Annotated in this window: 106 protein-coding genes, 1 tRNA gene, 1 riboswitch and 3 other annotated features (2 of these 111 running past the window's edge); of the genes, 95 read left to right on the top strand and 12 right to left on the bottom strand. The window is 35.3% G+C overall.

Translation table 11 applies throughout. The features are described 5' to 3' along the window. A protein-coding gene (hisJ, locus tag GMB29_RS21050) for a histidinol-phosphatase HisJ (protein ID WP_136352050.1) crosses the window boundary here: on the bottom strand, window positions 1-624 show its 5' portion. It extends 183 nt beyond the left edge of the window; 624 of the gene's 807 nt are visible here — the first part of the coding sequence; it begins with the start codon at window positions 622-624; the stop codon falls past the left edge of the window. Between the two features lie 395 nt (window positions 625-1,019). Between hisJ and ezrA the strand changes: the two genes are divergently transcribed. The 5 genes from ezrA (at window position 1,020) to mbcS (ending at window position 7,784) form a co-directional block, all read left to right on the top strand. Next, window positions 1,020-2,717: a septation ring formation regulator EzrA gene (gene ezrA, locus GMB29_RS21045; protein ID WP_136352049.1), complete on the top strand. Its 1,698-nt coding sequence runs from the start codon at window positions 1,020-1,022 to the stop codon at window positions 2,715-2,717. A gap of 587 nt (window positions 2,718-3,304) precedes the next feature. Beyond that, the gene (locus GMB29_RS21040; protein WP_136352048.1) at window positions 3,305-4,450 is read left to right on the top strand and encodes a cysteine desulfurase family protein; all 1,146 of its coding nucleotides are present in this window, start codon (window positions 3,305-3,307) and stop codon (window positions 4,448-4,450) included. 4 nt (window positions 4,451-4,454) lie between these two features. Then, entirely contained in the window at window positions 4,455-5,654 is a 1,200-nt protein-coding gene (gene thiI / locus GMB29_RS21035) for a tRNA uracil 4-sulfurtransferase ThiI (RefSeq protein ID WP_136352047.1), read from the top strand. An 86-nt stretch (window positions 5,655-5,740) separates the two neighbouring features. Then, window positions 5,741-5,944, top strand: a complete 204-nt coding sequence (locus GMB29_RS21030; protein WP_136352046.1) for an alpha/beta-type small acid-soluble spore protein — start codon at window positions 5,741-5,743, stop codon at window positions 5,942-5,944. A gap of 256 nt (window positions 5,945-6,200) precedes the next feature. Beyond that, the gene (gene mbcS / locus GMB29_RS21025) at window positions 6,201-7,784 is read left to right on the top strand and encodes an acyl-CoA synthetase MbcS (RefSeq protein WP_136352045.1); all 1,584 of its coding nucleotides are present in this window, start codon (window positions 6,201-6,203) and stop codon (window positions 7,782-7,784) included. Between the two features lie 113 nt (window positions 7,785-7,897). Here mbcS and GMB29_RS21020 read toward each other — a convergent pair whose 3' ends face one another. Further along, window positions 7,898-8,698, bottom strand: coding sequence for an NAD kinase (locus GMB29_RS21020; RefSeq protein ID WP_136352044.1), 801 nt, complete (start codon window positions 8,696-8,698; stop codon window positions 7,898-7,900). A 163-nt stretch (window positions 8,699-8,861) separates the two neighbouring features. Here GMB29_RS21020 and sppA point away from each other — a divergent pair, with 163 nt between their 5' ends. The 9 genes from sppA to GMB29_RS20975 all read left to right on the top strand — a co-directional run bounded on the left by sppA (window position 8,862) and on the right by GMB29_RS20975 (window position 17,200). Beyond that, window positions 8,862-9,866, top strand: a complete 1,005-nt coding sequence (sppA, locus tag GMB29_RS21015) for a signal peptide peptidase SppA (RefSeq protein ID WP_136352043.1) — start codon at window positions 8,862-8,864, stop codon at window positions 9,864-9,866. A 12-nt stretch (window positions 9,867-9,878) separates the two neighbouring features. Beyond that, window positions 9,879-10,409, top strand: a complete 531-nt coding sequence (locus GMB29_RS21010) for an RDD family protein (RefSeq protein ID WP_136352042.1) — start codon at window positions 9,879-9,881, stop codon at window positions 10,407-10,409. A 379-nt stretch (window positions 10,410-10,788) separates the two neighbouring features. Next, the gene (locus tag GMB29_RS21005; RefSeq protein ID WP_136352041.1) at window positions 10,789-11,472 is read left to right on the top strand and encodes a DUF2953 domain-containing protein; all 684 of its coding nucleotides are present in this window, start codon (window positions 10,789-10,791) and stop codon (window positions 11,470-11,472) included. A gap of 72 nt (window positions 11,473-11,544) precedes the next feature. Further along, window positions 11,545-12,000, top strand: a complete 456-nt coding sequence (ytfJ, locus tag GMB29_RS21000) for a GerW family sporulation protein (RefSeq protein ID WP_136352040.1) — start codon at window positions 11,545-11,547, stop codon at window positions 11,998-12,000. 239 nt (window positions 12,001-12,239) lie between these two features. After that, entirely contained in the window at window positions 12,240-12,740 is a 501-nt protein-coding gene (gene tpx / locus GMB29_RS20995; RefSeq protein ID WP_136352039.1) for a thiol peroxidase, read from the top strand. 394 nt (window positions 12,741-13,134) lie between these two features. Then, on the top strand, window positions 13,135-14,127 hold the full coding sequence (locus tag GMB29_RS20990; RefSeq protein ID WP_136352038.1) for a class I SAM-dependent methyltransferase: 993 nt from the start codon (window positions 13,135-13,137) through the stop codon (window positions 14,125-14,127). Between the two features lie 286 nt (window positions 14,128-14,413). Next, window positions 14,414-15,601 (top strand): acetate kinase, encoded by a 1,188-nt coding sequence (locus GMB29_RS20985; protein ID WP_136352037.1) that lies wholly within the window; start codon window positions 14,414-14,416, stop codon window positions 15,599-15,601. Window positions 15,602-15,835: 234 nt separating this feature from the next. Further along, complete coding sequence (locus GMB29_RS20980; RefSeq protein ID WP_136352036.1) at window positions 15,836-16,672, top strand: EcsC family protein; 837 nt, start codon at window positions 15,836-15,838, stop codon at window positions 16,670-16,672. A 15-nt stretch (window positions 16,673-16,687) separates the two neighbouring features. Further along, window positions 16,688-17,200: a MogA/MoaB family molybdenum cofactor biosynthesis protein gene (locus GMB29_RS20975; protein ID WP_136352035.1), complete on the top strand. Its 513-nt coding sequence runs from the start codon at window positions 16,688-16,690 to the stop codon at window positions 17,198-17,200. 97 nt (window positions 17,201-17,297) lie between these two features. Here the strand turns inward: GMB29_RS20975 and GMB29_RS20970 are convergent, their stop codons facing one another. Further along, window positions 17,298-17,615, bottom strand: a complete 318-nt coding sequence (locus GMB29_RS20970; protein ID WP_136352034.1) for a hypothetical protein — start codon at window positions 17,613-17,615, stop codon at window positions 17,298-17,300. A 233-nt stretch (window positions 17,616-17,848) separates the two neighbouring features. Between GMB29_RS20970 and GMB29_RS20965 the strand changes: the two genes are divergently transcribed. The 7 genes from GMB29_RS20965 (at window position 17,849) to GMB29_RS20940 (ending at window position 25,070) form a co-directional block, all read left to right on the top strand. After that, complete coding sequence (locus GMB29_RS20965; protein WP_136352033.1) at window positions 17,849-19,048, top strand: argininosuccinate synthase; 1,200 nt, start codon at window positions 17,849-17,851, stop codon at window positions 19,046-19,048. Next, window positions 19,045-20,418, top strand: coding sequence for an argininosuccinate lyase (gene argH / locus GMB29_RS20960; protein ID WP_136352032.1), 1,374 nt, complete (start codon window positions 19,045-19,047; stop codon window positions 20,416-20,418). Before GMB29_RS20965 ends, argH begins: the two co-directional genes overlap by 4 nt. Window positions 20,419-20,633: 215 nt before the next feature. Continuing rightward, complete coding sequence (locus GMB29_RS27120; RefSeq protein WP_168733784.1) at window positions 20,634-20,792, top strand: hypothetical protein; 159 nt, start codon at window positions 20,634-20,636, stop codon at window positions 20,790-20,792. 252 nt (window positions 20,793-21,044) lie between these two features. After that, a complete protein-coding gene (ald, locus tag GMB29_RS20955; protein WP_136352180.1) occupies window positions 21,045-22,166 on the top strand; it encodes an alanine dehydrogenase in 1,122 nt (373 codons plus the stop codon). 143 nt (window positions 22,167-22,309) lie between these two features. Beyond that, complete coding sequence (locus tag GMB29_RS20950) at window positions 22,310-22,990, top strand: metal-dependent hydrolase (RefSeq protein ID WP_136352179.1); 681 nt, start codon at window positions 22,310-22,312, stop codon at window positions 22,988-22,990. Window positions 22,991-23,300: 310 nt separating this feature from the next. Continuing rightward, window positions 23,301-23,552 carry a hypothetical protein gene (locus tag GMB29_RS20945; RefSeq protein WP_136352031.1) on the top strand — a complete coding sequence of 84 codons (252 nt, stop codon included), beginning with the start codon at window positions 23,301-23,303 and terminating at the stop codon, window positions 23,550-23,552. A gap of 201 nt (window positions 23,553-23,753) precedes the next feature. Further along, a complete protein-coding gene (locus GMB29_RS20940) occupies window positions 23,754-25,070 on the top strand; it encodes a CBS domain-containing protein (RefSeq protein ID WP_136352030.1) in 1,317 nt (438 codons plus the stop codon). An 89-nt stretch (window positions 25,071-25,159) separates the two neighbouring features. Here GMB29_RS20940 and GMB29_RS20935 read toward each other — a convergent pair whose 3' ends face one another. Continuing rightward, window positions 25,160-25,459 carry a YtpI family protein gene (locus GMB29_RS20935; RefSeq protein WP_136352029.1) on the bottom strand — a complete coding sequence of 100 codons (300 nt, stop codon included), beginning with the start codon at window positions 25,457-25,459 and terminating at the stop codon, window positions 25,160-25,162. A 336-nt stretch (window positions 25,460-25,795) separates the two neighbouring features. Between GMB29_RS20935 and GMB29_RS20930 the strand changes: the two genes are divergently transcribed. Continuing rightward, window positions 25,796-26,734, top strand: a complete 939-nt coding sequence (locus GMB29_RS20930; protein WP_136352028.1) for a DHH family phosphoesterase — start codon at window positions 25,796-25,798, stop codon at window positions 26,732-26,734. Between the two features lie 108 nt (window positions 26,735-26,842). Here GMB29_RS20930 and GMB29_RS20925 read toward each other — a convergent pair whose 3' ends face one another. The 3 genes from GMB29_RS20925 to GMB29_RS20915 all read right to left on the bottom strand — a co-directional run bounded on the left by GMB29_RS20925 (window position 26,843) and on the right by GMB29_RS20915 (window position 28,007). Beyond that, the gene (locus GMB29_RS20925; protein ID WP_136352027.1) at window positions 26,843-27,031 is read right to left on the bottom strand and encodes a YtzJ family protein; all 189 of its coding nucleotides are present in this window, start codon (window positions 27,029-27,031) and stop codon (window positions 26,843-26,845) included. Window positions 27,032-27,171: 140 nt separating this feature from the next. Next, entirely contained in the window at window positions 27,172-27,675 is a 504-nt protein-coding gene (ytrI, locus tag GMB29_RS20920; RefSeq protein ID WP_136352026.1) for a sporulation membrane protein YtrI, read from the bottom strand. Then, window positions 27,672-28,007, bottom strand: a complete 336-nt coding sequence (locus GMB29_RS20915; RefSeq protein WP_136352025.1) for a sporulation membrane protein YtrH — start codon at window positions 28,005-28,007, stop codon at window positions 27,672-27,674. The genes ytrI and GMB29_RS20915 overlap by 4 nt, the downstream gene beginning before the upstream one ends. 307 nt (window positions 28,008-28,314) lie before the next feature. Between GMB29_RS20915 and dnaE the strand changes: the two genes are divergently transcribed. The 8 genes from dnaE (at window position 28,315) to GMB29_RS20875 (ending at window position 39,499) form a co-directional block, all read left to right on the top strand. Beyond that, a complete protein-coding gene (gene dnaE / locus GMB29_RS20910) occupies window positions 28,315-31,680 on the top strand; it encodes a DNA polymerase III subunit alpha (protein WP_136352024.1) in 3,366 nt (1,121 codons plus the stop codon). A gap of 151 nt (window positions 31,681-31,831) precedes the next feature. Continuing rightward, window positions 31,832-33,061 (top strand): NADP-dependent malic enzyme, encoded by a 1,230-nt coding sequence (locus tag GMB29_RS20905; protein WP_136352023.1) that lies wholly within the window; start codon window positions 31,832-31,834, stop codon window positions 33,059-33,061. 17 nt (window positions 33,062-33,078) lie between these two features. Continuing rightward, complete coding sequence (locus GMB29_RS20900; RefSeq protein WP_168733783.1) at window positions 33,079-33,693, top strand: FadR/GntR family transcriptional regulator; 615 nt, start codon at window positions 33,079-33,081, stop codon at window positions 33,691-33,693. Between the two features lie 187 nt (window positions 33,694-33,880). Further along, entirely contained in the window at window positions 33,881-34,756 is an 876-nt protein-coding gene (gene accD / locus GMB29_RS20895) for an acetyl-CoA carboxylase, carboxyltransferase subunit beta (RefSeq protein ID WP_136352021.1), read from the top strand. Further along, a complete protein-coding gene (gene accA, locus GMB29_RS20890; RefSeq protein WP_136352020.1) occupies window positions 34,750-35,727 on the top strand; it encodes an acetyl-CoA carboxylase carboxyl transferase subunit alpha in 978 nt (325 codons plus the stop codon). The genes accD and accA overlap by 7 nt, the downstream gene beginning before the upstream one ends. Window positions 35,728-35,977: 250 nt before the next feature. Beyond that, window positions 35,978-36,937 carry a 6-phosphofructokinase gene (gene pfkA, locus GMB29_RS20885; RefSeq protein WP_136352019.1) on the top strand — a complete coding sequence of 320 codons (960 nt, stop codon included), beginning with the start codon at window positions 35,978-35,980 and terminating at the stop codon, window positions 36,935-36,937. A 116-nt stretch (window positions 36,938-37,053) separates the two neighbouring features. After that, entirely contained in the window at window positions 37,054-38,814 is a 1,761-nt protein-coding gene (gene pyk, locus GMB29_RS20880) for a pyruvate kinase (protein WP_136352018.1), read from the top strand. A 298-nt stretch (window positions 38,815-39,112) separates the two neighbouring features. Then, window positions 39,113-39,499: an FxsA family protein gene (locus GMB29_RS20875; RefSeq protein WP_136352017.1), complete on the top strand. Its 387-nt coding sequence runs from the start codon at window positions 39,113-39,115 to the stop codon at window positions 39,497-39,499. 36 nt (window positions 39,500-39,535) lie between these two features. Here GMB29_RS20875 and ytvI read toward each other — a convergent pair whose 3' ends face one another. After that, a complete protein-coding gene (ytvI, locus tag GMB29_RS20870) occupies window positions 39,536-40,654 on the bottom strand; it encodes a sporulation integral membrane protein YtvI (protein ID WP_136352016.1) in 1,119 nt (372 codons plus the stop codon). A gap of 246 nt (window positions 40,655-40,900) precedes the next feature. Between ytvI and GMB29_RS20865 the strand changes: the two genes are divergently transcribed. The 26 genes from GMB29_RS20865 (at window position 40,901) to GMB29_RS20740 (ending at window position 68,191) form a co-directional block, all read left to right on the top strand. Beyond that, entirely contained in the window at window positions 40,901-41,365 is a 465-nt protein-coding gene (locus GMB29_RS20865) for a DUF441 domain-containing protein (protein ID WP_136352015.1), read from the top strand. A 524-nt stretch (window positions 41,366-41,889) separates the two neighbouring features. Further along, window positions 41,890-43,008: a citrate synthase gene (gene citZ / locus GMB29_RS20860; RefSeq protein WP_136352014.1), complete on the top strand. Its 1,119-nt coding sequence runs from the start codon at window positions 41,890-41,892 to the stop codon at window positions 43,006-43,008. 313 nt (window positions 43,009-43,321) lie between these two features. Then, the gene (gene icd, locus GMB29_RS20855) at window positions 43,322-44,593 is read left to right on the top strand and encodes an NADP-dependent isocitrate dehydrogenase (protein WP_136352013.1); all 1,272 of its coding nucleotides are present in this window, start codon (window positions 43,322-43,324) and stop codon (window positions 44,591-44,593) included. 147 nt (window positions 44,594-44,740) lie between these two features. Next, on the top strand, window positions 44,741-45,679 hold the full coding sequence (gene mdh / locus GMB29_RS20850; RefSeq protein WP_136352012.1) for a malate dehydrogenase: 939 nt from the start codon (window positions 44,741-44,743) through the stop codon (window positions 45,677-45,679). A gap of 227 nt (window positions 45,680-45,906) precedes the next feature. Further along, window positions 45,907-46,383 (top strand): MaoC/PaaZ C-terminal domain-containing protein, encoded by a 477-nt coding sequence (locus tag GMB29_RS20845; protein ID WP_136352011.1) that lies wholly within the window; start codon window positions 45,907-45,909, stop codon window positions 46,381-46,383. Window positions 46,384-46,661: 278 nt separating this feature from the next. Then, complete coding sequence (locus GMB29_RS20840) at window positions 46,662-47,381, top strand: response regulator transcription factor (RefSeq protein WP_136352010.1); 720 nt, start codon at window positions 46,662-46,664, stop codon at window positions 47,379-47,381. Next, a complete protein-coding gene (gene pnpS / locus GMB29_RS20835) occupies window positions 47,374-49,146 on the top strand; it encodes a two-component system histidine kinase PnpS (RefSeq protein WP_136352009.1) in 1,773 nt (590 codons plus the stop codon). The genes GMB29_RS20840 and pnpS overlap by 8 nt, the downstream gene beginning before the upstream one ends. Window positions 49,147-49,428: 282 nt before the next feature. After that, window positions 49,429-50,415 (top strand): FtsH protease activity modulator HflK, encoded by a 987-nt coding sequence (gene hflK / locus GMB29_RS20830; protein ID WP_136352008.1) that lies wholly within the window; start codon window positions 49,429-49,431, stop codon window positions 50,413-50,415. Beyond that, window positions 50,405-51,334, top strand: coding sequence for a protease modulator HflC (gene hflC, locus GMB29_RS20825; RefSeq protein WP_136352007.1), 930 nt, complete (start codon window positions 50,405-50,407; stop codon window positions 51,332-51,334). The genes hflK and hflC overlap by 11 nt, the downstream gene beginning before the upstream one ends. Before the next feature lie 142 nt (window positions 51,335-51,476). Next, window positions 51,477-54,107: a DNA polymerase I gene (polA, locus tag GMB29_RS20820; protein ID WP_136352006.1), complete on the top strand. Its 2,631-nt coding sequence runs from the start codon at window positions 51,477-51,479 to the stop codon at window positions 54,105-54,107. Window positions 54,108-54,221: 114 nt separating this feature from the next. Further along, a complete protein-coding gene (gene mutM / locus GMB29_RS20815; protein ID WP_136352005.1) occupies window positions 54,222-55,046 on the top strand; it encodes a DNA-formamidopyrimidine glycosylase in 825 nt (274 codons plus the stop codon). Window positions 55,047-55,326: 280 nt separating this feature from the next. Beyond that, entirely contained in the window at window positions 55,327-55,962 is a 636-nt protein-coding gene (gene ytaF / locus GMB29_RS20810; RefSeq protein WP_136352004.1) for a sporulation membrane protein YtaF, read from the top strand. 18 nt (window positions 55,963-55,980) lie between these two features. After that, the gene (gene coaE, locus GMB29_RS20805; protein WP_136352003.1) at window positions 55,981-56,574 is read left to right on the top strand and encodes a dephospho-CoA kinase; all 594 of its coding nucleotides are present in this window, start codon (window positions 55,981-55,983) and stop codon (window positions 56,572-56,574) included. Window positions 56,575-56,732: 158 nt separating this feature from the next. Next, window positions 56,733-57,752, top strand: coding sequence for a glyceraldehyde-3-phosphate dehydrogenase (locus tag GMB29_RS20800; protein WP_136352002.1), 1,020 nt, complete (start codon window positions 56,733-56,735; stop codon window positions 57,750-57,752). Between the two features lie 270 nt (window positions 57,753-58,022). Next, complete coding sequence (gene speD, locus GMB29_RS20795; RefSeq protein WP_136352178.1) at window positions 58,023-58,403, top strand: adenosylmethionine decarboxylase; 381 nt, start codon at window positions 58,023-58,025, stop codon at window positions 58,401-58,403. Window positions 58,404-58,550: 147 nt separating this feature from the next. Next, the gene (locus GMB29_RS20790; RefSeq protein ID WP_136352001.1) at window positions 58,551-58,946 is read left to right on the top strand and encodes a cytosolic protein; all 396 of its coding nucleotides are present in this window, start codon (window positions 58,551-58,553) and stop codon (window positions 58,944-58,946) included. Between the two features lie 94 nt (window positions 58,947-59,040). Beyond that, window positions 59,041-59,499: a transcriptional regulator NrdR gene (gene nrdR, locus GMB29_RS20785; RefSeq protein WP_136352000.1), complete on the top strand. Its 459-nt coding sequence runs from the start codon at window positions 59,041-59,043 to the stop codon at window positions 59,497-59,499. A 261-nt stretch (window positions 59,500-59,760) separates the two neighbouring features. Continuing rightward, complete coding sequence (locus GMB29_RS20780; protein ID WP_136351999.1) at window positions 59,761-61,206, top strand: replication initiation and membrane attachment family protein; 1,446 nt, start codon at window positions 59,761-59,763, stop codon at window positions 61,204-61,206. Window positions 61,207-61,230: 24 nt separating this feature from the next. After that, window positions 61,231-62,169: a primosomal protein DnaI gene (gene dnaI, locus GMB29_RS20775; RefSeq protein WP_136351998.1), complete on the top strand. Its 939-nt coding sequence runs from the start codon at window positions 61,231-61,233 to the stop codon at window positions 62,167-62,169. Between the two features lie 229 nt (window positions 62,170-62,398). After that, window positions 62,399-63,253, top strand: a complete 855-nt coding sequence (gene ytxC, locus GMB29_RS20770; RefSeq protein WP_136351997.1) for a putative sporulation protein YtxC — start codon at window positions 62,399-62,401, stop codon at window positions 63,251-63,253. Between the two features lie 398 nt (window positions 63,254-63,651). Then, window positions 63,652-65,589, top strand: coding sequence for a threonine--tRNA ligase (thrS, locus tag GMB29_RS20765; protein ID WP_136351996.1), 1,938 nt, complete (start codon window positions 63,652-63,654; stop codon window positions 65,587-65,589). 252 nt (window positions 65,590-65,841) lie between these two features. After that, window positions 65,842-65,968: a sequence feature (ribosomal protein L20 leader region), on the top strand. A gap of 87 nt (window positions 65,969-66,055) precedes the next feature. Beyond that, window positions 66,056-66,577, top strand: coding sequence for a translation initiation factor IF-3 (gene infC / locus GMB29_RS20760; RefSeq protein WP_136351995.1), 522 nt, complete (start codon window positions 66,056-66,058; stop codon window positions 66,575-66,577). Window positions 66,578-66,597: 20 nt separating this feature from the next. Beyond that, window positions 66,598-66,798 (top strand): 50S ribosomal protein L35, encoded by a 201-nt coding sequence (rpmI, locus tag GMB29_RS20755; RefSeq protein ID WP_066326889.1) that lies wholly within the window; start codon window positions 66,598-66,600, stop codon window positions 66,796-66,798. Window positions 66,799-66,829: 31 nt separating this feature from the next. Further along, a complete protein-coding gene (gene rplT / locus GMB29_RS20750) occupies window positions 66,830-67,189 on the top strand; it encodes a 50S ribosomal protein L20 (protein ID WP_111613728.1) in 360 nt (119 codons plus the stop codon). A gap of 66 nt (window positions 67,190-67,255) precedes the next feature. Further along, window positions 67,256-67,525, top strand: coding sequence for a DUF1294 domain-containing protein (locus tag GMB29_RS20745; protein WP_211091252.1), 270 nt, complete (start codon window positions 67,256-67,258; stop codon window positions 67,523-67,525). A 75-nt stretch (window positions 67,526-67,600) separates the two neighbouring features. Then, window positions 67,601-68,191, top strand: coding sequence for a TVP38/TMEM64 family protein (locus GMB29_RS20740; protein WP_196305200.1), 591 nt, complete (start codon window positions 67,601-67,603; stop codon window positions 68,189-68,191). Between the two features lie 41 nt (window positions 68,192-68,232). Here the strand turns inward: GMB29_RS20740 and GMB29_RS20735 are convergent, their stop codons facing one another. Beyond that, on the bottom strand, window positions 68,233-68,628 hold the full coding sequence (locus GMB29_RS20735; RefSeq protein WP_136351993.1) for a sigma-w pathway protein ysdB: 396 nt from the start codon (window positions 68,626-68,628) through the stop codon (window positions 68,233-68,235). A 205-nt stretch (window positions 68,629-68,833) separates the two neighbouring features. On the opposite strand from GMB29_RS20735, the gene GMB29_RS20730 reads away from it, so the two are divergent. Both GMB29_RS20730 and GMB29_RS20725 read left to right on the top strand, forming a co-directional pair. After that, window positions 68,834-69,325 carry a dUTP diphosphatase gene (locus GMB29_RS20730; RefSeq protein WP_136351992.1) on the top strand — a complete coding sequence of 164 codons (492 nt, stop codon included), beginning with the start codon at window positions 68,834-68,836 and terminating at the stop codon, window positions 69,323-69,325. An 82-nt stretch (window positions 69,326-69,407) separates the two neighbouring features. Beyond that, window positions 69,408-70,493 (top strand): M42 family metallopeptidase, encoded by a 1,086-nt coding sequence (locus GMB29_RS20725; RefSeq protein ID WP_136351991.1) that lies wholly within the window; start codon window positions 69,408-69,410, stop codon window positions 70,491-70,493. A 131-nt stretch (window positions 70,494-70,624) separates the two neighbouring features. Here GMB29_RS20725 and sspI read toward each other — a convergent pair whose 3' ends face one another. Then, window positions 70,625-70,837, bottom strand: coding sequence for a small acid-soluble spore protein SspI (gene sspI, locus GMB29_RS20720; protein WP_136351990.1), 213 nt, complete (start codon window positions 70,835-70,837; stop codon window positions 70,625-70,627). A 113-nt stretch (window positions 70,838-70,950) separates the two neighbouring features. Between sspI and GMB29_RS20715 the strand changes: the two genes are divergently transcribed. The 3 genes from GMB29_RS20715 (at window position 70,951) to pheT (ending at window position 75,556) form a co-directional block, all read left to right on the top strand. Continuing rightward, window positions 70,951-71,703, top strand: coding sequence for a TrmH family RNA methyltransferase (locus GMB29_RS20715; protein WP_136351989.1), 753 nt, complete (start codon window positions 70,951-70,953; stop codon window positions 71,701-71,703). A gap of 46 nt (window positions 71,704-71,749) precedes the next feature. After that, window positions 71,750-72,025: a binding site (T-box leader), on the top strand. A gap of 65 nt (window positions 72,026-72,090) precedes the next feature. Continuing rightward, the gene (gene pheS / locus GMB29_RS20710) at window positions 72,091-73,125 is read left to right on the top strand and encodes a phenylalanine--tRNA ligase subunit alpha (RefSeq protein WP_136351988.1); all 1,035 of its coding nucleotides are present in this window, start codon (window positions 72,091-72,093) and stop codon (window positions 73,123-73,125) included. A 16-nt stretch (window positions 73,126-73,141) separates the two neighbouring features. After that, window positions 73,142-75,556, top strand: coding sequence for a phenylalanine--tRNA ligase subunit beta (gene pheT / locus GMB29_RS20705; RefSeq protein ID WP_136351987.1), 2,415 nt, complete (start codon window positions 73,142-73,144; stop codon window positions 75,554-75,556). A 49-nt stretch (window positions 75,557-75,605) separates the two neighbouring features. Here pheT and rnhC read toward each other — a convergent pair whose 3' ends face one another. Next, complete coding sequence (gene rnhC / locus GMB29_RS20700) at window positions 75,606-76,544, bottom strand: ribonuclease HIII (RefSeq protein WP_136351986.1); 939 nt, start codon at window positions 76,542-76,544, stop codon at window positions 75,606-75,608. Window positions 76,545-76,715: 171 nt separating this feature from the next. Here rnhC and zapA point away from each other — a divergent pair, with 171 nt between their 5' ends. From zapA to GMB29_RS20635, 13 genes are all read left to right on the top strand, one after another. Further along, window positions 76,716-76,973, top strand: a complete 258-nt coding sequence (zapA, locus tag GMB29_RS20695; protein WP_136351985.1) for a cell division protein ZapA — start codon at window positions 76,716-76,718, stop codon at window positions 76,971-76,973. A gap of 9 nt (window positions 76,974-76,982) precedes the next feature. Then, entirely contained in the window at window positions 76,983-77,522 is a 540-nt protein-coding gene (locus GMB29_RS20690; RefSeq protein ID WP_136351984.1) for a CvpA family protein, read from the top strand. 231 nt (window positions 77,523-77,753) lie between these two features. After that, entirely contained in the window at window positions 77,754-79,478 is a 1,725-nt protein-coding gene (gene polX, locus GMB29_RS20685) for a DNA polymerase/3'-5' exonuclease PolX (protein ID WP_136351983.1), read from the top strand. A gap of 108 nt (window positions 79,479-79,586) precedes the next feature. Then, entirely contained in the window at window positions 79,587-81,947 is a 2,361-nt protein-coding gene (locus GMB29_RS20680) for an endonuclease MutS2 (protein ID WP_136351982.1), read from the top strand. Between the two features lie 14 nt (window positions 81,948-81,961). Further along, window positions 81,962-82,366 carry a DUF350 domain-containing protein gene (locus GMB29_RS20675; RefSeq protein ID WP_136351981.1) on the top strand — a complete coding sequence of 135 codons (405 nt, stop codon included), beginning with the start codon at window positions 81,962-81,964 and terminating at the stop codon, window positions 82,364-82,366. 656 nt (window positions 82,367-83,022) lie between these two features. Further along, window positions 83,023-84,705, top strand: a complete 1,683-nt coding sequence (locus GMB29_RS20670; protein WP_136352176.1) for an AMP-binding protein — start codon at window positions 83,023-83,025, stop codon at window positions 84,703-84,705. Window positions 84,706-84,853: 148 nt separating this feature from the next. Continuing rightward, window positions 84,854-85,441 carry a fatty acid metabolism transcriptional regulator FadR gene (locus tag GMB29_RS20665; protein ID WP_136351980.1) on the top strand — a complete coding sequence of 196 codons (588 nt, stop codon included), beginning with the start codon at window positions 84,854-84,856 and terminating at the stop codon, window positions 85,439-85,441. Between the two features lie 225 nt (window positions 85,442-85,666). Continuing rightward, window positions 85,667-86,440, top strand: a complete 774-nt coding sequence (locus GMB29_RS20660; protein WP_136351979.1) for an enoyl-CoA hydratase — start codon at window positions 85,667-85,669, stop codon at window positions 86,438-86,440. 52 nt (window positions 86,441-86,492) lie between these two features. Further along, window positions 86,493-87,266, top strand: coding sequence for an electron transfer flavoprotein subunit beta/FixA family protein (locus GMB29_RS20655; protein ID WP_136351978.1), 774 nt, complete (start codon window positions 86,493-86,495; stop codon window positions 87,264-87,266). Between the two features lie 67 nt (window positions 87,267-87,333). After that, complete coding sequence (locus GMB29_RS20650; RefSeq protein WP_136351977.1) at window positions 87,334-88,311, top strand: electron transfer flavoprotein subunit alpha/FixB family protein; 978 nt, start codon at window positions 87,334-87,336, stop codon at window positions 88,309-88,311. Window positions 88,312-88,491: 180 nt separating this feature from the next. After that, a complete protein-coding gene (gene trxA, locus GMB29_RS20645; protein WP_136351976.1) occupies window positions 88,492-88,806 on the top strand; it encodes a thioredoxin in 315 nt (104 codons plus the stop codon). Between the two features lie 285 nt (window positions 88,807-89,091). Then, complete coding sequence (gene uvrC / locus GMB29_RS20640; protein ID WP_136351975.1) at window positions 89,092-90,864, top strand: excinuclease ABC subunit UvrC; 1,773 nt, start codon at window positions 89,092-89,094, stop codon at window positions 90,862-90,864. Between the two features lie 66 nt (window positions 90,865-90,930). Further along, a riboswitch (Lysine riboswitch) is annotated at window positions 90,931-91,109 on the top strand. Window positions 91,110-91,394: 285 nt separating this feature from the next. Next, window positions 91,395-92,624, top strand: a complete 1,230-nt coding sequence (locus GMB29_RS20635; protein WP_136351974.1) for an aspartate kinase — start codon at window positions 91,395-91,397, stop codon at window positions 92,622-92,624. A gap of 65 nt (window positions 92,625-92,689) precedes the next feature. Here GMB29_RS20635 and GMB29_RS20630 read toward each other — a convergent pair whose 3' ends face one another. Continuing rightward, the gene (locus GMB29_RS20630; RefSeq protein WP_136352175.1) at window positions 92,690-93,154 is read right to left on the bottom strand and encodes a YslB family protein; all 465 of its coding nucleotides are present in this window, start codon (window positions 93,152-93,154) and stop codon (window positions 92,690-92,692) included. A 431-nt stretch (window positions 93,155-93,585) separates the two neighbouring features. On the opposite strand from GMB29_RS20630, the gene GMB29_RS20625 reads away from it, so the two are divergent. The 21 genes from GMB29_RS20625 to clpX form a co-directional block, all read left to right on the top strand. Beyond that, on the top strand, window positions 93,586-94,194 hold the full coding sequence (locus GMB29_RS20625) for a succinate dehydrogenase cytochrome b558 subunit (RefSeq protein ID WP_136351973.1): 609 nt from the start codon (window positions 93,586-93,588) through the stop codon (window positions 94,192-94,194). Window positions 94,195-94,227: 33 nt separating this feature from the next. After that, on the top strand, window positions 94,228-95,991 hold the full coding sequence (sdhA, locus tag GMB29_RS20620) for a succinate dehydrogenase flavoprotein subunit (protein WP_136351972.1): 1,764 nt from the start codon (window positions 94,228-94,230) through the stop codon (window positions 95,989-95,991). After that, window positions 95,991-96,752: a succinate dehydrogenase iron-sulfur subunit gene (gene sdhB, locus GMB29_RS20615; RefSeq protein WP_136351971.1), complete on the top strand. Its 762-nt coding sequence runs from the start codon at window positions 95,991-95,993 to the stop codon at window positions 96,750-96,752. Before sdhA ends, sdhB begins: the two co-directional genes overlap by 1 nt. Before the next feature lie 88 nt (window positions 96,753-96,840). Further along, window positions 96,841-97,293 (top strand): acyl-CoA thioesterase, encoded by a 453-nt coding sequence (locus GMB29_RS20610; RefSeq protein ID WP_136351970.1) that lies wholly within the window; start codon window positions 96,841-96,843, stop codon window positions 97,291-97,293. A gap of 151 nt (window positions 97,294-97,444) precedes the next feature. Next, on the top strand, window positions 97,445-97,669 hold the full coding sequence (gene gerE, locus GMB29_RS20605) for a spore germination transcription factor GerE (protein ID WP_003184172.1): 225 nt from the start codon (window positions 97,445-97,447) through the stop codon (window positions 97,667-97,669). Between the two features lie 225 nt (window positions 97,670-97,894). Then, the gene (racE, locus tag GMB29_RS20600; RefSeq protein WP_136351969.1) at window positions 97,895-98,716 is read left to right on the top strand and encodes a glutamate racemase; all 822 of its coding nucleotides are present in this window, start codon (window positions 97,895-97,897) and stop codon (window positions 98,714-98,716) included. Between the two features lie 451 nt (window positions 98,717-99,167). Further along, entirely contained in the window at window positions 99,168-100,238 is a 1,071-nt protein-coding gene (locus tag GMB29_RS20595) for a GerMN domain-containing protein (protein WP_136351968.1), read from the top strand. 117 nt (window positions 100,239-100,355) lie between these two features. Then, window positions 100,356-101,123 carry a ribonuclease PH gene (rph, locus tag GMB29_RS20590; RefSeq protein WP_136351967.1) on the top strand — a complete coding sequence of 256 codons (768 nt, stop codon included), beginning with the start codon at window positions 100,356-100,358 and terminating at the stop codon, window positions 101,121-101,123. Further along, on the top strand, window positions 101,120-101,713 hold the full coding sequence (locus tag GMB29_RS20585) for an XTP/dITP diphosphatase (protein ID WP_136351966.1): 594 nt from the start codon (window positions 101,120-101,122) through the stop codon (window positions 101,711-101,713). The genes rph and GMB29_RS20585 overlap by 4 nt, the downstream gene beginning before the upstream one ends. A 17-nt stretch (window positions 101,714-101,730) precedes the next feature. Next, window positions 101,731-102,243, top strand: a complete 513-nt coding sequence (locus GMB29_RS20580) for a metallophosphoesterase family protein (RefSeq protein WP_136351965.1) — start codon at window positions 101,731-101,733, stop codon at window positions 102,241-102,243. A gap of 118 nt (window positions 102,244-102,361) precedes the next feature. After that, a tRNA-Arg gene (locus tag GMB29_RS20575) sits at window positions 102,362-102,438 on the top strand. Window positions 102,439-102,910: 472 nt separating this feature from the next. After that, window positions 102,911-103,165, top strand: a binding site (T-box leader). Window positions 103,166-103,279: 114 nt separating this feature from the next. Continuing rightward, window positions 103,280-105,001 carry an acetolactate synthase large subunit gene (gene ilvB, locus GMB29_RS20570; protein WP_136351964.1) on the top strand — a complete coding sequence of 574 codons (1,722 nt, stop codon included), beginning with the start codon at window positions 103,280-103,282 and terminating at the stop codon, window positions 104,999-105,001. Beyond that, window positions 104,998-105,513: an acetolactate synthase small subunit gene (ilvN, locus tag GMB29_RS20565; RefSeq protein WP_136351963.1), complete on the top strand. Its 516-nt coding sequence runs from the start codon at window positions 104,998-105,000 to the stop codon at window positions 105,511-105,513. Before ilvB ends, ilvN begins: the two co-directional genes overlap by 4 nt. A 100-nt stretch (window positions 105,514-105,613) precedes the next feature. Continuing rightward, window positions 105,614-106,648 (top strand): ketol-acid reductoisomerase, encoded by a 1,035-nt coding sequence (gene ilvC / locus GMB29_RS20560; RefSeq protein WP_136351962.1) that lies wholly within the window; start codon window positions 105,614-105,616, stop codon window positions 106,646-106,648. Further along, window positions 106,635-108,185, top strand: a complete 1,551-nt coding sequence (locus GMB29_RS20555) for a 2-isopropylmalate synthase (RefSeq protein ID WP_136351961.1) — start codon at window positions 106,635-106,637, stop codon at window positions 108,183-108,185. The genes ilvC and GMB29_RS20555 overlap by 14 nt, the downstream gene beginning before the upstream one ends. Before the next feature lie 26 nt (window positions 108,186-108,211). Further along, the gene (leuB, locus tag GMB29_RS20550) at window positions 108,212-109,321 is read left to right on the top strand and encodes a 3-isopropylmalate dehydrogenase (RefSeq protein WP_136351960.1); all 1,110 of its coding nucleotides are present in this window, start codon (window positions 108,212-108,214) and stop codon (window positions 109,319-109,321) included. A 275-nt stretch (window positions 109,322-109,596) separates the two neighbouring features. Further along, on the top strand, window positions 109,597-111,024 hold the full coding sequence (gene leuC / locus GMB29_RS20545; protein ID WP_136351959.1) for a 3-isopropylmalate dehydratase large subunit: 1,428 nt from the start codon (window positions 109,597-109,599) through the stop codon (window positions 111,022-111,024). Window positions 111,025-111,037: 13 nt separating this feature from the next. Continuing rightward, window positions 111,038-111,634 carry a 3-isopropylmalate dehydratase small subunit gene (gene leuD, locus GMB29_RS20540; RefSeq protein WP_136351958.1) on the top strand — a complete coding sequence of 199 codons (597 nt, stop codon included), beginning with the start codon at window positions 111,038-111,040 and terminating at the stop codon, window positions 111,632-111,634. Window positions 111,635-111,787: 153 nt separating this feature from the next. After that, entirely contained in the window at window positions 111,788-112,798 is a 1,011-nt protein-coding gene (locus GMB29_RS20535; protein WP_227551399.1) for a tetratricopeptide repeat protein, read from the top strand. 419 nt (window positions 112,799-113,217) lie between these two features. Continuing rightward, on the top strand, window positions 113,218-114,507 hold the full coding sequence (gene tig / locus GMB29_RS20530) for a trigger factor (protein ID WP_136351957.1): 1,290 nt from the start codon (window positions 113,218-113,220) through the stop codon (window positions 114,505-114,507). A gap of 513 nt (window positions 114,508-115,020) precedes the next feature. After that, window positions 115,021-115,343, top strand: partial view of an ATP-dependent protease ATP-binding subunit ClpX gene (gene clpX, locus GMB29_RS20525; RefSeq protein ID WP_136351956.1) — the 5' end (the start) only. The gene runs 943 nt beyond the window's last position; 323 of the gene's 1,266 nt are visible here — the first part of the coding sequence; it begins with the start codon at window positions 115,021-115,023; its stop codon lies beyond the right edge, outside the window.

Below are 115,343 nucleotides of genomic sequence, written 5' to 3'. Positions count from 1 at the left end.
ACCTTTTTCTTTTATAGCTTGTAAAATCCCTTTAATAGATTCTTCTGTTGAAAAAGGAGAAGGGTACAATTTTTGGAATTTATTTACGAGAGTAATGTGGCCAATACGCTTTGGCTTATATTTCCCCAAGTTACTATGAATCGAATGTAAAACTTCCTGATAATAAGAAAGATGAAGATTTTGTATAGATCCAGCAATATCAATCATCTTCCCAAACGTTTTCTCATCATAATCCATACAATAGTATGATTGATTGAATTTAAGGAAATGAACGGAAAGAATACTATCATCTAAGAACTTTCCATATTGGTTTAAAAATTGCTTAGTTTCAGCCTCATAATCCTTTATATAATCGACTTCTAATCCAATATTTATCGTGATTTTGTTTCGATATTTAACTTTTAATGCTTCAATGTCCCTTATGTATTCTTCAATATCCTCTAATTTCATTGCACTATCTTTCATTGGAGTGGGATCAGTAAATGTTTTGGGAAGTGGTGCATGTTCAGTGAAAGTTATGCAGTTAAACTCTTCTTTCATTGCCTGCTCAATATATGCTTCAAGCTTATCCTTCGTCCCATGTGGACAATAAGGTGTATGAATATGTCCATCTTTTTTATCCATCAAAAATCATCCTTTCAAAAAACATGGCGGCAGGCCGTTTTTATAATTTTTCCGATACTTAAAAGTAAGAAACCTTTTAAGTATCGGAATTGGACATTTAATGTAAAAAAAATAAAATTTCTGCTCAAAAATTGTCGTTTACATGGTATCATAAATACATTGAAAATAACATGAAAAAAGTATTACTTAATTTAGAAGATTCTTTCTTCTCAGGTGAAAAAAGAATCGTTTGCTTAAACTTGTTTTGCATAATTAAAAATAATGTTAAAAAATGAACAATACTTATTACATAGATTTTTCGAAAAACGCTTATCAGCATGATATTGTGAAATTTTGATCAGTAGGGAGTTTTCTTCCTGTCATGAGGATTTTGTGTAACAACGAGGGGGCTCATTATGGAAGTAATAGTTGGTTTAATTCTCCTTCTATGTATTCTGTTTGGTGTGGGATACATTTATAGAAGAAGAATCTATAAAGATGTTGATCGGTTAGAAGCTTGGAAAATTCAAATCATGAATCGGTCGATAATTGATGAATTATCAAAAGTTAAAGAATTAAAAATGGTGGGCCAAGCAGAGGAACTATTTGATCAATGGAGAAATGAATGGGATGAAATTATCACAACTCAGCTACCTGAAGTAGAGGAACTCCTCTTTGATGCAGAGGATCACTCTGATAAATATCGATTTAAAAAAGCTAGAAATGTTCTTGGACATATCGAAAAAGTTTTGACAACAGTTGATGAAAATATTGATAAAATCATCGAGGAAATAAATGAACTAGTTTCTAGTGAGGAAAAAAACAAGGTAGAGAGTGAAGAAATCAAGCAACAAGTCAAAAAAGTGAAAAAAACATTGCTAGCACACAGTTATCAGTTTGGCAAAGCACATGGAAAATTAGAGGAGAAATTAGCTGAAGTTTCAGAAGTTCTTAAACAATTTGATTCCGAAACAGAAGAGGGAAACTATTTAGCTGCTAGGGAGATACTGTTAAAAGTGAAGAAGGAACTTGAGCATCTTCAGGTTAAAACAAATGACATCCCTAAACTGCTCACCGAATGTAATATTACATTACCTAACCTTCTAAATGAGTTAGAAGAAGGTTATAAAGAAATGGTTGGTAATGGCTATTATTTAGAACATATTCAAGTTGAAATAGAAATCGACAAAATTAACAAGCAAATAGAAGGATATCGGAAGCAACTTGAAAATGCTGAGATTGACGATGTCGCGGAAAGTTTGCAAGCCATACAAGAATCAATTGATACAATTTATGATCTATTAGAAAAAGAAGTTGAGTCAAATCAATTTGTTAAGCAAGCGAAAGAAACAATTAATCATAAATTGATTGAACTATCTGAACAGAATATAGCAACGATCGAAGAAACCAATCTCGTCAAACAAAGCTATCAATTGTCTAACACTGAACTTGATAGACAAAAACAAATTGAAAAACAACTGTCACAAATTGTAAAGAAATTCGAGCATATCAATCAAAATTTACAAAATGACCATGTTGCACATTCGATTATTAAAGATGAACTTGGAGAAATAGATAAGCAAATTTCTCAGCTTTTAGACGATCATAACGAATATCGTGATATGCTTCAAACTCTTAGAAAAGACGAGCTACAAGCACGAGAGAGTTTAAATAATTTAAAGAGAGTATTATTAGAAGCAAGTAGAGCGGTTCATCAAAGTAATATACCTGGTTTGCCTGTTGATTTCGTTGAGCTTATTGACAAAGCAAGAATAGAAGTTCAAAAAGTAACATTAAAATTAGATGAAATTCCACTTAATATGATTGTCGTAAATCAATTGCTTGAAGATGCAGTTCAAACAGTAGAATCTCTAAAACAATATGCTGATGAAATAATTGAACAAGTCACATTAGTTGAAAAGGTTATTCAATATGGCAATAGGTATCGCAGTCGAAATTCTCAACTTGCCACAAAGTTTAGAGAAGCTGAGGAATTGTTTAGAAATTATGAATACAGGAAGTCATTAGAAGCAGCAGCAGCAGCCCTTGAACAAATTGAACCTGGCTCGCTATCAAAAATACAAGAAATCATAAATGAACAAAAGCTTAAATAAAACGATTAAATACAGGATGATCTAGTGAAATCAATCCCATGTAGCTAAGTAAACAGCTTAATACATGGATCATTTCATCTAGTCATTCTGTTTTTTATTTTAAGAAATAGGCTTTGTTATCAGGCTTAAAAAGACCAGAAAGGTTCGAGCGTCGTGGAAGACGTTCTTCATCAAAGCTATGCAGGGCAAAAGTATGGTGAGCATCGAGGAAGACGTCCTTCATCAAAGCTATAAAGAACTAAATCGATAACCATTTTACAAGAATAAAAAATGAGCATAGTAATATTTTAATTTTGTACATTGTTATGATAATATTACATGTTGATGATGATGGAAGAAGAATTGTTCATCATCTAGAACAGAAGTTCTTTTTACTTAGTATTGGTCATTTAGCCAAAGCACATTACCTTAGACTAGAGGATATACAGCCAGTGCGGTTACAGTGAGTATACTTCAAATTTGTAACAGCTGCTCTGTCTAATATTTCTTGAATAAATGGTTAACATCACTTTATTTCTCTAAGGATTTTGTATGCTCGTGCTGAGTAGAATCTTTGCGGAATTCAATATGAGAAGAGGAAATACGGCATGTTGTATTTAGATAATAGTGCGACAACTAAACCTTATCCAGAGGTGTTATCGACGTATTTAAAAGTAACAGAGGATTATTTTGCAAATCCTTCTTCATTACATAAACTTGGCAGTGAAGCCGAAATGCTTCTAAATCAATCTAGAAAGCAAGTGGCAACCCTTTTAGGTGTACAACAAGGGGAAATTATTTTTACTTCCGGGGGCACTGAAGGAAACAACCTTGCAATTAAAGGTGCTGCACTAGCAAATAAACATAAAGGAAGGCATATTATTACATCATCAATTGAACATCCTTCCGTTTTAGAATCATTTAAACAACTTGAAGAATTCCATGGCTTTAACGTTACATATTTACCTGTTAACGGAGAAGGTATCGTTTCACTTGAACATTTGGAAAAAGCAATCCGTGATGATACAATCCTCATATCAATTATGCATGTGAATAATGAAGTGGGGACGATTCAACCTATTGCCGAGATTGGACAAATGTTAAAAAATAATCAGAACATCCTTTTTCATGTAGACAATGTGCAAGGAATAACAAAAGTCCCTCTAGATTTAAAAAATGCAAATATTGATCTATGTACCATTTCAGGCCATAAATTTCATGGATTAAATGGATCAGGGGTTTTATTTAAGAGGTCAGGAGTTGATCTGCTTCCTCTTTTTTCGGGCGGTTCACAAGAGCTTCAGATGAGATCAGGGACAGAGAGTCTTGCAGGAAATGTAGCATTAGCGAAAGCTCTTCGGATGGCAACTGAGAAAGCAGCAAAAAGAGGGCAGCATTTAGAAAATCTTCACAAGCAGTTAAGAGTAAAATTAATGAATATAGAAGGTGTTGTTATAAATACACCGTTAAAAAACGCAGCACCACATATTATTAATTTTTCAGTACCTGCAGTGAAAGCAGAAGTACTCATTCACTTTTTAGGTGAACACGATATATATGTTTCAACCACCTCTGCTTGTTCGTCTAGAAGTAAAACAAACAGTCAAACATTACTTGCCATGAATAAACCTCAAGATATTGCAAAAAGTGCAATTAGAGTAAGTTTATCATATGAAAGCAATGAAGAGATGATTCTCACTTTTATAGACACTCTTTCTAAGGGAATTGAAAAATTAATGAAGGTAATGAGGTAATAAAATGAAATTTGATCACATATTAATTCGATTTGGGGAAATATCTACTAAAGGACGTAATCGCAGAAAATTTGTTGATAGATTAAAGCAAAATATAAAAGTAGTGCTACCTGAATACACTAACCTAGAATATGAGGGAACACGTGATAGATTATATATTCATTTACATGGTGAGGATCATGAAGGAATCGTTAACAAGTTACAGCACATATTCGGCATACAATCATTTAGTTTAGCTATTAAATGTGAAAGTGATTTATCAAAGATAAAAGAAAGTGCATTAGAAGCTGTTAAAGGGCTATATAAACCAAATGATACATTTAAAGTAACTGCAAAAAGAGCGAATAAACAATTTCCTCTTGATACGAATGAATTAAATTATCAAATTGGAAGTCATATCCTCATCAATACGGAAGGCTTAACGGTAGATGTAAAAAATCCAACAATTAACGTTCGTGTCGAGGTTCGCAGTGAGGCAACATTCATCACTTGTTTTGATTATAAAGGGGCAGGTGGTCTGCCGGTTGGTTCCAGTGGGAAAGGGATGTTATTACTATCTGGAGGTATCGACAGTCCGGTAGCTGGTTATTTGTCATTAAAAAGGGGTGTAGAGTTAGAAATTATCCACTTCTTTAGTCCACCATACACAAGTGAGCGTGCTAAACAAAAGGTTATTGATTTAACACGGGAGCTGACTGCATTTGGTGGGAAAATAAATCTTCACATTGTCCCATTTACAGCAATACAAGAAAAAATTCAACAGCAAGTACCTGAAAATTATACGATGACATCGACTAGAAGAATGATGCTAAAAATAGCAGACAAACTTCGTGAAAAAAAGCAAGCTCTAGCTTTAATTACTGGTGAAAGTCTTGGGCAAGTTGCCAGTCAAACATTAGAAAGTATGGTTGCTATTAATGATGTAACGAATACACCGATCATTAGACCACTCATCACGATGGATAAAACTGAGATTATCGCTATATCCAAAAATATTGGTACGCACGATATATCGATCCGTCCTTATGAGGATTGCTGTACAATTTTCACACCAGCAAGTCCGAAAACAAAACCAAAGCTTGAAAAAGTATCGCGTTTTGAAAGTTTCGTCGATTTTGAGGAACTTATTAATGATGCGATAGAAAATATTGAATCAATTGAAGTTTCACAAGAACAAAAAGATGAATTTAGCAGCTTATTTTAAATCGAAATTGCTAAAATTTACTAATTGTTAAAGTGAATGAAGCCATGTGTATTTACACATTCTATACTCACAAGGAGGTGATACACATGGCACAAAACAATAACAGTAACCAACTAGTTGTACCTGGTGCTCAACAAGCAATCGATCAAATGAAATACGAGATTGCTTCTGAATTTGGAGTTAACCTAGGAGCAGAAACGACTTCACGCGCTAACGGATCTGTTGGTGGTGAAATCACAAAACGTTTAGTATCTTTCGCTCAACAACAAATGGGTGGTTCTTTCAAATAATATGAATTTCATAAAAGAATGGCTACGAGAGCGGGGGGAAACCCCGCTCTTTTCATGTATGTAATAACGTTCTAAGTTGTAATTAATGAAACTTTCCAGCAAGTGTGAAGCTAGACATGAATAAAATAATGAATAAAACATTTTTCTAATATATGCAGCTTTTTAACTGAACATATAATCATTGTTCAATTGTGATATTTAAATAAATTTCACAATTAGGTTATAATGATAGTACAAACATTAAGGAGGGGGAAAAATGGTAAGAGAAGAACTACTTGCACCATTAAACTATAATCTTGTAGAAGAGATAGAAAAGCATGCAAAAGATGCGACAAGAATTGCTCTTAAATGGGAAAATGAGCAAGGAGAAAGAAGCGAGATTACTTACCGATCCTTATTAGACAAAGTAAATCGAATCGGAAACGCTCTTCTAAACCAGGGATTAGAGGTTGGCGATAAGGTTCTAGTGATAATTCCTAGATTAATAGATGCATATGCTGTTTATCTTGGTGCATTGAAAGCAGGCTTAGTAGTTATTCCTAGCTCTGAGATGTTACGAACTAAGGATATACAGTATCGAATAACACATGGTGATGTAAAAGCAGTAATATGTTACGGGCTTTACACGAATGAATTTAAAGAGATTAGAGAATATGAAAACCTAATCAAAATTGTTGTAAATGGATCTGAAGCTGATTGGTTATCGTTAGAAGAGCTGATGACAAAACAAAGTACAGAAATGGATATAGCAAAAACAAAGTCAGACAGTATGGCCTTTTTATCATATACTTCAGGAACAACAGGTAATCCAAAAGGTGTTGTACATACACATGGATGGGCTTTTGCTCATTTAAAAACTGCCGCTAAAAATTGGTTAAGCATCGAGGAAAAGGATGTTGTGTGGGCCACAGCAGGTCCGGGCTGGCAAAAATGGATTTGGAGTCCATTTCTATCTGTTTTAGGTTCTGGAGCAACAGGTCTTATCTACAATGGGAAATTTAATCCTGAAAAATACTTACAGCTTTTAGATGAATACAAAGTAAATGTGTTATGTTGTACACCAACAGAATATCGAATTATGGCTAAGGTTGATAACTTAGAGAACTATTCACTCTCAGCCTTACATAGTGCTGTTTCAGCTGGTGAACCTCTCAATCGTGAGGTAATAGAAACATTCCAGCATTATTTTGATGTCAAAGTCAGAGATGGATATGGTCAGACAGAAAATACCCTGCTTGTAGGTGTCATGAAGGATATGGAGATTCGAGCTGGTTCAATGGGCAAGCCTACACCAGGAAATGATGTAATCATTATAAATGAAGAAGGCCTGCCATGTTCTATTGATGAGGTAGGAGACATTGCCGTTCATAAAGATACACCTGCTTTATTTAAAGAATACTATAAAGATCATGAACGGACAGCAAAACAATATAGAGGCGACTACTATATAACGGGTGACAGAGCTAAGATGGATAAAGACGGTTACTTTTGGTTTGAAGGGCGCAGTGATGATATAATCATTAGTTCTGGCTATACAATTGGCCCATTTGAGGTTGAAGATGCATTAGTTAAGCATCCTTTAGTAAAGGAATGTGCAGTTGTTGCTAGCCCTGATAAAGTTAGAGGTAATATCGTTAAGGCTTATATCGTATTAAAAGATCATTCAAAACATGTAGACCGTGAAATCATTCCATTATTACAAGAGTATGTAAAAAATCAAACGGCTCCATATAAATATCCTCGTGAAATTGAATTTATTGAGGAGCTGCCAAAAACGTCATCAGGGAAAATTCGCCGGATTGAGCTGCGCCAACGTGAGGAAGAATTAAAATTAGGTTAATGAAACAGAAAACCAGGTGTTCCCCACCTGGTTTTTTACGTACTTAAATTAAATTTGTTCATGTTTCCATTTATTGTCATATTTATCTAAGTCACTTTGTGCCTCAAAACTTATTATAAAAATGTTCTTTTCACTTTCTCCCAATAAGAATTATCTTTTAATTTTACCGTTTTTATTGGTTGGTCAGATAGAGTATATTCTAACTGTTTAACATTTCGGATACTTAATGCTTCATTATCCATACCGATAATAGGGTAGTCGTTACCATCTTGTACAATTTTTAGAAGTAACTTTCGTTTATCACTTAAAATAAAGGAAGATCCTAAAGTACGATATAAATTATTATTTAAGGATGCTATTTCACTTACTTGAATACAAGGAATCATTGGATCAACAACAGCACCATTTACTGATTTGTTATAGGCTGTACTTCCTGTTGGAGTGGCGATTAACATGCCATCGCCTCTAAATGTTTCAAAATGTAACGCATCAATGAAAACATCAATGACAAATGTTTTAATAATACTTGATCTTATCGAACACTCATTTAAACATTTAAATGTAGTAGAGTCGTCTATTTTAACTTCTATAACAGGATACTTTCTAACTTCAATTTGTGATTCAGTAATGGCAGTTATCATTTTATCCTGATCGTCAATATGGAAGTCACAATACAAACTTATCGTCTCATCAATACCAATTCCTGCATACAAACAATCTGATCGAAAGTTTGTTTTACGAACAGCTTGTAAAAACGCTCCATCGCCCCCTATGCTTACAATAATATTTGCGAGTGCAGGATCTTCCACGACATTAAAATCATGATTCTTTGCAAATTCTATAATAGAATTAATTTTTTCTAGTAAGCCTTCCTCTTTTTTGTAATAAAAGTAAACATTACGACGATCTGACATGATGATTCCTCCTATTAGTAATAATTGGTAGTATACCTCCACATTTTACCTTGTTAATGGTACAATACTCTATGTTGTTTAGTTTATCACTTTACATAAAAAATGGTAATAAGTAAGTTAATCATAGCATAATAATCACCAGATTAAGGAGGAGAAAGAGTTAATGAATGGAAAAAGATGGGGAGCAATTGCAATAGCAAGTTGTTTATTTGTGTTTTCTATTATTACTAGTTCAACTATGATGTTTATTAAGAACAGTGAAATGTTTTCAGATCCCTTTGCAGCAAATGCCTCTTTTACGGAGGAAATTATGGAAGAAGGTTCACCTGATAATAAAATTCTAGTTTTAAATATTAATGGAGTCATTCAAGATACTGGGGAAGATGTTACATCTTTCTTTAGTTCTCCGGGCTATCATCACCAAACGTTTTTAGATATGATTGAGGCGGCCGGGGAAGATAAAAATGTCAAAGGTGTTATTCTTAGAGTCAATTCACCTGGTGGCGGTGTTGTTGAAAGTGCAGAAATACATAAAAAACTGATTGAATTAAAAGAAAATAGTAAAAAACCTCTTTATGTATCAATGGGAACAACTGCAGCCTCTGGCGGATATTACATTGCTACACCAGCAGACAAAATATTTGCAGCACCAGACACGATGACAGGGTCTCTCGGTGTTATTATGCAATCAATTAATTATAGTAAATTAGCTGAAGAGTTTGGCGTGAAATTTGAGACAATTAAAAGTGGTCCATACAAGGATATTTTCTCTCCGGCACGTGAGATGACAGAAGATGAAAGAAAAATCCTTCAGACAATGGTAAATGACTCATATAACGGGTTTGTAAATGTCATAATGGAAGGTCGATCATTACCAGAAGCAGAGGTTCGTAAATTAGCGGATGGACGTATTTATGATGGTAGACAAGCAAAGGAAAATAAACTAATCGATGAGTTAGGTTATTTTGATGATACAGTTGCAGCTATGAAAAAAGATTTAGGGATAAAAAATGCACAAGTAGTTGAGTATGGTGAATCATTAGGTCTTGATTCATTCCTATCGATGGGTGCTAGTAAAGTATTTAATGAGGAAATGGAACTGAATAATCTTTATAAAATGCTTTCGCAACCAAACTCTCCAAGACTTATGTACTTGTATTCTGAATAAGGAGGCAAAATCGTGGATGCTACCTTTGAAAATGTAGAGAATTCAGAAGCAGCTTATGATCAAGTAGAAAAGATAAAGTCAAATGATTACAATCATTTACTGGCAGGTTTTTGGATTCGTCTATGGGCTTATCTAATTGATTTACTTGTCGTAAGCAGTGTCAATCGAATCTTAATTTATCCGCTCTTTGAATTAATGGGCTTAAATAACAATAAATCGTTTATTTTTTCACCAGTTTCAATCGCAACAGCTCTTATCTTTTTCGCCTATTTTGTCTTAATGACAAAATATCTAAATCAAACTCTAGGTAAAATGATATTTGGTATAAAAGTAATTTCTATAAAAGAAGAAAACATTAGTTGGGGAACAATTTTATTTAGAGAATTCATCGGACGCTACATTTCAAAAACAATTTGGATTGGCTATCTCATTGTCGCGTTTACCCCAAAAAAACAAGCTCTTCACGATATTTTTGCTGATACACAGGTTATTCATGAAAAGTTATATATATTGAAACACAATCAAGTAAAGTCTGCTGAATAGATCAGCAGGCTTTTTTTATTCATTTTTGAGTAAAGCCTTGAATTTAAGAACATATAGACTAAGACTTAAAAAAAGGCTGTTTTCCCAAACTTTGTTGCTATTTTCCAAGTAGTGCTGTGGGGTGATTGCAGCGAGAGGATGCTCGCTTTTTAGCGGGGCGGGCGGTGAGCCTCCTCAGCATAAACCCCTGCATGAGTCTCACCTGTCCCGCTGCTCCCGCATGAGTCTCGCAATCTGCTCCAATCAACTTTAAATAGTTTTCGTTTTAACAGCAACAATCTCTTAGAAAAGAGCCAAAAAAAACTTACACAGAGGTTGCATGTTTATTTTACTTTTATAAGGGTGATAATGGTAAATTGAAGGGATGTGATGAAAGCCGATGTTTTGGTTTATCGTAATTTTACTTTTTTTATTATTCCTATTTATTATGATTATTCTTACTAAAATAACAGTGACGCTAGATTTAAATCATAGTGGTGATAATGACCACTTTAAAATAAAATTCCGAGCCTGGTATGGGTTAATACGATACACCATCGACATTCCATTTGTGAAAGTGGATGATACCGGCCCTAACCTTATTGTTAAGCAAAAACAGAAACTAGGAAGTGACAGTGAGCATAATAAGGGGAAGAACAAGGAAGAAAAGGTAACACCTGATGAAGTAATGAATAGTTTAAGCGATGTAAAAGAGATTACACAACATATTGTTGGATTACATAAAATTGTGAAGCGTTTTTTAAAGAAAGTAAAAGTAAAGAAATTAGAATGGCATTCACAATTAGGTATCGGTGATGCAGCACACACCGGATTATTAACTGGTGCAGCATGGGCAATTAAGGGAAGTGTCATAGGTATCATCAGCCAGTATATGAAATTACTTATTACTCCAGTTGTCACCATTACCCCTGAATTTAATAGGCTTTGTTCAAAAACAAAATTACAATGTATTATTCAGTTTCGAATCGGGCAAGCTATGCTAGCAGGTATTCGATTCATTAAATATTGGAAAGGTGGACGTCCGAAGTTAAAAAATAACCCATTTTCATTTTTTACAAACTAACTTTGTTAAGACACCTATTTTTAGTATGTAATGAGCATGACCGGTTAAATAAAGAGTAGGAGGCTACATAACATGAGTGATCATCCAATTCAAGGATTAATGAAAACAGCAATGGAAAATTTAAAACAAATGATTGATGTAAATACGATTGTTGGCGATCCAGTTGAAACACCAGATGGAAGTGTGATCCTAACTGTTTCGAAAGTAGGGTTTGGGTTTGCAGCGGGAGGTAGTGAATTTAATGCTACAAGTCCTGAAGAAGGCGACTCTCAAAAGACTCCAAAGCTTCCTTTCGGTGGTGGAAGCGGTGGTGGAGTTTCCATTACACCAATAGCCTTTTTAATTGTTTCTTCAACAGGCGTGAAAATGCTTCATTTAGATGAAAGTACGCATTTATATGAAAAAATATTAGAAGCTGCACCGCAAACAGTTGAGAAAATCCAAAATATGTTCAAAAAAAATAAAGAGAGTAATTCTGCAGCAACTGGAAATGTTCAAAACCAACAAAAGCAGGATTTAGATTTTTAACTGCCTAACTAGGCAGTTAAATTTTTTTTGCAGAAAAGATTGTAAAGACAGACCCAGTGTCTAGCCCTAATTTATCTGTTAGGAATTAAGGAGAAAACACCTTTGATTCCTGACTTTATTAAATTTACCGCCAGTAACCTGCCTTTTGGGCTTTTCTTCGATTTTAAATCATAATAATTGATAATTATTAACAGCTAGGCTATATTTACACTGTACATAATTAAAAGGAGGAATTTGGTATGGCATCAGTTACATTTAAAAACAACCCAATTACTTTAGTTGGAAATGAAGTAAAAGTAGGAGACACTGCACCTGATTTTACAGTACTAGCAAACGATATGTCACCAGTAACACTTGCAGATTCAAAAGGAAAAGTTCGCCTTATTTCTGTTGTACCTTCAATTGATACTGGCGTGTGTGATGCGCAAACTCGTCGATTCAATGAAGACGCTTCTAAATTAAATAATGTAGAGGTATTAACTATCAGTGTTGATTTACCATTTGCACAAAAAAGATGGTGTGCAGCAAATGGACTAGAAAATGTAAAAACACTTTCTGACTACAAAGATCTTTCATTTGGTGAAGCATATGGTGTTCACATGAAAGAATTACGTTTATTAGCTCGTGCAGTATTTGTTGTGGATGCTAATGATAAAGTTACGTATGTAGAATATGTAAGTGAAGGAACAAATCATCCTAACTATGAGGCTGCAATTGAAGCTGCAAAGACAGCACAATAATAAGAAAAATACAATTTGAAAATGGAGACTGCCAGTTAGGCAGTCTTTTTGTATGTGGGCATAAATAAGACATGTAGTCAAATAAATCTGGACCAAGTAGAACTCTCATGCTTGTTTGAGATTTCTTCTGTTCCTTAATGATTACCTCGTTTCCGCTTTAGATAATTCAGAGCATTATCGATTTTTTGGCTCTGATAGAATTATTTAGCCTTGACTTGCATCAAAGAATAGAAGTCACAGATTAAGTGGAATTATATTAACTGATAAAAGTTTTTAGCAATCATAAAGAAAATTTTCCTAATCAAGTTATTATCACGAAGCTGACCAAGAACTTGCGCTTTTTTGGGTAGATGTCTAAAATATATGGTGGTATGACGGTGAGGAGGATAATGGAATGAAAACAATTTCTAAAATAGAGAACTTATTTACTGTAATAAATGAAACGGCTGAACTTATTGCAAAAGAGTGTCAGTATACTTACATAGAAGCAGTTGCTGAAACAGGTGAAAATATGTTCCATAGTGCGATCTTACAAGAAGAGCTGAGTGAGATCGCTGAAAAGAGTTTAAAAAGAAAATACGAATCGATAAATATAAAATCTTTTGATAAAGAAGAGATTCGAAAAGCATTTCAGTTGTCAATATTAAAAGGGTTAAAAGAAGGGGCACATCCGAATCATCAAATGACACCTGATACAATAGGATTGTTCTTAGGGTATTTAGTAAGTAAATTTGCAGGGAATCGTAAGGACATCTCGATATTAGATCCAGCAGTGGGTACAGGAAATTTACTTACAACGATATTAAATTACTTACCGATTGAGAATATTGATGCATATGGTGTTGATGTAGATGATTTACTTATTAAACTAGCTTATATTAATTCAAATCTCCAAGAGCATCCAATTCAATTTTTTAATCAAGATAGCTTAGAACGCTTATTAATAGATCCAGTTGATATCGTTTTATGTGATTTACCTGTCGGCTATTATCCTAATGATGTTGAAGCATCAAAATATATGCTAAAAGCTGACGAAGGGCACTCATATTCACATCATCTTTTCATTGAGCAAAGCATTAAGCACACGAAAGAAAATGGTTATTTATTTTTTATTGTACCTAACTCATTATTTGAAACGAAGGAAGCGCCAAAGCTTAATCAATATTTACGAGAGATGGCTGTTATTCAAGGATTTATTCAATTACCATATTCTCTTTTTAAAGATGAAAAACATGGAAAAAGCATCTTGATTTTGCAAAAGAAAGGTGAAAACACAAACCCATTAAAGCAAGCATTGCTTGTTGACTTACCAAAATTCTCTAATAAAGAGGCAATGAATACGATAATGAAGCAAATAGACAATTGGTTTCGCGAACATAAAAAATAAGATAAATTTCTTAATTAGGAGACATCATTCTGTGATGTCTTCATTTTTTTTGTTTAAAAATCGCTTAAAACAACTGCTTAATTATGAGAATTGTTAGACTTTTGTTTGTAAACGATTGCATTTTAATCAACTTCTTGAAATGTCTAAAAGTCAGTGTTTAAATGAAAAAGGCAGATAATAATCGGTAGCATTTTGTGAAGAATAAGGATGTTAACATTTATAGCAAAATGGATTCGTTTATTGACATTAAACATCATATAGAGCGGTATAAAAGGAGAGTAACTAAATGGCAAAAATTATTGCAATTAATGCAGGTAGTTCATCATTAAAATTTCAACTTTTTGATATGCCAAGTGAGAAGGTATTAACAAAAGGATTAGTAGAAAGAATTGGGATCGGTGATTCTGTCTTTACAATTTCAGTAAATGGCGAAAATCAAACTGAAGTGAGTGATATCACTGATCACGCAGTAGCAGTAAAAATTCTTTTATCTAAATTAACAGATTTGGGAATCATTCAATCACTTGATGAAATTCAAGGAATTGGCCACCGTGTTGTACATGGCGGGGAAATTTTTAATGATTCTGCCATCATAACAGAAGAAACGTTAAAACAAATTGAAGATCTTTCTGAATTAGCTCCACTACACAACCCTGCAAATTTAGTAGGTATAAAAGCGTTCCAAGAGGTTTTACCAAAAGTTCCGGCAGTAGCTGTTTTTGACACAGCATTCCACCAAACAATGCCTGAACAATCATTTCTATATAGCTTACCATATGAGTATTATGAAAAATTTGGAATTCGTAAATACGGTTTCCATGGAACATCACATAAATATGTGTCAGAACGTGCTGCTGAAATTTTAGGAAGACCAATCGAACATCTTCGCTTAATTTCTTGTCACTTAGGTAATGGTGCAAGTATCGCGGCAATTGAAGGTGGAAAATCGATTGATACATCAATGGGATTCACACCTCTAGCAGGAGTTGCGATGGGTACACGTTCCGGAAATATTGATCCTGCTTTAATTCCATTTATTATGGATAAAACAGGTAAGTCTGCTGATGAAGTATTAGATATACTTAACAAAAAGAGCGGAATTTTAGGTTTATCAGGAATATCAAGTGATTTACGTGATAATATCCAAGCAGAAAAAGAAGGTAATGAAAGAGCGAAAATGGCCCTTGAAGTATTTGCGAGCCGTATCCATAAGTATATTGGTTCTTATGCAGCGAGAATGTCAGGTGTCGATGCGATTATTTTCACTGCCGGAATCGGTGAAAATAGCATTGAAATCCGTGAAAGAGTATTAAAGGGTTTAGAATTTATGGGAATTTATTGGGACCCTACTCTTAATAATGTACGTGGTCAAGAAACATTTATCAGCTATCCACATTCACCTGTAAAAGTTTTAATTATTCCTACAAATGAAGAAGTAATGATTGCACGTGATGTTGTACGCTTAGCTAAATAAGGACTAGAAAAGACAGTCGATTAAGTCGACTGTTTTTTTTATAAAGGTTCGCTTGAGTAATCCTAAATTCAGTGAAAATCAATTTAAAAACTTTAAGTGCTATCGTTTACTTCAAATTTAGATTCGAACACATTAGGGATGATTATCTCGTCATAGCATTTTGTGTTAAGATAAAGGTAACCAGATTCAACCATTACTATCCAACTTTTAAAGTTGAATTAAGGAGATAACCGGATGAATAAGACTGTACGTCAAAAGACTATTTTAAATGAAATTTCATTGTGGGAGCAAGAACTACAAAATGATGTTCGCACAGACTTAGGCCGGACTTTTGATAGATGGATCAAACGCAAGCTGGATGAAATCCCAGACTCCATGAAACAAATATTTTTTGAGAAGCTTGATGCTAGTCTTTTTAATTTACATTCATTTATTCAAAATTCATTGATTCAACAAGATGCAAAAAAACAAATCCTCCTTTCTGCAAAGGCATTGAACGAAGAAATCTTTCAAATAAATGATTTACATAAACTTCATATCGATCAACTTCATTACTTAGCAGATCTCCAAACATCAAAGCATCGACTCTATTCATTTATACAAGGTGGTTTAACTGGAACAGGCGGAATTCTATTAACCGGTATTGATATTCCCATACAAACGATTCTTAATTTACGATCGATTCAAATGGTGTCAATGTGTTATGGATATGAAATCAACAATCCTTATGAGATGATGACATCGTTAAAGGTTTATCATGCTTCACTATTGCCGAAACACTTGCAATATAACCAATGGCATGAATTGAAAAAGGAAATTGATTCTGATGATGACATTTTTTACTTTTATGAAGGAAAAGAAGACTTGTCGAATAGAAACAGCTTGGAGTATATAGTAAAACAAGTTGCAAAGCTCTCTGTTTTATCACTTTTCAAAAGAAAGCTCGTAGCCGGACTTCCACTGGTGAGCATGATGATCGGAGCAGGTATGAATTATCAGCATACTCGTCGAATCACTGAATTTGCTAATAAATATTATCAATACAGGTTTATTAATGACAAATCACACTAATTTTAGGAGGGTTTTATGAGTAGTATTGAACATAAATTAGAAGCTCCTCAATCAGTTTCCTGCAAAGTTATTACAATTAGTGATACTCGTGATAAAGAAACTGATAAAAGCGGTCAACTAATAAAAAGGCTGCTGGAAGAGAATGGACACAATGTTGTAGATTGCGAAATTGTCAGAGATGAAAAAACGCTTATCCGCAGTTCTATTTTAAAAGGGTGTGAAACAAGTAATGTTGATGTTGTCATTACAAATGGCGGCACTGGTATTGCGAAAAGAGATGTCACAATCGAGGCGGTTGAATCATTGATTGAGAAGGAGATACCAGGGTTTGGGGAGATTTTTAGAATGCTGAGCTATCAAGAAGATATTGGCTCTGCTGCAATATTAAGCAGAGCAATTGCAGGTATCTCAATGAATACGGCTATATTTGCCATGCCCGGATCGACTGGGGCTGTTAAATTAGCAATGGAAAAACTCATTCTATCTGAGCTTGGTCATATTGTAAGAGAAATCAGAAAAGATTTGTAGTCTTGGTACAAGTGAAGAATAAAGCATTTATTATACATGTTTACATAAAAGCACCTTGTTTTGCTCAGAAAATAGAGCTAACAAGGTGCTTCGCTTTTTATGAGTGACTTTTTGCTGATGTAATATCCTGTGTCATTCGAAACCATATCCATAAATCATTAATGATTGAAGCAAGATTAGCAATTTCCTCATTTAATATACAACTATGAGTGAAATTTTCTTCTTGATTAAGTACAGCTTGTTTCTTATTTATTTCTTCCTCAAGTTCCTTAATTCGATCAGGTATAGACCCGCGAATTTGCTCCCATTCAGCCAGGATACTATTCTGAAACGAAATACTATACATTTCCCAATCTTTCTTTAATAAGGGTAACCTTATTTTTAGTCTTGGATCATAGGAAAAGTAATTATTCACACTTATTCCCCCGAAATCACTATTTTTTTCACATTTTACTATAGTTTAAATAAAACTTCTATTATTGAATACAAATGATATTGTATCAAGATTAATTTTTATACAAAAAATATGAGAAAATATGCATTTTTCTATTGACGAAATAGGGATACAGTTGTAAAGTGTTACCTAGATAGCAATTGTATTTTTATAAACATATATTAATTTTTATACATTCAAGGAGGAACATATAGATGAAAAAAGTTGTGTTAGCTTACTCTGGGGGATTAGATACCTCTGTTGCAATTAAATGGTTACAAGAACAAGGTTATGCAGTTGTTGCATGTTGTTTAGATGTAGGTGAAGGGAAAGATACTGCTTTCGTTCAACAAAAAGCTCTTCAAGTTGGTGCAGTTGAGTCATATATGATTGATGCAAAAGAAGAATATGCAAAAGATTTTGCGTTAGTTGCTCTTCAAGCACATACGTTATACGAAGGTAAATATCCATTAATTTCAGCTTTATCTCGTCCACTAATTGCGAAAAAACTAGTGGAAATTGCTGAAAAAGAGAATGCAGTAGCGATTGCACATGGCTGTACAGGAAAAGGAAACGATCAAGTTCGTTTCGAAGTATCCATTAAAGCACTAAATCCAGATCTTGAAGTACTTGCTCCAGTAAGAGAGTGGGGTTGGTCACGTGAAGAGGAAATCGAATACGCATCAAAACATGGTATTCCAATTCCTATTAATTTAGACAGCCCATATTCCATTGACCAAAACTTATGGGGAAGAAGTAATGAATGCGGTGTTTTAGAAGATCCATGGGCAGCGCCGCCAGAAGGTGCATATGAATTAACAGCTCCATTAGAAAAAACACCAGATGTAGCGGAAATCATTGAAATTCAATTCGAACAAGGTGTTCCAGTGAAAATTAATGACAAAGATTATCCACTTCATGAGTTAATTCTTAAGCTAAACGAAATAGCAGGTAAACATGGTGTCGGACGTATTGACCACGTTGAGAATCGTCTTGTTGGAATTAAATCACGTGAAGTATATGAGTGCCCTGGTGCGATGACACTTATTAAAGCACATAAAGAGCTTGAAGACTTAACATTAGTAAAAGAAGTGGCTCATTTCAAACCAGTAATTGAGCAAAAATTAGCAGAGCTTATTTATAATGGTCTTTGGTTCTCACCATTAAAAAATGCATTACATGCTTTCTTAAAAGAAACACAAACATATGTAACTGGAACAGTTCGTGTGAAACTATTTAAAGGGCATGCAATTGTTGAAGGAAGAAAATCTGAGTACTCTTTATATGACGAAAAGCTTGCGACATATACAAAAGACGATGCTTTTGATCACAATGCAGCAATCGGATTTATTGAATTATTCGGACTACCAACGAAAGTGAACAGCATGGTGAAAAATAAGAAGGTGGAAGTATGAAAAAACTCTGGGGTGGACGCTTCCAAAAAACCCCTGAACAATGGGTGGATGAGTTCGGCGCATCCATCCATTTTGATCAGGAGTTAGTTGAGGAAGACATCACAGGCAGCCTTGCACATGTTGATATGCTAGGTAAATGTGGAATTATTAGTAATGAAGAAGCTAGTCAAATTACCAATGGCTTAAAAACGCTTTTAGAAAAAGCGAAGAAAAATGAACTTACATTTTCAGTGAATTATGAGGATATTCACTTAAATATTGAGAAGATGTTAATTGATGAAATTGGCCCTGTCGGCGGAAAGCTGCATACAGGAAGAAGCCGTAATGATCAGGTTGCTACAGATATGCATTTATATTTACGTAATCATGTAGCATTGATTGTTGAATTTATTGAAGGTCTGCAAAAATCATTAGTAAATAAGGCTGAAGCACATGTCGAAACAATTTTACCAGGCTATACACATCTTCAAAGAGCACAACCAATTTCTTTTGCTCACCACTTAATGGCTTATTTTTGGATGCTTGATCGTGATAAACAAAGATTTAAAGAGTCAATAAAACGTATAAACATATCTCCATTAGGGAGTTCCGCTCTAGCTGGGACAACCTTTCCAATTGACCGCGAGTATACAGCGCAAAAATTAGGATTTGATGGGATCTACGAAAATAGTCTTGATGGTGTTAGCGATCGTGACTTTATCATTGAATTTCTTAGTAATAGCTCGTTATTGATGATGCATTTATCTCGTTTTTGTGAGGAAATTATTTTATGGTGCTCACAGGAATTTCAATTCATTGAGCTCGATGACACATATGCAACAGGCTCAAGCATCATGCCTCAGAAAAAGAATCCTGATATGGCTGAGTTAATCAGAGGGAAAACAGGAAGAGTTTATGGTAATTTGATGTCTTTACTTACTATTTTAAAAGGCCTTCCATTAGCCTATAATAAAGATCTTCAAGAAGATAAAGAGGGTATGTTTGATACAGTTAAAACAATTGAAGGCAGCCTGCAAATCTTTATTGGTATGATTGATACGATGAAAGTAAATAAAGACAAGATGGAAAAAGCAACGAAAGAAGATTTCTCAAATGCTACTGAACTTGCGGATTATCTTTCAACGAAAGGAATGCCGTTCAGAGAAGCTCATGAAGTAGTTGGTACTCTTGTTTACGAATGTATCCAATTAGGAATATATTTGAAAGATTTACCATTTGAACAATACAAAAAATCTTCTGATCTGTTCGAGGAAGACCTGTATGAAGTTATTAATCCGTTTGAAGCCGTAAGAAAACGGATGAGTGCTGGAGGAACAGGCTTCGAAATGGTGAAAATAGCGATTGAAAAAGCAAAAGCTACACTCAATTAAATCGTTTTGTGAAGCTATATATTTATCTAAGCCATTCCATTCTGAAAGGTATATTCATCTTTCGGTAAGGAGTGGCTTGTTTACTTATTGTGTACAAGGTGCATCCGCCCTTTCTAAATGTCTAGCTTCAGCGCTTCCGCTTTTCTATTAGTATAAGCTCCTTATTTTCAGAGACACTAATCGCGAGTAATTGAAAAATAAGGAGTTGAATAGTTTTGGAAGAGAAAAGAGTGACGAGACAGACTTATTATTATGATCATCTTGGTGAACTAGAAACGATGCAGCAAATTACAGATGCATATGAAAGTGGTGTTGTTGAACTGCAATATGAACAAAACTTCCTTCAGGAGCATTTACAATTTAAGAAAGACTAAGCAAAATAAAGGCTGACTTTGAAAAGGTCAGCTTTTTCTATTCTCAAATGTATGGCATATAAGTTTAAATGAAAAATAGATGTGGATAAAACTTGATTATTGGTCATATTAAGTTGGATAATAATGTTAGTAAGTATTATGTTAGAATATTTTTGTTTTCGAAGTTCTGCGTTATGGAGTTATCATATGATAAATTACGGCCATACTGTTAAAGGACGTTCGATGGAAATGATGATAAAAGGAGGACTATTCGTGAAAATTGGCATTCCTACAGAGATTAAGAATAATGAAAATCGTGTGGCAATGACTCCAGCAGGGGCTTTTCATCTTGTAAAATCAGGTCATGAAGTATTTATCGAAAAAAATGCAGGTGCTGGTTCAGGTTTTACAGATGAACAGTATGTAGAAGCAGGAGCAAAAATTGTTGATTCAGCCCAACAAGCATGGTCAATGGATATGGTGATGAAAGTAAAAGAGCCTATTAAAGAAGAATATCAATATTTTCGTGAGGGCTTATTATTATTTACTTATTTGCATCTAGCACCTGAGCCGGAATTAACAGCTGCTTTAATAGAACATAAAGTGATTGCCATAGCTTATGAAACTGTTCAACTCCCAAATGGCTCTTTGCCGCTACTCACACCAATGAGTGAAGTTGCTGGTAGAATGGCTTCTCAAATTGGTGCGCAGTTTTTAGAGAAACCAAAGGGTGGAAAAGGGATTTTGTTAGCAGGAGTACCAGGAACTCAGCGGGGGAAAGTCACCATCATTGGCGGAGGAGTTGCAGGTACAAATGCGGCCAAAATTGCGATTGGACTCGGTGCCGATGTGACGATATTAGATGTAAATCCTGATCGATTAAGACATCTGGATGATATTTTTAATCGTGAAATTACGACATTAATGTCGAATCCGCTTAATATTGCTGATGTTGTTCGTCAATCAGATTTAGTTATCGGAGCAGTATTAATTCCAGGTGCAAAAGCACCTAAACTTGTAACAGAAGATGTCGTACAATCGATGTCAGATGGTTCGGTCATTGTTGATATTGCTATAGACCAAGGTGGAATTTTTGCTACGACAGATAAAATTACAACACATGATAATCCAACGTATGTGAAGCATGGTGTCGTACACTATGCTGTTGCAAATATGCCTGGAGCAGTTCCACGGACATCCACCATTGCTCTTACAAATGTAACAGTTCCATATGCTGTTCAGATTGCAACAAAAGGTTATAAAAAAGCGTGCTTAGAAAACGAAGCATTATTAAAAGGAATTAATACATTAGATGGATTTGTAACATATGAAGCAGTTGCACAAGCACATGGTTTAACATATTCGGACCCGCGCAGTATATTAAATGGTAAATAAAAGGGAACAAACTTGTTTATTATGGTCTGTCAAATCTTTGATCAGACCATTTTAGTGTTTAAAATTGTAACCAATTAGGGTAAGATTTGAAGGAGAAGCTATAGCTTCTATAAGAAAAAATTGGGAGGGAGCAGGTGAACAAAATGCAAGTTTCATATCATGGGCATTCAGTTGTGCAAATATCTACACAGAATAAAAAAATTATCATTGATCCGTTTATAAATGGAAATGAATTAACTGATTTAAATGTAAAAGATCTTGAAGTAGATGTGATTATTTTAACACATGGTCATAATGATCATGTCGGTGACACAGTGGAAATTGCTAAGAAAAATAATGCATTAGTCATTGCTCCGTATGAGTTAGCGGTCTACATAGGTAAAAATAATATTACTATTCATCCAATGAACATAGGTGGGGCATATCAATTTGATTTTGGTACAGTTAAATTGACACAGGCTTTTCATGGCTCAAGTTATGAAGAAAAGGACGGAACGGTTATTTATACTGGAATGCCTTCAGGTGTCTTATTAACTTCTGAAGGGAATACGATTTATCATGCTGGAGATACTGCTTTATTTTCAGATATGAAAATGATTGGTGAACGAAATTCAATCGATGTAGCATTTTTACCAATTGGAGATAACTTAACAATGGGTCCAGAAGATGCAGTAGATGCTGCAGACTGGCTAAAAGCCAAAAAGGTAGTACCAATCCACTACAATACATTTCCTGCAATAAAACAAAACCCAAATGAATTTACAAAGATGTTGCCAAATGGAGTCGGTATTCCATTGAAAATTGGAGAATCGTTAGAACTTTAATTTTGGCTCTTTTCTAAAATGTAGCTTTTAAAACGAAAACTATTTAAAGTTGATTGGAGCAGATTGCGAGACTCCTTTGGGTGTAGCGGGACAGGTGTATACGCCGAGGAGGCTCACCGCCGCACCGCTAAAAAGCGAGCATCCTCTCGCTGCAATAAACCACACCGCACAACTTGGTAAATAGCAACAAAGTTTACGAAAACAGCCTTAATTTTTAAAGAAGTGAGTGATAGCAGTTAACTGTCATTCACTTCTTTTTTTTATTGTACATGCATAAAATAAACAAAACCTATTTTGAAAGGATGATTGAATGAAAAATTTAATGTATGCATTGATCGCTTTAGGGATGCTTTATTTAGGATTGAGGCAAATAACATTATCTGGAGACCAATTACAAACAGTCTTTGCAATGAGTTGGCTTTGCTTAGCGATTTTTGTTATCGGCGGAAATTTTGCCCATTACCTATATAGACCTAAGAAGCAAGTTCAGGCAAAACAAATACAAATATATAAGAACAATTTGAAAAATAAACGGCAATATATAAAAAGAAGAGGTAACTAATATTCATCATTTCAATTTGACTAAAATAAGCAAGATCTTACAATCTATTTGTCAGGTATTTTTTAAGAGCCAGTATAAATCTATCTAGAGCAGGACAAACAGTTCGTTGATATAAATATGTACCACCCTTATAATAAAAGTGGATAAACATACTAAAATGGTTTATTTATAATTGGTACTTTATAAAAAGGGTGATGCAGCTTGGCTACGAAGCACGAGCAAATTTTACAATATATAAATTCACTTGCTGTCGGTGAAAAAATTTCTGTTCGGCAAATTGCAAAAGAAATTAATGTTAGTGAAGGGACTGCATATCGAGCGATTAAAGAAGCAGAGAATAAAGGTTATGTCAGTACAATTGAACGTGTTGGAACAATTAGAATTGAAACAAAGAAAAAAGAAAATATTGAAAAATTAACATATGCAGAGGTTGTTAACATTGTAGATGGACATGTCTTAGGCGGAAAAGCAGGGTTGCATAAAACATTAAATAAGTTTGTGATCGGTGCAATGGAACTTGATGCAATGATGCGCTATACAGGTGCAGGTAATTTATTAATCGTTGGTAACAGGACAAATGCACATCAATTTGCTTTGGAAGCTGGGGCAGCGGTCTTAATTACAGGTGGTTTTGATACAGACGAGAGTGTGAAAAAATTAGCAGATGAGCTTGAGTTACCGATTATTTCAACTAGCTATGATACATTTACTGTCGGAACAATGATTAACCGTGCAATCTATGATCAATTAATTAAAAAAGAGATTGTCCAAGTAGAGGATATTTTAACACCATTAGATAAAACGATATGTTTATATACATCTGATACAGTATCAACGTGGTATCAACATAATTACGAAACAGGACATGGTCGTTTTCCAGTTATTGACCAAAATATTAAGGTACAAGGAATTGTCACATCAAAAGACATAATGGGGCATGATCATTCAACTTTAATTGAAAAGGTAATGACGAAAAGTCCGATAACGGTTATTGGAAAAACATCTGTTGCTTCGGCTGCACAAATGATGGTTTGGGAAGGTATTGAAGTTTTGCCTGTTGTTGATCAGCAAAATCGCCTTCAAGGCATGATTAGTCGTCAGGATGTATTAAAAGCGCTGCAAATGATTCAAAGACAACCGCAAATCGGTGAAAAGCTTGATGACATTGTGACAAATCAATTTGTGACAATCGATGATGACTCAAAATCGAGCAGCATTTTTCGATGTGAAGTAAGTCCGCAAATGACTAACCACCTTGGTACAATTTCTTATGGAGTATTTACCACACTCGTCACAGAAGCTGCAAATCGTTATTTACGGGCACAAAAAAAGGGTGATATTGTTGTAGAGAATATTACGATCTACTTTATGAAGCCCGTTCAAATGGAAACAATGCTTGAAATCCACCCGAAAATACTTGAGGTTGGGAGAAAGTTTGGAAAAATAGATATTGAAGCATATAGTGACGGGCTAGTTGTAGGTAAAGCAATGATGATGGTTCAACTGATTGAAAGATAGAATAGTGTCCTAAAAGCACAGAGTCTGGCACCTATTATTTTTATTCTTCATAATATAAAAAATAAGAAGCGGCAATCAGAAGCCGCTTCTTATTTTTGTTGTTGAAATTCTTTCATTACGAGTGGCAAATAATGCTTATATGCCCGGTATCCAGCCCAGCAGCTGCCAAGTCCAACAAGGAGAAATAGAATTCCCACTATTAACGATATGCTGGATCGATAGAGGAATAATTGATTAAGTCCAAAGAATGCGACAAATACCCCTAGTGCCATGCTTGATTTAGCTGATATCCAATGTTTTAATAGTTGGTTTTTAGCTCTATATACTTTGGTCTTATAATAAACATAAAAGGCCAAAGAAATAACGATGATGACAACCAATACTGGCATATGTATAATACCTCCACTTTAAGTCAGTCATAAATTAGATAAATAGGGATAAGCCCCAAATGGTTAAAGAAGACAACCACCTTAAGCCTCATGATTCATAAGCATGGTGTGATACCTTTCCCGTTTAGATCCACTACGAAGAACAGCCCTTTAAAGTCCTAGCGTGATATGGTAAATAAATTCAGTTGGAGAAAAAAACACTACATGAAGGCTCACTATATTTTAACATGTCCAGTTAAAAAATGTATTCTTTTCATTTATAAGGTATTCTTTCTTTTTAAATCCTATTTTATATGATTTAATAATTATTAATAAAGATTATAAAAGGAGATACATATGAAACAACAAATTATAGATGAAATACGTCAGAATGACACCATTATTATTCATCGCCATGTTCGTCCAGATCCGGATGCCTATGGCTCACAATGTGGATTAGCGGAAATATTAAAAGCTTCTTATCCAGATAAAAAAATCTATGTCGTAGGCGAAACAGATCCATCTTTGGAATTTCTTTATAAAATGGATCTTGTTGAAGATAATCTTTATCAAGATGCACTTGTTATTGTATGTGATACGGCAAATCAGGCTCGAGTAAGCGATCAACGCTTTAAAAATGGTAAAAAGTTAATAAAAATTGATCATCATCCAAATGAAGATAAGTATGGTGACATTCTATGGGTCGATACGACTGCAGCTGCAACGAGTGAGTTGATTTACGAATTATATTTAGAAGGTAAAGAGGATGGGTTAGTCCTTTCTAAAAAAGCTGCACAGTTATTATATGCAGGTATTGTTGGTGATACAGGTCGCTTCTTATTTCCAAGTACGACAGAAAAGACATTTCATTATGCGAGTGCATTAATTTCTGAAGGAATACAGATTACTCCTCTTTATGATGAACTATATAAAACCAAACGAAATGTAGCGACATTAAGTGGTTATGTATTGCAAAACTTTTCACTGACATCCTCTGGAGCTGCATCAATGAAGATTTCTAAGGAAATATTAACTGAGTACGACGTTACACCCTCAGAAGCATCGCAACTAGTCGGCATTCTAGGCGATATAGAAGGTGTAAAAGCATGGGTATTTTTCGTTGAAGAGTCAGATCAAATCAGAGTTAGATTAAGATCAAGAGAAATCATTATAAATGGATTAGCCAGAAAATATAATGGCGGAGGACATCCATTAGCTTCAGGGGCATCAGTATATAGTTGGGAAGAAGCAGAGAGAGTGCTAAAAGATTTAGATGAGCTTTGTCAGAACATGTAATTGAATGAAAACCGATATGTAGTGGTTCGGAATCCTGGAATGTTCCGAACCTAATTTTATTAAGGAAAGTGTTAGTGGGGAAATATGATGTGGTATTTATGTTAATGTTTACTTATCTCTGATTGGTATGAACCAAAATCCAATATCTGTTGCATCTTCAAGTACGTTAAGTTTTAAAATTTTAATTTCCTTTTTTATTAAATTTGCAATCTCAGGAGATTCAACATAGGCTGAAAACCCTTTTTTTATAATTTCTACCTTTTCTTGAGCAAGTTTTTTAGGGTTTAATATATACAATTTAATCACCTCCGTCATGGTTGAAATGAATATTCCTAAAAGTGTGCAGGTGGAAAGAAAAATGTATATCTTTAATACTTATTAATGTTTAAAAGGAAATATCCTACATTTTTAATTTGTATATAAATTTGTAAGAAAGTTCATTTTGAAAATGAGATTTCTACTTCTATATAAATGGTTGTATATAACATGAATTTTATCATTTCAAGCTTATATTCCTTCCCATCATTCTTGTAAATCTTGTTTTCAATTATTCTCTCAATAAGAAAATGATTGTCGTATACGCTCTCCATATCTTTCGCAATTAAATCTGATAAATTCTTCTTCACATCATCTTCGATATTCGTTATCATGAATTGTTTTGGAAGATACTTTTTACCGTTTACAATATGAACCTCGATATTTTGAACTGTGACTTTTTGTTGTGCTTCTTTATTTAATTTTGAATATTCTTCTTGGTAAATTTTAATGCTATTTTTTAACTCCTCTATATCCCTTTTTTGTTCGTCAATAATCGTACTTTGCTCTTCTTGAATCACACCAAAAATAAACAGAAAAACACACCAGCTGATCACTGCTCCTATTGCAGCGCCAGCAAAGAAACGCTGCCATGTTGGTTGTTTATAATGTTGTGGAACTCTCATTGAATATGCTCCTGTGTTAACCACGTAATAAGGAGCCATCCAGTTTGTGCTCCACCCATGGCCGATATGATTAATAACACTTGTTTGACAATGTCTCTTGTTTCCCCCTGGATAATTCCGCGTTCAAAGCTATAAAAGGCATCAAAAGTGCCGCCAATTGCAGCGACAAGTGCCCATATCTTTAAGCTGTTTGCAAATTCAAACATTTTTGTTAATGGCGGCTCACCAGCTAAAAAAGCACCGATTGCACCGATAAGTGTACCACCCAAAAGCACACCTAAAGCAATAAAAAAGCTATGAATAAAAGCCGGTATAAAGGCTTCGTTGTTCATCTGCATCAACCTCCTGATATTATGTATATGGACGACCTTTTTTAAGTATGTTTTGTTTTAATCGGAAAAAGAAAAGAATCGATTTTTTATTATTTGTCTCGATAAAACTCTAGGAATATAATGAAGGATATAAATAATCTCGAGATTACATGTGCGTAGTTTTAATAAATGAAAAAATGTACGTAAATGAGTCGTGTTTGTATAGCTATATGCCTAGTCTCAAATAAATGAACAGTTAAAAGATCAACCTTGTATGTTAGAGATAGTCCAAGGAGCTTGCACATTCAAAAGAAAGGGGGGACTTTATTTGCCTTTTGTTCACCTTCAAGTAAAAAGTGCTTACAGTTTATTATCAAGCGCGGCAAAGCTTGATAAGCTTGTAAGTAAAGCAAAATCACTCCAATTTAAAGCATTAGCATTAACAGATTTTCAGGTCATGTATGGCACAGTTGCTTTTTTTAAATTATGCAGAAAATATGATATAAAACCGATTATTGGATTGACGATCAATGTTATTGATGATGATGGTGACGGATTAGCTTCTCCCATTGTTTTATTAGCTGAAAATAATTGTGGCTATCAAAACTTATTAAAGATTAGTAGTGCGATTCAAACTAAATCACCTGAGGGGATACCTGAAAGATGGTTAAGGAGCTACAGTAAGGGTCTTATTGCAATAACGACTGGACAAGATGGGCTTATCGAGAAGAGTTTACTAGATGGAAATCGATTAAAAGCGATTGAACTCTCAAAGAAATATGAGTCTATTTTTGGAAGGAATTCTTTTTATTATGGCATTCAAAATGATCTGACTAAACAGGACGGACACCTTATAAATGAAATGCTCTTATTGGGTGAAGAATTAAAAATACCCGTTGTTGCAACAAATAATGTTGCATATTTAGAGAAAGAAGACTTTTTTGCCTATCAGTGCTTACAAGCCATCAAAAACGGTGATAAGCTTTCTGATGACCATATTGATTTACATACTCCGAAAGAAAATTACTTGAAATCACCGATGGAAATGGTATCTTTATTCGATCAATACCCAGACGCCCTTGAAAATACATTACTTATTGCTGAGCGATGTCAAGTTGATCTAGAACTTGGAGTTACCCATCTGCCTAAGTTTCCCACACCAAATCAAGAAAGTGCTAATGAGTATTTAGAGCATCTCTGCTTGCGTGGGCTATATGAACGTTTTAAGGAACCTGATGAGATCTATAAAGATAGACTTGCATATGAATTAAGTGTCATTACAAGGATGAATTTCAGCGATTATTTTTTGATCGTATGGGATTTTATGAAGTATGCACATGAAAATGGTATTCTTACTGGTCCAGGACGCGGTTCAGCAGCTGGTTCTCTTGTTTCATATGTATTAAAGATTACGGATGTTGATCCAATTAAGCATCGCCTTCTTTTTGAACGCTTTTTAAATCCTGAACGGATCACTATGCCTGATATTGATATAGATTTTCCAGATTCAAAACGTGACGATGTGATTAATTATGTTGCAAACAAATATGGGAAAATACATGTTGCCCAAATTATCACATTTGGTACATTGGCAGCTAAAGCGGCAATCCGTGATGTCGGACGAGTGATGGGAGCCTCGCCTAAGGAAACAGACATCCTTTCAAAACAAATACCAGTGCGTCCTGGCATTATGTTAAAGGACGCGATTCATGATTCTCCGGCACTAAAAAAAGCAATTGATGAAAATAGCTTATATAAAAAAATAGTGGAGACTGCAATGAAAATTGAAGGACTTCCACGGCATGCTTCAACACACGCTGCAGGAGTTGTACTGAGCGACCAGCCGTTAACAAATATTGTTCCAATTCAAGAAGGACAACAAGATGTTTTTTTAACGCAGTTTTCAATGGATTATTTAGAAGATTTGGGCCTTCTAAAAATGGACTTTTTAGGACTTAGAAATTTAACAATTATTGATAATATTACTAAATTAATTCAGCGTGAAGAAGGATATGTAGTAGATTTTGCGGAAATCTCAATTCAAGATGAGAAAACATTCGCATTGCTTTCAAATGGTGATACAACCGGCGTATTTCAATTGGAATCTGAGGGAATGCGAAGTGTTCTAAAACGACTTAAACCAAATTCATTTGAAGATATCGTCGCTGTAAATGCATTGTACCGTCCAGGTCCAATGGAAAATATCCCACTCTATATTGATAGAAAGCATAACAGAAGCCCTGTAAACTACTTACATCCTGATCTTGAGCCTATTTTACATTCAACATACGGAGTCATTGTGTATCAAGAACAAATAATGGAAATAGCATCAAAAATTGCTGGATTTACATTAGGTGAGGCCGATTTATTAAGAAGAGCAGTAGGGAAGAAAAAGAAAGAAGTGCTTGATAAAGAACGGCATCATTTTGTAGAAGGCTGTAAAGTCAAAGGATATGATAAACACGTGGCGAATAATATTTATGACTTAATTGTAAAATTCGCTAATTATGGTTTTAATCGAAGTCATGCTGTTGCTTATAGTATGATTGCCTATCAACTGGCATATTTAAAAGCAAATTACCCCCTCTATTTTATGACAGCATTATTAACGAGTGTAAATGGAAATGACGAAAAGGTATCACAGTATATTCGCGAAGCAAAGCAGATGGGAATTCATATTTTGCCACCGTCAGTCAACAGCAGCTCCTATCCATTTATTGTAGAGAATGGTGGGATTCGTTATAGTTTAGCGGGTATTAAGCAAGTTGGGTTATCAGCTGTAAAGGAAATTTTCCATGCTCGGAAGAAAAAAAAATATACCGATTTATTTGATTTTTGTATAAGGGTATCAATGAAAGTTGTAAATCGCCGCACATTAGAGCAACTGATTTTTTCTGGGGCGATGGATGAATTTAATGTTGATCGAGCAACATTACTTGCTAGCTTAGATGTTGCAATTGAGCACGCTGAGCTGTTAACACCTGCAGATGACAGTCAATTTGATTTATTTGTAGATGAAGAATTTTCGTTAAAGCCAAAATACATTGAAGTAGAACCGCTAAAAATAGAAGAAAAACTAAAATATGAAAAAGAATCAATAGGTTTTTATTTTTCTAATCATCCAGTTGAGCTGCACCGTAGTAAATTTCAATTTTCTGGTGCTGAATATATCTCAGATCTGGCCTCAAATATGGAAAAGAGGATTTCTCTTGGTGCTATGATCGTAAATATACGAACGATCCGCACGAAAAAAGGTGAAGTAATGGCATTTTTAGTACTTGGGGATGAAACCGGTGAGATTGATGCTGTTATGTTTCCGCAAATATATACAAAAAACAGCGAATTGATGTCAGTTGGAAAAGTATTCTTATTTGAAGGGAAAGTGGAACTGCGCCAAGGTAAAAAGCAGTTTGTTATTCAACATATCGTTTTGCCGGATGATATAAATAGTCATAAGGTTGTACCTAAATTATTTATTAAAATTGATAAAGCAACAATGGAACAGCACAGGCTTTTAGAAGTGAAGGGAAAATTAAAACAATTTCATGGAAATACACCTGTGTTTCTTTATTATGAAGTTGAAAGAAGAACGGTTCAGCTTCCAAAAGAATATTTTGTTTCTTCAACTGAAACTTGTCTGAATGAATTAATAAAATTATTAGGGAAAGAAAATGTTGTACTAAGAAGTAAATAATGTAGATTATGACATGCTAATTTACTTAGCATGTTATACTAATAATATAATCATGACCTACTTTACAAAAACATGAAATATGTTATCATTTATTCATAATTAAAGGTGGTCAGACCACTTCTATGTGGTAACTTTCAAGGGGGATATTTTCATGACACTGAGAGAAGAAGCGTTACATATTCACAGAGTTAACAAAGGGAAGCTGGAGTCAAAAGCAAAAATACCTGTAAAAAATGCGTATGATCTAAGTTTAGCCTATTCACCTGGAGTAGCAGAACCTTGTAAAGATATTTATGATGATAAAAACAAAGTATATGATTATACGATGAAAGGTAATATGGTAGCTGTCGTTTCAGATGGTACTGCAGTTCTAGGGCTAGGTAATATTGGACCAGAAGCTGCTTTGCCAGTAATGGAAGGAAAAGCTGTTCTATTTAAAAGCTTTGCAGGTGTGGATGCATTTCCAATTTGCTTAGGTACAACAGATGTTGAAGAAATTATTAAGACAGTGAAACTACTTGAACCAACATTTGGTGGCGTAAACCTAGAGGATATTGCTGCACCAAATTGCTTTGTCATTGAAGAGCGTTTGAAAAAAGAAACAAATATACCGATATTTCATGATGATCAACATGGTACGGCAATTGTTACAGTTGCGGGATTAGTAAATGCATTGAAATTAGTAGGTAAAAATATGTCTAATATTCGTGTAGTGGCTAATGGTGCAGGTGCAGCAGGCATCGCGATTATTAAATTGTTATATACATATGGTGTTAGAGATATTATTATGTGTGATTCAAAAGGTGCTATTTTTGAAAATCGTCCATATGGTATGAATGAAGTAAAATCACAAGTAGCAAAATTTACAAATCGTGACCAGCTGGAAGGATCTTTAGCAGATGTCATCAGAGAGGCTGACGTGTTTATTGGCGTATCTGTTGAAGGTGCCTTAACAAAAGAGATGGTTCAGACAATGAATCAAGATCCAATCATTTTTGCAATGGCAAATCCAAATCCGGAAATTATGCCTGAAGATGCAAAAGAAGCGGGTGCGAAAGTTATTGGAACTGGTCGTTCAGATTTTCCAAACCAAGTAAATAATGTTCTTGCATTCCCTGGTATTTTTCGAGGTGCATTAGATGTTAGAGCTACACATATTAATGAAAAAATGAAAATTGCAGCAGTTGAGGCAATTGCATCACTTGTTTCAGAACGAGAATTAAGCTCAGAATATGTTATTCCTGCTCCATTTGATCCTCGTGTTGCACCAGCTGTAGCTTCTGCAGTGGCAAAAGCTGCAATGGAAACTGGTGTGGCGAGAATCAAAGTAGATCCCGAGGAAATTGCTGAAAAGACAAGGCAGTTAGCTATTATTGAGTAAAAGTGAGTGATTCGTCTTTGACAACCACACAATCGAAAGTATATATTGAGATCCTTCGTCATATTAGAGCTTACATCGCTGAAAAACAGCTTTCATATGGAGATAAGATCCCTTCAGAAAGAGAATTTGCAGAAAAGCTTAAGGTAGGTAGATCTTCCGTAAGGGAAGCTCTACGTGCCCTTGAGCTGTTAGGGATGATTGAAACGCGGAGGGGAGAAGGTACTTTTCTCAAAGATTTTCGCGAGCACTCACTAATTGAACTGCTAGGAACGTTTATTTTAGAGGATTCTAAGGCCGTTGGTGATATTATCGAAATGAATTCTCTACTAGAGCATAATGCATTGCAATTAATTTTAAAAGGTGATCAAGAGAGAGAACTAAAATTATTGGCTGCTAAACTGAATAATAATTCAGTAACAAGGTATGAATTTATGAAAGAACTTATTCTCTTGACAAATAACTATTTACTCTTCAGAATTTGGAGCGTATTAAATGAATATGTAACATTTGTGTGTGAAAATGATCAAGAAAAGGTTTACCCAAATAGTAATTTAGAAATGCTAGTAACTGCTTTGTTAAAAAAGGAACAAAAAGAAGTACTTGCTGCTTATGAAGCGGTATCCCTTAAGTAAAATGTCGAATCGAGTATGACAAGCTTCTACAACATGCTTGTTTATCATTCGTTAAAGTATGTATATATGCATGATGATGATGTTTTATGAATACTGAAATAAATTAGCCTATAACAAGCAACGTAACTAGATAATACAAATGATAAGAATATTAGGGTAGCAGCATTAGAAAAGGGGAGGTACCGTTTTGTTAAAAGATTTGTTTACGAAACCGAAACCGAAGAAAAAGAAATATGCACAGGTTCCGTCTGAGCAAGCAAAACAGGATGTTCCTGAGGGAATTGTTAGTAAATGTCCAAGTTGTAAAAAAATTATGTATTCAAAAGAGTTAAATAAAAACTTAAAGGTCTGTATGAACTGTGGCTTTCATTATCAAATGAACGCAAAGGAACGGATTATAAGCTTATTTGATGAAAATAGTTTTATTGAATATGACAGAGATATGATTTCTGAAAATCCATTGAATTTTCCAGACTATGAAGAAAAACTAGAAAAAGATCGTCAAAAAACGAAGCAAAATGAGGCTGTAGTTACAGGTGAAGGCATGATAAATGGCTTTAAAACGACTGTTGCCATTATGGATGCTAGTTTTAGAATGGGAAGTATGGGATCTGTAGTAGGTGAAAAAATTACGCGAACAATAGAAAAGGCAAGTGAGCAAGGTCTGCCCTTTATTATTTTTACTGCCTCTGGTGGTGCCAGAATGCAGGAGGGAGTTTTAAGTTTAATGCAAATGGCCAAAACAAGCTCAGCCCTAAAATTGTTTAGTGATAATGGCGGATTATTTATCTCCATCATGACACATCCAACAACAGGTGGTGTATCAGCAAGCTTCGCATCTCTAGGAGATTATAATTTTGCTGAACCTGGCGCATTAATTGGGTTTGCAGGCAGACGTATCATCGAGCAAACAATTCGAGAAGAATTGCCAGAAGATTTTCAAACTGCTGAGTTTTTATTAAAGCATGGCCAATTAGATGCGGTGATTACTCGACATGAATTAAAAGATACAATTAGCAACATTCTAGATATTCATCAAACCGGAGGTGAATTAACATGGTAGGTGAATTAGAATTTGAAAAACCTGTTATTGAATTAAGAAAAAAAATTAGCGAACTTAAAGAATTTACAATTGGTACAGATGTTGATTTATCCTCCGAAATTGAAAAGCTTGAAAACCGCCTAGAAAAGCTTGAGAATGAGATTTATTCAAACATACAGCCATGGGATAGGGTTCAAATTGCAAGACTACCTAGTAGACCTACTACATTAGATTATATAGAACATATTTTTACTAATTTCTTCGAATGTCACGGTGACCGTTATTATGGTGATGATGACGCGATTGTAAGTGGTATTGCTAAGTTCAAAGGCCTCCCTGTTACGATTATTGGGCATCAACGTGGGAAGGATACGAAGGAAAATATTCGAAGAAATTTTGGAATGCCACATCCGGAAGGTTACCGTAAAGCTTTGAGGCTTATGAAACAAGCTGATAAATTTAACCGGCCTATTATTTGCTTTATTGATACAAAAGGCGCCTACCCTGGTAAAGCAGCAGAAGAACGTGGTCAAAGCGAAGCAATTGCTAAGAATTTGTTTGAAATGGCTGGTTTGTCCGTTCCAATCATATGTATAGTCATTGGTGAAGGTGGTAGTGGTGGAGCCCTTGCATTAGGTGTAGGGAATTATATCCATATGTTAGAAAATTCTACTTACTCCGTTATCTCTCCTGAAGGTGCTGCAGCTTTATTATGGAAAGATGCAGGCTTAGCTAAAAAGGCAGCAGAAACAATGAAAATAACTGCTCCAGATTTAAAAGAGCTTGGTGTTGTTGATGAGATCATACCAGAGGTTAAGGGTGGTGCTCATAAAGATATTGCTGCACAAGCAAGCTATATAGAAAAAGTATTAGCAGATTCTCTAAAAAGTCTTTCAAACATGAATGAAGAGGAGTTAATACAGCATCGTTATGAAAAATTTAAAAAAATAGGTCAAGTAACATTTACAAATGAGCTACTTGGGGTAAAATAAAAAACGTGTGACCAATAAGGTCCACGTTTTCTTTTAGGTAATAAAACTATTATCGTTACCTTAAGATTTTCTTAATTTATTTTTTAAAAAACATAGAATTCATTAAACACAAAGCTTGTTTTATTGTATAATAAGAAAGGCTCAGAAAAAAGTTATTCGACAAAAAGTGAGTATTCGACATTTGTTGTGATAACTCAATGTTCATGTTATTTTATTTATATTGCTATATTTTATAGTGGGGTGAAGAATGTTGAAAAAAATTGGTGTCCTAACTAGTGGTGGCGACGCCCCTGGTATGAATGCAGCAATCCGAGCGGTTGTTCGTAAAGCTATTTATCATGATGTTGAAGTATATGGAATTTATAATGGTTATACTGGTTTAATCGAAGGCCGGATTGAAAAATTAGAATTAGGCTCTGTTGGTGATATTATTCACCGAGGCGGTACAAAATTATATTCTGCTAGATGTCCTGAATTTAAAACAGTAGAAGGACAAAAGAAGGGTATTGAACAACTAAAGAAGCACGGAATTGAAGGATTAGTCGTGATTGGTGGAGACGGCTCTTACATGGGAGCAAAAAAGTTAACTGAACATGGTTATCCATGTGTGGGAGTTCCTGGGACAATAGACAATGATATACCTGGAACAGATTTTACAATTGGTTTTGATACCGCACTTAATACCGTTATTGATTCAATTGATAAAATTCGTGATACTGCAACATCACATGAACGTACATATGTAATAGAAGTAATGGGTAGACATGCTGGGGATATTGCATTATGGTCTGGTTTAGCTGGCGGAGCAGAAACAATATTAATTCCAGAAGAAGATTATGATATGGACGATATCATTGGACGTTTAAAACGAGGAAATGATCGTGGAAAAAAACATAGTATCATTATTGTAGCTGAAGGTGTTGGAAGTGGCGTCGAATTCGCTAAACAGATTGAAAAAGCAACTTCACTTGAAACACGTGTGTCTGTTTTAGGTCATGTCCAACGTGGTGGATCTCCAACTGCATTTGATCGTGTATTAGCAAGCAGATTAGGTGCATATGCAGTAGAGTTGCTTTTAGAAGGTAAAGGCGGACGTTGTGTTGGAATTCAAAAGAATGAACTCGTACACCATGATATTTTAGAAATCTTAGACAGACCTCATTCAGTTGACAAAGACATGTATCAACTTTCAAAAGAATTATCAATATAAAATACTTTATTTGGGATCGTTTTCATATAATAGTCACCTTCCAAAAATAGATGAATGACAAACATTTTGGTAAGTGCTCTATTCCCTTTTCCAAAAATAGTGTAGGAGGAAACAAAATGCGTAAAACGAAGATTGTATGTACAATTGGACCAGCTAGTGAATCGATTGAAAAATTAACAGCTTTGATGGAAGCAGGAATGAATGTATCGCGTTTAAACTTTTCACATGGTGATTTTGAAGAACATGGTGCGCGAATTAAAAATATTAGAGAAGCATCGGCAAAGCTAAATAAAAATGTTGCAATTCTATTGGATACTAAAGGTCCTGAAATTCGTACAAATACTATGGAAAATGGTGCAATTGAGCTTACGGCTGGAAATGAAATTATTGTTTCTATGACAGAAGTGATTGGTACACTTGAAAAATTCTCTGTAACATATGAAGGATTAATAGATGATGTACATATCGGTTCGACTATTTTGTTAGATGATGGACTGATCGAGCTTGAAGTAATTGGATTAGACCAATCAAACGGTGAAATTAAAACGTTAATTAAAAATAGTGGTACACTGAAAAACAAAAAAGGTGTAAACGTACCAGGTGTAAGTGTTAAACTTCCTGGAATTACAGAAAAAGATGCAAAAGATATTGTGTTTGGTATTGAGCAAGACGTTGATTTCATTGCTGCATCATTTGTACGTCGTGCATCAGATGTATTAGAAATTCGTGAATTACTTGAAGAGCATAATGCTACACACATTCAAATTATTCCTAAAATCGAGAACCAAGAAGGCGTTGATAATATCGATGAGATTCTTGAAGTATCTGATGGTTTAATGGTTGCCCGTGGTGACTTAGGTGTTGAAATTCCTGCTGAAGAAGTACCATTGGTTCAAAAGGAATTAATCCGCAAATGTAATGCATTAGGTAAACCGGTTATTACTGCTACTCAAATGCTAGATAGTATGCAACGTAATCCTAGACCGACACGTGCTGAGGCTAGTGATGTTGCAAATGCTATTTTTGATGGCACAGATGCAATCATGCTATCTGGTGAAACAGCTGCTGGTTTATATCCGGTAGAAGCTGTTAAAACAATGCATAACATTGCTTCTAGAGCTGAACAAGCATTAGATTATAAACAAATTCTTTCAAAACGCAGTGCTCAAGTTGGTACGACTGTTACAGATGCAATTGGTCAATCAACAGCACATACTGCATTAAATTTAGGTGTATCAGCAATTGTAACGCCAACTGAAAGTGGACATACAGCAAGAATGATTTCAAAATATCGTCCTAAAGCTCCTATCGTTGCTGTTACTGTTTCTGATTCAGTATCACGTAAATTAGCCCTTGTTTGGGGAGTTTATACAAGAAACGGAAGTCATTCAACATCTATTGATGAAATGCTTGATAATTCTGTATTAGAAGCAATTAATAGTGGCTTAGTATCACACGGTGACTTAGTTGTAATTACAGCAGGAGTACCAGTTGGAGAAGCAGGAACAACAAACCTAATGAAAGTTCATGTAATTGGTGATGTTCTTACAAAAGGTCAAGGAATTGGCCGCAAGTCGGCATTCGGTAAAGTTGTTGTTGCAAGTACAGCTAAAGACGCTGAGGAAAAAATGATACAAGGTGCTATTCTAGTCGCTCAAAGTACAGACCGTGATATGATGGGTGCACTTGAGAAAGCTTCAGCTCTAATTACAGAAGAGGGCGGTTTAACTAGTCATGCTGCTGTTGTTGGATTAAGCCTTGGCATTCCTGTAATTGTTGGTGTAGAAGATGCAACAACTCTTCTAAAAGACGGTCAAGTTATAACAGTTGATGCTGTTCGCGGTGTCATTTACGATGGCCATGCAAGTGTCCTATAATTGATTAAGCCTTTAGATAATATACAATGGAGAAGGGAGACCTTCTCTTTTTTGTTCATTTAGATCCTGATAATATTCCAAGCAAGAGGTAGAATTCGACACTAGTTCCAAAGTCTAGAATGACAATGTGAATATATTGAGTTAGCTAAATATGTTGGTTTGTAACTTCATTGAGATTTATGTATTTGTTTTAAATGAAGGGTAGGGGAGAAGCATCTTTTGTGTCATAGCACTCTGGCAAACTATTTATGGTTTTAATTTTTTGCACGATGTTGGATTAACTTAAAGGAGTGTTACCATGAGGTTATTATTGTTTTTAATTATTGTCATACCTTCATTAGAAATAGGAGTATTGCTCCTATCTGGAAGGACAATCGGTGTCATTCCGACAGTTCTTTTGATTATATTTACAGGAGTTATTGGAGCTTGGTTAGCTAAAAAACAAGGAATACAGACGATAAAAAATGCACAATATCAAATGCAAAATGGAACTATACCAGGAGAGGCTATTGTAGATGGACTTTGTATATTAATTGGTGGTATATTTTTGTTATCACCTGGGTTTATCACAGATCTTGCAGGGATACTTTTATTAATTCCAGTTAGTCGTAATTTTATTAAGCCGCTTTTCTTAAAAATCATTCGTAAAATGATCGACAAAAATCAATTTACGATTATTCGGTAAAGCTGACTTCATAATAAAGTCAGCTTTCATTAATAATTATTCCTTTCCTTTTCCTATTATGAACTTCCATACATCCTCATACACACCTGCATTATGCAAGGTTCTTAAAACAACTAATGAAACAGGTCCTAAAATAAGGCCTAAAAACCCAATCAACTGATAGCCTATAAAAAGAGAAATGAGTGTGGCGAGCGGATCTAAACCAATGCTTGATGAAAGAATCTTTGGCTCCATTATTTGTCGTTGTACCATTACAATAAGATATAAAATTCCAATACCAATAGCAAGTGGGAGACTGCCGCTAAAAGCTAAATAGATAATCCATGGGACAAATACTAATCCTGTTCCTAAATATGGCAAGATATCTACTAACCCAATTAAAAGTGCAATGGTGATTGCATAATCTACACCAAGAATAAGTAACCCAATCAGTACAATCGTGGTTGTAATTGAAATAAGTGTTGCTTGTGCTTTTAAAAAGCCAATTAATGCTTTTTTTAACTCTTCAAAAATGGTTTTACCACTTTTCCATGCTTTTTGAGGTAAGATTGTTATTATAGCGTTTTTAAATTTATACCAATCTTTGCTAATAAAAAATGTAGCTAATAATGAAAAGATAATGACAGTCGCAGCATTTGGGAGCCAGCTAATCATCACAGGGATCTTCTCTAAAAAGCTTTTTATAAAATTCCCGACACTTGTGGCGACCTGTTCACCAATGTTTTGAATATTGCCTATGATGGATTGCTGTTGATTTGTTTCAAGATTGTTAAATAGATATGCTAATTGATTGTAAAGCGGCATTATTTTATTCATAAAAAAGGTTTCAATGTAGACAGCTAATAGTTCTAAATGACCTGGCACTACTTTTGCTAAATATGTTGTCCCGGAAACAATTTCTGCAACTAAAAGGATAAGAATTCCAACAACTATACAAATTAAGAGTAAGATAGAGAGAATGACAGCAATTCCTCTTGGAACTCTACCCTTATTTTCCAGAAAACGAACGAACGGATTGATCATTAATGCAATGAATACCGCAATTATAAAAGGATATGTTAAAGTTGATAAATAATAAATGGAAATTGCACCTAAAAAGGTAATTCCAACAATTAACAACAATCGTAACATGCTATATACATAGTGCAAACTCAATTTATCTTCCTCCCAAGTTTGACGTCATATAGATAAAGAATGATTACACAAGCTAACGGTTTGTATGTTTCTTTATCACATTTGCTGCAGGTTGCTCGAAGCCGAACAATACACCTGCGCTATTGTTCATATATAGCATGTCTATTGCAAAATTTACTTGTTTATGAAAGAAACTAAAATGAATTTATACTAACTTACTAATTTAGTCTAAGATAAATGAGATTTAGGAGCCGGGGGTCATTCAATATGTTTAGTCAACCAATGTTATTTTTATATATTTTATTAGCGATAGGGGTACTGGCGAAAAACCAATCATTAATTATTGCGGTATCATGTTTAATGATTATTAAATTAATTGGATTGGAATCAAAATTAATGCCAACCATTGGATCTAAAGGAATTAACTGGGGCGTTACAATTATAACGATAGCCGTACTCGTACCAATTGCAACAGGGGATATAGGATTTAAACAACTATTAGAAGCGGTAAAATCAGCATATGCATGGATTGCTTTAGGGGCAGGTATTGCAGTTGCATTAATTGCGAAAAATGGCTTAACATTATTGACTGAAGATCCTCATATCACTACAGCACTTGTATTCGGGACAATTCTTGCTGTCGCATTATTTAACGGAGTTGCGGTTGGTCCCTTAATAGGTGCTGGAATAGCATATATTGCCATGCAAATTGTTAAGCTGTTTAGTTCATAAAACATTTTTCTGTAAGTATATTCAATTACTATCATGTAAATGTACATAATGAAATCATAAAAAAATTTACACTAATATAATAATTTTAATGTATACCCATTTTATGAAAGTAGTAAATAGTGGTTAAACTCTTAAAAATACATTTTTCTAACAAATATTTAATTGATTGATTGTTTTAATTCACAAAAGTGAAAAAATTGTATATAATAGAGTCAGGTTCATTAAAATAGCTTGCATTCTAAATAAGCCACACAGGTATTTAGTTTATTGTGATTTTTCTGTAAATTAAAAATGTAAGCATTTTCTTTTTTCTGCTTGCATGTGAGCAAGCGCTCAATCGTCTAAAAGTAAAAAAGATTTAATTTTATTTGATACCTATAAGAAAAATATATTTTGTGTAGATATCTTTCTTACATATTTAAATATGAGAAATATTGTGATGACAATGTTTTTTCTATTGTTAAATCTTTTAAACTTTTAGGATGAATCTATTGGGGATTAAAAGGTAAAGGAGAGGATTTTTTATGACAGCAACAAGAGGTCTGGAAGGAATCGTAGCAACTACTTCATCTGTAAGTTCCATAATTAATGACACTTTAACTTATGCGGGCTTTAATATTGATGACTTAGCAGAAAATGCTAGCTTTGAAGAAGTGGTATATCTACTATGGCACCGAAAGCTACCGAATAAACAACAACTTACTGAAATTAAGAAACAACTTGCGGATAATGCAAAAATCCCACAGCAAGTCATTGATCACTTCAAAACATATCCTATCAACAATGTGCACCCAATGGCAGCTCTACGTACAGCTGTATCATTACTTGGCTTATTTGATGAAGAAGCAGATGTGATGGAATCAGAAGCAAACTATAGAAAAGCGATCCGCCTTCAAGCACAACTTCCAATTGTAGTATCTACATTTGCGCGTATTCGTAAAGGATTGGAGCCAGTCGAACCAAGAACTGACCTATCTATGGCTGCTAACTTCCTTTATACTCTTACTGGTCAAGAACCAGATGATATAGCAGTTGAAGCGATTAATAAAGCACTAGTATTACATGCTGACCATGAATTAAATGCATCAACATTTACAGCCCGTGTTTGTGTAGCTACACTATCAGACGTTTATTCTGGTGTTACTGCAGCGATTGGTGCCTTAAAAGGTCCTTTACATGGCGGTGCAAATGAAGCAGTTATGAAGATGTTATCTGAAATTGGCGAAGTGAAAAATGCCGAAAGCTATATTTATGAAAAATTAAATAATAAAGAAAAGATTATGGGATTCGGACACCGTGTATATCGCCAAGGAGATCCAAGGGCAAAACACTTAAAGAAAATGTCTGAAAAGCTAACGAAATTAACTGGGGAACCAAAATGGTATGAAATCTCTTTAAAAGTTGAAGAGATCGTAACATCTCAAAAGCCATTACCACCAAACGTTGATTTCTATTCTGCATCTGTTTATCATAGTTTAGGAATTGATCACGACTTATTCACGCCAATTTTTGCGGTAAGCCGTGTATCAGGTTGGCTTGCTCATATTTTAGAGCAATATGAGAACAACCGATTAATCCGTCCTCGTGCAGAATACATCGGACCTGACATGCAGACGTATATACCGTTAGAGCAACGTAACTAATTTCTACATGTACAAATGGCATTTACAAAGTTAGTGTCATCGATTATCATGCAGAGGAACGGAACTATAAGCCTGATGATTCTAGCAAACAATCAGCAGGGATAAAGCATACCCTGCTGATTGAAGTCTCGTTCATGTATTCCTCCCAGTTCATTTGGGAGGATAGTTGTATGAGATCGATATCTTACATTAATTTGGGAAAAATGCATGAAATTGTCTGCAAAATCATTTAAATACTACTATAATGAGTAGTGTAAGAATCTATCTTTTATGAATTTAAAAAAGATCATACATAATCTGGGAGGTAATTTTTTTGACACAAGGTGAAAAAATTCAAGTAACTAATGGAGTATTAAACGTACCAAACAATCCAATTATCCCATTTATTGAAGGGGATGGAATTGGTCCAGATATTTGGGCATCTGCATCCCGTGTTCTAGAAGCAGCTGTTCAAAAAGCTTACAATGGTGAAAAAGAGATCGTTTGGAAAGAAGTATTAGCAGGTGAAAAAGCATTCAACCAAACTGGTGAGTGGTTACCGAATGAAACTCTTGAAGTAATCCGTGAATATTTAATCGCTATTAAAGGACCTTTAACGACACCGATTGGTGGAGGAATTCGTTCTCTAAACGTAGCGCTGCGTCAAGAATTAGATTTATTTACTTGCTTACGTCCAGTACGCTACTTCCAAGGTGTACCTTCACCTGTAAAACGTCCAGAAGATACAGATATGGTTATCTTCCGTGAAAATACTGAAGACATCTATGCGGGAATTGAATATGCTAAAGGTTCTGCAGAAGTTGAAAAGCTAATTAACTTTTTGAAAAATGAATTAGGTGTTAATAAAATCCGTTTCCCAGAAACATCTGGTATTGGTATCAAACCAGTTTCTGAAGAAGGAACAAGCCGTCTTGTAAGAGCTGCGATCAATTATGCGATTGAACATGGCCGTAAGTCTGTAACACTTGTTCACAAAGGTAATATCATGAAATTCACTGAAGGTGCGTTCAAAAACTGGGGTTATGAACTTGCTGAAAAAGAATTCGGTGACAAAGTATTTACTTGGGCACAATATGATCGCCTAGTTGAAAAAGAAGGTAAAGAAGCTGCAAACAAAGCACAAGCAGATGCTGAAGCTGCTGGTAAAATTATAATTAAAGATTCGATTGCAGATATCTTCTTACAACAAATCTTAACTCGTCCACGTGAGTTTGATGTTGTTGCAACAATGAATTTAAATGGAGATTATATTTCAGATGCACTAGCTGCACAGGTAGGTGGTATCGGTATTGCTCCAGGAGCGAACATTAACTATGAAACAGGACATGCTATCTTTGAAGCTACACATGGAACAGCTCCAAAATATGCTGGTCTTGATAAAGTAAATCCATCTTCAGTTATTCTATCTGGTGTGCTAATGCTTGAACATTTAGGCTGGACTGAAGCAGCACAATTAGTCATGAATTCAATCGAAAAAACGATTGCATCAAAAGTTGTAACATATGATTTTGCACGATTAATGGATGGTGCTACAGAAGTAAAATGCTCTGAATTCGGTGATGAGCTTATTAAAAATATGGATTAATCAGAAAACTTTTAAATTTGTCTATTATTTTATGTAAATTGTGTTGAAATGTTGGGACAGTTAGTTTGGTAGCTTCGGTTTAAACTGAAAAAACTTAATTAGCTGTCCCTTAATGATAACCTATACATAATAAGGGGATGTTTTAAAATGGCAATTAAACGTAAAAAGGTTTCTGTTATCGGCAGTGGTTTTACTGGAGCTACTACAGCTTTTCTATTAGCTCAAAAAGAACTTGCAGATGTTGTTTTAGTAGATATTCCTCAAATGGAAAATCCCACTAAAGGTAAAGCTTTAGATATGTTAGAAGCAAGTCCTGTTCAAGGCTTTGATGCAAACATTACAGGAACTTCAAATTATGAAGATACTGCAAATTCAGATATCGTTGTCATTACTGCAGGTATTGCGAGAAAGCCTGGAATGAGTCGTGATGATCTTGTATCAACGAATGCTGGCATTATGAAAAGTGTTACTCAAGAAGTTGTTAAATATTCTCCTGAGTGTACAATCATTGTTTTAACAAATCCAGTTGATGCAATGACATATACTGTTTTCAAAGAGTCTGGTTTCCCTAAACATCGTGTAATTGGGCAATCAGGTGTTCTTGATACAGCTCGTTTCCGTACATTTGTTGCACAAGAACTTAATCTTTCAGTTAAGGATGTTACAGGATTTGTATTAGGTGGACATGGTGATGATATGGTACCACTAGTACGTTATTCTTATGCTGGCGGTATTCCTTTAGAAACGTTAATTCCAAAAGACCGTTTAGATGCTATTGTTGAAAGAACACGTAAAGGTGGCGGAGAAATCGTTAACTTACTTGGAAACGGAAGTGCATATTATGCACCAGCAGCTTCTTTAGTAGAAATGACTGAAGCCATCTTAAAGGATCAACGTCGTGTGCTCCCAACGATCGTTTATTTAGAAGGTGAATATGGATTTAGCGGAATTTATTTAGGAGTTCCAACTGTTATCGGAGGAAATGGATTAGAGCGTATTATTGAGCTTGAATTAACAGAAGACGAAAAAGTAGCACTGCAAAAATCTGCTGATTCTGTTAAAAATGTCATGAAAGTATTATCTTAAGAATTGGTATGGACGAAATTAATAGTGTAAAATGAAAAGAAAGTTGAGGGGAATCCTCAATTTTCTTTTTTATCCTATTTATCAATTCGATAAATTATATCTTTATTAGGTATATAGAATTAAAGCTTATACATATATTCTTCTTAATTGACCGAGGCTAATTAAGACGCTTGCAGCTTTTCATTATTTAAGAAGTGTTCTTCAAATGAATAAAGGTGGTGCCAATGATGCTACTTGGTAAAAAGCGAAAACTTGGTAGAAATATTGAAGAAATGACAATTGGAGAAAAACTAACTTTAACAGAAAAAATAGAGGACAAGGATCTCTTGCTCTATCTTGGCTTAACAAATGACGCTAATCCACTTTACATTCAACATGATTATGCATCGCAAACTCCATACGAAAAGCCACTGGTTCCAAGCTTAATGCTCACTGGAATAATTACTTCTGCTGTTTCAAAATATTTACCTGGTCCTGGAAGTCACATTGTGAAACAAGACCTAACATTCCTTAAGCCGCTATATCATTATAGTATCGTCCAATTCCTATTTGAAGTTAGTGAAATATTTATCTCAGAAAATAAAATTATGATTGATGTTCATGCAGTAAATGCAAATGAAGAAGTCATTTTAGAAGGTAAAATCACAGTATGTCCGCCCTGTAAATTATCACCAATCGAAGGCAATGCATTAGAAAATTTTTAATGAACGTATAGCACTTTTAAATGGAAGAACTAATGAAAACTGACTCAAAATGAGCCAGTTTTTTTATTTACTAAGTTGTATGGTATTTTAAATAATAGATTTCTATCATTTGTTAGAGGTTGCTGCTAAGTTTTTCGATGAAAAGGTTGCCGCATATCTTAAATATTCGTTAGAATAGGATATAATATGATGGGAGTAGTGAGAAATTTACTCCTATTTATAGAAATGATAGAGAGATTGGTTCAATTGAGGGGAAATACAATCCTTGGAGGCATTATATGAGTAAGAAGATTTTAGTAGTAGATGACGAGCAATCGATTTCAACGCTGCTTCAGTATAACTTAGAACAAGCAGGTTTTAAAGTTATAACAGCTTTGGATGGTGAAGAAGGACTTCGCATTTGTATTCAGGAAGAACCAGATTTACTTGTGTTGGATCTAATGTTACCAAAAATGGATGGTATTGAGGTATGTAAACAGCTCCGCCAAAGAAAGATAATGGTTCCAATCTTAATGCTAACAGCTAAAGATGATGAATTTGACAAAGTGTTAGGTCTTGAACTTGGTGCCGATGATTATATGACAAAGCCATTTAGTCCTAGAGAGGTAGTTGCTAGGATTAAAGCGATTTTAAGGAGATCACAGTCACATGTTGAAGCTGATGTTAAAGAGACGGAAGAATCAGAACAGGTGATGATTGGTGATTTGAAAGTACTTCCTGAACATTACGAAGCGTATTATGGCAAGGAACGTTTAGATTTGACTCCAAAAGAATTTGAATTACTTGTTTATTTATCTAAACATAAAGGACGAGTCCTTACTCGTGACCAACTTTTGAGTGCTGTTTGGAATTATGACTTTGCAGGAGATACAAGAATAGTCGATGTTCATATTAGTCATTTGCGTGAAAAAATTGAACGAAATACAAAAAAACCGCTTTATATTAAAACAATTAGAGGATTAGGTTATAAGCTTGAGGAGCCAAAGATGAATGAATAGATTTCGTTCAAGATTACTTTTTGCTTTTATAACCTTACTAATAGCAGTCCTTGTAGGTTTAGGGTTACTACTTGGGCAAATTTTTAATAGCTATTACATAGATGCCTTTGCGGAAATTATGGAAAAGGAAGCAAAATTGGCGAAATCGTTCTTTGTAGACAAAAGGTTCAACACTTCAGAAGAATCAAGTCTTGTCTTCGATATAAGTAATGCATATCAGTCACATATTACGATTTTAGATGAAAATGATAAGATTATTCATGATTCTGGTAAATTGGAAGACAAGAGTCATAATCATACACATATGTATGAAAACGTCCTTCCGATAATGAAGAACAAAGAAGAAGGTCATTTTTATCCAGATCAAAAAGATAAACTAGCTTATTTTGGGCTTCCAATCATGGAAGGTGAAACTTATAAAGGTCTTATTTTAATTAATACATCAATTGCTGAATTGGATAAGGCTAATCTGCAAATGTGGGGTATACTCATCATTTGTTTAGGATTAGCATTTATTATTATCTTATTATTGGGTATTAGAATTATCGCTCAATATACGCGTCCAATTGAATCTGCTACTAAAGTAGCAATGGAACTTGCAAAGGGAAATTATAAAGCACGAACATATGAAGATCATTTGGATGAAACTGGTATGTTAAGTCAATCAATAAATATTCTTGCAAGGAATTTACAGGATATGACTAGGGCTCAGGAAATGCAGCAGGATCGACTTCAAACATTAATTGAAAATATGGGAAGCGGTTTGATTTTAATTGATGGAAGAGGATACATCAATTTAGTTAATCGGGCATATAAAGAGCTTTTTAAGGTTGATTCAGCGAAATTTCTTTATCAATTGTATTATGATGCATTTATGCATAAAGAGATAATCGACATTGTTGAAGAAATTTTTATGACAGAGGTAAAGGTTAGGAAACAGCTTCATATTCCTGTGAAAATAGAACGTAGACATTTTGAAGTATATGGTGCTCCCATTATTGGTACAAATGATGAATGGAAAGGTATTGTTCTTGTTTTTCACGATATTACTGAATTGAAAAAGCTAGAGCAAGTCAGAAAAGATTTTGTAGCAAATGTATCACATGAGTTAAAAACTCCTATTACTTCGATAAAGGGATTTAGTGAAACTCTCTTAGATGGTGCTCTTAGTGATAGACAAACGGCAGAATATTTTTTAACGATTATTCTAAAGGAAAGTGATCGATTACAATCGCTTATTCAAGATCTATTAGATTTATCGAAAATTGAACAACAAGGGTATCAATTATCGATCCAATCATGTGATGTAAAAGAACTATTAGAAGATATAAATATAATCCTTCAAAGTAAATCAAAAGAAAAAGAAGTGGAATTAAGGATTTCTCTTCCTGAAGGCTTGGTATTTATTGAAGGAGATTTTTATCGACTCAAGCAAATTTTTATTAATTTAATTAATAATGCTTTAACTTATACTCCAAAGGGTGGATTTGTACAAGTTAAAGTAGAAAAACACAAAGAACAAGTGCATGTCATTGTGTCTGATACAGGTATTGGCATGAAGAAAGAAGAAATTCCGAGAATATTTGAACGTTTTTATCGAGTCGACCGTGCAAGAAGTCGAAACTCTGGTGGAACAGGCTTAGGATTGGCGATCGTAAAACACTTAGTTGAAGCCCATAAGGGGCAAATAAGTGTATCTAGTGAGATTGGTAAAGGGACGACCTTTGTTGTGAAATTAAATAAAAAATATCATGAGGGTTATTGATCATTCATAATTGTAAAAGTTGGTTATTTCGACACAATTTACAATTAATTTACACCAAGTTTATTATTTCTTAATATAGCGTTGCTATAATACGAAGTGAAAACCCCTTCATCCAAGGAGCCAATCTTTAGGACGAGAGCGTAAAGCTCTCGTCCCTTTTTTGTTTTGTTTGAAAAATAAAACAATTTGAAACCTTCTTGTAACATAATCGTATTTTAGTTAGATAAAAAATTGAATGTCTACATATTAGTATGTAGAGTTCAAATAAAGGTAGGGGATTACATGTTAAGCATGAAAAGAGTCTTTAGCATCGTCGGTTTTGGATTATTAATTATTGTGTTAGCTATTGTTACATTTACTTCATGGTATACCGTTGATGAGTCTGAGCAAGCAGTCATGATTACACTTGGTGAGGTAGAAGAAGGTGTAAGTGAACCAGGACTACATTTTAAATATCCATGGCCAATTCAATCCGTTGAAGTACTCTCGAAGGAAACATTCAGTCTGCAGTTTGGATATGAGGAATCCGATAATGGTGAAGTGAAGGATTTCCCTAAAGAAACGAAAATGATTACAGGTGATGAGAATATCGTCTTAGCTGATATGGTTGTACAATGGAAAATTACAGAACCTGGTAAATATTTATTTAATGCAGAAAATCCAGAAGAAATGTTAAAAGATGCTACATCAGCTAGTTTGCGAAGTATCATAGGCAGCTCAACAATTGATGACGCTTTAACATCTGGAAAAGTGGAGATTGAAAAGCAGGTACAAGAACTTTTATCTACACTAGTAGGTGAATATGATATTGGAATCACCATTTTAGCAGTTAAATTACAAGATGTAGATCTTCCAAATGAAGAAGTTAGAAAGGCGTTTACAAATGTGACCGATGCACGTGAAACAATGAACACAAGAACGAATGAAGCAAATAAATATCGAAACAAACGGACAGAGGAAGCTCAGGGGGAGAAGGACGCAATTATTTCTGCTGCTGAAGGTGATAAAGCAGCACGCATGGAGGAAGCACGAGGTGATGTAGCCCAATTCAACGCCATTTATGATGAGTACAAAAATGCAAAAGAGATTACGCAAAAACGTTTAGTACTTGAAACGATTGATCAAGTTTTACCAAATGCCGAGATTTATATTATGGAGGACAACGGAAATACGATGAAGTATTTACCGATTAAGGATGCCACTACATCAAAACCTGTAGCACCAGCTGAAGAAGACGGAAGCGAAGGGAGTGAAACAAATGGGCAATGAAAATGTAGTGAATATGGAGAAAAAGAGGCCACCCTTTTCATTTAAAGGATATTTACGTGGAGGAATTGTCCTTTTTATTATCATTTTATTATTTATACTTATTCTCACAAATCTGTTTATTGTAAAGGAAAATGAGTACAAAGTCGTTCGTCAATTCGGTGAAGTAGTTAGAATTATCGAAGAACCTGGTTTGAATTATAAAATTCCATTTATTCAATCTATAACGACACTGCCAAAATATCAAATGACCTATAATGTTCAAGAGGCAGAGATTAATACAAAAGATAAAAAGCGATTAATTATTGACAATTATACAGTATGGAAAATTGAAGATCCGAAAAAGATGATTTCGAATGCACGTACGATTGTTAATGCAGAAACGAAGATGGCGGAATTTGTTTTTTCAACTGTTCGTTCAGAACTAGGCCAATTAAACTACGATGAAATTATTAATGACGAAAAATCCTCTCGAGGAAGTTTGAATGACAAGGTCACTGATAAAGTAAATGAATTATTAGTAAAAGATAACTATGGAATAGTTGTAACAGATGTACGGATGAAACGGACTGATTTACCATCAGAAAACGAACAATCTGTTTTTACAAGAATGATTTCGGAACGGGAATCAACTGCGCAAGGGTATTTATCGAAAGGGGATGCAGAGAAAAATCGAATTATAGCTGATACAGACAGAGAAGTGAAAGAGATGTTAGCAAAAGCTGAAGCTGACGCAGAGGTTATTCGAAGTGAAGGTGAGAAGGAAGCTGCTAAAATCTACAATACAGCCTATTCTAAGGATCCTGATTTTTATGAAATGTATCGAACTTTACAATCATATAAACAAACAATAAACAAAGAAACAGTTATTATTATTCCGTTTGATTCACCATATGCTAGTTTACTAAAGGGTACTCAATAACTTTACTGTTTCAAAACAAAAGAACCGCAGTTTTCCTTTCTATTTGCAGTCATGTTAGAATAGAAGGAGAATTGCGGTTTTTTATTTAGACAAAAGTGGTTGAATTTCGGCTAAGTCTAACCATTTTGAGGAGGAAGAAGTAGTGACAAAGAAAATAGTCTTAATAGATGGAAATAGTATTGCTTATCGGGCATTTTTCGCTCTTCCATTATTAAATAATGATAAAGGTATACATACGAATGCGATTTATGGTTTTACGATGATTTTAATGAAAATATTGGAAGATGAAAAGCCATCACATATGCTTGTAGCATTTGATGCAGGAAAAACGACATTTAGACATGAAACATTCCAAGAATATAAAGGGGGACGCCAAAAAACTCCACCTGAATTATCAGAGCAATTTCCATTTATTCGAGAACTGCTTGATGCTTATCAAGTATCACGTTATGAGCTTGAAAATTATGAAGCAGATGATATTATCGGGACCCTTTCTAAGCAAGCTGAAAAAGACGGCTATGAAGTCAAAGTCATTTCAGGAGATAAGGATTTAACACAATTAGTCACAGAAAATATAACAGTAGATATCACGAAAAAAGGAATTACGGATGTTGATTCTTATACTCCGGACTTTGTTAATGAAAAATATGGCTTAACACCAGGTCAAATTATAGATATGAAGGGGCTGATGGGGGATACTTCAGATAATATTCCTGGAGTTCCTGGAGTCGGAGAGAAAACGGCGATAAAACTATTAAAAGAGTTTACGACATTAGAAAATGTACTTAATTCAGTAGATAAGGTAAGTGGAAAGAAGCTGAAAGAAAAGCTTGAAGAACATCATGAACAAGCCATAATGAGTAAAAAATTAGCAACAATTGATTGTGAAGCCCCAATTTCAATTTCCTTAGATGATATTCATTACAATGGTTTTGATGTTAAAAAGGTTACAGGCATTTTTAAAGAACTCGGTTTTAATTCATTATTAGAAAAGCTGGGAGAAGAGGTCGTGGTAGAAGAAGAGGTAATACCTGACCTTCCATTTGAAAAAGTTACAGAATTTACCAATGTTGTGTTAACAGATGAAGCAGTCATTTATGCAGAGGTATTGGATGAAAGTTATCATAAAGCAGATATACTCGGTTTCTCCATACAAAATGAAAATGGTCTTTTTTATATTCCGGTTGATACTGCATTGTCATCTGAGTCGTTTAAAAAGTGGGCTGAAGACGAGACAAAACAAAAGATTGTCTATGACGGAAAGAAAACAAGCGTTGCCCTTCACTGGAAAGGTATTGCTTTAAAAGGAATAAGTTTTGATGTATTAATTGCGGCTTACCTATTAAATCCTTCTGAAACCTTTGATGATGTTGCGAGTGTTGCGAAAACAAATGGTTTATCAATAGTTCAGTCAGACGAATTAGTTTACGGTAAGGGAGCAAAGCGTTCTATTCCTAATGAAGAAATACTAAGTGAACATCTTATCAGAAAAGGGCAAGCTATCTACTCTTTAAAAGATAAGTTGGAGATGCAGCTGGAACAAAATGATCAATCATCATTATTTTACGATTTAGAGCTGCCCCTTTCTGTTATCTTAGCTGAAATGGAAGCTACAGGTGTTCGAGTCGATAGTAAACGATTAAAAGATATGGGTGATGATTTAGCCGAGCAATTAACGTCACTTGAAAAGAATATTCATGAACATGCAGGTGAAACATTTAATATAAATTCTCCAAAACAGCTTGGGGTTATATTGTTTGATAAATTACAATTACCAGTTATTAAAAAAACAAAAACAGGCTACTCAACATCAGCTGACGTGCTTGAAAAACTTGAAGATAAACATGAAATTGTACGAGAGATTCTTCATTACCGTCAGCTTGGAAAACTAAAATCTACCTATATCGATGGGTTATTAAAGGTAGTTCATGAAGATACCAAGAAAATTCATACCCGCTTTAATCAAGTGTTAACGACAACAGGTAGACTAAGCTCAATTGATCCTAATCTGCAAAATATCCCTATTAGACTTGAGGAAGGTAGAAAAATTCGCCAAGCGTTTGTTCCTTCAGAGAAGGATTGGGTGATATTTGCAGCTGACTACTCTCAAATTGAACTAAGAGTTTTAGCACATATTGCAAATGATAAAAATTTAGTCGAAGCATTTCGAAATGATCTAGATATTCATACGAAAACCGCAATGGATGTTTTTCATGTGGAAAAAGAAGATGTTACTTCAAATATGAGAAGACAGGCCAAAGCCGTTAATTTTGGAATTGTTTATGGAATTAGTGATTATGGGCTTTCTCAAAGTCTAGGGATTACACGGAAGGAAGCAGGAGAATTTATTAAACGTTATTTGGAGACATTTGTCGGTGTACAAGATTATATGGAAGACATCGTAGCCGATGTGAGAGAAAAGGGCTATGTAAAAACACTTCTCCATAGAAGAAGATATATTCCTGAAATCACAAGCAGTAATTTTAACATACGGAGCTTTGCAGAAAGAACAGCTATGAATACACCTATTCAAGGTAGTGCAGCAGATATCATTAAAAAGGCAATGATTGATATGGCAGCACGACTAAAAAAAGAAAAGGTACAAGCAAAATTATTATTACAAGTACATGATGAACTAATCTTTGAAGCTCCTAAAGAAGAAATTGCTATCTTAGAAAAAATAGTCCCTGAAGTTATGGAAAATGCAGTTGAGCTAAACGTACCATTAAAGGTGGATTACTCTTATGGTGACTCTTGGTATGATGCGAAATAATAAAGAGGTAGTGCTTGAACATCTTACCATTATGGCAAATCATATAATGGTGCAGATTGATATGAAAACAAAATATATACTTAAAGATGGAATACGCAATAAGGAAGTGAAGGTATGCCAGAACTCCCAGAAGTCGAAACAGTACGTCGGACACTGCATGGGCTAGTTATTGGAAAAAAGATTCAAAAAGTGACGATTCATTGGCCTAAAATTATAAAAAAGCCAATTGAAATAGAACAATTTAAAGATGCACTCTTTGGACAAACAATCCATGATGTACACCGTCGAGGAAAGTTTTTAAAGTTTATTCTTGATGACTATGTTTTAGTCTCCCATTTACGAATGGAGGGACGATACGGATTGTTTCAGCCTGAAGAAGAGTATGACCATCATACACATGTTATTTTTTCCTTTACGGACGGTTCAGAATTACGTTATCGAGATGTTCGTAAGTTCGGCACCATGCATTTATTTAGTAAAGGGGAAGAAGAAAATGAGCTTCCTCTTTTACAGCTTGGGCCAGAACCATTTTGTGAACAATTTACAGCAAAGTATTTACGCGAGCGTCTAAATAAAACGACACGAAAAATAAAAACAGCATTATTAGATCAAAGTGTTGTCGTTGGACTAGGTAATATATATGTAGATGAAGCATTATTTCGTTCTGGCATAAACCCAGAGCGAATAGCTAGTGAGTTAACAGCGGGCGAATATAAAAGATTGCACAAGGAGATTATTTCTACTCTTCAGGAAGCAGTGGAAAAAGGGGGTAGCACTGTTCGATCATATGTTAATACACAAGGTGAAATTGGTATGTTTCAACTACAATTATTTGTTTACGGTAGAACAGATGAACCTTGTAAAAAATGTGGCACGATCCTAACAAGGACTGTTGTTGGCGGCAGAGGCACTCATTATTGTGAAAAATGTCAGAAATAACAAGGGAATGTGCTAGTATTTTGTTTATCGAGGACAGGTATAGACTTCATGCATATGGGATTTTTTACCTTTATTTCATATGCTGAGTTTATCTACATAAATGGAACTTGACTAAATAAAAACAATGAATAGAATATTTCCTTTCTTTCCTTTAAAAAAGGCAAAAGACACTTCATGTGTTTTTTGCCTTTTTTATTGTAAACCTTACTTTAGCTTTTCACATTGCATAGGCGTTTATCATACACTATGTTAGCATTTAGAAGGAAGGGGCTAGGCTCTTATGTTTCAATATGCATCACTTTTATTATTAGCATTCGCAGTAAGCTTAGATAGCTTTTCGGTAGGATTTACGTATGGTATGAGAAAGATGAGAATTCCATTTAAATCTATTTTTATTATTGCTTGTTGTTCGGCCGTAACTTTGTTAGTAGCTATGCTTGTTGGTGATCTAATGGCAAGGGTTTTTCCTATTTATGTGACTGATAAGCTTGGAGGATTTATCCTTGTTTTAATTGGAGCGTGGGTTTTGTATCAATTTTTTAGACCTTCAAAGGAATCTTCTGATGAAGAAACAGAAAAAACATTGATTAATTTTGAAATAAAGACTCTTGGCATTGTCATCAATATTCTGAGGAAACCAATGACAGCGGATATCGATAAATCGGGTACAATTACAGGAGTAGAGGCATTTTTGCTAGGAGTTGCGCTATCTTTAGATGCCTTTGGTGCAGGAATAGGTGCAGCTTTATTAGGTTATTCTCCTTTGGAAATGAGTATTTTAGTGGCGTGTATGAGTTCCTTATTTGTTTCAATCGGGATCAAATCTGGTTATCTTTTTTCAAAATTTGACTGGATGGACAAATTTTCTTGCCTGCCAGGGATCATTCTAATTATGATAGGATTATGGAAATTATGATCAATGGAGGCAAAAACAGTGACAGTCGTAATTGGGTTAACAGGTGGAATTGCAAGTGGTAAAAGCACAGTCTCCAATATGTTTCGGAATCAAGGAATTCGAATTATTGATGCTGACAAAATTTCTAGAGATGTCGTTGAAATTGGAGAACCTGCATATCAACAAATTGTTAAAACATTTGGTCAAGACATTTTACTCGATGATCAAACAATCAATCGTGAGAAGCTGGGGGCAATTATCTTTTCTAATGATAAAAACCGTCAACAATTAAATGAAATCGTCCATCCAGCTGTACGTAAAGAAATGTTAAAGCAAAAACAAGAAGAAAAAGAGAAAAACGCAAAACAAGTAGTGTTAGACATTCCATTGTTATTTGAAAGCAAATTAACACATATGGTTGATGTAACAGTACTTGTGTATGTCGATGAACAGACACAGTTAAAGAGATTAATGAACCGTAATGGCTATAGTAAAGAAGAGGCCATGATGAGAATACAGTCACAGCTGCCTTTAAAGGAAAAGGTAAAGCTTGCTGATGTTATTATTAATAATAACGGTTCAATCGAAGATACCGAAGCGCAAGTAATTGAATTTTTGAATGGATTAAAATGAAAGGAGACTTATTTAGTCTCCTTTTTTGTGCATTCTATTAAATATCGTGTAAAATTTCAAAAAAAGTAATAATAATTATCCCTTTTTTAAATATATATGTTATACTATATTTATTAAATCAACAATTAGTATAACACATATATGAGAGGGGTAATATGATGAGAGCCAATATTGCAATAAATGGTTTTGGTCGTATTGGGAGAATGGTATTCCGAAATGCAATCACAGAAAATATGAATATTAAGGTGATAAACGCAAGTTATCCGGCGGAAACGTTGGCACACTTAATAAAATACGATACCAATCATGGTAAGTTTAATGGGGAAGTAATAGCATGTGATGATCATTTAATTGTAAACGGAAACAATGTGTTACTTATCAATGAACGTGACCCGCAAATGCTGCCTTGGAAAGACTTAGATATTGATATTGTTATTGAAGCTACGGGTAAATTTAATAGTAAAGATCAAGCAATGAAACATGTTGTTGCAGGTGCAAAAAAGGTCATTTTAACAGCACCTGGTAAAAATGAGGATGTAACGATTGTTATGGGAGTAAATGATCATGACTACGACCATGAGAAGCATACAATAATTTCAAATGCCTCATGTACAACAAACTGTTTAGCACCAGTTGTAAAAGTTCTTGATGATGCTTTTACCATTAAAAATGGATTAATGACAACAGTTCATGCTTATACAAATGATCAAAACAATATCGATAACCCACATAAGGATTTGAGACGAGCTAGAGCATGTGCACAGTCGATTATACCTACAACAACTGGCGCAGCAAAGGCATTGACGCTGGTATTGCCACATCTAAAAGGAAAGCTTCACGGTATGGCGTTACGGGTACCAACACCAAATGTATCGTTGGTGGATTTAGTTGTTGATGTAGAAAAGAGTGTCACAGTTGATGATATTAATCGTGCCTTTACTGAAGCTTCAAGCAGCAGTCTAAAAGGAATTTTAGATTTTACAACTGAACCGCTGGTATCCATTGATTTTAATACGAATCCAAATTCTGCAGTTATTGATGGATTATCAACAATGGTGATGGAAGAACATAAGATTAAAGTGTTAGCATGGTATGACAATGAATGGGCTTATTCATGCAGGGTAACAGATTTAACAAAATTAGTTGCTCATAAGATGAACAATTTATTAGAAGTTTAATTTGCTTAGGTTTGGAAATGATAAAACGTGTAATACCATCATGTTCATTAACTACCCTTTAACTATTAACAAACTTTTTAAAAAAGTTTGTTGCAAAACATATACAAACAAAGTATACTATTTTTCGTGAACTTCTTATATAAGCAAAGGTGTTACGGCTACTTAAAGGGTTAGGACCTCTCTGGACTAACTTTCCCCCGTGGTAGTTAGACATATACCATTAAGCGAAGAATTCATGTTAAAAAATAGTTAAAGGGGGATCCATTGAATATGGAAACAATGGGTAGACACGTAATTTCCGAATTATGGGGTTGCGATTTTGATAAGTTAAATGATATGGATTACATTGAAAAAACATTCGTAAATGCTGCGTTAAAGTCTGGTGCTGAAATAAGAGAGGTTGCCTTTCACAAATTTGCTCCACAAGGTGTAAGTGGAGTTGTTATCATTTCAGAATCACATTTAACCATTCATAGTTTTCCTGAGCATGGCTATGCTAGTATTGATGTTTATACATGCGGTGACTTAAATCCAAATATTGCTGCTGATTATATTGCAGAATCATTAGGTGCTCAAACGCGTGAAAATATCGAAATTCCTAGAGGAATGGGTCCAGTACAAGTAAAACAAGCTCAGGCAAAAGCTCTTTAATGAAATGAAATTGAATGAAAAGTCAGAGGTGCTGATTATTTAATCTGCACCTCTTTTTATTATTGGAAAACTTCAGTATTATAGGAGTAGAATAACTTTCTTTCGACACACTTTGAAAAAATAGTAATTAAAGGGGGATAATAGAAAATGAGTGTCTTTGCAAAATTAAAGGATTTTTTTAGTACACACCAAGAGACAGGTGAAAAACATCGTAACCCCGACTTGAAAAGTCATTATTATAAAACTACTAATAAAAATGCATTACAAGCTGTAAAAACAATGATTGAAGAAACACCTGGCATGACGGTTACATCTATTTCAGAAGAACGTGGAGAGATGAGTGTAAATATAGACCGTCCTAGGAAAGCTTTTTTAATTGTTACAGTCATTTCAGTCCGTCCTTATGAAACGGCTATAGATTTCACCGCCTCTACGAATACGGCATTACCAACTGATTTTGGTTTTAGTAAAAAGGTAATCCTTGAGTTATATAAAAAGCTTGACCAAAAATTAACATTAGTTGGGACAGGTAGTAGTAGATAAAGAGTGAAGTATGATACTTCAAGTCGATCATTGATAAATTATTTCTATACGAAAATTGTCTTTTAAATTATGCGGTTGAATTGGAGTTGGTTAGATGAAATGTCCTTCGTGTCAGCATAATGGTACTCGAGTACTTGACTCAAGACCTGTAGATGAAGGGAGATCAATTAGGCGTCGCAGAGAATGTGAGGAATGTCAATATCGCTTTACTACTTTTGAAAAGGTTGAAGAATTTCCATTAATTGTTGTAAAAAAAGAAGGAACAAGGGAAGAATTCAGCCGAGACAAAATCTTAAGAGGTCTAATTAAGGCTTGTGAAAAAAGACCAGTTCCCTTACAGCAACTAGAGGATCTAGTCCATGAAATAGAAAAAGAGTTAAGAAATCAAGGAGTTTCAGAAGTGAATAGTGAGCTTGTTGGTGAAATGGTTATGGACAGGCTAGCACTAATTGACGAGGTTGCATATGTCCGTTTTGCTTCAGTATATCGACAGTTCAAGGATATTAACGTCTTTATTGAAGAATTAACTGATCTTATCAAAAAAGTAAAATAAAGTAGCTAAGAGAGCTAATGAAGAATAAATCTTCAAGCTCTCTTTTCAGTAAATTGGACATCGTGATCATGTAAAGCTTTGGCGCCTAGCTCGAGACTGCATTGGACGTGTAGGTGCAGGTAACAAGACTTACTTCATGACGTAATTGTCTCGGGGTTTAAGCAACCTATTAATAACAAGCAGACATGTCATTATATGGTGTCTTATTTGCCTAAGTCTTTAGCAGGTGTTTCGCAATTCTAAATGGAAGGTTTGAATTAGATGGATCAGCATTGGAAAGAATTACTTGCTATCGATCGTTATTCGGTGAAAAGCAGCTCGGTCCTACAGGACATAGATAGGAAGATATTAACATTACTTTATCAGCCATTAATTGGTTCAAAATGTTTTAGTCTCTACATGACATTATGGGGAGAATTAGAGGAAAATCGATTATGGGGCGTGGAAACCACTCACCATAGTTTGATGACGATTATGCAAAGTAATTTGCGTGACATTTATCGTGAACGTTTGAAGTTAGAAGGCCTTGGATTAATAAAAACATTTGTTAATGATACTGGTGATGTAAAACGATATGTTTATGAACTTCAAGCACCTTTAAAGCCAAATGAATTTTTTCAAGACGGCGTATTAAATATTTATCTTTACAATCGAGTGGGTAAAAATAAGTATTTACAATTAAAGCATTTTTTCACGGACCAAAAAATAGAAGATGGGATGAAAGATATTACAAGGTCTTTTAATGAAGTATTTGACTCAGGGCATTCCGCAAATATGATCGCAAAAGTAAATAGTGAAACTTTTCAAGATTTATCACTCTCAAATGATAAAGAATATATACAAACGAATAAGCGGGCTGCAATGGAAATTACTGATGCTGGGTTTGATTTCGACTTATTCTATTCTGGGTTATCAGATGCTATTATCCCAATTAAGGCGATTACGCCAGTCGTTAAGGATGTTATTAAAAAACTATCATACTTATACGGAATTAATGCGATTGACATGAAAAATGTGTTAATGAACAGCATAAGTCAAGACGATCAAATCGACATTGAGCAGCTTAGAAAATCTGCAAGAGATTGGTATCAATTTCAATATGGAGATGAGCTCCCAGGGTTAGTAGATAAAACACAACCCCTTCATTCGCGAACAGAGATACAAAAAAAAGAGCGCACACAAGAAGAAGAGCTAATTTATCAATTAGAAACAATATCGCCTCGTCAATTTTTAACTGATATTGCCGGTGGGGCAACGCCAAGTGCTGGTGATTTACAAATTATTGAAGAAGTGATGATCGCCCAAAAACTCGAAGCTGGTGTAGTAAATGTTCTTATTTATTACGTTATGTTGAAAACAAATATGAAGCTAACGAAAGGGTATGTACAAAAAATCGCAAGTCATTGGACAAGGAAACAAATTACGACTGTAAAAGCTGCAATGGATCTTGCAAAACAAGAACACAGACAATATCAGCAATGGGCAGAAGAAAAAACGACAAAGAAAACGTCTACTTATAAAAAGGCACCGATACGCAAAGAAATGCTGCCATCATGGTTAAGCGAAGATGATAGTATTGATCAAAATAAAAATGTTCCAAAGCAAGAACAGAATCAAACAAAATTAGATCGTGAAAAATTCGAGTTAGAAAAAAAGAAATTATTTGATCGAATTAAGAATTATAAGGATAATAAAAACAATGAGTAGTATTGGAAGCGTGGTGAAAAAAGTATGGAGCACATGAGTAATTCATTTAAAAACCTAACGAACAGGCCTGATTTCAAGGATCGTTATAACGGGTTAAAAAAACAAGTATTAAATAATCAAGATGTACAAGCCTTTTTGACAAAGCATTCTACAGAAATTGAAGAAGGTATGATCGATAGAAGTCTAATGAAACTATTTGAATTTATCAATCAAAGCAAAAATTGTCATGACTGCCCATCTTTAAAAGAATGTAAAAATCTGCTGCAAGGTTATCATCCTCATTTAGTGATTCAAGGCAGAGTGATTGATCTTCAATATGATAAATGTCCAAACAAAGAAGCGTATGATGAGCGAAAAAAACATGAGTCACTAATAAAAAGTATGTATATACCAAAGGATATATTAGAGGCTCAATTTGAAAACATAGAAGTAGAGATCGATGAAACGAGCCGCTTGAAAGCGATTAGCTTAGCTCAAGATTTTGTTGAGCAATATAATAATGGTAAACGTCCAAAAGGATTATATTTATATGGCTCGTTTGGTGTTGGAAAAACATACTTTTTAGGCGCAATTGCAAATGAACTGGCATCACATAAAATATCTTCAATGCTCGTATATGTACCAGAATTTATGAGAGAGCTGAAAGGGTCTTTTCAGAATTCTTCATTAGACGAAAAATTAGATCTAGTAAAGAAAATACCCGTTTTAATGTTGGATGATTTAGGTGCTGAAGCTATGTCGAGTTGGGTAAGAGATGAAATTCTTGGCACAATCTTGCAATATCGAATGCTTGAAAACCTGCCAACGTTTTTTTCTTCAAATTTCGATTTCAAACAGCTGCAGCACCATTTAGCATTTTCCCAACGAGGTGAAGAGGAGCCTGTAAAAGCAGCGAGAATTATGGAACGAATTAAGCATATGGCAATACCAATTGAATTAATTGGCAAAAATCGAAGAGGGTAAATCTTTAAAAATCCTCTTGTCTTGACATGATATCAAGTCATGTCAAGGCAAGAGGATTGTGAAGTTCAAGCTGGTAGAATGTTCGATTTTAAAAAACACCTGATTCCAAGAAATCCGGTGTTTTTTTTATGAATGTCAAATAAATTGATTATATTCAATTTATTACTTCTAATTACATGTTTTTCCCCATATACATAGAACCAGGTATTGGCAAAAAGGGGGGACAAACATGCTTGAGATTTTATTTGGGTCTCCGAAAGAGGCAGAAACGATCTATGATATCTTTCGTTCAATGTGTAAAGAATTACATTCTGAATTACAAATAATAAATCAACATTGTGTGAAAATAAGCCCAAAAACTTGGGATATCTCCATAGAGCAGTTAGTCATTCCAGGAATGGTTCGTTATATAATTGATCATAAAGAACACCAGATTATTTTAACGATCATAAAAGAAATTTATTATTTTCTAGATGAAGAAGAACAACAGCAAATTTTACATATCACTCAATCGATTATTGAAGGTGAAAGAACAGATTTACCGCGCGTCCAACATTTTTCATTGCGCGATGAGATTTTGAGTGATGCTCTTGTGCAGTTTCTGCGTCCAAATCTCTGTTTTTCTTTTACCTCCTTTCAGAAATTTCGACTTCAAAAATATATGGCTAGAATACGAGATTATGTTGATGTAGCAATAGAAGAATATAAAATGGAGCAAGAGTATCAAAATTTTATTCAAAGTTTACGAGATTATTTAACGACAAAAGATAGTGTCATAGATAGTATTTCAATCATTCATGATAAGGGATATTTTGTTTATCATTCAACAAATCAAAAAATGATGAATCAAGAATTGAAAAAGTATACTGATGAAACATTTGTAAAACAACATCCAATGTATATTGACAAGGATTTATTGGCACCAATTGTATCAATCGCGCCAAATTGGATCTCGCTTTATACAGATGACCCTTTCGATGGAATGGTACAAACCATACAAAATATTTTTCAGGAAAGAGTACTCATACATAGTCTCAATGAATTTTCTGCACATATTCGAACTGGAGAAAATCGAAGTCAGTGAAAAGCCTTCTTGATTTTAACAAGAAAACAATTTATAATACGAATTAATTGCAAAATGATCAGTAATGATAAGGACATGAGCTTGTTTTTACGGTTCCCAGAGAGGGAAGGAAATGCTGAAACCTTCCTAACACGATGAACAAACTTACCACCTTTAAACTTCAGTTATGAACGGTTTACTTAGTAATGACTGACGGACTTCCCGTTATCGATGTTAAGCCATATCTAATTATTTCACGCAAGTATCTAATTGAATTGCGTGAAAAATGACGTTTTTATTGTCATATAGATATTGGGAAGAAGGGTGGAACCACGATCCATTGACTAGTTTTTTAACTCGTCCCTTTATTAGGGGCGAGTTTTATTTATTTTAAGGGAAATTTTAAGGAGTGGAACATGATGTCAGACGTTATAAAAATTGCGTTTCCAGACGGAGCTGTGAAGGAGTTTGCAAAAGGTACTACAACAGAAGATATTGCATCATCCATTAGTCCGGGGTTAAAAAAGAAATCACTTGCTGGAAAGCTAGATGGTAACTTACTTGATTTACGTACACCAATACAGCAAGATGGAGCAATTGAAATAGTTACACAGGATAGTGAAGAAGCATTAGAAATCATGCGCCATTCAACAGCACATTTGATGGCACAAGCGATTAAGCGACTTTATAAAGATCAAGATGTTAAACTTGGCATTGGGCCTGTGATTGAGAATGGATTTTATTATGATATTGATATGGATCAAGCAATCACACCAGAAGATTTACCAGCTATAGAAAAAGAAATGAAAAAAATTATAAATGAAAATCTTGAAATTATTCGAAAAGAAGTAAGCCGTGAAGAAGCAGAACAAATGTTTAAGGAAATACAAGATCCGCTAAAATTGGAGCTGCTGGAAGCCATCCCTGCAGGTGAAGCTGTTTCAATTTATGAACAAGGTGAATTTTTTGATCTATGCCGCGGTATACATTTACCATCAACAGGTAAAATTAAAGAATTTAAGCTACTAAGTGTTGCAGGAGCTTACTGGCGTGGTGATAGTAATAATAAAATGCTTCAACGTATTTATGGTACAGCATTTTTTAAGAAAAGCGACTTAGATGAGCATCTTCGAATTTTAGAAGAAGCAAAGGAACGTGATCACCGTAAACTAGGGAAGGAGTTAAGTTTATTTACTACATCCCAAAAGGTTGGTCAAGGATTGCCTCTATGGCTTCCTAAAGGGGCGACTATTCGCCGTATCGTTGAACGCTATATCGTTGATAAAGAAGAACGTTTAGGCTATCAGCATGTATATACACCTGTTTTAGGTAGTGTAGAGCTTTATAAAACTTCAGGTCACTGGGATCACTATCAAGAAGACATGTTTCCGAAAATGGAAATGGATAACGAAGATTTAGTCCTTCGTCCAATGAACTGTCCTCACCATATGATGGTTTATAAAAATGATATTCATAGTTATCGCGAACTGCCAATTCGTATTGCTGAGCTTGGCATGATGCACCGCTATGAAATGTCAGGAGCATTAACTGGATTGCAACGTGTACGCGGGATGACGTTAAATGATGCTCACATTTTTGTTCGACCAGATCAAATTAAAGATGAATTTATTCGAGTTGTACGCTTAATTGAAGCTGTTTATAAAGACTTTGGAATTGATAAATATTCCTTTAGATTGTCATATCGTGATCCAGAGGATAAAGAAAAATACTTTGATGATGATAGCATGTGGGAAAAAGCACAAAGCATGTTAAAAGATGCAATGGATGAATTAGGTCATGATTATTTTGAGGCAGAAGGTGAAGCAGCATTTTATGGTCCTAAACTTGATGTTCAAGTGAGAACAGCTCTTGGAAAAGATGAAACACTTTCAACTGTTCAATTGGACTTCTTACTTCCAGAACGTTTTGACTTGGCATATGTAGGTGAGGACGGAAAACAACATAGACCAGTTGTTATTCACCGCGGTGTTGTTTCAACAATGGAACGTTTTGTTGCCTTCTTAATTGAAGAATACAAAGGTGCATTCCCAACATGGCTTGCTCCAGTTCAGGTTCAAGTTATTCCAGTATCACCAGCCATTCATCTTGATTATGCAAAACAAGTACAAGAACAGCTGCAAGAGGCAGGTTTACGTGTAGAGCTAGACGCTCGTGATGAAAAAATCGGCTATAAAATCCGTGAGTCACAAATGCAAAAAATTCCGTACATGCTTGTTGTTGGAGATAATGAAATTTCAGAAAAAGCAGTGAACGTGCGTAAGTATGGAGAACAAAAATCTGAAACAATGCCGTTTGATCAGTTTTTGCAAAATATTGTGCAAGAAGTGAAGCGATAAGTTTTTTGAACGAATGGCCTAAAAGTCTTGTTGCCTGTAGGATTTAGTGCTTGCTGCACGTAAGCTCTGAAACAAGGACGTACAAGTACAGTCAATGCTAAATGAGGCACTTTCGCTTATCGAATAAAAAAAATGTTGCAACTACCTTAACCATTTGATAAAATAATTTATGTTGTTTAAACGTGCAGTATTAAGTTGCAATAACTTTGTTAAGATGTTATAATGTTCAAGGTAATTGAATAGTCTTTCATAATAAGCAAGTAGAAGCACCCGCTTCTCACCTGATTGACACATCCGTTTGTAGTTGGCAGGTTACGATGAATTCTTAATGTATACAATCGTAGTGTGGGTGTGTTAGCATCCACACTTTTTTATTTTTATATGTGGAAAATAAAAAAACCAGGATCAACAAAAACTCGGATTTGAAAAACTACTATTCAGTTTTAAATAACCTTGGAGGTGGCTAATTATTAGCAAAGATATGATGGTAAATGACGGAATTCGTGCACGTGAGATTCGTCTGATTGGTGCCAATGGAGATCAGCTTGGAATTAAATCTCGTCAAGAGGCGTTAGAAATTGCTACTAGAGCTAATCTTGATTTAGTTTTAGTTGCACCAAATGCGAAGCCTCCTGTAGGCCGCATCATGGATTACGGAAAATTCCGTTTTGAACAGCAAAAGAAAGAAAAAGAGGCACGTAAAAATCAGAAGATCATCAATTTAAAAGAGGTTCGTTTGAGCCCAACAATTGATGACCATGACTTTAACACAAAGCTTAAAAACGCACGTAAGTTCTTAGAAAAAGGCGATAAAGTGAAAGCTTCTATTCGCTTCAAAGGACGTGCAATTACACATAAAGGAATTGGTCAGAAGGTGCTTGATCGATTCTCTGCTGAATGTGCGGACTTAAGTACAATTGAATCTCATCCGAAAATGGATGGACGCAGTATGTTCTTAGTATTAGCACCGAAAAATGAAAAGCAATAATACTTAAGGAGGAATACCTTATGCCAAAAATGAAAACTCACCGTGGAGCTGCAAAGCGTTTCAAAAAGACCGGATCTGGTAAACTAAAACGTTCACATGCTTACACTAGTCACTTATTTGCAAACAAATCTACAAAAGCTAAACGTAAATTACGTAAATCTACTGTAGTAAGCAAAGGCGATTTCAAACGCATTCGTCATTTATTAGATAACATCAAATAATCGGAACACCGTAATATAGGAGGGAATTTATATGCCAAGAGTAAAAGGCGGTATCGTTTCACGTAAACGTCGTAAAAAAGTTTTAAAACTAGCTAAAGGTTATTTCGGTTCAAAACATACATTATACAAAGTTGCAAACCAACAAGTAATGAAATCTTTAATGTATGCTTACCGTGATCGTCGTCAGAAAAAACGCGACTTCCGCAAACTTTGGATCACTCGTATCAACGCAGCTGCTCGTATTAATGGTCTTTCTTACAGCCGTTTAATGCATGGATTAAAGCTTGCTGGTATCGAAGTAAACCGTAAAATGCTTGCTGATTTAGCTGTAGCTGACGAAAAAGCATTTGCTCAATTAGCAGACGCTGCAAAAGCTCAACTAACTAAATAATTGAACGTTTAAAGAGTTGACTCCATGTAATGGGTCAGCTCTTTTTTCATAAAGGAGTGTATGATATTGAATTACATAATTATCTATTATCTACTCTTAAATATCGTTAGTTTTCTTATCATGGGAATTGATAAAAATCGTGCAAAGCGTGGAGAATGGAGAATAAGAGAAGCAACTCTTTGGTGGCTGGCAGTCATTGGCGGTGCAATAGGAGGCTATATCGGGATGAGAGTTTATCATCATAAGACAAAGCATGTATCATTTAAGTTTGGATTTCCAATTTTGACGATTTTCCATCTGTTGCTTTTTATGTATTTGCTCAAACAATTGGCATAAACTGAATAATTTCCCGTAAACTGTAATCGTACACTACAAACATCCTGAGAAATGATTCGCAACAAGAAAGTGGTGATGACGGTCGATATCGCAACATCATCTGTATTAACGGTCATTGAGACGACTGGATTCTTTGCCCCCATCGTTTTTATTTTTTTTCATATGATTAGACAGTTTTTGCTAATCCCTGTAGTTGTTGTATGTATTGCTGGCGGAGTCTTGTTTGGAGCTGAATTGGGGACAATTTATTCAGTAGTTGGTCTTACTGGGGCAAGTATGATCTTTTATTTCATTTCAAAACTATTCCCTGCATTACTGCAACGATTTGAGAAAATGAAAGTAATATGGTTGGGTCAATATACACAATTATCAAATGGCCAAATTGTCATTTTACGTATGATACCATTCGTTAATTTTTCACTGATCTCTTTATGTATTTTAGAAAAAACAAAAACATTTCGAAAGTTTATGAAGCTATCATTTTTGACACATATCCCATCATCATTTTGTTTTACTTTTTTAGGTGCATCTCTACAGACATTAGCTCCTATTTATCTTGTATTATTAGTTATAGTCTTATTGTGCCTCGTTTATTTTTTAAGAGAAAAGCAGGCCTTAATCCAATGGCATGATTTTTTTTCAAGAGAAAAAAAGCATGATTATTAAGAAAGGTACAGCCATTTGCTGTACCTTTTCATTTCTTATATTTAGTGTCCCTGTTTTTTACTCAACAGCTCTTTAATTGGACTTTTCCATTCAACTTTTGCAAAAGGATATCGATGTTTTATTTGGTCTTCAATGTAGGTGAAATCCTCTACAGTTAATCCTTTTAATGTACTCATCGATTCTGCCCAAATAAAGATAGAAACAACCTCAAATGCATTTGTAGTCGTACCTAAATACTTTTCACCTTCAAATAAAACCCCTTTGTGGGTTAGTGAAAAATTTTTTCGGACATTAGCATGATCATCTAAAAAGTAAAATTGTTTTTGTTCATGCGCTAATTCAAGCTTTCGTTTTGGGTTAAATAAATATTTAAACCCAGAATATACGAGAAAAATGATTAGGGCAATTAAAAGGATGCGTAAAAACAACACAATCATATTAAACCCCTCCTGAGGGCAATTTTTCATATATACGATCAAGTGTAGAAAAAGGTTTCAAGATTTTTTCTATTTGTTATAATTTTTTTAAGAGTAAAGAAAATTAATCTAAGTTCTGGTATCAAACTTCGGTCCTAAGCCCTCTGGTGTTCTCGGGATTGAATAGAAGCTATTGAACTAATCGATTATATGGAGGAAAGCATGTATGGTAAACCTAGCAAAGTTATTTATGATGCAAAAAGAATTAGATACAAAAATTGAAACACAGCATCAATTACAACAAGAGATGTTATTTGATAGAAAAATATTAGCTCTATTAGTAGAGGTTGGGGAACTTGCAAACGAGACTAGATGTTTTAAGTTTTGGAGTGTGAAGCCTCCTGCTTCAATTGATGTTATATTAGAGGAATATGTAGACGGAATTCACTTCATCCTTTCATTAGGATTGGAGATCGATATCGAACCGACGATTCATTTTGAAAATAAACAAGATAAACGGACTGTGACAGAACAATTTTTATATGTGTACCAATCGATTACCTTATTTAAGGACGAGCGTTCAATAAGCATGTATAAAAATATGTGTGAAGAATATTTATTTTTAGGAGAGCTATTAGGATTTTCAAGTGCCCAAATAGAAAAGGCGTATGTTTCAAAAAATGAGGTCAATCATGAACGACAGAAACAAGGGTATTAAATCTGTGTAATTGTGGAAGATTTCTTATAGGATCATCTTTCATGTATACTAAAAGAGAATGTTAGATAAAGGAGGTTTTATTATGACAAAGTATGATGAAACATTAACAATGCTAAAAGACCTTACAGATGCAAAAGGGATCCCAGGAAATGAACGTGAAGTTCGGGATGTCATGAAAAAATACATAACAAATTATGCGGATGAAGTGTTTACTGACAATCTAGGAAGCTTGGTTGCTAAGAAGGTTGGAATCGAACAAGGACCAAAAATAATGATTGCCGGACATTTAGATGAAGTTGGCTTTATGGTTACAAAAATTGATGACAAAGGGTTTATCCGCTTTCAAACAGTTGGCGGCTGGTGGTCACAGGTTATGCTGGCTCAACGTGTAACAATTGTAACTAGAAATGGTGATATTACAGGAATCATTGGTTCTAAGCCGCCACATATTCTACCTGCCGAATCACGTAAAAAACCTGTTGATATTAAAGATATGTTTATTGATATTGGCGCCTCCAGCCGTGAAGAAGCAATGGAATTTGGTGTGAAGCCTGGCGATCAAATTGTACCTTATTTTGAATTTACAGTGATGAAAAATGAAAAAATGCTTCTAGCCAAAGCATGGGATAATCGAATTGGCTGTGCGATTGCAATTGATGTATTGAAAAACTTAAAAGGGACAGATCATCCAAACGTAGTGTATGGTGTTGGTACTGTTCAAGAAGAAGTGGGATTAAGAGGTGCAAAAACATCTGCAAACCTAATAGAGCCTGATATAGCATTTGGTGTTGATGTAGGTATCGCTGGAGATACTCCGGGGATTTCTGAAAAAGAAGCAGCAAGTAAAATGGGGGATGGACCGCAAATCGTTCTTTATGATGCTTCAATGGTTTCACATAAAGGGCTACGCGATTTAGTGACAGATACAGCGGATGAATTAAATATTCCTTATCAATTTGAATCAATGCCAGGCGGTGGTACAGATTCAGGTTCTATCCATATTTCGGCAAATGGTGTACCAGCACTTTCCATTACAATTGCTACGCGTTATATCCACTCACATGCTGCGATGCTTCATCGTGATGATTATGAAAATGCGGTTAAGTTAATCACAGAAGTAATCAAGCGTTTGGATCGAAAAACGGTTGATAAAATTACGTTTGAATAATAGAAAACCAAGTAAGGAACATTGATGATAATATGTAGGTAAAATGGATTCGCTTTAAACGATTGGAGAATAAATAAAATAAAAAAACCTTGATGGTGGCTATACCTATCAAGGTTTTTTTATGTTTATCTTTATGGCTTTTTCAATCCCTGCTCTAATGTTGATAACATTTCCTGCTTATCTTGATCATTCGCATTTTGCCAAATAACCTCGAAAAGTACTCCTAGACCAGGAAGCATTTTTTCTTCACCGCTTTGGATAGCATCAACAATTGTATCCTGTAATTGGTCTTGAGTATTCCCAGATACATTCGCGATTACAGCATTTCGTAGATTTAAATTCAATTTCATGCACTCCTTTTGTTTGATTCCAGCTTATTAGTAATGTTTGTTAAATAAACAAGAATTATGTATGATTGGAAAGAGATCTTGGAAATGTTCGCAAAAGGAGTTTTAATGTGGATAGAATTGAGTCAGTTAAAAATCAAAAAGTAAAACAATGGAGAAAACTACATACAAAAAAAGAACGTGAAGCAACGGGTACGTTTATGATTGAAGGTTTACATTTAGTCGAAGAAGCACTAAAAACAAAAGAAATAATAAAAGATCTTATTGTTTCTGAGGATACGACAATCCCAACACATTGGAATGTTGATCAACTGAATATCATCTTAGTCACTAAGGAAGTGCTGAAAGCAATTAGTGATACTGAAACACCACAGGGAGTAGCGGCAATTTGTGAAATTCAGACGGAGCTTTCAGCTGATAATTGGAATAAAATTCTCTTCATTGACAGTGTTCAAGATCCTGGCAATCTTGGGACAATCATTCGAACAGCGGATGCTGCGGGGATTGATGGGATCATTTTAGGAGAAGGAACAGTTGATCACTATAATTCAAAAGTCATTCGATCAAGTCAAGGTTCAATTTTTCATTTACCAATTATAAAGGGTAATTTAGTGGAGTGGCTTGACATTTATAGCAGGAATGAAATACCTGTTTATGGAACTTCCTTACAAAATGGCGTCAGTTATCGAGATGTTTCACCATCTGAACAATTTTGTTTGATTATAGGAAATGAAGGTAGCGGAGTAAATCGTGAATTGCTGCAAAAAACGGTGAAAAATCTATATATTCCAATCTATGGTGGAGCAGAATCACTTAACGTTGCAATTGCAGCTGGGATCCTTCTTTATCATTTACGAGGATAGTTGCAGGAACAAAATGTTTTGATTATAATAAGATAGAAATTACATAGGAAATACTATGACAGAGACTAGTAATTTACAATACGTCCATTCAGGGAAAAAATGCCTTAGACTGAAAGCATTTTATGGATAGTAGTAAATGAATTCACCTCTCGAGTTGACACTTAGACCGTAATAGAGTTAAGAGAGGATAAGGTCTTTCAACCTCAACCTCTAGAACGTAAAGGTGTTCCGGTTTTTACCGTTATTGAAATGAAGTGAGTCGTGCAAAGAATTGTGTGTACGGCTAACAAGGGTGGTAACGCGAATTCAACTCGTCCCTTTTTGGGGGCGAGTTTTTTATTTTGCAAAAAAAGCTCTTTTAGCTTTTTAAATAAAGGAGGAACAAAGATGCAAGAGCAATTAAAACAGCTTCAACAAGAAGCACTTGAAAAAGTTGAGCAAGCGCAAGAATTAAAAGCATTGAATGATATTCGAGTAGCTTATTTAGGGAAAAAAGGGCCAATTACCGAAGTTTTACGTGGAATGGGTAAACTTTCAGCTGAAGAACGTCCAGTCATGGGCGCACTTGCAAATGAAGTTCGTGAAGCAATTGCTACTTCGATTTCAAGCAAACAAGAACGTTTAGAACAATTGGCTGTTGAACAAAAACTTGCAAATGAAACAATCGATGTGACATTACCAGGTCGTCCTGTAAGAGTTGGTAATCATCACCCTTTAACAGCAGTAGTAGAGGAAATTGAAGACTTATTCCTTGGTATGGGTTATCAAATTGCTGAAGGTCCAGAAGTTGAAACAGATTATTTTAACTTTGAAGCATTGAACCTTCCAAAAGGTCATCCTGCCAGAGACATGCAAGATTCTTTCTATATTACAGAAGAGCTGCTTTTACGCACACATACATCACCGGTGCAAGCAAGAACTATGCAAAAGCATGAAGGCAAAGGTCCAGTGAAAATTATTTGTCCAGGTAAGGTATATCGTCGTGATAATGATGATGCAACACACTCACATCAATTTACCCAAATTGAAGGACTTGTTGTAGATGAAAATATTAGTATGAGTGATCTTAAAGGTACTCTTGAAGTATTTGCAAAGAAAATGTTCGGTGATGAGCGTGAAATTCGTTTACGCCCAAGTTTCTTCCCTTTCACAGAGCCATCTGTTGAAGTAGATGTATCTTGTTTCTCTTGTGGAGGAAATGGCTGTAAAGTTTGTAAAGGTACTGGCTGGATCGAGATTTTAGGTGCTGGAATGGTACATCCGAACGTACTTGAAATGGCTGGCTTTGATTCTAAAAAATACAGTGGCTTTGCGTTCGGTATGGGACCAGAGCGAATTGCCATGTTAAAGTACGGGATTGATGATATTCGTCATTTCTATACGGATGATGTTCGATTCTTAAAACAATTTAAACGAGCTTAAATAGGAGGTTTCTAACATGTTTGTTTCATATAAATGGTTAGCTGAGTACGTTGATTTAGCAGGAATAACTCCAGGTGAATTAGCTGAGAAAATTACACGAAGCGGTATCGAAGTAGAAGGTGTAGATGTTTTAAATGAAGGCATGAAAGGTGTCGTTATCGGTCATGTAGTTGAAAAAGAAAAGCATCCAGATGCGGAAAAGTTAAATAAATGTCAAGTTGATCTCGGAAACGGTGAAATTGTTCAAATTATTTGCGGTGCTAAAAATGTAGATAAAGGACAGAAAGTTGCGGTTGCAACTGTTGGAGCTGTTTTACCAGGGAATTTTAAAATTAAAAAGGCAAAGCTTCGCGGAGAAGTTTCAAATGGAATGATCTGTTCCTTACAGGAGTTAGGGTTTGAAGCAAAACTAGTGGCAAAAGAGTATTCTGAAGGTATTTTTGTCTTCCCTAGTGATGTAGAGGTTGGAGTGGATGCCCTTCAGCAATTAAATCTTGATGATGCTGTTCTTGAATTAGGCTTAACACCAAATCGTGCTGATGCAATGAGTATGTTAGGTGTTGCGCACGAAGTAGCAGCAATCTTAAATCGTGAAGTGAAATACCCGGAAATTTCGTATGAAAGTATCGAAGAAAAAGCTGAAAATGCTGTTGCCGTAAAAGTTGAAGCACCAGAAGATAATCCATTATATATCGCAAAGGTTATTAAAAATGTAACAATCGCACCATCACCTTTATGGATGCAATCAAGATTAATGGCAGCTGGTATCCGACCTCATAATAATGTTGTTGATATTACAAACTTTGTGTTATTAGAATACGGCCAACCACTACATGCATTTGATTATGACCGCTTTGGTTCAAAGGAAATTCTTGTTCGCCGAGCAAAAGAAGGCGAGAAGATTGTGACGCTAGATGACCAAGAACGTACATTAACTGCTGATCATTTAGTTATCACAAATGGTACAGAGCCAGTAGCATTAGCTGGTGTGATGGGTGGAGCAAATTCTGAAGTACAATCAGATACAAAAACAATCCTTCTAGAATCTGCATTATTTAACGGACAAAGAATACGTATTTCATCAAAGGATCATGGTTTACGAAGTGAAGCAAGTGCGAGATATGAAAAAGGTATCGATCCAAATCGTGTCCATGCAGCAGCTGAGCGTGCGGCACAATTAATTTCTCTATATGCAGGTGGAGAAGTAATGCAAGGTTCTGTTCAAGTACAAACTGCAACATTCGAACCTGCTATTGTTACAACAACAGTGGAAAAAGTAAACCGTGTACTTGGCATGAATATTTCTTCTGAAGAAATGAAATCAATTTTCGAACGTCTTCAATTTGGCGTGGTGCTAGATAACTCAACACTTACTGTTACAGTACCTACACGTCGTGGGGATATTACAATTGAAGAGGATCTAGTAGAGGAAATTGCAAGACTTTATGGATATGATAATATTCCGACAACCTTACCAATTGGGCAAGCAATTCCAGGTAAACTAACTGATTATCAGGAAAAGCGTCGTAAAGTTCGTCGTTATTTAGAAGGTACTGGTCTTTTCCAAGCAATTACGTATTCATTAACAAATGAAGAGAAGGCACCGAAATATGCACTAGAAGTTTCTGAACTTACGAGACTTGCTTTACCTATGAGTGAAGAACGCAGCGTGTTACGTTTAAGTCTTCTGCCACATTTATTAGATGCATTAAAATACAATCTAGCAAGACAAATTGATCAAGTTGGATTATATGAAATCGGCTCTGTCTTTTTATCACAAGGAAAAGACCAACAACCACTTGAAAAAGAACGACTATCGGCAGCAATTACTGGCTTATGGCATTCACATTCATGGCAAGCTGAAAAGAAACCTGTGGATTTCTATGTTGTAAAAGGTATTGTTGATGGGCTAGTTGATCTTCTTGGATTAACAAGGGATGTTCAATATAAACAAGCAAAACGCGATGGAATGCATCCTGGTCGGACAGCGGAAATATATATAGGGGAAAAACTAGTCGGGTTCATTGGACAGGTGCACCCAACAGCTCAAAAAGACTTAGATTTAACTGAAACATATGTGTTTGAATTATCGTTAGTTGATCTGTTATCAGTGGACATAGAAGAAACACGTTTTGAGGTAATTCCTCGTTATCCTTCTATTACGAGAGATATCGCCCTTGTTGTTGATAAAAACATTGTCGCAGGTGATATTGAAAAAGTAATCACTAATGCAGGCGGTAAAATGCTAAAAGAAGTATCTGTTTTTGATCTATATGAAGGTGACAGACTTGAAGAAGGTAAAAAATCTGTTGCATTCTCGCTTCGTTATTTTGATCCTGAACGCACTTTAACAGACGAAGATGTGACAAAAGCACATGAAAAGGTGCTATCGGCTGTAGAAGATAAGGTTGGGGCAACATTACGCGGATAAACATATACGTGAAAAGGGTAAGTACATAAAAAGTGTACTTACCCTTTGTTTATTTTTTAGCTAATTTCATGGCCTTTTCCGTATTTGCAAAATGTTTTTTTGTAATGGTAGCTAAAAATTGACTTCCTTGTTTTTGAATGATCTTAGCAGCTGCGATATCGACTTGTGCGCCTGCCCCTTTTGGTAATATAACACCGGTTTTTTCGGATAGACGTTCAAATTCTTTCACGAAAGCATAACGAGCAATGATTGAAGCAGCAGCAACTGCTAAATGGACGCCTTCTGCTTTTGTAGAAAAATATATATTTTCTTTTACAACCTTTTTTCCTTGGAGGTGCTTAAAGTAAATAGCTGGTTCAGCAAACTGATCAATTAATAATCCATCTGGTTTTTCAGGGGATATTTTATTAAGTAAATGATTGATTGCTTGATTATGTAATAATGCCTTCATTTTCCCTTGTGACATACCCTGTTGCTGAAGCTCATTGTATTTTTCGTTATGAAGAACTAATAAGCTGTATGGTATCGTATGGATTAAGTCTTTAGCAATTGCCATTATTTGAGGATCCTTTAAATTTTTCGAATCTCTAACACCTAGTTCTTGTAAAAGAAGTAATTGTTCTTTTTTTACATAAGCTGCTACAACTGTGATTGGTCCAAAAAAATCACCTGTACCAACTTCATCAGATCCAATGATGGATAAACTTGAAATGTTTTTAGGAGGTACAAAACCTGTTGACGATTTTTTTAGGTTGGTCTTTACAGGCTGGTTTTCATTTCCAACTTGTAAACCCCATTTAGCAGCCTCCACTTCCGCTGTGCCGCCTTGAAATAAAACCTTTCCAGATTTATAAGCAGTAATTGTACAGCCATTCGATTTTGCTGAGAACACAGCACCCTGTGGAATTTTGTCGCTTATATTTGCTGCGTAATGAGATTTCATGCGGTTAATTGTAGTTGTATCTACTTTAATGACTGAATTTGCCAATCGTAACATCCTTTCGCGTTTGAATGAAGTGGGTATTCATTTTAGTGCTTAAATTTATGTTGTCAGAGCTGAACAAGGCGTTAGCCCTTTTAATAGTTGAACTTCTTCCCATATCATTAAGCTTCATGTTATGATAGGGAATAGGATTTGCATGAAATGGAGGATTTATCGTTGTCAAATCGCTCAAAATCGAAAACGACAGTAGATATATATGGTCAACGATTTTCAATTATTGGTACAGAAAGCACAAGTCATATTCGTGCGGTTGCGTCGATTGTTGACGATAAAATGCGAGAGATTAATAGTAAAAATCGTTCACTTGATATAAATAAACTAGCTATTTTAACAGCTGTTAATGTTGTACATGATTATTTAAAACTAAAAGAAGAATATGAAAAACTTGAGAAATCACTATTAGAAAAGGATTGAAATTAATAAATGCTAGATTTAGTCATCATTATTATTCTATTATTTGGGATACTAGTCGGTTTGAAACGCGGTTTTATCCTTCAATTTGTTCATATAACAGGTTTTATTATTTCATATATTGTAGCATATCAGTATTTTGATGATCTTGCACCGAAATTAAAATTATGGATTCCATATCCGATAACAAGTGAAAGTCCGGAAATACTGACATTACTAAACGGTGAAGATTTAGAAGGAGCATATTATCGCGCTGTCGCGTTCGTTCTATTATTTATAGGGACGAAGATTGTTATGCAAATCATTGGTTCAATGTTAGACTTTGTTGCCTTATTGCCGATCTTAAAGCAATTAAATAAATGGGCAGGTTCTATTTTAGGTTTTTTGGAAATTTATCTCATATTATTTATTTTCCTCTTCATTGGCGCACTTATGCCGATCGATCCACTCCAACAAGCATTAGACAAATCCATACTTGCCGATCTTATTGTAAATCATACACCGTATTTTTCTCACAAAGTGAATGAACTTTGGATTCAGTACATGTCATAACTTCTCTACATATTAGAGAGGTTTTTTTGTGTAAGAGAATTACTTCTGTATTACATTTTAAAAGATTATAATTAGGCTATGCTTTTCGAATGCTATCTTAATTGAAGTGGCTTGTAAAAGAAACCCAGAGCCTTTAATTAAACGAGTGGAATTTACGCAATAGATGGTTTCTGGCATAATAAATTGTACTTTTCTTTTATTTATTTGTATCATTTTTAAAGAGGTGAGAGAATGGACATTCATAAAAAAGACGTAATTCGTCTATTGGAAAAAATAGCCGTATTAATGGAACTAAAGGGAGATAATCCGTTTAAAATATCAGCATTTCGAAAAGCAGCAAACGCACTTGAAACAGATGATCGCAGTCTATCATTAATAGAAGATTTCACAACGATCACAGGAATTGGGAAAGGTACTTCTGCTGTTATTAAGGAATTTGTTGAATCAGGGAGATCTGAAGTTTTAGAACAATTACAGCAAGAGGTTCCAGCTGGGTTATTGCCATTATTAAAGTTGCCAGGTTTAGGTGGTAAAAAAATTGCTAAGCTCTATAAAGAATTACATATTGATAGTGTTGAAACGTTAAAACAAGCTTGTCAGGAAAATAAAATTCAAGGTCTAGCAGGCTTTGGGAAAAAATCAGAAGAAAAAATCCTCGCAGCCATTGAGGAAATGGGAAACCGCCCTGAACGTCTGCCACTGTCGTTTATGCTTCCTATAGCAGAGGAAATTGAAATGTACTTAGCCAAATGTACCGGGATTGAAAAGTTTTCAAGAGCAGGCAGCCTTCGCCGAATGAAAGAAACAATAAAGGATTTGGACTTTATTATCTCAACTAATGAACCAGCAGCAGTTCGAGACCAACTATTGAAAATCGAGAATCTTTCAGATGTCATTGCAAATGGAGATACGAAGGTTTCAGTCCAGTTACAATATGATTATGAAGTGAGTATTGATTTCCGCTTAGTTAAACCAGAAGAGTATGCTACAACACTTCATCATTTTACAGGTTCTAAGGAACATAATGTTAGAATGCGTCAGTTAGCAAAAGAACGTGGTGAGAAAATAAGTGAATATGGTGTCGAAAATAATGAAACAAACGAGATAAAAACTTTTGAAACGGAAGCGGAGTTTTATGAATATTTTAATCTTCCGCATTTCCCTCCAGAAATAAGAGAAGATGGTTCAGAGGTAGATTTATATAAAAAGGATATGAAGCTCATTCGTCTCGATGATATCAAAGGTGATCTCCATATGCATTCAACTTGGAGTGATGGTGCCTTCACGATACGGGAAATGGTTGAAGCCTGCCGTGAAAAAGGCTATCGTTATATTGCTATTACCGATCATTCTCAATATTTAAAGGTAGCGAATGGATTAACACCAGAGCGCCTACGAGCACAGCGTCTTGAAATAAATGCATTAAATGAAGAGTATGATGATATTACAATTCTTGCAGGCGTAGAAATGGATATTTTACCAGATGCTTCGTTAGATTATGATGATGAGCTTTTGGCTGAGATGGATCTAGTCATTGCATCGATTCACTCCAGCTTTTCAGGTTCGCGAGAAGTTATTATGAAACGATTAAAGACTGCACTGGAAAATCACCATGTCGATATCATTGCCCATCCGACAGGTCGATTAATCGGAAAAAGAAAAGGCTATGATGTAGATGTTGAGATGCTTATCCAACTAGCAAAAGAAACAGATACTGCTTTAGAATTAAATGCAAATCCTAATCGACTAGATTTATCTGCTGAACATATTAGAAAGGCACAAGCTGCTGGAGTTAAGCTTGTCATCAATACAGACGCACATAATAAAGAGATGCTTGAACATATGACAATTGGCGTCTCTACAGCGAAAAAGGGCTGGGTTGAATGTGACAATGTGATCAATACATGGGATATTGATCAATTACGAACATTTTTAAATAGGCATCATAATGAATAATTTATAAAACTAGAGCAATTGTTCGACTTTTAGCTACAGCGCCCACACCCCCGAGGAGTCGGGGGTGGTCAAGGTGCTTCCGCTTTAGTTCATAGGAGGTTTACGGTCTTGCAGCAAAAAGTATTACATGTTTTAGAATTTGAAAAAGTAAAAGACCAACTTGTTAAACATGCATCATCCTCATTGGGAAAAGAAAAGGTTAGAGAGTTAATACCATCAAGTAATTTTGATGAAGTGGTTACTTCACAGGATCAAACAGATGAAGCAGCAAAGGTCATTCGTTTAAAGGGAAATGTACCCCTAGGAGGATTAGTTGATGTTAGAGCAACTGTAAAACGGGCAAAAATCGGCGGTTTACTGAGTGCTAGTGAATTAAATGAAGTAGCAGGCACCCTTTATGCGGGACGAAATATGAAACGTTTTATAGAAAAAATGGTTGAAGAAGGAATTGAGATATACCATCTGCCAATGATTGCAGAAAAAATAGTTATCCTGCATGAGCTAGAGAAAGATATTGCAACTTGTATCGATGATAATGGGTATGTATTAGACAGTGCAAGTGAAACATTAAAAGGGATTCGCGTGCAGCTTAGAACAACAGAAGCAAGAGTGAGAGATAAGTTAGAATCGATGATTCGCTCATCTGCAGCAACTAAAATGCTCTCTGATGCGATAATCACTATCCGAAATGACCGTTTTGTCTTACCTGTTAAACAAGAATACCGTTCCTCATATGGGGGAATTGTTCATGATCAATCAAGCTCTGGTGCAACATTATTTATTGAGCCACAAGTTATCGTGGATTTAAATAATACACTTCAGCAAGCAAAAGTGAAGGAAAAGGTTGAAATTGAGCGGATTTTAAGGCTTTTATCTGACAAGGTTGCAGAAAACAGCCATGACATACTACAAAATGTATATTGTTTAGCTGAAATGGATTTTATGTTTACAAAGGCGAAATATGCAAAACAAATAAAAGGAATAAAGCCTGCTGTTAACAACGATGGGATTATAAACTTAATAAAAGCACGTCATCCTCTTTTACCAGAAAATGAAGTCGTTCCAAATGATATTGAGCTGGGTACAGACTTTACGACAATTGTTATTACTGGTCCTAATACAGGTGGAAAGACGGTTGCATTAAAAACATTAGGTTTATGTACATTAATGGCTCAAGCAGGTTTGCAAATCCCTGCACAGGATGGTTCCGAAACTGCAGTGTTTGATGCTGTCTATGCAGACATTGGTGATGAGCAATCGATTGAGCAAAGCTTAAGTACGTTTTCTTCACATATGGTGAATATTGTTGATATCCTTGATAAAGTGAATGAAAAGAGCTTAGTTCTTTTCGATGAGCTTGGAGCAGGAACAGATCCACAAGAAGGTGCTGCACTTGCGATATCTATTCTTGATGAGGTGTATGGAAGAGGAGCAAGAGTTGTGGCAACAACACATTATCCAGAATTAAAAGCATATGGCTACAACCGCAGTGGAGTCATTAATGCAAGCGTTGAATTCGATATTACAACGTTAAGTCCAACTTATAAGCTTTTAATCGGTGTCCCTGGACGAAGCAATGCGTTTGAAATTTCCAAAAGGCTGGGCTTACAAGAACATGTTATAAACATGGCAAAGGCTCAAATGAGCGACGAGCGAAACGAAGTTGATACGATGATTGCCTCCTTGGAAACGAGCAAAAAATCGGCAGAGCAAGAAAGACTGGAAGCTGAAAAAATTCGAAAAGAAGCGGAACAGCTTCATAAAGAGCTTCAACAACAAATCATTGAGTTTAATCAGCAGCGTGATGCATTATATGAAAAAGCAGAACTAAAAGCAGAGCAAAAGGTTGAAGAAGCACGTCAAGAAGCAGAGAAAATCATTCATGAGTTAAGAAGGTTAAGAAAAGAACAGCATGCTACAATAAAAGAACATGAGTTAATTGACGCACGAAAACGCTTAGAAAATGCAGTGCCAACATTTGAGAAAAGCAAAAAGGTTGAAAAGAAAGAAACGGTTAAACAAACATTTTTACCCGGTGATGAAGTAAAAGTGATAAGCTTTGATCAGAAAGGTCATTTAATTGATAAAGTAAGTGACAATGAATGGCAAGTGCAAATGGGAATAATGAAAATGAAAGTAAAAGAAAAAGATCTGCTTTATATAAAGAGAGCTAAACAGGAAGTACAAGAAAAGCCGCTGGCAACTGTAAAAGGTAAGGATTATCACGTCTCACTTGAATTAGATTTACGTGGCGAGCGCTTTGAGAATGCATTGCTTAGAGTTGAAAAATATTTAGATGATGCAGTCTTAGCTGGCTATCCAAGAGTATCGATTATTCATGGGAAAGGTACAGGGGCACTCCGAACAGGTGTGAAGGAATTATTGAAAAATCACCGGAGTGTAAAAAATACTCGTTTAGGAGAAGCCGGTGAAGGTGGTACTGGTGTAACCATTGTTGAACTCAAATAGCGAGGAGATGTATGATGAAAGAATTTTGGGAAAACGATTTAGTTCAAATTGCTGCCTACTATAGTGTTGTGGTTCTTTGCATCATTGTATTTTTAACGATATTTGAGCTTGTAACGAAATATAAAAATTGGGAAGAAATCCAAAAGGGGAACATGGCAGTAGCTATGGCAACTGGTGGGAAAATATTCGGGATAGCTAATATTTTTCGCTTTTCAATTGATCAGCACGAGAGCTTATTAGAAATGATGGGCTCAGGACTTTATGGCTTTATCCTTTTACTTTTAGGCTACTTTATTTATGAGTTTATGACACCCTCATTCAAAATTGATGAAGAAATACAAAAAGATAATCGAGCAGTAGGCTTTATTTCTCTGGTTATTTCTGTTGGATTATCATTTGTTATTGGAGCAGGGCTTTAAGGGAGAGTGCTATTTAAAAGTTGGAAACTTTAGCGAAAGTAATGTTTGTTTTATGTGGACTGTTTCTATTAATTGGAATTATTTATTTAGCATTTTTTTGAATTTTATCTATTTTAAGGGCTGTTTTCGCAAACTTTGTTGCTATTTACCAAGTAGTGCGGTGTGGTTGATTGCAGCGAGAGGATGCTTGGGCGGGCGGTGAGCCTCCTCGGCGTGAACGCCTGCATGAGTCTCACCTGTCCCGCAGCTCCCGCATGAGTCTCGCAATCTGCTCCAATCAACCTTAAATATTTTTCGTTTTAAAAGCAACAATCTCTTAGAAAATAGCCATTTTTTAGAAAAAATAAGAGCTTGACACATCAGTGTCAGGCTCTTGTTTGTTTGAGCCTGGCCAAATGCTATTTGAAAATATTTTTATTTCTGAAAATAGGAAAATCTGCTATACTTTTTATGAAGGAAAATGAGGACGGAGGACCCCTACATATTAAATCTTCATTTAGATCTTTTCATCTAATCATCACCAACCAGTCTCCCTCCCGCCAACTAAAGTAATCATTGTTAAGAGAGATCAGATCATTACACATTTTGTTGATCATCCACATAGTTGGTTGTTAATAAAATAGCGAAAGATTCGAAGGAGGAGAAAAAAGGTGGACATTCAAAAACCTTGGTTAAATCAATACCCAGAACAAATCCCTCACGAAATCAAAATCGAAGAAAAATCGCTAGATGAATATTTACAAGAGGCTGCAAGTGAATTCCCTACAAAAACAGCCATTCATTTCCTAGGAAAAGAACTTTCTTATTCTGAGCTTTACAAACAATCACTAAAATTGGCAAACTACCTTCAAGCAAAGGGATTACAAAAGGGTGATCGAGTATCAATCATGCTCCCAAATTGCCCACAAGCAGTCATTGCATATTATAGTGTGTTACTTGCAGGAGGAATCGTTGTTCAAACAAATCCACTGTACATGGAACGTGAGCTTGAATATCAGCTGAAAGATAGTGGTGCGACATTTATCATAACCTTAGATTTACTTTATCCACGTGTGTCAAAAATGAAAGCGTTAACAAATTTAAAGCATATTATTGTAACTAGTATAAAAGATTATTTGCCATTCCCTAAAAACCTTTTATATCCTCTTGTTCAAAAAAAGCAAAATCAACTTATTGTCAAAATTGAGCATCAAGGAGATACTCATTTATTTAAAAAAATTATGGATGTAGCCGAACAGACTATTAATAAAGTTGAGATGAGATCATCAGATGATATTGCACTACTTCAATATACAGGTGGAACGACAGGCTTTCCAAAAGGAGTTATGCTGACACATAAAAACATAATTGCAAATACAAAAATGTGTGCAACATGGATGTATAAATGTAAAAGAGGAGAAGAATCCATGCTAGGAATCGTTCCTTTATTCCATGTATATGGCATGACAACCGTTTTAAATTTATCTGTCATGCAAGGCTATAAAATGATCCTTTTGCCGAAGTTTGATGCATCTGAAACATTAAAAACGATTGAAAAATTAAGACCATCACTTTTTCCAGGTGCCCCGACAATTTATATTGCATTACTGAACCATCCTGATATTGAAAAATACGATCTTAAATCGATTTCTTGCTGTATAAGTGGTTCTGCTCCTCTGCCGGTTGAAATCCAAGAACAATTTGAGAAAGTAACTGGGGGGCGTGTTGTTGAGGGTTATGGATTATCAGAAGCGTCACCAGTTACACATGCAAACTTTTTTTGGGATAAAAGAAAAAAAGGCAGTATAGGTGTTCCTTGGCCGAATACAGATTCAGTTATTTTTTCTTATGAAACTGGCGGGGTTGCTGAACCAAATGAAATTGGAGAAATTGCCGTTCGGGGACCACAAGTGATGAAAGGGTATTGGAATAAGAAAGAAGAGACAGAAGCTACAATGAAAGAAGACTGGTTGCTTACTGGAGATGTTGGCTATATGGATGAGGAAGGGTATTTTTATATTATTGATCGTAAAAAAGATATGATTATTGCAGGCGGATTTAATATATATCCACGTGAAATAGAAGAAGTTCTTTATGAACATGAAAAAGTGCAAGAAGTTGTTGTTGCTGGAGTACCAGATCCTTATCGGGGAGAAACTGTTAAAGCATATATTGTATTAAAGGAAAATCAAACTGCGACAATCGAAGAAATGAATGATTATGCCCGTCAGCATCTTGCGGCTTATAAAGTACCCCGTATATATGAATTTAGAAAAGAACTTCCGAAAACCGCTGTTGGTAAAATATTAAGACGTGCACTAATTGAGGAAGAAACTGAAAAAATAAAAAATGCGAATTAATAGCCTGATGGAGGAGGAGACTTATAAAAGTCATCCTTCTCCATCAGGAATTAAATAAAGCAGAAATGAGGCTTGACAGAATGAACAGGAAAAATTAAGATGAAAATATGAATGATTATTCATTCATTTCACAAAGGAGAGTAGAACATTGAAACAGAAAAAACCAAAATATAAACAAATCATCGAAGCAGCAGTTATTGTAATAGCAGAAAATGGATATCATCAAGCACAAGTTTCGAAGATCGCAAAGCAAGCAGGAGTTGCTGATGGAACCATTTATTTATATTTTAAAAACAAAGAAGATATCCTTGTTTCACTTTTTCAAGAAAAAATGGGAATGTTTATAGAAAAAATTGAAGACGAAATAAAGTTAAAGCAATCAGCTGCAGATCAGTTATACACATTGATTGAAAAACATTTTTCATTGCTTGCTGAAGATCATCACTTAGCAATCGTTACACAGCTTGAACTAAGACAATCGAATAAGGAATTAAGACTTCGTATAAATGAAGTGCTAAAAGGCTATTTAAATGTCGTTGATAAAATTATTACTTCAGGTAAAGAGACAGGAGAATTCAGGGAAGATTTAGATCTCCGTCTTACAAGACAAATGATTTTTGGCACAATTGATGAAACGGTAACAACTTGGGTAATGAATGATCAAAAATATGATTTATCAAAACAAGCAAAGCAAGTTCATGATTTATTTATTTATGGGTTTGTAAAATCAAAATGAAGTTTTTCTCACGAAATCTGACACGAATAGACATTGAACCGTTTTTCAGATTCGAGAATAAAAGAACGACCGCTTATAGAAGGCACAATTTATTATAAAAAAAGTAATTTAAGAAGGTCAAAGTCAATTCATTTATGAAAAAATGTTGTCCTAATAATGGAGTATTTTTTCATCATATTTCAATATACATGATAGTAACAGACGTAAAATACGAGGAGGATATGGATGGAGTTTTTAAAACTAAATAAAGAAAATTTTATTGCTGTAGTTTCTATAAATCATGCGCCTGCAAATTCATTATCGTCATCAGTGTTGATAGAGCTTTCACAATTGTTTGATGAACTTGAAACAGACAATGAGGTTCGTGCGATTGTATTACATGGGGAAGGACGTTTTTTCTCTGCCGGAGCAGATATAAAAGAATTTGTCGGTGTTCCTTCAGGGAAGGAATTTACGATATTATCTCAGCGAGGTCAGCAATTGTTTGAACGAATTGAAAATTACCAAAAGCCAGTAATTGCAGCCATACATGGTGCAGCATTAGGTGGTGGCTTAGAGCTAGCAATGTCCTGTCATCTTCGACTTGTAACAGAGGAGGCAAAATTGGGCTTGCCGGAAGCACAACTCGGCCTAATACCAGGATTTGGCGGAACTCAAAGATTACCTAAATACGTAGGAACTGGTCGGGCATTAGAAATGATGCTTTCAAGTGAACCTATTTTAGGCAGAGAAGCTGTTAAACTTGGACTTGCTAACCATGCATACTCTGAAGAGACGATACTAGAGGCAGCAAAAAGTCTGGCTGGTAAGTTTGCACAGAAAAGTCCGCTATCTGTGAAGTATATTATTTCTTTGCTTCAAGCAGGAAAAACGCTTACATACCAAGAAGCTATTAAACAAGAGTCAGTGTGGTTTGGTGATATTTTTGAAAGTGCTGATGCAAAAGAGGGGATTTCAGCATTTGTTGAGAAAAGAAAACCAAATTTCATTGGAGAATAACAAGGGATGACAACATTGGAAAAGATTAAATGAAAACATGGGGGAATGGGAAATGAATATCTTCGTATTAATGAAAAGAACATTTGACACAGAAGAAAAAATTGCTGTTAAAAATGGACAAATTAATGATGATGGAGCAGAATTTATCATTAATCCTTATGATGAATATGCAATCGAAGAAGCAATTCAATTACGTGACGCTCATGGCGGTGAAGTGACGGTCATTACAATTGGCGGGGAAGAGTCTGAGAAAGAATTAAGGACAGCTTTAGCAATGGGGTGTGATAAAGCTGTGTTAATTAATACAGAAGAAGAGTTGGAAGCAGGAGATCAATTTACGACATCTAGAATTTTAGCTGAATTTTTTAAAGATAAAGAGGCAGATATCATCCTAGGCGGTAATGTTGCCATTGATGGTGGTTCAGGTCAGGTGGGACCACGTTTAGCTGAATTATTAAATATATCATATGTAACAACAATTACGAAGCTCGAAATCGATGGAAATAAAGCAACTGTTGTCCGAGACGTTGAAGGTGATTCAGAAGTAATTGAAACGACATTGCCTTTATTAGTAACAGCGCAGCAAGGTTTAAATGAACCGCGTTATCCATCACTACCAGGAATAATGAAGGCGAAGAAAAAGCCTCTTGATGAGCTTGAATTAGATGATCTTGATTTAGAAGAAGCTGATGTAGCACCAAAAACAAAAACCATAGAAATTTTCTTACCAATGAAAAAAGAAGCAGGTAAGGTTTTAGAGGGTGAGTTGGATGCACAAGTAAAAGAATTAGTATCACTCTTACGTAACGAGGCAAAGGTCATTTAACAAACTAAACAGTATGGCAACTTTGGGAGAATGAAACGAATCAAATAATTGAACAGGGGGAAATATCATGGCAAGAAAAGTACTTGTATTAGGTGAGGTTCGTGATCAAGCATTACGTAATGTTTCTTTTGAAGCAATTGCTGCAGGCAAGGTTGTATCAGAAGGAGGAGAAGTTGTTGCTGTTTTAGTTGGTGAAGGTGTGGCATCTCTATCCTCAGAACTTATTCAATATGGTGCTGATCGTGTAGTTGCGGTTGAAAATACTAAGCTTAATACATATACACCTGATGGCTATTCACAGGCTGTTTTAGCTGTTATTCAAGAAGAAAAACCTGAAGGGATTGTATTTGGACACACAGCTTTAGGAAAAGATTTATCACCTAAAATTGCTGCCAAATTAAACTCTGGATTAATTTCTGATGCAACGGCAATTGAAGTGGCTGGTGAGAATGTTGTCTTCACAAGGCCAATATATTCGGGAAAAGCATTTGAAAAGAAAATTGTAACAGATGGCATAATTTTTGCTACAATCCGGCCAAATAATATTGCACCTTTAGAAAAGGATGAAGAAAGAAGCGGCGAAACAACTGTATTATCAGTAGATATAAAAGATTTACGTTCGATCGTGAAAGAAGTTGTACGTAAAGCATCTGAAGGAGTAGATTTATCTGAAGCAAAAGTCGTCATTGCTGGTGGACGTGGAGTAAAAAGTGAAGCAGGTTTCGAACCATTAAAAGAATTAGCTGCTGTTTTAGGTGGTGCCGTCGGTGCTTCGCGCGGGGCATGTGATGCAGAGTACTGTGATTATTCATTACAGATAGGCCAAACTGGAAAGGTTGTTACACCAGATTTATATATTGCATGTGGAATTTCCGGGGCAATCCAACATTTAGCTGGAATGTCCAATTCAAAAGTAATTGTGGCAATAAATAAAGATCCTGAAGCTAACATTTTTAAAGTGGCAGATTACGGGATTGTTGGTGATCTATTTGAAGTAGTCCCATTGCTAACAGAAGAGTTTAAAAAATTAAACGTCCATGCATAATACGAAAATAATGAGCACGCATAATTGCGTGCTTTATTTATGATAGGAAAATATTCTAAGAAAAAACAATGTTTTGTTAACAGAACATAGGGAAAAGTATTAGTGAAGCAAAATGGTAGCTAAGTTCGTAAGTGGATGCTATACTAAAACATATTTTAGCCTTATATAGGAGGAATGAAAATGGCAATAACACATGCTACTGATCAAACATTTTTAAACGAAACGAAAGAAGGCGTTGTATTAGTCGACTTTTGGGCACCATGGTGCGGACCTTGTAAAATGATCGCTCCAGTTCTAGAAGAACTTGACGGAGATATGGGAGATAAAGTAAAGATCGTCAAAGTTGATGTTGACGAAAACCAAGAAACTGCTGGCAAATTCGGAGTTATGAGCATCCCTACTCTTCTTGTCTTAAAAGATGGAGAAGTTGTTGATAAAGCTGTTGGTTACCAGCCAAAAGAAGCACTTGCTGAAGTATTAAATAAACACGTGTAAAATTTTAGGGATTGACTTCTGTCAGTCCCTTTTTAAAATGAAAAGAAGAATAATGTGCTAAAAATAGATATCCTATTTCGAGATAACACATTTGCAAAAAGTACAACTTACCAAAAACGTTTGTCGGAAAAGAACGTAAATCATTTGGGACTGTATAAAGTCTTGCTGAGACGAATAGATAAAGTCATGTTAAAATGACAAAGATAGACAATAATCCGCTGCTATACATTACTTTATAGTCGGGGATTATTGTCTATATAATTTTTACCAAAAGGGGTGTCTGCTATGATCGATCAATTAAGGGAAAAGCTTGCACTTCTTCCTGATCAGCCAGGCTGTTATATCATGAAAGATCGTCAAGGAACAGTTATATATGTCGGCAAAGCCAAAGTATTAAGAAACAGAGTACGTTCCTATTTTAGAGGATCACATGATGGGAAAACATTACGATTAGTAAACGAAATTGTTGATTTTGAATATATTGTTACTTCATCAAACTTAGAGGCACTAATTTTAGAATTAAATTTAATTAAAAAGTATGATCCAAAATATAATGTGATGTTAAAGGATGATAAAACATATCCATTTATAAAAATTACAAATGAACGTCATCCGCGGTTACTTGCAACGAGAAAAGTTAAAAAAGACAAGGGCAAGTATTTTGGCCCATACCCAAACGTACAATCTGCTCGTGAGACAATCAAACTTCTAGATCGGTTATATCCACTAAGAAAATGTTCCACATTACCTGATCGAGTCTGTCTTTATTATCACATGGGACAATGCTTAGCACCATGTGTAAAAGATGTTTCAGAAGAAACGAATCGTCAGATGGTAGAAGAAATCACCAAATTTCTTAATGGCGGATATAAAAACATTAAAGAAGAGCTAACGGAAAAAATGGTCAAAGCATCAGAAGCATTAGAATTCGAACGTGCGAAGGAATTCCGTGACCAAATCCTCCATATTGAAGCAACGATGGAAAAGCAAAAAATGACGCTAAATGACTTTGTTGATCGTGATGTGTTTGGGTATGCCTATGATAAAGGGTGGATGTGTGTTCAAGTCTTCTTCATTCGCCAAGGTAAGTTAATTGAACGCGAAGTATCAATGTTCCCGATATATGATAGTCCGGAGCAAGAGTTTTTAACGTATCTAGGGCAATTTTATTTGAAAGCAAATCACTTTGTTCCAAAGGAAATATTATTACCAGATAGTATTGAAAATGGATTAGTCGAGCAGCTTTTAGATGTAACAACATTACAGCCAAAGCGAGGTAAAAAGAAGGATTTAATTTTATTGGCACATAAAAATGCAAAGATCGCGCTTAAAGAAAAATTCTTTTTAATTGAACGTGATGAAGAAAGAACCATAAAAGCTGTTGAAAACCTTGGTGATAAACTTGGCATTCATACACCACACCGCATTGAGGCATTTGATAATTCTAATATTCAAGGAACAGATCCTGTATCAGCAATGGTTGTTTTTGAAGATGGAAAACCAGCTAAAAAGCATTACAGAAAATATAAAATAAAAGGTGTTCAAGGTCCTGATGACTACGAATCTATGAGAGAGGTTGTTAGAAGACGATATAGTCGTGCACTTAAAGAAGAACTTCCATTACCAGACCTAGTCATTATTGATGGAGGAAAAGGACATTTAGCTGCTGCCCAAGATGTTCTGGAAAATGAGTTAGCCCTTAATATCCCTGTTGCAGGTCTTGTAAAAGATGATAAACATCGAACTTCTGAGTTACTTATTGGATCTCCGCCTGTCTTTATCCAATTGGAGAGAAATAGTCAGGAATTTTATCTACTTCAACGAATTCAAGATGAAGTTCATCGTTTTGCCATCACATTTCATCGTCAGCTCCGCGGTAAAAATGCATTTCAATCTGTTTTAGACGAAATTCCAGGTGTAGGGGCACAACGAAAGAAATTGCTTTTAAAACATTTCGGATCTTTAAAGAAAATGAAAGAAGCAAGTATTGAGCAGTTTAAAGAAGCTGGAATGCCTGAGAATCTTGCCAAACAAATCGTTGAGTATCTAAAAGAATAGGTTGTTATTTTCGGTATTATCTGATAGGATATTAATTAATTTCATACTTTGATCGTAAGTTTGTTAAATGATGGTAGAGGTGCGAATTTCAAGAGTAACCAGTTCGAGGAGAATGGTATCCAAGGACAGCTGGTGAAAGGGGTATTCGCCGAAGTGATTAAAGCACCATTTGCTTTATTTGCTGGTTTTACATTTAAGAGATGTAAAATTGTCAAGAAAAATTTTCTTGGAGAGCTATCTCATTGTAAGAAACGAAGTTTGTTTCGTTTTTATAAGCAATGGGATGTTTTTCGTCTCATTGCTTTTTTTATTGCTTAGGAAATGATCTAGCTCTTGAACTGTGGATAAGCACATGGCATCCAGAACCGTTATTTTGAACAAAGTGCATTCAAAATGCAATTTGTGCGTATTTTGACTTTCGACAGTCTCGATTTGTCGGTGATGGTGACGCGCCTGCGCTTTTGAAAGAGACTCTAACCTTTTTATCAGACATATCCGATCATTGAATATAACAGAAGGGTGAGATTGTGTTGGGTATAATTGTTCAAAAATTCGGTGGTACCTCAGTCGGTACTGTTGAAAGAATTCTTAATGTTGCAAACCGTGTTATTCAAGAGAAAGAGAATGGGAATGATGTCGTTGTTGTTGTTTCAGCAATGGGTAAATCGACAGATCATCTTGTAGAACTTGCAGGACAAATAACCTCAAAACCTAATAAAAGGGAAATGGATATGCTTCTTACAACTGGTGAACAAGTTACAATTTCCTTATTATCAATGGCACTTCAGGAAAAAGGTTATCAAGCTATTTCGTTTACAGGATGGCAAGCAGGTATTGAAACAGAAGCAAGTCATGGAAATGCAAGAATTACTAATATTAATACAGACCAAATATTAAAGGAATTAGCTGAGGAGAAAATAGTCGTTGTCGCTGGATTTCAAGGTGTGTCAGATGAGAATCAAATTACAACATTAGGCAGGGGCGGTTCTGATACTACTGCAGTTGCACTAGCTGCCGCTTTAAAAGCGGATAAATGTGATATTTATACAGATGTAACAGGTGTTTACACAACAGACCCAAGGTATGTGAAGGGTGCTCGCAAACTTGAGACTATTTCCTATGATGAAATGCTTGAGTTGGCTAATTTGGGGGCAGGTGTTTTACATCCGCGTGCAGTAGAATTTGCAAAAAACTACAATGTATTGTTAGAAGTTCGTTCCAGTATGGAAAATGAAAGAGGGACGATAATTGGGGAGGAATCAAACATGGAAGAAAACTTAATCGTTAGAGGTATTGCATTTGAAGATCAAGTAACAAGAGTATCAGTATTAGGTTTACCTAATGAATTACCGACACTTTCTACTATTTTTTCAAGATTAGCTAATCACGGAATAAATGTTGATATTATCATACAAAATACAACGAGTGTTAATAAAACATCGATATCATTTTCTATTAAAACAAGTGATCTTGATGATACAAATACAATTCTTAAGCAACTTAAAGCTGACCTAAATTATGAGAGAATTGAAGTAGAATCAGGACTTGCAAAAGTATCAATTGTGGGTTCTGGTATGGTTTCAAACCCTGGTGTTGCAGCTGAAATGTTTGCTGTGTTAGCTGGTCAGGGAGTTGAAGTGAAAATGGTGAGTACTTCGGAAATAAAGGTTTCAACAGTAATTGCTCAAGAACAAATGGTTCCTGCTGTTGATGTGCTTCACAGTACATTCGAACTATCTAAAGAAGTAACGAGAATATAATAGAATAGTGAGGGGGGCACTTATGTGCAACCCCCTGCTATAAAATTAGCTCATAATGAGTGACATTACAATTTTCGATTGCTTCTTTTACCTATTGGATGTTGTTCTTCAAGTATGTCTTTATGGTCCCATTTAACTGTGAATACAACTTTATTGGCACGTTTTTTAACTTGTTCATATGTTTCAGTTATGTGCTTATTGATTGCTTGGAGCTGTTCTGCAATGAAGCCGGCTTCTAATTGAAAGGTGTATTCATTAGCTTTATTAAATCGGATTGAAATGAGCTCTCCATGCAGCTCAAATTCCATTTCATTATTTTTTTTATGTAGTAAGGTAAGTGTACCCCAACCTGCTGATTCAAAAAAAGCGGAGATCTCATCAATTGTATCGACCGGATATTTACGAGCTAATCCTTTGCCGGCCCAATAAAGCATTTGAGCATGATCCTGACCAAGTATATCTGGGAGCAAGACCTCTCTAAGTAATTCAAAACCGAATGCTGGTACTTGGATATCTTTTAATTCTTCCATATTTACAAGGATTGATTGTTTATTCACGGTATTCCCCTCTTTCTCTGCTTTATTATATAACAAGAACTACTATGAAAAACATGTAATATGAATTAAAAATCAAATTATTGTACAATTGTTAAGCCACAATCTTAGGGAAAAATACTGCGATTAATTAAAATTAAAGATTTGTCGAAAAATTAAAATTTATGAACGCGTTTTCTTGACGCTTAAACTTTATGGGAGTAAAATGAATTTGTCACATTTTATCTCTACTTAACTGGTAGATTATTAGTTACATACTGCCTGTTACCACCCAGGATATTTTCTATATCTTCACGGTGACTACCCTATGATAATAGATTAAGTTTACCTTGAAATGATGAACGGGTGGAAAATTAAAAAATGAGTCAAAAACGTGGGCGCAATAATGATACTAGGGGGTAAGTTTAATGGCTGGAAACAAAGAGTTTGTAAATCGCAGACTGCACTCACTACTGGGAGTAATCCCTGTAGGCCTCTTTTTAGTTCAGCATCTTGTTGTCAATCACTTTGCTACAAGAGGGGCAGAAGCATTTAATAATGCAGCACATTTTATGGAGATGCTGCCGTTTAGGTATGTATTGGAAATCGTAATTATTTTCCTTCCGCTTTTATATCATGCTATTTACGGAGTTTACATTGCATTCACAGCGAAAAACAATGTAAGCAATTATGGTTTTCTACGCAACTGGCTATTTTTACTTCAGCGTGTAACAGGTATTATAACATTCATCTTTATTGCTTGGCACGTCTGGGAAACTAGAATAGCAGCTGCACTTGGTGCAGAAGTAAACTATGATATGATGGCTTCGATTTTAAGTAGTCCATTTATGCTAGTATTCTATTTAATTGGGGTTATTTCTACAATCTTCCATTTTGCTAATGGGTTATGGTCGTTTGCAGTAAGCTGGGGAATTACAGTTACTCCGCGCTCACAAGTTATTTCCACATACGTAACGCTTGCAATATTTGTGGCGCTTACGATCGTAGGTGTTCGAGCAATTTTTGCATTCGTTTAATTCAGCATTAGCTATTAAAAGGAGTGGGCAATAATGAGTAAAAGTAAAATTATCGTTGTCGGAGGCGGACTAGCTGGTTTGATGGCTACTGTCAAAGCCGCTGAAGCCGGCGTTCAAGTAGATTTATTTTCATTAGTACCTGTTAAACGTTCTCACTCTGTGTGTGCACAGGGAGGAATTAACGGTGCAGTTAATACAAAAGGTGAAGGTGATTCACCTTGGGAGCATTTTGATGATACGGTATACGGTGGAGATTTCTTAGCGAATCAGCCGCCTGTTAAAGCATTAGCTGAAGCAGCACCAGGCATCATACACTTATTTGACCGAATGGGTGTTATGTTTAATCGTACTCCTGAAGGATTACTAGATTTTAGACGATTTGGCGGAACTCAATATCATCGTACTGCCTTTGCAGGTGCGACAACTGGACAACAGTTATTATATGCATTGGACGAGCAGGTTAGAAGACATGAAGTAGCTGGTCTAGTTACAAAATATGAAGGCTGGGAATTTTTAGGTGCGGTAATTGATGATGATGGCGTTTGCCGCGGAATTACTTCACAAAATCTTACTACTATGCAAATAGAATCATTCCGCTCTGATGCAGTTATTATGGCTACTGGCGGTCCTGGTATTATCTTTGGTAAATCAACAAACTCAGTTATTAATACTGGATCTGCTGCATCAATTGTTTATCAGCAAGGTGTAACTTATGCTAACGGTGAATTTATTCAAATCCATCCAACAGCAATCCCTGGTGATGATAAACTCCGTCTTATGAGTGAGTCAGCTCGTGGTGAAGGTGGACGAGTTTGGACGTATAAAGATGGTAAACCATGGTATTTCTTAGAAGAAAAGTACCCTGCATATGGAAATCTAGTTCCACGTGATATCGCAACACGTGAAATCTTTGATGTTTGTGTGAATCAAAAGCTAGGTATAAACGGAGAAAACATGGTGTACCTAGATCTTTCACATAAAGATCCGAAAGAGCTCGATATTAAATTGGGCGGAATTATAGAAATCTATGAGAAATTTGCTGGTGAGGATCCACGTAAAGTTCCGATGAAAATCTTCCCTGCTGTTCACTACTCAATGGGTGGACTTTGGGTTGATTATGATCAAATGACAAACATTCCTGGTTTATTTGCTGCTGGTGAGTGTGATTACTCAATGCACGGTGCAAACCGTTTAGGAGCAAACTCACTACTCTCAGCTATTTATGGTGGAATGGTTGCTGGTCCTAATGCAGTTAAATATATCAATGGTCTTAAAAAGAGTGCAGAGGATCTTTCTTCTACATTGTTTGACGGTTATGTGAAACAACAAGAAGAAAAATGGCAAAACATTATGAAGCTTGATGGAAATGAAAATGCATATGTTCTTCATAAGGAATTAGGAGAATGGATGACTGATAATGTTACGGTTGTTCGTTACAATGATAAACTTCTTAAAACAGATGAGAAGATTCAAGAACTTATGGAACGTTACGATAAGATTAATATTAATGATACAGCTAAATGGAGTAACCAAGGTGCTGCATTTACTCGTCAGTTACAAAATATGCTTCAATTAGCTCGTGTTATTACACTCGGTGCTTACAATCGTAATGAGAGTCGTGGAGCACACTATAAACCAGAATTCCCTGATCGTAATGATGAGGACTTCTTAAAAACAACCATGGCTACACATACAGGAGAACGTACAGCTCCTGAATTTAAGTATGAAGAAGTTGACGTATCATTAATTACACCACGTAAACGTGATTACTCAAAAAGTAAAGAGGGGGAGAAATAATGAGCGAGAATAAAGTAGTCCAATTTATTATTACTCGACAAGATTCACCTGAAGCAGCCCCTTACCAGGAAAAATTCGAAGTTCCATATCGACCAAATATGAACGTTATATCGGCATTAATGGAAATTCGCAGAAATCCTGTAACTGTTGAAGGAAAGCAAACAGCACCTATCTCTTGGGATATGAACTGTCTAGAAGAAGTATGTGGAGCATGCTCGATGATCATTAATGGGAAGCCGCGTCAATCTTGTTCAGCACTAATTGATCAATTAGAACAGCCGATCCGACTTGAACCGATGCGTACATTCCCAGTTGTTCGTGACTTACAAGTTGATCGTAAGCGCATGTTTGACTCACTTAAGAAAGTAAAGGCATGGATTCCAGTAGATGGAACATATGATTTAGGTCCTGGACCACGTATGCCTGAGAAAAAACGTCAATGGGCATACGAACTTTCAAAATGTATGACTTGTGGTGTATGTTTAGAAGCATGTCCAAATGTAAATAGCAAATCTAATTTTATTGGTCCAGCTCCACTATCTCAAGTACGTTTATTTAATGCACACCCAACTGGTGAAATGAATAAATCAGATCGTCTTGAAGCAATTATGGGTGACGGCGGATTAGCTAACTGCGGTAATTCACAAAACTGTGTTCAATCATGTCCTAAAGGTATTCCTTTGACAACATCGATTGCTGCTTTAAACCGCGATACAGCAATCCAATCTTTCCGAAATTTCTTTGGAAGCGACCAAGGATAATATACTAAAATGAGTTAGGACTGACCTCTTGAAGGCCAGTCCTTTTTCTATATTTATCAAACGAATCTTATTTAAAGGAATGGGAAAAATGAAAAATATTTCATATATAGATCACTTAGATGAGACATATCTAAACAGTTTTACTTTTTCAACTCAAATAAAAATTCGCTTTTGTGAAACAGATATGTTTGGACATATGAACAATACCGTTCCATTTACATATTTTGAAATAGGAAGAATTGAGTTTTTTAAAAGCGTTGGATTAATGCAACAATGGCTGAGTTCAAATGGAGAAAGGATTCCAGTAGTAGCAGACTTACAATGTAATTTTCTACATCAAGCTTTTTTTGATGAAAATCTCACATTATTTGTGAAAGTAAATCAAATTGGAACTTCATCTGTTGATCTCCATTATCTAGGGAAAAATGAAAGTGGTAAAAGTCTATTTGTTGGCCGTGGAACGATGGTACAAATTTCAAAGCATACAGGAAAAAGTGTTCCATGGTCTGAAGAAGATATAATGCTGTTAAAAAACAAATAGAACAAATAGCTCCGAAAATTAGACGCTTATAAAACTTACTATTTTATCATCTTTCTGTCACAGAGTTTCTATGTACCACATAATATATGTTGACTAAATATATACCCACACGTTAGACCAGCTCTCACCTTAGCAAGGAGGGTTACAATACTTGAAAGAGAAAGAGTTTCAATCAAAGCCACTACTCACGAAAAGAGAGAGAGAAGTATTCGAATTGTTAGTTCAAGATAAAACCACAAAAGAGATTGCTAGCGAGCTCTTCATAAGCGAAAAAACGGTTCGAAACCATATCTCGAATGCGATGCAAAAGCTTGGTGTTAAGGGACGTTCTCAAGCAGTTGTTGAGCTCCTTCGAATGGGTGAACTAGAGCTCTAATTAATACCGGCTAGCCTTTTAAGTAAGGAAGCCGGTTATTATCATTTGGAAGCCAATAAATAAATATGTAACTTGCATTTTTTGATAAAAACGTGGAAAATATGATATGTTATTGCGTAAATGACCCAAAAGAATGTAGTGATATACGAATAAATATATAATATATGCTTTAAGGTTGTTAGTTTAAGTGTCAACATGAAATGAGAGAAGAATGAGGGAAATTAATTGAAAAGTCCAATCGGTGTCATTGATTCTGGAGTAGGCGGATTAACTGTTGCAAAAGAAATCATGAGACAATTACCAAAAGAAGAAATTATATACTTAGGTGATACAGCACGTTGTCCGTATGGACCTAGACCTGCTGAAGAGGTTCTTCGTTTCACATGGGAGATGACGAATTACTTATTAGAAAATCATCATATCAAAATGCTAGTCATTGCATGCAATACGGCTACAGCAATTGCTTTACAAGAAATTCAAGAAAAAATTGATATACCTGTTATTGGAGTCATCTTTCCTGGAGCTCGAACTGCTATTAAAGTAACAAATAACGACCATATTGGTGTTATTGGGACGATTAATACGATAAAGAGTGCTGCATATGAGACTGCATTAAAAACATTAAATAATAGTTTAACAGTTGAGGGCTTAGCATGTCCGAAATTTGTCCCATTAGTTGAAAGTGGCGAATTTGATGGAGTAGAAGCGAAACGAATTGTTGAAGAATCATTAGAGCCTTTAAAAGATTCTACCATAGATACTTTAATTCTCGGCTGCACGCATTATCCAATTCTACAGACACAAATTGAGGAGTATATGGGACAAGCAGTGAATATTATTTGCTCTGGTGATGAAACGGCTAGAGAGGTTAGTACAATTCTATCTTATAAAAAAGCTTTAAACCAATCCTCTGGAAAGAAAAAGCATGTATTTTTAACAACAGGTTCACAGCAGTTATTTGAAAAAATTGCATCTAAATGGTTTGAGCATCCAATTGAAAATGTTAGATCCATTTCATTAGATAATATTGAAAATGTAAAATTATAAAACGAACAATTCAAACACAGTGTCAGTGGGCATTGTGTTTTTTTTATTCATATAAGAAGTTATAGGTCTGGAAAAAAGTTTTAACCTTCGGAGCTAAACAGGCATTTCCGCTTTTCATTGTCTAGCTGCAACGCCTAGCCCCTCGGGGTCATAAGCCACACCATAATTGAAGGTAAAGAAAACCTTCTATTATGGTGCGGCTTATGCCTGTCGGGGCTGAACAAGGCGTTTCCGCTTTTCGGATTGTCTAGCTGCAACGCCTAGCCCCTCGAGGTCATAAGCCAATTAGGAATTGAAGGTAAAGTGCACACCTTCTATTCCTAATCGTCTTATGCTTGTCGGGGCTAAACAGGCGTTTCCGCTTTTCGATAAAAGTTTGTACAAAAAATCGGTCTAAAACGATTCATAGCTCGTATACATAGTAGTACAAACTGCCTTTGGAGGGATTTTAATGTCTAAATACAACAAACAGATAGCAATCACAGTCATTGCGTCATCCATGTTACTCTCTGGTTGTGGTTTATTCAATGCGGACCAAGCAAAAAAAGAGATTGATCCACCACAAGATGTGACATTAACAGAAGATGTAGAACAACTGCAATCGGAAGGACAAGAGGGAGACGTAAAAGGTGAAGAAGCAGCTGAGAAGGTAACAAATCAATTATTTTTAATTGATAAAAATGGATTTGTTGTTCCATATGCAGTGACTCTTCCAGAAACGAAAAGTGTAGCAAAACAAGCATTAGAATACTTAGTAGAGGGTGGACCTATTTCGAATATGCTTCCAAACGGGTTTCGAGCAGTTCTGCCTCCAGACACACAAGTATTAGGAGTCGACATTAAAGATGGTGTTGCAATTGCAGATTTTTCTAAGGAATTTAATACCTATAAAAAAGAAGACGAGGCCAGGATTTTACAAGCGATTACGTGGACACTCACGCAGTTTGATACCGTTAAAACGGTGAAAATATGGGTGAATGGGCATGAACAAAAGGAAATGCCTGTTAATGGTACACCAATTCAAGACGGTGTTAGTAGAGAGATTGGTATAAATCATGATTCTAGTGATGTAGTCGATATAACAAATACACATCCATTAACGGTTTACTACATGGCAGATTCAGATGGACAACAGTATTATGTTCCAGTGACAAAGCGTGTTAGCAATACAGAAACAGATCCAATTGTGTCAGCAGTTGAAGAATTAGCTAAGGGACCTAATCTATCTACAGGACTGCTAAGTGGTTTCCAAAATGAGGTTGAATTACTAAGTGCTCCAAAATATGAAGATGGAAAAGTCACATTAGATTTTAATGAAGCGATCTACGGAAGCCTTGATGAAGAACAAAAAATCATATCATCTCAAGCACTTCAATCACTTGTCCTAACGTTAACTGAACAAAAAGGAATCGAAAGTGTGGCTGTTACAGTTAAAGGGAAAGCGGATTTGTTAAAAGAAAATGGAGAAAAATTAACAGAACCCGTAACGAGGCCAGCCAAAGTAAACACCGGTAGTTTTTAATCACTAGTTTTTGATATACTATAAATAGGGTAAAGAGAGGTGTGCTTATCTAAGCAACCTCTTCTTTATTGTTTATACATAAAAAGTGTAGGATCTTTCATTGGAGGGAATGTAAAAATGAGACATGATGGTCGTAAAGTAGATCAATTAAGAAAAGTAGATATTGTAAATGACTTTGTCATTCATCCTGAAGGCTCCGTATTGATTAGTGTCGGAAATACTAAGGTGATTTGTAACGCGAGTATAGAAGATAGAGTACCGCCTTTTATGCGTGGTGAAGGAAAGGGCTGGATTACTGCAGAATATTCTATGCTTCCTAGAGCAACTGAGCAGCGAACAATTAGAGAATCATCAAAAGGGAAAATAAGCGGACGTACGATGGAAATACAACGATTAATTGGCAGAGCATTACGCGCTGTTGTAGATCTAAAAGCATTAGGAGAAAGAACAATATGGATCGATTGTGATGTTATTCAAGCTGACGGAGGGACAAGAACAGCATCTATTACAGGTGCGTTTGTAGCAATGACCGTTGCGCTGGGCAAACTATTGAATGAAGGGAAAATTAAAGCTCTCCCGATTACAGATTTTCTTGCAGCTGTATCTGTCGGTGTTGATGCAGAGCACGGCGAGATTTTAGATTTGAATTATTTAGAAGACTCAAGTGCACAAGTTGATATGAATGTAATTATGACATCAAAAGGCAGCCTTGTTGAAATACAAGGAACTGGTGAAGAAGCTACATTCTCAAGAAGTCAATTAAATAGTATGCTTGATCTAGCGGAGCAAGGCATTCAAACACTAATTGAATATCAAAAAGAAGCATTAGGAGATCTATCACTCATTGTGACAGACAATTTGACAAAGCAGGTTGAACTTAAATGAGAGAAATTATTATTGCAACAAAAAATCAAGGGAAAGTGAAGGAATTTGAATCACTTTTAAAGCCAATGGGTTTTCGAGTTCAATCTTTGTTAGATTATCCGCTTTCAATTGATGTAGAAGAAACAGGGACTACGTTTGAAGAAAACGCGATTTTAAAAGCGGAAGCAATTGCAAAAGCTTATAATCGTGTAACAATTGCCGATGACTCCGGATTAATGATTGATCACCTAGGTGGAAAACCGGGAATTTATTCAGCACGCTACGCCGGTCTGGATAAAAATGATGAAGCAAATATGGAGAAGGTGCTAGAAGAATTAGCAGCTGTAGAAGCATTAGAAGATCGTTCAGCAAGATTTGCTTGTGCACTTGCGTATTCCAGACCAGGACAAATGACAAAAACAGTTGTCGGTACTTGTGAAGGATTTATCGCACATGAACCGATTGGGGAAAATGGCTTTGGGTATGACCCGATTTTTATTGTTCGTGATTTACATAAAACAATGGCACAATTATCAAAAGAAGAAAAGAACAAAATTAGTCATCGTGCAAATGCATTAAAAAAATTAATTGATGTCATTACAGAATCATAATGTAGGGCGGCGTATTCATGAAAGTATTAATAATGAGTGATAGCCATGGTTTAACAAAGGAAATTGCAGATATTGTGAATCGCCATAAAAATGAAGTGGAATTCATGTTTCATTGTGGTGATTCCGAATTATCGGCAAAAAGTACTGAGTTAAAATCATTTCAAGGTGTAAAAGGAAATTGCGACTTTGGATCAGACTTACCTAATGAACTACTTATAGATGTAAGTGGGATTAGCTTGTATTTAACACATGGTCATTTATATAATGTAAAATCAACTTTGATGAATTTGAAGTACAGAGCTTTAGAACTAAATGCAAAAATTGCCTGTTATGGGCACTCACACATTGCAGGGGCGGAATTAATAGATGAAATTCTATTTATCAATCCAGGAAGTATCAGACTGCCCGTACTGCGAAAACAGAAAACATATGTTATACTAGAAGTAGTTGGAACCAAGGCAAATATCATGTTTTATGACGTAAATGGAAAAATGATTGAAGATATGTCAGAGCAATTTACATTAACGTAAATGCAGTAGAGGGAGAAAATTTCCCTCTGCTTACAAAAAAAATAAAAGGTTATTGACATTCACTGACAATCTAAATATAATGTTAATTATCGCTGATAATTTATATTATCTATATTATGTCCCAGTAGCTCAGCTGGATAGAGCAACGGCCTTCTAAGCCGTCGGTCGGGAGTTCGAATCTCTCCTGGGACGCCATTACATTATACATACTAAACCTTTCATGAAGACATGAAAGGTTTATTTTTATTTTTAAAAATAATGAATAGGTATCTTTTAAAAAATATGGAAGGTTTTCTTACATATTAGTACATTTTGCTAAGTCGATCATGTAATATAACCAGTACGATGAGTTAGCGGTTGTTAACTAAAATTCTCCCTTTGTTTATAACCCCCAAAAATAAATGAGATAAATGTGCCTCCACATTTGCGGATTTTTCATTTTATTCAAAAAAATTTTTAAAATACTTTTCCAATAATACCAACGATGAAAGCGGATTCAATATTATCGGTAAAATCTAAATTATCTAATAATTCGTAAAACACTGTTGACACTAGCTTTTTTAGAGCGTAATATAAGTTCAAATAAGTTACATGAACATTTTAAAAAGTGTATTAAATTCATAAAATTATGAGCAAAGCCTTCATATAGGCGAACAAATTTTCATATAGTAAAACGGTGAAGAGGATAAGTAGTCGTTGGTAAAGTATCTACAGAGAACCGGGGTAGCTGGAAGCCGGTGATACTTCCAAATGATGAACTCGCCTCTGAGTGTTAATCTGAAACATAAGTAAGGTTAACCGAGTCCCATTCTTCGGTACTCGTTATCAAAGTGAACAGTTGATCTGTTCGTAAGGTGATCGGTTTTTGATCATGAAGAAGGGTGGTACCGCGAAAAAGTTTATTAACCTTTTTGCCCCTTTGACACACAGGTTTATGTGGAGTCTTATGAGGGGTGGGAAGGTTTTTTATATGCTGTTTTTAATATGAATGAAAAAATAATAAAGGCAAAAGTAGCCTGCTTAAGGAGGAAAGAATATGAGTACAAATGTTCAGTTGAATAACTCAACTGCCCATAGTACAGCCACAATGTCAGGATCTTTAATGCTTATAGAAGCACTTAAAAAGGAAAAAGTAGAAGTCATATTCGGATATCCAGGTGGAGCAGTTTTACCTATATACGATAGTCTATATGACTCAGGTGTGTTCCACGTATTAACTCGACATGAGCAAGGTAGTATTCATGCAGCAGAAGGTTATGCTCGTGTCTCTGGTAAACCTGGTGTTGTAATCGCAACTTCTGGACCAGGTGCAACGAACTTAGTTACAGGGTTAACTGACGCAATGATTGACTCATTACCATTAGTAGTCTTTACAGGTCAGGTTGCATCATCTGTTATCGGTTCGGATGCTTTCCAAGAAGCTGATATTTTAGGGATTACAACGCCAATAACAAAGCATAACTATCAGGTTCGCAACATAAGTGAACTTCCTAGAATTATTAAAGAAGCATTTCATATTGCAACTACAGGTAGACCAGGTCCGGTATTAATTGATATTCCAAAAGATATTGCCACTATCGAAGGCGAATTTAATTACGATATTTCAGTTAATCTACCTGGATATCAACCAACAAGCGAACCGAACTATTTACAAATTCGCAAATTAGTGGAAGCGGTAAGTAGAGCAAAAAAACCAGTTATATTAGCTGGTGCAGGTGTATTACATGCCAATGCATCAGAAAATTTAGTGAAATATGTAGAACAACAACAAATCCCTGTTACGAACACATTATTGGGTTTAGGTGGTTTTCCGGCAGATCATTCTTTATTCTTAGGAATGGCTGGAATGCACGGAACATACACAGCAAACATGGCACTTTATGACTGTGATTTGCTCATAAGTATCGGAGCAAGATTTGATGACCGAGTTACAGGTAATTTACAACACTTTGCACAAAAAGCAACAGTTGCACATATTGATATTGACCCTGCTGAGATCGGTAAAAATGTTCCAACACAAATTCCTATCGTTGGTGATGCAAAACTTGTTTTAGAACAACTATTAAAACAGGACGGAAAACAAGGAGATCACCAGGAATGGAACGAACAACTTGCTTCTAATAAGCAAGAATATCCATTGGTTTATAAAGAAAGTGATACAGAATTAAAACCACAACATGTATTAGAGCTTATCCATAATTGGACTAATGGTGATGCGATCGTAACGACTGATGTAGGACAGCATCAAATGTGGGCAGCGCAATATTACAACTTGAAAAATCCGAATAAATGGGTAACTTCAGGTGGCTTAGGTACAATGGGATTCGGCTTGCCAGCAGCGATTGGAGCACAGTTAGCAGATCGAGAGTCAACTGTAATAGCCGTTTTAGGTGATGGTGGTTTCCAAATGACTGTTCAAGAGCTTTCAGTTATTCACGAATTAAACTTACCAATAAAAGTTGTCATTTTAAACAATGGTGCTTTAGGAATGGTAAGACAATGGCAGGAACTATTTTATGAAGAACGTTATTCACATTCGAAATTTGTTACTCAGCCGGATTTCGTGAAATTATCAGAAGCTTACGGAATCAATAGTGTACGAATTGAAAAGAGTGAAGGTTGGGAAGATAAATTAAAAGCAGCTATCACTTCAAATGAACCAGTATTATTGGATATCCATGTAAGTAAGAATGAAAATGTTTATCCGATGGTTGCTGCTGGAAAAGGATTGCATGAAATGGTAGGTGTAAAGCTATGAAAAGAATCCTATCATTAACAGTTCTTAATCAAACTGGAGTATTAAATCGAATTACAGGGTTATTTTCAAAAAGACACTTCAATATTGAAAGTATTACAGTAGGACATTCTGAAACAGAAGGTGTCTCACGAATGACACTTGTTGTAAATGTTCAAGAGGAAAAAGAAGTAGAGCAAATTACAAAGCAATTAAATAAACAAATAGATGTATTAAAGGTAACTGATATTACATCACAGTCAATTGTTTCAAGAGAGCTTGCGTTAATTAAAGTAATGTCAACACCTTCTACAAGATTAGAGCTTCAAGGTCTTATTCAACCATTCCGTGCTTCGATCATTGATGTTAGCCGCGAAAGTGTTGTCGTTCAAGTAACAGGTGAATCTGAGAAAATTGAAGTTCTAATTGATTTATTAAAACCTTATGGCATTAAAGAAATTGCTAGAACTGGTACAACAGCCTTTGCTCGTGGCACTCAAAGAACAGCGAAGGAAGTACCGTTATCAATTGTTTAAATATGTTAGTGATCTTACCTGAATTAACCAGGTTTAAAGATTATATATAAAGTAAAATATCTGCTAATATTCTAAAAATTATTTAAGGGAGAGATTATACATGACAACAACAGTATATTACAACGGAGACGTAAACGAAGCAGCATTACAAGGGAAAAAGGTAGCAATCATTGGATATGGTTCACAAGGTCATGCACATGCACTTAACTTAAAAGAAAGCGGCGTTGACGTAGTAGTTGGTGTTCGTCAAGGCGGTTCATTTAATAAAGCGGTAGAAGATGGTCATCATGTAGTATCTGTTGCTGAAGCAGCAAAACTTGGGGATTTAGTAATGGTATTACTTCCAGATGAGCAACAAGCGAAAGTATATGAAGAAGAAATTAAACAAGGCTTAGAGGCAGGAAATTCATTAGTATTTGCTCATGGATTCAACGTACATTTCAGTCAAATCGTACCACCTGCTGATGTTGATGTATTCCTAGTAGCACCAAAAGGTCCTGGTCATTTAGTAAGAAGAACATATGAAGAGGGTGCTGGTGTACCTGCATTATTCGCAATCTACCAAGATGTAACTGGTAATGCAAAAGAAACTGCACTTGCATATGCAAAAGGTGTAGGTTCAGCACGTGCCGGTGTATTAGAAACTACATTTAAAGAAGAAACAGAAACAGACTTATTCGGTGAGCAAGCAGTTCTTTGCGGTGGATTAACTTCATTAGTAAAAGCAGGTTTCGAAACATTAGTTGAAGCTGGATACCAACCAGAAGTTGCTTACTTCGAATGTTTACATGAATTAAAATTAATCGTTGATTTAATGTATGAAGATGGTATGGCTGGAATGAGATATTCAATTTCTGATACAGCACAATGGGGCGATTTCGTTTCAGGACCACGTGTTGTAGACGGACGTTCTAAAGAAGCGATGAAAGAAGTTCTTAAAGACATTCAAACAGGTAAATTTGCAAAAGAATGGATCTTAGAAAACCAAGCAAATCGTCCACAATTTAATGCAATCAATAACAACGAAAACGAGCACCAAATTGAAGTTGTTGGTAAAAAACTACGTGCTATGATGCCGTTCGTAAAATCAAAACAAATCAAGAAAGAAGCGGTGAGTGTGAGTGCGAAAAATTAACCTTTTTGATACAACGCTCCGTGATGGTGAACAATCTCCAGGTGTTAATCTAAATGTTAGAGAAAAACTTGAGATTGCAAAACAACTAGAAAGACTCGGAATGGACGTTATTGAAGCAGGTTTTCCTGCTACATCAAAAGGTGATTTATTAGCAGTACAAGAGATAGCAAAAGCAGTCAAAAATAGCTCTGTTACAGGGCTAGCACGATCTGTAAAAGGGGATATTGATGCAGCATGGGAAGCATTAAAATTCGCTGAAGAACCTAGACTGCACGTGTTTTTGGCTACTTCTCCTATCCATAGAGAATATAAGCTTAAAAAGACGAAGGAACAGGTCATTCATAGTGCTGTTGATGCTGTGAAATATGCAGCGCAATTTTTTCCGATTATCCAATGGTCTGCAGAGGACGCATGTCGTACTGAATTGCCATTCCTAGCGGAAATTGTCGAAAAGGTAATTGAGGCAGGAGCTCACGTCATTAACATTCCTGATACGGTTGGATATATTACACCTAAGGAGTACGGTGAAATTTTCCATTATTTACGTGATAACGTAAAGGGTATCGATAATATTATTTTATCAGCACACTGCCATGATGATTTAGGCATGGCAGTTGCTAACTCTTTATCAGCAATTGAACATGGTGCAGGGCAAATCGAAGGAACAATTAATGGTATTGGTGAACGAGCAGGAAATGCAGCTTTAGAAGAAGTTGCAGTTGCTCTTCACATCCGTAGTGATTATTACAAAGCGAAAACTGGATTGTATTTGAAAGAAACGAAACGTACAAGTGATTTAATAAGCAGCTTAACTGGTATGGTTGTACCTGGAAATAAAGCAGTTGTCGGTAAAAATGCTTTCGCTCATGAGTCTGGAATCCATCAAGATGGTGTGTTGAAGGAAAAAACAACATACGAAATCATCTCTCCAGAGCTTGTCGGAGTTTCGACAAACTCAATGGTACTTGGTAAGCATTCTGGGCGTCATGCATTTAAAAATCGATTACATGAATTAGGGTATGAAATATCTGATGAAGAAGTGAATAAATTATTCGTTGCTTTTAAAGAATTAACGGAAAAGAAAAAAGAAATTTCTGATGATGATTTAAAAGTTCTTCTATTAGAAGAGAAGGTTGCTGCAAAAGAAGCAGCTTTCGAATTAAAATCATTACAAGTACAATATGGTACATCACAGATTCCTACAGCAACGATTACTTTATTAAACGCTGAAAATGAGTTAATTCAAGAAGCGGCAACTGGTGCGGGTAGTGTTGAAGCAATCTACAATACGTTAGAACGTTGTGTAGGAAAAACAATTAATTTAATAGATTATCGCATCCAGTCTAATAGCGGCGGACGTGATGCACTTGCACAAGTATATGTGAAAATAAAAATTGGTGAAACAGAAGCTAGTGGCAGAGGGATGGCACATGATGTACTAGAAGCATCTGCTAAAGCTTACATTAATGCAGTTAATCGTATTTTGCTACTATCTGAACTACCTAATTTATCCTTTGAAGCAAGTCTACTAAATTAATACATTACAAGAAGGGGGATAGATTCATGAAAAAAACAATCGCATTATTACCGGGTGACGGCATTGGTAAAGAAGTGGTTGATGTAACAGTTGAAATATTAAAAGCTATTGCAGAGCATTTTCATCATCAATTTCAATTTAATTATGGACTGATCGGTGGAGATGCGATAGATCAAAAAGGTAACCCACTGCCTGAGGAAACGATTACTACTTGTAAAAAATCTGATGCAATTATTTTAGGTGCTGTCGGTGGGCCGAAATGGGATCAGAATCCTGTTGAACTCAGACCAGAGCGGGGACTTTTGGCTTTGCGTAAAGAACTTGATTTGTATGCGAACCTTCGCCCAATTAAAACGTTTGATAGTTTGTTAGATTCTTCCCCTTTAAAAAAGGAATACGTTAATGGAGTAGATTTTGTTATCGTTAGGGAGCTAACTGGCGGATTATATTTCGGAAAGCCTAGTGAGCGTATTGTTCATGAGGGTGAAGAAGCTGTAGTCGATACATTACTATATAAACGTTATGAAATCGAACGAATTCTTGTTTCTGCATTCGAAATTGCAAGTAAGCGCCGTAAACATGTTACATCAGTTGATAAAGCAAACGTATTAGAATCAAGCAGGGTATGGAGGGAAGTAGCAGAAGAGGTTGCTGCAAGATATCCCGATGTCACTTTAGAGCATATGCTTGTTGATAATGCAGCAATGCAGCTTATTCGTTCACCGAAACAATTTGATGTCATTGTGACTGAAAATATGTTTGGCGATATTTTAAGTGATGAAGCATCTATGATTACAGGTTCACTTGGAATGCTATCATCTGCAAGCTTGTCTTCAAGTGGGCTGCATTTATATGAGCCAGTTCATGGTTCTGCTCCTGATATTGCCGGAAAAAATATTGCGAATCCAATAGCTACTATTCTTTCAGCAGCAGCGATGCTTCGTCAATCATTCGGATTAGAGGAAGAGGCCAAAGCAATTGAAAAAGCGGTTGATAATGTTTTAAATTCAGGTAAAAGAACAGCAGATCTTTCTGAGGATGGAAATGCAATTTCAACAAAACAAATTGGTGAAGAAATTAAAAATGCACTAGCGGATGACCATGCTATTTTAAATATTATGGAAGCTTATTCATAAAAAGCCAGACTTATCGAAGCTTTACGAGTAGTTATCCTCACCTATCTTCTTTGCTTTTTCGAGCAGCTTAAGAAAAAAAGGGGGGCGGCCCGTAAAGTATGGATAAATCGAAATGTATAAAGGGCTGACCAATGATATGGAGTTGTCCTAACCAATAATGACCAATTATAGTTGTAAAGGCAATTATACGATCAGCTATATTGAGTTTGAGGGGTCTGACACTTGTACTAAGTCAGCCCCTCATTTTTTCTATCTATTAAAGGGGGTACCTGACCATGAAGCCAAGAACGATAATTGAAAAGATATATGATGAGCATATTGTTCAACAAGAGCAGGGGAAACCTGATTTAATCTATATTGACTTACACTTAATACATGAAGTTACATCTCCACAGGCATTTGAAGGCCTACGTGAAAAAAATCGTAAAGTAAGAAGACCTGATCGAACATTTGCAACGATGGATCATAATATTCCTACAGTTAATCGCTTTGTGATCAAAGACGAGATTGCGAAACTTCAAGTGAATGCATTAGAAAATAACTGTAAAGAATTTGGAATCCGTTTAGCAGACCTTGAAAGTGAAGATCAAGGGATTGTTCATGTTATTGGTCCGGAGTTAGGCTTAACACTTCCAGGAAAAACGATTGTTTGTGGTGATAGCCATACTTCAACACACGGAGCTTTCGGAGCTATTGCATTTGGTATCGGTACAAGTGAGGTTGAACATGTTTTAGCAACACAAACAATCTGGAGACAACGTCCAAAAACACTTAATATTCATGTTCCAGGGAAATTACAACAAGGTGTAACAGCTAAAGATGTGATATTAGCTGTGATTGGCAAGTATGGAGTTCGTTTTGGAACAGGTTACATTATTGAGTTTACCGGTGAGGTTATTGAAAACTTATCAATGGATGAGCGTATGACTATTTGCAATATGTCTATTGAGGCAGGAGCAAGAGCAGGATTAATTGCACCTGACGAAACAACGTTCTCCTATATTAAAGGCAGAAAGTATGCACCAAAGGGAGAAGAGTTCGAAGAAGCTGTTAAATATTGGAAAACATTAAAAACAGATGAAGGTGCGGAATATGACGAAGTAATTACATTACAAGGTGAGGATATTGCGCCTATGGTAACATGGGGAACAAATCCTGGAATGGCTGTTGGGGTTGATGAAAAAACGCCTGATCTAAATGGGTTCCAAAATGAAGAGGAAGTTGACGAAGCAAAACGAGCATTTGAATATATGGGATTACAACCAAATATGAAAATTGAAGATATAACAATCGAACATGTCTTTATAGGATCTTGTACAAATTCACGTTTAACAGATCTTAGACAGGCTGCAGAAGTTATAAAAGCACACAAAGGGCAAAAAGTTGCGCCTACTGTTCGTGCACTTGTAGTACCTGGTTCACAAACTGTGAAAAAAGTCGCTGAAGAAGAAGGCTTAGATATCATCTTTAAAGAAGCAGGCTTTGAATGGCGAGAGTCGGGCTGTAGTATGTGTTTAAGTATGAATAATGATGTAGTTCCTGAGGGAGAGCGTTGTGCATCAACATCTAACCGTAACTTTGAAGGCAGACAAGGTAAAGGAGCAAGAACACATCTAGTAAGTCCAGCTATGGCAGCAGCGGCAGCTCTTCATGGGAAATTTGTGGATGTTCGTCATATTCAGAAAGAGAAAATTCAAGCATAACAGGAGGGGCATAATGAAACCATTTACTACACATACAGGAAAAGTAGCTGTTTTAAACAGAGCAAATGTTGATACAGATCAAATTATTCCTAAGCAATTTCTTAAACGTATTGAAAAAACTGGCTATGGTCGCTTTGCCTTTTTCGATTGGAGATTCCTTCCGGATGGATCTGACAACCCAGATTTTGAGTTAAACAAAGAGAAAAATAAGGGTGCATCGATATTACTTACAGGAGAAAACTTTGGTTGCGGTTCATCTCGTGAGCATGCGCCATGGGCTCTTTCAGATTACGGTTTTCAAGTAATATTAGCACCTTCATATGCAGATATTTTTCATCAAAATTGTCTGAAGAATGGATTATTGCCAATTAAATTAGAACAATCTGTATTAGATGCAATCCGTAAGAAAGCAAACGTAGAAGGCTATGAGCTAACGATAAACCTAGAGGAACAAAAGATTATTGACAACGATCAATTATCAGAGTCATTTACAGTCGATCCATATTGGAAGGATATGCTTTTATATGGAAAAGATGAAATTGACTTAACAATGAATTATAATGACCAAATTAAGAAATTTGAAGAAGAAAGAGAAGCTACATTTTTATAATGCTAGCTTCTTTTCTTCTTTTGTCGTATTTAAGACCTTAACTTTCGCCTTTTGTCCGTACCTTTAGCGAAGATTTTCTCATGTATTGCTTGTTTTCCAAGTGTTGGATTGATAAACTTGTAGGCAAAGCTTGAAGCTGGAGTTGACCAACATATGGATGAGAAAAAACGTTCAAATATTATCCCTTTTCCTAATTTAAAGGAACGTTATATTGATAAGGGTATGGCGTTATTAAAAGAGAAAAAATATCATCAAGCACTTGAAATGTTCTCTGAAGCAAAGAATTTAAACGAAGATAAAGCAGAGATTCATTTAGGTATGGCCATTTGCTTTATGGAACTCGGTGAGCTAGTTGAGGCTAAAAATATTTGTAAAAAAATGCTTTTAGAAGATATCGGCCATTATTTCACTGTTTTACAAATTTATTTAACAATCCTCATACAGCTTCGTGAGTATCATGAAGTACAATCAACCATTGAGGCTGTTCTTGAGGAGAATCATCTACCTGCAGAGAGTGCAGAGCATTTTTATAAATTATTAGAATTCAGTCGTAAAATGACACAAAACGATGTGGATATTTTTGAGGATGAGGGTGTTGAAGATCAACAAACACTCTACATTGAAGACGTATTAGAAAATACTACAAAGCAACTGGCATATATACAATCACTCAAAGATCGAAATGTAATTAAACACTTTTCATCCTTGAAGATACTTTTAGAAAATCCTAAAAGTCACCCAATGGTTAAATCAATGATTTTACATTTAATGATTGAAAATGAAATTGAAAAAGAAGTCACCGTTTATAAGTTTGGGGAATCAATAACCGTAATCCCAGCAAAGCTTGAAGATATTTCAGATCTACCATTTACGAAAAAAGTACTTACAAAATTAGATGACATTTTAGGGAATGAAAATCCCACTCTTTATGAAGCAGTAAAAGAACTATGGATTAGACACTTATATGTTCTCTATCCTCTTTTACCACAACCGACAGATGCTAACTTATGGGCAGCTGCTCTTCATATTGTGGGTTATGAGATGCACGGAATAACAATTGATCAAAATGAAGTACAGGAAATGTACAATCAATCATTCCCTACACTTCAAGAAGCGTGTAAAAAAATATATCAAATAGAAGAAATTTCTTATATGCAAATATGAGGCTTTGTGTTGAAAGGAATGTTTTCTGTGTTATAATAAAATGGTTGCAAAATAGTGATCAACGTATATAAGGTCTATTTATTGTGGGCATAATCAGCCTGCTTTTTTTAAAACTTAGGATTTTATAGTATCTTGTACTTTGGCTATGTGCTCGGCATCCTGCTGCAGCGTATAGCCCATCGATGCATAAGTCACTCTTGAAATGAAGGTATTTGGGAGCGTCTTATGCTTGTCGGGACTGTGCAAGGCGCTTTCGCACTTGTTATTACGAAATCCTGAGCATGGTTCGTACTCGGTTACTTTCTGCCGTACATAAACAGGTATATGATAGCGGATGATTGTTTAAACTGGACAAGCAACCACCAATTACCTATCACTTATTCGCACAATCATAATAGATATTTTGGAGGGAACAACATATGTCAGTAAAATGGGAAAAATTAGAGGGGAACGAAGGCGTTCTTACGGTTGAAGTTTCTGCAGAGGATTTCACAAATGCACTAGATGAAGCATTTAAAAAGGTAGTTAAACAAGTTTCAATCCCTGGTTTCCGTAAAGGGAAAATTCCACGTGGAATGTTTGAACAACGTTTTGGTGTTGAATCACTTTACCAAGATGCTTTAGATATCATTCTGCCAACAGCTTATCCAAATGCGGTTGATGAAGCTGGCATTGAACCAGTAGATCGCCCTGAAATCGATGTTGAGCAAGTTGAAAAAGGAAAAAGCTTAATTTTCACTGCAAAAGTTACTGTTAAACCAGAAGTGAAATTAGGTGAATATAAAGGTCTAGAAATCGAAAAATTAGACGATACTGTATCAGATGAAGATGTTGAAAATGAATTAAAGCAGCTTCAAGAACGTCATGCTGAGTTAGTTGTTAAAGAGAAAGGCGCAATTGAAAACGGTGATACTGCGGTTATTGATTTCGATGGTTATGTTGATGGAGAAGCATTCGAAGGCGGAGCAGCAGAAAATTACTCTTTAGAAATTGGTTCAGGTTCATTCATTCCAGGCTTTGAAGAACAACTTATTGGCTTAGAAGCAGGTGCAGAGAAGGATGTTGAAGTATCATTCCCTGAAGAATACCACGCTGAAAACCTTGCAGGAAAACCAGCTGTATTCAAAGTGAAAGTTCATGAAATTAAAGCGAAAGAACTTCCAGCTTTAGATGATGAATTTGCTAAAGATGTTAACGAAGAAGTTGAAACACTTGATGAATTAAAAGCTCAAACAAGAACTCGTCTTGAAGAAGCTAAAAAAGCAGAGGCTGAAAATCACTTACGCGATACTTTAGTCGAAAAAGCTGCTGAAGGTGTAGAAGTTGATATTCCGAATGCACTTATCGAAAACGAAATTTCTCGTATGATGCAAGAATTTGAGCAACGTCTTCAAATGCAAGGTATGAATCTTGACTTATACTTCCAATTCTCAGGTCAAGATGAAGCAGCATTAAAAGCTCAAATGAAAGATGATGCTGAAAAACGAGTAAAATACAACTTAACTTTAGAAGCGATTGCTAAAGCTGAAAACATCGAAGTTACTGACGAAGATGTGGATGCAGAATTAACAAAAATGGCTGAAATGTACAACATGCCTGTTGAAAATATAAAACAAGCATTAGGCGGATCAGCTGAAGGTTTAAAAGAAGATTTAAAAGTTCGTAAAGCAATCGATTTTCTTGTAGAAAATAGCAAAGTTGTTGCATAATAATAATTAAAGAACAAGGCGCGAGCAGATCGTGCCTTGTTTTGTACAAATTAGCTGCTTTCAATTCCAAGGGTAAAAAGATGACTGAATGATGATCAATTAGACTTTACTACTAATTTAGTATAAAAGGTAATGAAATAAATATAGGTTACATTACTTACATTTCTACAAACATGTTTTATTTATATTCCTTAGGGAATGATATAAGAAAGCTGATACATACATACACTTGAAGTAAGAAACATAATTCAATTCTAGAAAAGTTTTTTTGTTGACTCATGAAGGTTTTTTTTCAACAACAATAGATCCTTTTTCAAACTTGGAGCAGTATTATTACCTATCAATGCATGACTTATGGTAAAATGCAATACATACCTATATTTACATTCAATTTTTTTACATTCTTGTAAAGAATGACACCTGCCTACTATGTAAATTGGTTAGGAAGAGATACATTTTTATCGGGTGGGGTAGAATCATTTTGATTGAGATAAAGATATAAGGGGTGAAACAATGTTTAAATTTAACGACGAAAAAGGACAATTAAAATGTTCATTTTGTGGTAAAACCCAAGATCAGGTTCGAAAGTTAGTTGCAGGACCAGGTGTATACATATGTGATGAGTGTATTGAGCTTTGTACTGAGATTGTTGAAGAAGAGCTTGGTACGGAAGAAGAAGTTGAATTTAAAGATGTTCCAAAACCAAAAGAAATTAATGAAATATTAGATGAATATGTTATTGGGCAGGATCAAGCAAAGAAATCTTTAGCTGTTGCAGTATACAATCACTATAAACGTATAAATTCAAACAGTAAGATTGATGATGTAGAGCTTTC

The organism is Metabacillus sediminilitoris (genome assembly GCF_009720625.1).
Classification (GTDB): domain Bacteria; phylum Bacillota; class Bacilli; order Bacillales; family Bacillaceae; genus Metabacillus; species Metabacillus sediminilitoris.
Note: the sequence above shows the minus strand (reverse complement) of the source record. Positions and strands in the feature narration are given on the sequence as shown.

Coding starts and splice junctions, on each gene's coding strand:
- ezrA (WP_136352049.1), top strand. CDS start 1,020: ATGGAAGTAATAGTTGGTTTAATTCTCCTTCTATGTATTCTGTTTGGT.
- GMB29_RS21040 (WP_136352048.1), top strand. CDS start 3,305: ATGTTGTATTTAGATAATAGTGCGACAACTAAACCTTATCCAGAGGTG.
- thiI (WP_136352047.1), top strand. CDS start 4,455: ATGAAATTTGATCACATATTAATTCGATTTGGGGAAATATCTACTAAA.
- GMB29_RS21030 (WP_136352046.1), top strand. CDS start 5,741: ATGGCACAAAACAATAACAGTAACCAACTAGTTGTACCTGGTGCTCAA.
- mbcS (WP_136352045.1), top strand. CDS start 6,201: ATGGTAAGAGAAGAACTACTTGCACCATTAAACTATAATCTTGTAGAA.
- GMB29_RS21020 (WP_136352044.1), bottom strand. CDS start 8,698: ATGTCAGATCGTCGTAATGTTTACTTTTATTACAAAAAAGAGGAAGGC.
- sppA (WP_136352043.1), top strand. CDS start 8,862: ATGAATGGAAAAAGATGGGGAGCAATTGCAATAGCAAGTTGTTTATTT.
- GMB29_RS21005 (WP_136352041.1), top strand. CDS start 10,789: ATGTTTTGGTTTATCGTAATTTTACTTTTTTTATTATTCCTATTTATT.
- ytfJ (WP_136352040.1), top strand. CDS start 11,545: ATGAGTGATCATCCAATTCAAGGATTAATGAAAACAGCAATGGAAAAT.
- tpx (WP_136352039.1), top strand. CDS start 12,240: ATGGCATCAGTTACATTTAAAAACAACCCAATTACTTTAGTTGGAAAT.
- GMB29_RS20990 (WP_136352038.1), top strand. CDS start 13,135: ATGAAAACAATTTCTAAAATAGAGAACTTATTTACTGTAATAAATGAA.
- GMB29_RS20985 (WP_136352037.1), top strand. CDS start 14,414: ATGGCAAAAATTATTGCAATTAATGCAGGTAGTTCATCATTAAAATTT.
- GMB29_RS20980 (WP_136352036.1), top strand. CDS start 15,836: ATGAATAAGACTGTACGTCAAAAGACTATTTTAAATGAAATTTCATTG.
- GMB29_RS20975 (WP_136352035.1), top strand. CDS start 16,688: ATGAGTAGTATTGAACATAAATTAGAAGCTCCTCAATCAGTTTCCTGC.
- GMB29_RS20965 (WP_136352033.1), top strand. CDS start 17,849: ATGAAAAAAGTTGTGTTAGCTTACTCTGGGGGATTAGATACCTCTGTT.
- argH (WP_136352032.1), top strand. CDS start 19,045: ATGAAAAAACTCTGGGGTGGACGCTTCCAAAAAACCCCTGAACAATGG.
- GMB29_RS20950 (WP_136352179.1), top strand. CDS start 22,310: ATGCAAGTTTCATATCATGGGCATTCAGTTGTGCAAATATCTACACAG.
- GMB29_RS20945 (WP_136352031.1), top strand. CDS start 23,301: ATGAAAAATTTAATGTATGCATTGATCGCTTTAGGGATGCTTTATTTA.
- GMB29_RS20935 (WP_136352029.1), bottom strand. CDS start 25,459: ATGCCAGTATTGGTTGTCATCATCGTTATTTCTTTGGCCTTTTATGTT.
- GMB29_RS20930 (WP_136352028.1), top strand. CDS start 25,796: ATGAAACAACAAATTATAGATGAAATACGTCAGAATGACACCATTATT.
- ytrI (WP_136352026.1), bottom strand. CDS start 27,675: ATGAGAGTTCCACAACATTATAAACAACCAACATGGCAGCGTTTCTTT.
- GMB29_RS20915 (WP_136352025.1), bottom strand. CDS start 28,007: ATGAACAACGAAGCCTTTATACCGGCTTTTATTCATAGCTTTTTTATT.
- GMB29_RS20905 (WP_136352023.1), top strand. CDS start 31,832: ATGACACTGAGAGAAGAAGCGTTACATATTCACAGAGTTAACAAAGGG.
- accA (WP_136352020.1), top strand. CDS start 34,750: ATGGTAGGTGAATTAGAATTTGAAAAACCTGTTATTGAATTAAGAAAA.
- pyk (WP_136352018.1), top strand. CDS start 37,054: ATGCGTAAAACGAAGATTGTATGTACAATTGGACCAGCTAGTGAATCG.
- GMB29_RS20875 (WP_136352017.1), top strand. CDS start 39,113: ATGAGGTTATTATTGTTTTTAATTATTGTCATACCTTCATTAGAAATA.
- GMB29_RS20865 (WP_136352015.1), top strand. CDS start 40,901: ATGTTTAGTCAACCAATGTTATTTTTATATATTTTATTAGCGATAGGG.
- citZ (WP_136352014.1), top strand. CDS start 41,890: ATGACAGCAACAAGAGGTCTGGAAGGAATCGTAGCAACTACTTCATCT.
- mdh (WP_136352012.1), top strand. CDS start 44,741: ATGGCAATTAAACGTAAAAAGGTTTCTGTTATCGGCAGTGGTTTTACT.
- GMB29_RS20845 (WP_136352011.1), top strand. CDS start 45,907: ATGCTACTTGGTAAAAAGCGAAAACTTGGTAGAAATATTGAAGAAATG.
- GMB29_RS20840 (WP_136352010.1), top strand. CDS start 46,662: ATGAGTAAGAAGATTTTAGTAGTAGATGACGAGCAATCGATTTCAACG.
- pnpS (WP_136352009.1), top strand. CDS start 47,374: ATGAATAGATTTCGTTCAAGATTACTTTTTGCTTTTATAACCTTACTA.
- hflK (WP_136352008.1), top strand. CDS start 49,429: ATGTTAAGCATGAAAAGAGTCTTTAGCATCGTCGGTTTTGGATTATTA.
- hflC (WP_136352007.1), top strand. CDS start 50,405: ATGGGCAATGAAAATGTAGTGAATATGGAGAAAAAGAGGCCACCCTTT.
- mutM (WP_136352005.1), top strand. CDS start 54,222: ATGCCAGAACTCCCAGAAGTCGAAACAGTACGTCGGACACTGCATGGG.
- ytaF (WP_136352004.1), top strand. CDS start 55,327: ATGTTTCAATATGCATCACTTTTATTATTAGCATTCGCAGTAAGCTTA.
- GMB29_RS20800 (WP_136352002.1), top strand. CDS start 56,733: ATGAGAGCCAATATTGCAATAAATGGTTTTGGTCGTATTGGGAGAATG.
- speD (WP_136352178.1), top strand. CDS start 58,023: ATGGAAACAATGGGTAGACACGTAATTTCCGAATTATGGGGTTGCGAT.
- GMB29_RS20790 (WP_136352001.1), top strand. CDS start 58,551: ATGAGTGTCTTTGCAAAATTAAAGGATTTTTTTAGTACACACCAAGAG.
- nrdR (WP_136352000.1), top strand. CDS start 59,041: ATGAAATGTCCTTCGTGTCAGCATAATGGTACTCGAGTACTTGACTCA.
- GMB29_RS20780 (WP_136351999.1), top strand. CDS start 59,761: ATGGATCAGCATTGGAAAGAATTACTTGCTATCGATCGTTATTCGGTG.
- dnaI (WP_136351998.1), top strand. CDS start 61,231: ATGGAGCACATGAGTAATTCATTTAAAAACCTAACGAACAGGCCTGAT.
- ytxC (WP_136351997.1), top strand. CDS start 62,399: ATGCTTGAGATTTTATTTGGGTCTCCGAAAGAGGCAGAAACGATCTAT.
- thrS (WP_136351996.1), top strand. CDS start 63,652: ATGTCAGACGTTATAAAAATTGCGTTTCCAGACGGAGCTGTGAAGGAG.
- rpmI (WP_066326889.1), top strand. CDS start 66,598: ATGCCAAAAATGAAAACTCACCGTGGAGCTGCAAAGCGTTTCAAAAAG.
- rplT (WP_111613728.1), top strand. CDS start 66,830: ATGCCAAGAGTAAAAGGCGGTATCGTTTCACGTAAACGTCGTAAAAAA.
- GMB29_RS20740 (WP_196305200.1), top strand. CDS start 67,601: ATGACGGTCGATATCGCAACATCATCTGTATTAACGGTCATTGAGACG.
- GMB29_RS20735 (WP_136351993.1), bottom strand. CDS start 68,628: ATGATTGTGTTGTTTTTACGCATCCTTTTAATTGCCCTAATCATTTTT.
- GMB29_RS20730 (WP_136351992.1), top strand. CDS start 68,834: ATGGTAAACCTAGCAAAGTTATTTATGATGCAAAAAGAATTAGATACA.
- GMB29_RS20725 (WP_136351991.1), top strand. CDS start 69,408: ATGACAAAGTATGATGAAACATTAACAATGCTAAAAGACCTTACAGAT.
- pheS (WP_136351988.1), top strand. CDS start 72,091: ATGCAAGAGCAATTAAAACAGCTTCAACAAGAAGCACTTGAAAAAGTT.
- pheT (WP_136351987.1), top strand. CDS start 73,142: ATGTTTGTTTCATATAAATGGTTAGCTGAGTACGTTGATTTAGCAGGA.
- GMB29_RS20690 (WP_136351984.1), top strand. CDS start 76,983: ATGCTAGATTTAGTCATCATTATTATTCTATTATTTGGGATACTAGTC.
- polX (WP_136351983.1), top strand. CDS start 77,754: ATGGACATTCATAAAAAAGACGTAATTCGTCTATTGGAAAAAATAGCC.
- GMB29_RS20675 (WP_136351981.1), top strand. CDS start 81,962: ATGAAAGAATTTTGGGAAAACGATTTAGTTCAAATTGCTGCCTACTAT.
- GMB29_RS20660 (WP_136351979.1), top strand. CDS start 85,667: ATGGAGTTTTTAAAACTAAATAAAGAAAATTTTATTGCTGTAGTTTCT.
- GMB29_RS20655 (WP_136351978.1), top strand. CDS start 86,493: ATGAATATCTTCGTATTAATGAAAAGAACATTTGACACAGAAGAAAAA.
- GMB29_RS20650 (WP_136351977.1), top strand. CDS start 87,334: ATGGCAAGAAAAGTACTTGTATTAGGTGAGGTTCGTGATCAAGCATTA.
- trxA (WP_136351976.1), top strand. CDS start 88,492: ATGGCAATAACACATGCTACTGATCAAACATTTTTAAACGAAACGAAA.
- uvrC (WP_136351975.1), top strand. CDS start 89,092: ATGATCGATCAATTAAGGGAAAAGCTTGCACTTCTTCCTGATCAGCCA.
- GMB29_RS20630 (WP_136352175.1), bottom strand. CDS start 93,154: ATGGAAGAATTAAAAGATATCCAAGTACCAGCATTCGGTTTTGAATTA.
- GMB29_RS20625 (WP_136351973.1), top strand. CDS start 93,586: ATGGCTGGAAACAAAGAGTTTGTAAATCGCAGACTGCACTCACTACTG.
- sdhA (WP_136351972.1), top strand. CDS start 94,228: ATGAGTAAAAGTAAAATTATCGTTGTCGGAGGCGGACTAGCTGGTTTG.
- sdhB (WP_136351971.1), top strand. CDS start 95,991: ATGAGCGAGAATAAAGTAGTCCAATTTATTATTACTCGACAAGATTCA.
- GMB29_RS20610 (WP_136351970.1), top strand. CDS start 96,841: ATGAAAAATATTTCATATATAGATCACTTAGATGAGACATATCTAAAC.
- GMB29_RS20595 (WP_136351968.1), top strand. CDS start 99,168: ATGTCTAAATACAACAAACAGATAGCAATCACAGTCATTGCGTCATCC.
- rph (WP_136351967.1), top strand. CDS start 100,356: ATGAGACATGATGGTCGTAAAGTAGATCAATTAAGAAAAGTAGATATT.
- GMB29_RS20585 (WP_136351966.1), top strand. CDS start 101,120: ATGAGAGAAATTATTATTGCAACAAAAAATCAAGGGAAAGTGAAGGAA.
- GMB29_RS20580 (WP_136351965.1), top strand. CDS start 101,731: ATGAAAGTATTAATAATGAGTGATAGCCATGGTTTAACAAAGGAAATT.
- ilvB (WP_136351964.1), top strand. CDS start 103,280: ATGAGTACAAATGTTCAGTTGAATAACTCAACTGCCCATAGTACAGCC.
- ilvN (WP_136351963.1), top strand. CDS start 104,998: ATGAAAAGAATCCTATCATTAACAGTTCTTAATCAAACTGGAGTATTA.
- ilvC (WP_136351962.1), top strand. CDS start 105,614: ATGACAACAACAGTATATTACAACGGAGACGTAAACGAAGCAGCATTA.
- leuB (WP_136351960.1), top strand. CDS start 108,212: ATGAAAAAAACAATCGCATTATTACCGGGTGACGGCATTGGTAAAGAA.
- leuC (WP_136351959.1), top strand. CDS start 109,597: ATGAAGCCAAGAACGATAATTGAAAAGATATATGATGAGCATATTGTT.
- leuD (WP_136351958.1), top strand. CDS start 111,038: ATGAAACCATTTACTACACATACAGGAAAAGTAGCTGTTTTAAACAGA.
- GMB29_RS20535 (WP_227551399.1), top strand. CDS start 111,788: ATGGATGAGAAAAAACGTTCAAATATTATCCCTTTTCCTAATTTAAAG.
- tig (WP_136351957.1), top strand. CDS start 113,218: ATGTCAGTAAAATGGGAAAAATTAGAGGGGAACGAAGGCGTTCTTACG.